Here is a 110,802-nt window from a genome sequence, read left to right on the forward strand (position 1 = left end):
TTCTAGCTGCATTTCACCGTCAAACAACTTATCACTAAATACTCATCCTATAAATGGATAGTTTTCCCTAATTGTGTAGCCGCCTGTGCTTATTATATTGGGCTTTCGTAATTCAGGTTAAATAGAACACTTTATAAAGCGCGGTTGAATACCATGCGAAACAGGCCGTAAATGTAGCGCAGCGGGTAAAGCTCGGACAGGCGCAAGCGTAAGCTTGATGGGGCTAAAAGGAATGAAGGGGCAGCGTGATGCTTGCCTCTTTTTTGGTGTGCAAGGCTTCTGTTGGCAAGCAAAAGAATAAGAGATAAGATAGGGCTAGAGTGATGCATTCATCTTTTACTATGGAAGTGCAAAGGGGAGCTAAGGCAAATGATGCTGAATATAAATCAACGCTTGCTGCTGATGGAACAGGAAGAGCAGGAGCTTCGCTTTGAGACATTTTCGAATGATACAGCATTGGCGTTAGGTTTGGAGATCGTAGAGGAGGCGCGGCGGAGCGGCAAGCGCATCACGGTTGATATTTCCCGGTCGGGCCAGCGATTATTTCTGCATGCCATGGAAGGAACAACGGCTGAGAACGAGGACTGGATTCGCCGCAAAAATAATGCAGTAAAACATTTTGGCACAAGCTCTTGGCATGTGGCCTGCAGGCTTCGCAATGAGGGAACGACGATGGAGGAGAAGCATGGGCTTCCGCTTGCTGATTACGTGGGAGCAGGAGGGGCATTCCCGCTTATCGTTGAGGGTGAGGGGCAGATCGGTACGATTACCGTTTCCGGCTTGCCTGATCAGGAAGATCATGATCTGCTTATTTCCGCACTGCGACGCTATTTATTGAAGTAGCTAATGACGCTTTAGTTTAAAAGCCAAGTAATGATTCCAACTAATATAAGCGGACATATGTGGGCTTGGAAGGCGGGAGTTGCAGTGGACGCTGCTAGCTTGAGAACATTTTGGAAGTCGTATTTGACCGGTTTGCAATTGCATGTGGCTGTTGTTGAGTATACGAAAGTACCGCTCTCGTGGAATGACGACAATTACACGCCTGACGTGAATAAGCTCTATTATATTCAAGAGGGCGAAGGGTACATAAAGGTTGGGGACCGCATCTATTATCCGAAGGCCGGCGATCTATGCTTGCTGCCAGCGGATGTGACCCAATCCTATGGCACGATCAATACGAATACTTTCGGCAAATATTGGTGCCATTTTACGGCGAAGCTGGGCAATTTCAATCTTTTTCAAGTGCTTGAGCTGCCAGTCATATTAACGGTAACCGATTGTTTTTAAGATCAGAAATCCTTCCGTAATAAACTTTCTCATTTGCTCATCCGTCAGTAACAGCGGTGATTGCTTCATGTGTTCGATATCCTCCTAAGAAGTTTTTATACACCGAATATAGGAGATGCCGCGCAATTGCTACATACACGAAACTAAGTGAAGCTTGCATAAAACTAACTTCCTGCCTTAAGTGCGCCGATAAAAACAAGACTATTTCATCAGCCTCTTGATTCATTTTATTTTGCCAGCATAGGGAGGAAAGTTAGGCCTGAAATGAAACGCTGGACAATTGGACATAAATGAGAGTGTATAGTCATGGAAGTTGAATATCGATATAATAGCCTTATTCAAGGTTTAGGAGGATACGGGTCATGGACTTGAACTACTATAATACCTTTATTACGGTGTCAACAGACTGTCCGGTGGAGATCGGCACAGTGCCGCCTGACAAGAAGAGCGGACGGACGAAGCCGAGCCTCGAATATGAGCTGGCAGCCAATCAGCCTTACAGATATACGCAGGAAGAGCTGTTATACGAAGTACATATTCGGCATAAGGGACTTGCAGAGGAGCTCGAAACAAGAGGGACGGAGATTTGGGATGAGTTTTTCTCGAAGCCGATGGCTTGTTTAAGGGCTTCTATGCTGCCGAAGAAATATGGCTGGGGCATCCATTTTAATGAAGCGGGCAAGCTGGCACTCGTGCCTAAGGAATCGGCTGAATACCATCAGTTTGCTGAAGGCGGACGCGACAATGTGACCGTGCTGAAAGGGATGCGGAGCAGCAAAAAATAAAGCGGGATTGTAAACGGCAGCAGAAACCTAACATGACGCTCCGGATGAAGGGCTACGTTGCAGATAGGCATCAGAATCGGCTTGTACACTCCAAAATGAAGCGGGAGCTTGGGTTTCATAGGTTAGGAACAAGTAAACGAGCAGCATGGGGATGTTCCCATTCCGTGCGAACACTTTTGGGACAGCCCCTTTATTAAATAGTTAAATCTAATTCGAGAGTGCTCTAACGACGCTTAATTATAAAAGAAATGATTATAAAAACTAATCCTAATGCCCCAATATATTTGTAGTATTCAGGAAGACCATTTTTGATTAATCCGCCTATTCCAAAGATTACCGCAAGTGGAATACCGACCAAGAGGAAGAATCTCCAAAGTTTCACAACAAACAGACCTCCTATGATAGGTTTTAAATCAGAAATATTAGAGTATGTAACTGAATGAAATAGATTACCTACCGACTCAAAATTATTGACCACCTGAGAGTGATACATAAGTACAAGTATACATCATTACCGCACTACAAATGAAGCCTCCCCACCCGCCAGTAATTAATCCCCAAAGTGCGCACATTACCACACTACTATTTTCCGAAAATTAATTTGCGCGCGCCAATACTCGAGTGAAATAGTCAAGCGGTGAAGCATGCTGCGCCATGGCAAGGATAACGCACGGTTCATCAATGCATAAAGAAGAACCATATAGGTAATTATGAGAGTGCCTTATTTATAAAAATTTGAGACAAAAAACTTAAATTATATAATTCCTATGAGAATTATCGGAAAAAAGATTGACACAACACCACCAGCGTTATAAAATCCATGTAGTCGACCATTCCATAAATTACAAAGAAAGAATAGTGAGGGGTAATAATATGAAGAGAATAAGCACACTAACATTATTGATAGCACTAACCGTATTGCTGCTAGCAGCTTGCGGCGCCAAGAAAGACAATAGCAATGGAGGCACACAGGAGCCAGAGGTAAGCCCTACTGCGGAGACTTCGAATTCGGCAGAGGCAGCACCGGGGCAAGCGGCTTGGGATGCGATTAAAGCGAGCGGCAAGCTCCGCATTGGTACAGAGGGCACATATGCGCCATTTACATTTCATGACGAGTCAGGCAAACTCACCGGCTTCGATGTTGAGATTGCAGAAGAGGTTACTAAGCGGCTTGGCTTAAAGGCTGAATTTATTGAGACTTCGTGGGATTCCATTATTGCAGGCCTTGATGCTAAGCGCTTTGATACTATTTTCAACCAAGTGGGCATTACGGATGAACGGAAAGAGAAGTATGATTTCTCGGATGATTATATCGTTTCCAAAGCAGTTTTGATTGTTTCTGAAAATAATACGGATATTAAAACGTTCGCAGACCTGAAAGGCAAGAAAGCGGGACAATCGTTAACGAGCAACCTCGCTGATATTGCACGCGAGAATGGGGCAGAGATTGTAACGACGGACGGTTTCAACCAAGCGATTGATCTGCTTGCATCGGGGCGTATCGATGCTACCGTAAATGACGGACTATCCTTCTTGGATTTAAAGAAACAAAAGCCTGACCTGCCGCTTAAAATCGTTGCTGAAGCACCGGATGCAGCCAAGAACGCCGCTCTTTTCAGAAAAGGAAACGAAGCGTTAATTGAAGCGGTAAACGGTGCGCTTGCTGAGATTAAGAGCGATGGCACTTACCTGAAAATCTCCGAGAAATATTTTGGAGCAGACGTCTCTAAATAATGAATGGTGCCTTGCTGACTAACAGCCCACAGGCGTAAAGGATGTTTATCATATGAATGATCGTCAAATAGAGATTCTTATAGATTCACTGCTGCCCCTGCTTAAAGCAGGGGTCCTTTTTACGATTCCGCTAGCATTAGTTTCATTTACTCTTGGTCTCATTTTAGCTGTTGCTACTGCTCTTGCAAGACTATCCACCATAAGAATACTGCGGCTTGTTGCACGCTTCTATGTATGGATCATTCGCGGAACACCGCTGCTTGTCCAATTGTTTATTATTTTCTACGGTCTTCCTTACGTTGGAATTATATTAGATCCGTTTATTGCAGCTGTCATCGGCTTCTCGCTCAGTGTAGGCGCCTACGGCTCCGAGATTGTGCGTGCGGCAATTCAGTCAATCCAGAAAGGCCAATGGGAAGCCGCATATTCACTAGGGATGACAAGGTGGCAGGCGCTTCGGCGGGTCATATTACCGCAGGCGGCTCGCGTGTCGATTCCGCCGCTTGGCAGCTCGTTCATAAGCCTGGTAAAGGATACATCTCTCGCAGCTACCATTACTTATGTGGAGATGTTCCGTGTTGCGCAAAACATTTCTGCAGCAAAGTATGAGCCTCTTATTATTTATAGCGCGGCAGGGGCCATCTATCTCTTGTTCTGCTCTGTACTGTCGTGGCTGCAGGATGTTACCGAGAAACGATTGGCACGGTATTCCGCAAGCTAAGGGAGAGGAAATAGATGATTGAAATACGCAATTTGCATAAATCCTTCGGCTCTTTGGAAGTTCTGAAGGGAATTGATTTGACGTTGGAGCGGGGCAAAGTGCTCGCAATAATAGGGCCCTCCGGTTCGGGCAAGACGACGCTGCTTCGATGCTTCAATTTTCTAGAAGTGCCTGATCGAGGCATATTAACGGTCGGTAAGCAGACGTTGAATTTTGAGGCGGGCAAGAAAGTTCGGGAGAAGGAAGTCGTAGCCCTGCGCAAGCAAACGGGTATGGTGTTCCAGTCGTTTAACCTTTTTCCACATAAGACAGCTATTGAGAATATTATGGAAGCGCAAGTGACAGTGCAGAAGAAGAGCAAGTCAGACTCTCGGCAACGCGCCGCAGAGCTGCTGGCTAAGGTCGGCTTAGCCGATAAGGCTGAATTTTACCCGCATCAATTGTCAGGGGGACAACAACAGCGGATTGCTATTGCCAGAGCAATGGCTGTTGATCCGGAGGTGCTGCTGTTCGATGAGCCGACATCAGCGCTTGATCCCGAATTGGTTGGCGAGGTGCTCAAGGTTATTAAGCAGCTAGCTGCGGACGGGATGACGATGGTCATCGTCACGCACGAGATGAAGTTCGCAGCGGATGTAGCGGATCGCGTCATTCTCATGGATGGCGGAGTTATTATTGAAGAAGGGCCGCCGGAGAATGTTTTGGAAAATCCACAGAGCGCACGCGCTATTCAATTTTTGAATCGATTGGCCAGCTATGAAATCTAATGGATAACAAACGAGAGAGGGGATGCTGCGCAGGCTTGCAGCATCCCCTTTTTAATCATTTATATCTTAAATCTCCCGATCAAAGCATGCAATTCTTGCGCCAGCATGCTGAGCGACTCCGCGGAGGAAGTGACTTCCTCCATTGATGCCAGCTGTTCTTCGGAAGCAGAAGCTACGTTTTGCGTGTTGTCAGCTGCTTCCCTTGCAATGAAGGCTAGCTGAACAACAGTAGCTGTTACTTGCTCGCTGGAAGCTGACATTTGCTCGGAAGCAGCTGATACCTCTTGTACTTGATCCGAAACCTGCTCCATTTGCGTCATAATATTTTGGAAGATTTCACCTGTTAGCTGAACGGCTTTGGTACCTTCATGTACTTCTTTATTTCCCTGATGAATCGAAGTTACTGCGCGTTGGGTCTCAGACTGGATCGACTTGATTAGCGTGGATACCTGTTCGGCTGCCCTGAGCGTCTGTTCAGCCAGCTTTCTGACTTCCCCGGCAACGACGGCAAACCCGCGTCCATGCTCGCCAGCCCGTGCCGCCTCGATCGCCGCATTAAGCGCCAGCAGATTCGTCTGCGTGCTGATGCTGCTGATGACATCGATAATTTTGCCGATTTCCTGCGACTGCTCGTCCAGCGTGTCCATAATACGGGCGGATTGATCGACGGAATCGCGAATGGACAGCATTTGTTGAACCGTCTTTTGGATGATTTCATTGCCTTCAAGCGTCTTGCTGGATACTTGAATCGAAGACTCGGACACCGCTGATGCCGACTCTGCAATTCTCTGAATGCCGATGGCCATTTCCTCCATCGCTCTTGCCGTCTCATCGGCGCTTTGCACCTGTGTCTCGGAGCCTTCGGCAACGACCTGCATCGATTCGGCAATCATCTCGGTAGCCTTGCTTGTCTGATCTGCACTCGCCATCAGCTGTTCAGAGGTGGAGGCGACATGAAGGGAGTGGCCTGATACTTCAAGAAGCATCGATTGGATTCGCCCAATCATCTGATTGAACTGGTTCGTCATTTGTCCGAATTCGTCTTTGCTTTGGAGAGATAGGGTTTGCGTGAAGTCTCCTTCTGCAAGTGTGAAGGACAACTTGTTCACCTTTTGGATATTCACCGAAATAAATCTACTATACAACCAAATCGTTGCGGTAATAATGCCGATGCCAATGAGGCTGACGATCAACAGTATCCTCATCATTTTGGATATCGGTTCCTTAAACTCCTGATCCGGGATGATGAGCAGCAAGGTCCATTCCAATTGCGGAATTTTCTTATAGTAGACATGATTCATTCCCTTGTCGTCGGAATAAGTCGCTTGCCCGTATGCGTTGCCGAGCAGAGTATCGGACAATGAAGCGAATGATGTATTGGGATCCTGACTGACGTTCATCTTCATAATTTTATCCGGCTCTGGACCTGCTATGTACTGATTTTGCTTATCGAGCAAAATGGCCCACCCGGTATTTCCAACCTTCGTCTGGTTTACAATGTCTTGGATCGTGCTCAAGTTGAAATCAGCAGTTACTATGGCTAGCAATTGCTTGTTCACGTCATAAGCGGGAACGGCTACCGTTGTCATTGTAACTCCGATGATTTCGTCATAATACGCACTTGAATATGCGGTGCTTGCGGCTGCGTTAATGCCTGTTTTGTACCATTCCTGATTCAGATAATCGAATTCCGGATTACTGTATTCCTGCGTATACACAAGCTTGCCCTGATCTTTGTATCCGTAAGTAGAAGCATATTTCTTCCCTTGCTCGAACTGGTTCGGCTCGAAGAAAATGCCCATGCCGGATGTGTCGTCGTTTGATTGAAGCACGCCTCCCAGCATTTGATTGTACTGATCAAGCGAGAAGTCGGAAGCGTAGGTTTCAAAGGTTCTAGTTAAAACCTCTGCCGTTTTGGTATGGGCAATAAACCGGTTATTGAGCCGATCGATCGTTCCGTTTAACTGCTCAGTCATCGTGCTCTCGATCTGCTCGAGAATCATCTTATTCGAATAGAAATAAGAGAGGGTCGACACAGCAATAAGCGTTAATAGAACCAACGGCAAAATGATGACTAACGTTTTTGTTCGAATGCTTTTCATAATAACCTCCATTTATTTGTATACCTGTATTGAAGGAAACCTTTTGGATTTCATTTACATAAAATAGTATTAGACAAAAATAGACAAAATCCTTCCATTTTCGATATATTTTCTCTTAATTATTTATTGGAGATTGTATTCTTTTAACGAAACAAACGTATTCAAAAAAAGAGAAAGGTCGGGCAAAAAAACGTAGACCATTACGTTTTTACCCGACCTGGATAGAATGAGCTTGTATTTGCAGTAATGTATTATTTTTTCTTATATCTTGAATTTTCCGATCAAACCATGCAATTCCTGCGCCAACATGCTGAGCGACTCTGCGGAGGAAGTGACTTCCTCCATCGAAGCCAGCTGTTCCTCGGAGGCGGAAGCTACGCTTTGCGTATTGTCAGCTGCTTCCCTTGCTATGAAGGCGAGCTGTACGACCGTTGCTGTAACTTGCTCGCTGCAAGCTGACATTTGCTCGGAAGCAGCCGATACCTCTTGCACTTGATCCGAAACCTGCTCCATTTGCGTCATGATGTCATGGAAGATCTCGCCTGTTAGCTCAACGGCTTTGGTGCCTTCATGCACTTCCTTATTCCCTTGATGGATGGAGGTTACTGCACGCTGTGTCTCAGACTGGATCGACTTGATTAGCGTGGATATCTGTTCGGCCGCTCTAAGCGTCTGTTCAGCCAGCTTCCTGACTTCGCCGGCTACAACGGCAAACCCGCGTCCATGCTCGCCAGCCCGTGCCGCCTCGATCGCCGCATTGAGCGCCAATAGATTCGTCTGCGTGCTGATGCTGCTGATCACATCGATAATTTTGCCGATTTCCTGCGATTGTTCATCAAGCGTGTCCATGATATGGGCCGATTGATCGACGGAATTACGAATGGACAGCATTTGTTGCACTGTCTTTTGTATGATTTCGTTGCCTTCAAACGTCTTGCTGGACACAATAACGGAGGATTCGGACACCGCTGATGCCGATTCAGCAATTCTCTGAATGCCGATGGCCATTTCCTCCATCGCTCTGGCCGTTTCATCGGAGCTTTGCACCTGAGCCTCGGAGCCGGCGGCAACGACCTGCATTGACTCGGTTATCATCTCGGTTGCCTTGCTTGTCTGATCGGCGCTCGCCATAAGCTGCTCGGAGGTGGAGGCAACATGCAGGGAGTGGCCCGAAACTTCATTCAACATGGATTTAATGTGTAAAATCATCTGATTAAACTGGGATGCCATTTGCCCAAATTCATCTTTACCTCGAATTTTCAATGATTGCGTGAAGTCCCCTCCGGCTAATGTTAAAGACAAATTGTTCACTTTCTTGAGATTATTTGCGATAAATTGACTGTACAGCAAAATCGTTACGGTAATAATCGCAATCCCAATCAGGCTCACGATTAATAGTATTTTCATCATCTTCAACAAAGGCTGCTTTAGCTCCTGATCTGGCATGATGAGCATCAAGGTCCATTCCAATTGGGGAATTTTCTTGTAGTAGACATGATTCAGTCCCTTGTCGTCAGAATAAGACGCTAGTCCGGAAGCGTTGCTGAGCAGAGCATCGGACAATGAAGCGAATGATGAGTTGGGGTCCTGGCTGACGTTCATCTTCATAATTTTATCCGGGTCCGGGCCTGCTATGTATTGATTTTGCCTATCCAACAAGATGGCCCAACCCGTATTTCCGACCTTCGTATTGTTTACGATATCTCGAATTGTGACAAGATCGATATCGGCAGTTACTACGCCTAGCAATTGCTTATTCGTATTATAGGCGGGAACGGCAGTCGTAGACATCGTCACATCGGTGCCAGGGTCATAATACGGATTCGTATATGCAACGCTTTCGGCTGCGTTAACGCCTGTTTTGTACCAATCCTGATTCAAATAATCGTATTTCGGATCGCTGTATTCCTGAGTGAATATGATCTTGTCTTGATCCTTGTATCCGTATGTAGATGCATATTTTTTTCCTTGCTCAAATTGGTTCGGTTCAAAGTAAATGCCCATGCCGAACGTATCGTCATTCGATTGAAGCGCGTTCCCGATCATTTGCTCATATTGCTCAAGCGGGAATTCGGAAGCATACCGCTCAAGGGTTCTAGCGAAAATTTCTGCTGTCTTGCTGTGGGCAATAAACCGGGTATCGAGTCGATTGATCGTTCCGTCAATCTGTTCAGTCATCGTTCTCTCGGTCTCTTTGAGGAACATGGTATTCGAATAGTAATAGGACATCACAGACACAGCAATGAGGGTTAACAGAACCAGTGGCAAGATTGTTATTAATGTCTTCGAACGAATGCTTTTCATGAAGCCCTCCATGGTTCTTGAAATTTTTTTTCTGTAAAAAATGTTCATGATTACATTTCTTATAACATAATTAGACATGATCAGACAAAATCCTTCACGAATTAGTTCTATGGTTCTAATTTAATTATTAGAAAATTCAGCGATAACATTAAATTTACAAAACTTATGCTAAGGGCAAGAAAGTCTCAACTATCTATTGAAAAAAGCCTCCAAAACCACTGTGTGTAAGTGGAGTTGAAGGCTTAGCTTTCTTATTATTATTCTTCCTTGCCATGACGGATGAAAAGCCACACGCCGAACAAAATTAACGCGCCGGCTGCTAGCTGATAGCCCGTTAACGCTTCTTTCAAAAGCGCCCACGCGAGGAGGGAAGCAATAACAGGCTCGCCGAGTACGGACATCGATACTGCGGCAGCGCTCATATGCTTGAGCAGCCAGTTGAACAGATAATGGCCAAATAGCGTCGGAACGATCGCCAGCAGCAGGAAAATGCCCCATTCCTTCGGGCTGTAGCCGGTAAAGGAGTTGCCTCGTACAATATTGTAGAAGGCGAGTGCCGTTGCCGCAAGCGCGAATACCCAAAAGTTATAGGCAAATGCGCTCATATCCTTCCGCAGCTGCTTGCCGATCAGCATATGAACGGCTACTGCAGCAGCGCCTAGCAAGGACAGGACATCGCCGAGCAGCGCTTCTCTCGAGAGGGAGAGATCGCCAGATCCGATGACGACGGAGCCGATGAGCGCGATGCCCATGCCCCACAGCATCATACGATTTGCCTTCGTGCGGAACAGCCAATAAGAGCCAAGCATGACCATAACCGGCTCCAGCGTCAAAATAACAGTAGAGCTAGCAACAGTCGTTAGCCGCAGCGACGCCATCCAAAGCAAAAAATGAAGCGCAAGCATTATGCCGGAGGCAGCTAACAGCCGCCACTGCCTTGCACGGAGATGGAATAATTCAGCCCGATATTTCCAGACGAGCGGGAGCATAATAAGGTTGGTTAAATACAGCCTATACATGGCGATAACGGCTACATCGGCATCAGACCAGCGAACGAAGATTGAAGAGAACGAAATGGCGATAATACCGACGATATAAAGCAGCTCATAGGCAGCAAATGATTTGGTACTGCGGTTCATTGTTGTAGATTCTCCCATACTTAAAAACCCCTAGCGTCCCATTCGCAGCAGCATGCTGCTGTTGTTGACGGGCAGGGGCTTATTTAATAATATTTGATCGTATTAACGCATGGGATAAGCTAATTAGCTATCCGGCTTGTCCCGCTGAAGGCTTTGCGGCCTTCTCCAGCTCAGCGTCAAAATATTGCTGCAGCTCCGCTACCTTTCTTACATCCTCGAAGGAGGCTTTTCCGGCAAGATAGCGTTCAGCGAAAACTTCCCATTGCGGCACGATTTTTTGCGCGGTCATCGATCGAATCGCATTTTTGACCATTCTGCGTTCCTTCGCATTCGTGTACATATCCTTGAACTGCTGCTTGAGCCTGAAATCCAGCTCGCCAAAAATTTTACGGAACACCTCGGCTGTCATTCGTGCATCATCTAATGCCCGGTGGGCAGAGCCTTCTGCCGTTATTTCGAGATCGACGAGAGCAGCCTCCACGCTGACATCGTTCGTCACGTTTTTATAGCGAATGTAGCCCTTAAGCAGGTCGAAATATTCGGCGGCCATCCAGAAGCTGTCATCAAGCTTATGCATCCTTGTGTCGAAGACAATTCGTTTTAAATCCTCGCCGCCCCATGTGAACAGCAGGAAGCTGTCGCTTTTTTTCAACCAAGCAGTGAAATCGCCGATTACTTTCGGGAAACGGCTTGCAATATCGATGTCTTCCTGCGGAATTCCGGTTTTCTTCTTAATAAAGCTGTTCAGCTTGGAAAAATAAATCGGTCTTATCAAAGCGGAAAATTCATCGGTTTGCTCAAGCGAGCTATTTAAACGAACCGCACCGATCTCAATAACTTCCATGGGCAATTCGCTTGCAAACTTACGTCCATTAAATTCAATATCGAGTATAATATAGTCCAAAATCTTAACCTCCGATAGATAGCCTGTGTTCTCCATTCTATCAGAAAAAGTTATCCAGATGGAAACTACAATATGGTAGAACGCTTTTGCACGTTATTTTCTTAATTTTATGACATAAAAAATGACTGTTCCTAGCAAAATAACGAATGCGATAGGAATGCGCCAAATGCCAATCCCAGAGGTGACACCTAGAGCATCCTGAATAACAGCCCACTGTACATAGGCGAATATCGCCACGACTTCAAGCTTGACCCAGCTTAGCAGATGGATCGAGTTCTTGTATTGATAAGGAGCATTTTGTTCCGTAATCGGAACGATGTAGTTGAACTGATGAGGCACCTTGCGCAATAGAGCAAGGCCAATAAAGATGAGAAGGGCAATGATCGGTAGGATGAACAAGATGGCCTTGCTTCCCCAGCCATCAGCTTCGCCGTTGCCATTGAAGTGTATCGCTATCGTTTGCGGAAGCTCGGACCATTTTAAGATTAAATAGACGAAGGAGAAGAGCAAAAAGAAAATGGACAGCCCGTCATGCCATTTTTCAAGATTCGTTTTTGGAATGATGAGCTTAGGTAATTTGGACAATATGGAGCACCGCCATTCATTTCGTAATGAGTTTACCTTATAATTATATCTTGAATTTGCATCTTTTGGTAACATTTATAACATTAAATTTCCATAAAAAAAGCCTTCAGCAACAGCCCATTAGGCAAATGCTGAAGGCATGGTTCTTAATTAAGAGCGCTTTGTGAGGCGGGAATTAAGCCAAAGCGGAATGCGGAACACTAAATTGATCAGCAGGACGACGAACACGAGCACCGCTGCTGCTTTTTGGGCAATTTCCTGCGCATCGCTGACGATGGCTTCCGATTGCACATACCAGAGGTGAACGGCGAGCGTGGCACCAGGCGAGAAGAGGCTGAAATCCCACATTTCGCCGGATGTCGTTACGCCTGCGGTCAGAATGATGACGGCACTCTCGCCAAAAGCACGGCCAGCAACAAGGCAAATGCCCGTTATGATGCCGTTAAGTGCAGCAGGGATAAGCGCGCGCGTTATCGTTTGCAGATGGGTGCCGCCGAGCGCGAACGATGCGCTCTTCAGCTCCTTCGGTACCGAACGGATCGATTCCTCGGTTACGCGAGTTAGAACTGGCAGATTAAGAAAGGCAAGGCTCACTGCGCCGCCCAGAATGGTCAAGCCGATCTCGAAATATTCAACGAACAAGGCGATACCGAACAAGCCGAATATGATGGAAGGTACCGAAGCGAGACCTTCTACGCAAATGCGCACGAAGCCGATCAGCTTGTTGTCAGGTGCGAATTCAGCCAAATAGATGCCTGCAGCCATTCCGAGTGGAATCGAAATAAGCAAGGAAATGAACAGGATGTAGAAGGAATTCAGAAGGGTTGGGCCTATGCCGCCGCCCTCATCAATTTCACTTGGCAAGCCAAAGAGAAAGTCCCAAGTGAGCTTCGGGAGTCCATCCTGCAAAATGAGATAAAGGAGCCCGAAAATAAACGCGATAATAAGTACGCCAAGCGACCAAACGATGCCTGTGAATAAGCGGTCTTTTATCCGATTAAGTCCTTTTTTGCCGCTGAAGGGATTCGTTAAAGGGTTCATGTCTATGGCTTGCTTCATGCTTGCGACCCCTTTCTTTGAAGCCAGCGAATGGCTACGATCATAAGCAATGAGATAACGAGGAGCAGGAAGCCCATCAAATAAAGAGCGTAGTTCCACGTCGAGTCAAAAGGTACATTTGAAATTTGCATAACGATATTACTCGTAAGGACAGAGGTCGGTTTGAGCAGGCTGTCGGCTAGCTGCGGCGTATTGCCGATAACCATTACGACGGCCATCGTCTCGCCGATTGCACGGGCCATGCCGAGAATGACGGCGTACATAATACCGCTTTTGGCAGAAGGAATCAGGACTCTCCATACCGTTTGGAACCGAGTAGCGCCAAGTGCATAGGAAGCATCGCTGAACTTGGCAGGGACCGCGCTAATCGCATCATCGCTAATGCGGCTTACGGTAGGCAGAACCATAATTGTAAGCACAAGCGCAGCTGCGAGCAGGCCATCGCCCATGCCGCTGCCGGTCACGGTTCGAATTAAAGGAATAAGTACGGTCAAGCCCAGATAGCCGTAAACGACAGAAGGGATGCCGACGAGCAGGTCAAGCACCGGACGCAGCATGTTTTTCAGCCAAGGCGGTACGAATACGGACAAGAACACGGCAATGACTAGCGAGATCGGCACACAGATGAGAAGCGTCAGTGCAGTCAAAGCAAAGGTGCCGAAGATGAAGATAAGTGCACCGTATTGCTCGTTCTCTGGATTCCATTCTGTGGAGAAGAAGAAGTCTGCAAACGATATTTGACCGAAAGTCAGCACGCCGGTTCGGAACATAAGCAGCAAGATCAGAAAGAGAATAAGGCAAACAAAGCTTGCAGCGGCGATGCAAAGGTAACGAAAGAGACGGTTCGTAAAGAACAGGCGTGATCTGCGGTCAAAAGGCTTGCTGCTGCCAGCTAAAATCGCCTTGCCGAGCTCTGCTTTGATACGCGGCTGAGTGCCGGTATGAGTGGATTCCAACATAATATAGGCTCCTCCAAGCGAAATCGATGGTCGCCGGCCTATTGGCAGCTTCACTCGTTTCGCGGTTAAATATGTACGGGGCTAAGAAGTAATAGCTTATGCATTTGAAGGAAAGAACGGCCGGCTTTGGCGCTTATTTGCGCAAGCCGGCCGCTCCCTTTATTCCAATCTATTTAATTGCCGAGATCGGAATGAATTTAAGCTTTTTCAGCGAACCGTTTTGGAACTTCGTGCTTTGTACGTATTTGATGAATTCTTTTGTTGCGCCAGTAGGCTCGCCTTTAGTCATGTAGTAGCCATAGCCCCAAACCTTGTATTTACCGTTGATAACGTTAGCTTCTGTTGGTTCAACATCGTTGATTGTCACTGCTGTCATTTTGTCTGTAACGTAAGCAAGGTCCATGTAACCAATAGCATTCGGTGTTGTTTCAATTGTGGACTTCATGTCGCCGCTTGTTTTTACTTCTTTGTAGTTGTCGCCTTTAGTCATGAAATCGGTACCGTCAAGCGCCTTGTCTTGGAAGTTAACGCGAGTTCCGGATCCGAACGTACGGTTTACGACGATGATTTGAGCGTCCTTGCCGCCAACTTCTTTCCAGTTTTTGATTTTGCCGGAGAAGATGCCTTGCAGATCTTTAGTTGTTAGTTTTGTTGCTGTTACGTTTTTGTTTACTACCGCTGCGAAAGGAATAACAGCAACTTTATGAGCGACTTGGCCATCGAATTTTTTGAAGCCCGGTACATCCTTGGAAGCGTCCCAGTCTACAGCACCGATGTTAGCAATGCCTTTGCGTACAGCTTGTGGTCCTGTGATTGAACCAGCAGCGGATGCGGAAATTTTAACTTTAGGGTTAAGCTTCTTGAATTCATTAGCTGCTTGAAGGGTCAATGGAAGAAGTGCGGAAGAGCCGTTGATGACGATTTTGCCGCTTAGTTTGCTTGCTGCTGTAGCAGTAGGCGTGGATGCTGGAACTGAGCTGAATCCAATTACGGCGATAAGCGCCGCGATTGTTAATTGTTTAAACCATTTCATTAGTAAAGACCTCCATTAATTAGTTTGTGATGTTTTTCCATTTGCCTTGCGTTGATACAGCGAGTTGACCATCAATAAGAGCTGCGATATCCGAGTTGCCCGAAACGATCAATTCCGATGCGGTGTCTGAAACGGTTTGTACAAGCTTGCTAGTTCCTGTTGCGCCATCGATCTCGTAGACCGCATTTGTGCTGTTTCCATCAGCAGTAAGCAGATATAGATTGCTTCCGCCTTGAATCAGTTGATATACGTCTTTGTCAGCGAACAGAGGCGTGCTTGCTTTGCCTGCATTATCTACAGTAACCAGCTGACCAGTGCTTGCCTCATCAGCGCTTACGCTTACGTAGCTAACTTTGGAGCCGTCAGCAGAAAGCTCAAGGAATACTTTATCAGCGGTATCTTTAGTTAGCTGTACAGGTTTATTGTTAGCAGTTGCAGCGTTATAGAAGTAGATTTGCGGCTCAGTGCCTGTTGCATCGATATCTACGTTATCAAGATCAACATCCTTGCTGTCCGCCGTTACCTTAGGTTGCTTGAAGACGTAGAACGCAAATTGTGTTCCGTCAGCAGAAACTTCAAGGTTTGCTTTGTAATCAACTTTATCCTCAAGAACTTTGGATACTTTGCCGTCAACTAGAGCGATCTTCGCAATAACAGAGCTTTTGTCGCCTTGCAGGAAGAAGAGGGAGGTGCCGTCCTTCGACCATGTCAGCTCATTTTTAATCGAATTGTCCGTGCTTACTTGCTTCGGCTGCTTTGTGGCCAAATCAATGGTGAACACGATACCATTCGCATCGGAGTAAGCTACGCTTTTGCCATCAGGAGACAAAACAAGATCTGAAGCGCCTTCGGATTTAAGCAATTGCTCATATTTTCCAGTAGCAGCATCAACCAAGAAATCTTCGCGGCCTTCACCTGCTGTATTGGATACGATAAGCCATGAAGAGTTAACCCACACAGCACGCTCAGCACCTTCAAGCAGTTTAACCGTGTTAATCGTGTTACCTTCTAGTGTACCGCCAAGCGCTTGAACGAATGCAGCCGGCTCAATGAAAGTGGAGTATGCTACTTCTTTAGCTGGATGTGCAATTGGAGTCGCTACACCGTTAATCCAGATTGATTTGGAAGCAAGTTTCAGCTTCAATGTTTTTTCGCCGTATTTCACAACTACAGAATGGTCGCTGTTAATGTGAAGCGTAGCGCCAACAGCATTAACGATGTCACGAACCGAAGCTAGTGTAACGCCGCCATCTACAACCGTGCGAATGGAAAACGGATTTGCATTTACGAGGAAATCTGCTTGGCTGATTTGTGCAGCTTGGTTGCTTGCTGCTGTTTGTGCGAAAATCGGAGTAACTGCTGTTGCGCTAATTGCTGCTGCGATCATCGAAACTACCATTGCTTTTTTCATTTGCATGGAATAGGGTCACCTTTCTCAAATGGGGTTTTTTATTGTAAATCGAATTTCCGACAGCCCTGGTCGGTATGTATAGTTGGATTGATCCCTCCCAGGCGGCGTTAGTTCGTTACAGTACGTATGTTTTGATTCTAGTTCTATCTGATCATAACAACGATTTATCATCCCACTATTTAGAAATTGTATGGAATTTGTAAATAGTAGTAGGCATAGAGTACTAGAGTTGGACGCGCTGCGATTAAAGTAGATATTCCCCCTAATTAAGAAGAAAGTGCACCATGCCTCTTTTACACGAGGTTTATAATGGGAATGTCTACAAATCTATTCGCCAATTGGAGGATTAATCGATGAACATATCAATCGGAGGCTATTCATTCAATAACATGTATTTGGAAGGGAAGATGGATGTATTGGGTTATTTGGAAACAGTCAAATACCGCTATCGCTAGTTACCAGCAATTTGCTGCTTATGCGGCAGACCACGGCTTTCTAATCGGACCAGAGAATCATATGGGTGCATCGTACCATACTTATTTCGATGAGAAGAATTGAGGGAACCGGGCAAAACTTCGGTGCGTTCCGCTTATTCGGCTCGCTAGGCTGCATACTGGCAGCTGCCGGAATAGTCGGCTTCACACTGCTGTATGTAAAGCTGCGCAGATCGGTCAAGACAAATAAGGATATGAGCCTTAGTTCATGACGATTGCAACCTTTTTGGGCATAGGGTCGTTCTTGTAGGTGTACAGACAAACACCAACCAAACAGATGAGGTGAATGACCATGAAAAAACGTTGGAGCACTGCCGTTGCAGCGGCCGCAGTCTTGCTTTCTGCATCTATTTCAACACAGGTTTTCGCGGCTGGTCCTTTTAGAGATATTGCGAATGTAGGCAGCAAAGCGAAGATTGAAGCACTGCAGCAGCAAGGCATCGTAAAAGGGGTGAGCGATACGGCATTTCATCCAGAGGACAATCTGACTGCTGCGCAAGGTATTTCCTTAATTGTGAGAGCGACCCAAATCAGCCTCGCGGCCATTAGCTTTCCAAGCGCGCCAACTGCTGACGGTTACTATACAAACATAAAAAATGACGCTTGGTATGCCGAGGATTTTGTCATTGCTCATTATAATGGCTTGGACATCCCGGCTGATATTGATCCGCAAGCACCGCTTAATAAGGAGCAGTTCACTCATTATCTCGTGCAAGCCATTGAGCTGACTGGCCAATATCCGACGGTCAAAATGTTCATTCCGATTCAAGACGAGCAGGAGATCACGGTTGCTTACCAAGGTACGATCCAGCGAGCACTTTTGTACAAGATTGTTTCTTTGGATGAAGAAGGAAACTTTGATCCATCGCATACGCTGACGCGTGCTGAAGCAGCTGCTGTCTTGTATGATTCGGTGAGCTTTATTGAAGCGCATAAGGATGATGCTGCTCAGTAGCCGGAAGCAAACGGTTAATGGATGGTTGGCATAATGAATAGCAGCTGATTTGGCGTTGCTAGAGCGCCTAATTAGCTGCTTTTTAAATATTTTTTATATCCATTTATTGTCCGAGCATCGCGATAATTCCAAGCGGAGTAATAAGAATTGAATGTGCAATCTTTATTTATATCATAGTTGTAATAAATAAATCAATAAAAAATGCAAAAAAACCTTGAATTTTATTCCAGGTTGTAGTATTCTCAGTTTAGCAAATAATTAAGGGAGGTGAACGGGAATGGAAAAGATGGCAATGCAAATGATGATGAACATGTGCATGGATGAAATGATGTGTAAGATGAAATCCATGAAGATGATGATGGACATGATGATGGAAATGAACATGATGGACAACATGGATATGAACATGATGATGATGAAAATGCAAGAGTGCGATGAAATGTCTACAATGATGATGAAAATGATGCGCGATATGGAGCAAGTATCGATGTAATCCTCATCTATGAATCTGGCCATTCATAGATCTTGAAGTTAATGCATCATAGGCAGAGCAGTTCGCTGCATGCCATTGTTTATAGCTTTACCCTACATAGCTAAGCAGAGCAGATACCTGCATGCAGGCTTTTTTTTTATTTGTACACCTTCCGTTATTCAACCTCGATCTCTTACTCTAAAGAGCGTAGTGGGCTTTCAGCTTGCTTGCGATCATCACGCGTTGCTGCTTAAACTCCCAAACCTTTTCTCTTAGCTGTTGTTGCTGCTGCTCCGAATGCTGTGGGCTGCGAAGCTGTTCATATATTTCAAGCATTTTACGATTAATGTTATCAAACCGAAGCCATAGATCGACGCGAATGCCATGCTCAATTTCGAGACGAATATGGTTATCTTTGTTTTGAAGATTTTGGAGGATTTGCTGCTGCCATTCGGCATCTCCGATTTTCACTGCAAAGTTATATAAATCTAAATAATCGTCAACCCATTTTGCTGCTATTAGTTTCTCGGAATACGTCATGCTGGTCAGCTCCAATCTCCGCAACGTTCATATACCTAGTATTATACTCGGAATTAAAGGGAATGCAAGGGGTTTGTTGAAAATATTATTAAAAAAGATTGGGTATTCGGTGAAAATCTAGATGTAGTCAGGTTTATGGCTGTGGCAGCGGATATTAAAAGGAGGGCGGAATTAATTCCGACTTAAATAATTATAATTAATTCCGCTAATGAGAGTCGGGTATGGAATTCAGTGCGAGCCTTGGCTCTTAATCGCGGCAAAAACAGCAAAGCCATGATATTTGTAAATACAATCGGAGTGGGCAAATCCAGCCTCGCGAAGCCATTCAAGCTGATCCTGAACGGTAGCGTTGATATCGACTTTCCGAAGAGAAGTGGCAACCAAAAACTGGGTATTGCGCTTCCTGTTCTTTGGTGTTATTATTGGTAAAAAATTTACGATTATCGATGATTTCATACAACAAGCTAAATAGCTTTTACATTCAATGACGAGAAAGAGTACGTTACGGGCCTGATCGAACAGAGAGTTGGGGCAGCTGAAAACCAACGTTCGGGCGCTAACGGAAAGCCATCTCCGAGAAGCAGGCTGAACGAGAGTAAGCTCTGCCGCATTTCCAGCGTTAACGGGAACATGTATTGATTGATGCATGAGCAGAGTGTCGCGCTTCGGCGTGAAACTAGGGTGGTAACACGGGTGGAGACTCGTCCCTTTACAGGGATGGGTCTCTTTTTTTGTTTTCTTAATAACCTTTAGGAATTTAGATATGAAAACATGGTCGATGAACGAGATGATTTCCCCGGTGGTGCAGCAAATTCCGCCCTCGGGCATACGCAAGTTTTTTAGTTTGGCAGAAGGAAATAAAGACATTATCTCGCTTGGCGTCGGGGAGCCTGACTTCGTAACGCCGGAAAATGTTAGGGCGGCTTGCGTCCGTGCGCTTGAGCTCGGCAAAACCTCCTATACGCCGAACGCAGGTCTTCTTGAGCTTAGAGAAGAGATCGCAAGCTATTTGCACAATAGCTTTCAAGTGAAATACGAGCCATCAAATGAAGTACTCGTTACGGTCGGTGGCAGTGAGGCGATCGATCTAGCACTGCGGGCTTTAATTGGGCCTGGCGATGAAGTCATTGTGCCCGTTCCGAGCTATATTGCCTACTCGCCGATTGCGCAGCTAAATGGAGGGAAAACCATCGAGGTTGAAACGTTCGCGAAGGATGATTTTAAACTGAAGGCAGAAGCACTGCAGGCAGTGCTTACGCCGCGCACGAAGGTGCTTATCATTAACTACCCTAACAATCCGACAGGCGGGATTATGACTCTTCAAGACTGGCTGCCGATCATCAAGCTTGTGGAGGATAATAACCTTATCGTCATTTCGGATGAGATCTATGCTGAGCTCACCTACGATGAGAAGCATGTAAGCTTTGCAGCGCTGCCGGGGTTGAGGGATAGAACGCTGCTGATAAGCGGCTTTTCCAAAGCTTTTGCGATGACGGGCTGGAGAATCGGCTATGCCTGCGGCCATCAGGATTTGATCGCTGCTATGCTGAAAATTCACCAATACACCGTCATGTGCGCGCCTATCATTGGCCAGATCGCGGCGATTGAATCATTGCGAAACGGTTTAGAGGCGAAGGACATGATGATGGAGTCATATGCACAGCGTAGACGGATGTTCGTGAAGGGCCTTAGGGAAATCGGCCTTCCCTGCCATGAGCCGCGAGGTGCGTTTTATGCGTTTCCGTCGATAGCGCATACGGGACTTAGTTCCGATGATTTTGCGCAAAAGCTGTTGTTCGATGCTGGAGTGGCTACTGTTCCTGGGCATGTGTTTGGTCTCGGCGGCGAAGGGTTCATTCGTTGCTCCTACGCATCCTCCGTATCCAGGCTTACGGAAGCAATCGACCGAATCGATCGGTGCCTGAAGGCTTCCGGCCTGCCGCGGAAATGTAGAAGGGAGCCTGTGCAGGCTCCCTAGTGCTTAAGGTAATGCTATCAGTCGCTTGGAAAATTATCAGTCGCTTGGAAAATAAATGTGGATGGAGGTGCCCTCACCCCTAGCTGAGCGCACCTCAATTCGGCCCTTATGCGCTTCTACGATCATTTTGGCGATGCTCATGCCGAGGCCGGAGCCATCGCTTGATTCTTCGGTATTGGTGCCGCGGCAATACCTCTCGAACAGGTTGCGGATGGTCTCCTCATCCATGCCTCTTCCGTCGTCGCAGACGCGGATGAATGCCTCATCATTCAGCATGCCGCTTGAAACCGTCACTGTGATCCCGGGCTCATTGTGCTTCACCGCGTTGGACAACAGATTATCCATGAGCCGCTGCAGCCATTTTTCATTACCGTATATGACAATAGGGAGTTCATCTCCCTCGTAGTGGAAAATGACATCTGTGAGCGTGGCGTCGTTCACATATTTTAAGACGGATCGTCTAGCGAGCTCGCCGAGCTCGATTTCGTTCTTATCCATGAGCATTGCTCCGCCGTGCTTTAGCTGATAAATATGCGAGAAGTCGGTTATCAGCTCCAGCATATAGTCGCTTTTTTCGCGGATCATTTTACCCATATCCTGAAGCTCTTCAGGGCTCCAGCTCGCTGGCGCGCTCTCCAAAATATAGCCGTAGCCTTGAATGGTAGAGAGAGGCGTACGCAGATCATGGGAGATGCCGGCCATCCATTCCTCTCTAGTCTTCTCCAGCTGCAGCCGGTCCTTCTCTGTGTGCGCCAGCCGTTCAGCCATTAGGTAGAAGGCCTCGATAACCTCCCGATAGAGGCGGTAGCGGATGCGCAGCTTGCCGTTGCGGCGGAATACCTTTCGGCGGTCCTTAGGCGTAAGCACCTCTTCATAAAGTCCGCTGCCCATGCGCTCGAACCAGCCAGAGAACAGGATGAGCGGTTGACCATAACGGTGTCCATGCCAAATGGAGATCGCAAGCGACAGCAGAAGAATCGAGCCACCCACCCAAATGAAGACGCGTATAACCTCTTTAAAGACGGGCTGCTTGATGAACGTTCCCGGCTCGTTTGGCGTATGCATGATCCAAGTCATCCCGCTAGCAGTCGGCTGATATACGGAAATATTGGTATCGTAATAACCGGGGTTTTGCTGCATGGACAGCACTTCCAACGGCTCATAAATATTGAAGGCCGAGGATTTATCGCCAATCGTCTGGACGCTGTTGCCGGCTTGATCGACGATAAGCAAATAGCTGTCTGTTTCAAGCAACTTAGCTTGCAGGTGAGCTCGAAAGTGCTCATTTACGAGACCATTTTGCTGGTAAGCCGTATACCAGACTGCCAGCTTCTCTTGCTGCGGGTTCTTGTAGCCGAGCAGAAAGAACAGCGGAGAGTCATAGGTTTGATCGAGCTCGCTGTCTACAAGATAAGAACCGAATTTGCCGGATTGATGAATCGACAGCAGCTGCGTAACTGAATAAGTTGTAGGCTGATCGACTGGTGTATTAATGGTATACTTCACATCGCCTTTAGAGTCGATAATCTGCAGCCAAATCCCGCGCTCCTTAATGAGCTTCTTCCAATGCGCAGGTATTTTAATTTCGTCATTTTCAAAGTAGCTGCCCGCTACAATTGAACTGAGCGCACCAGTAGGGAAGTTGCGTTTGAGATCGTCATTCATTAATTTGCTGATTAGGATAAGGAACAGCACCATCATCGCCGCGAAGATAAAGATGGAATAGATAATGAGCTGGTAGGTAAAATGAAAAGCCATTCGGCGCTGAACCTTCATAGGCTTGCTGGCTCCTTGGCTAATTTATAGCCTAGCCCGCGAACGGTAAGCAGATGCGTCGGCATGCTGGGATCGTACTCGATCCTCTCCCTTATTCTTCGGATATGGACCATGACCGTATTGTCATCGCCCAGCCCGTCAATGCCCCATACGGCTTCATAGAGCTGCCCCTTGGAGAAGACGATGCCGGGATTTTTGCAAAAATAGAGCAACAGTTGAAAAACCTGAGCAGGGCAGGGGACAGACTTATGATCGACCAACAGCTCGCCGGCTGCTTCATTCAGCTGAAAGCGGCCAAAGCTATATATTTGCTGTGCGGTTATAGTTGTTATTGTTGGAAGGACAAGGCTTGCTGCAATGTCTATTTCACTGCTTCGGCGCAGTCGCGCTTTGATACGGGCCGCAATTTCCAAAGGATTAAACGGCTTCGTGACATAATCATCGCCGCCCAGAGCAAATCCGGTTAGAATATCCAGGTCCGATGCTTTGGCGGTCAAAAATATAATATGCGGATTGCCGAGCTGCCTGATTTTGGAGCACAGCTCAAATCCGCTGCCGTCTGGCAGCATGACGTCCAGCAGTACAATATCAGCGCCATTTCGAGCGATCGTATCGAGTGCCTCTTGGCAAGTTCCTGCTGTATTAATATGCTGGAAGCCTTCCTTCTGAAGGACAAGCTGCAGCATTTTGACAATAGACGGCTCATCATCAACGATTACAATTTTATTCATATTCATCACCCGCTTATATGCTAGCATACAAAGCTTAACAGAAGTTGAACGGAATGGTAAAAAATTAAGCGGATGTTATAGTTCTGTTTGCCATCTGTTCAAGAAGAGTCATTATGATTGTGTAAGAGGTGATGGAGATGGTTAACCAAATAGAAACAGGAAGCCGAATTCGCATTATTGATGCGATTAGAGGCTTTTGCTTGCTCGGCATATTGATTGCCAATATGAATATTTTTCAATACGGCATTTACGGAAGAGAAGTCATGCCGTTTTTCAATCCTTCCAAGCTGGATATTGTGACGCATCAATGGCTGCTTATTTTAGTGGAAGGCAGCTTTATGCCTATCTTTATGTTCTTGTTCGGTTACAGCTTGTTTAAGCTGAGGGAAAGCTTGGTATCAAGGGGTATTAAACCGGGAAAACCGTTGGTGCGCCGCTTTCTTATGCTGATGGCACTTGGCTTATTGCACATCTTATTGCTGTGGGAGGGAGATATTTTGCTAACTTACGGGATAACGGGCTTTTGCTTGTTGTTATTTGTAAATAGGAAGCCAAAGACGCTTATGATTTGGGGCATCATCCTAAGCGTGCTCATCGCTGGCATCAGCTACGGGGGACATGATGACACTCCTAAAGAGAAGGAAAAAGTGAAGCAGTACGTCGAGCAATCGATTGCGGTATATAGCGAGGGAACCTATTTGGAAGTTATGGATTTTCGTATGAATGAAGACCCGCTGGATTTGCCAGATGCGGTTATCGTTTTGCTCGTTTTTCTGATGCCATTGGTATTGCTTCCGATGTTTTTGTTCGGGATAGCGGCTGCCAATAAGCAGTGGTTTCATAATCCGAAGCGGGAGAGGCGCCGATATATATGGGCAACCGTCCTCACGCTGCCGCTTGGCATTGTGCTTAAATGCCTGGCTGTGCTGCAGCCAAAAGGTGCATGGAGCGATCTGTTGACAACAGCCGGGGCGGAGTTGCTGTCGCTTGGGTATATTTTTGGATTGGCGCTCGTGTTGTCCTTCTTGGCGAAGCGTTCGATTATCATATCGGCTTTCGAAGCGGTGGGGCGGATGTCTATGACGAACTATTTGATGCAATCAGTTATTTGTACCACATTATTTTACGGCTATGGTCTCGGCTGGTTCGGTAAAATCGGGGTGTTAAATGGCTTGATGCTTGCGATTCTCATCTATGCCATTCAAGCGGTTGCGTCCAGCTATTTATTGAAAGTGTTTAAAAATGGCCCGTTAGAGCGGCTGCTGCGGATGTGGACGTATTGGTCGTTTAACGGCAAGTCGAAGGCTTCGCGCAAAATAATAGATGCGCCGGATGTGAATGCTGTTCTGTAGAGCGTTATTAATGGAGTGAACAGTTAATGGTGTAATGGTGTGGCAAAGGATCCAGCATGGGAAGGTTTAAAACGCGAGGAAGGAGCGACTATTGCAGTCGACTCCTTTTTTTTGTTGATAAGCTGGCTGATAAATCGGATGTACTAAGAGCTAACAAATTGGATGTACTAAGAGCCAACAAATTGGATATCGTGCGTCTTGGTGGAGGCTGCCGCGAAAGCAAGCAGCTTAGCGCCTTCCGCTTCTAGCGCTTCACGATCCTCATCATTCAGCGGCTCAAATGGCTGGATGATCAAAGTGGCCGATTGACGGTTTTGTTCTATTTTCCAAATGCCGCTTACGAATCCGTCTATGAGAAAGGTAGATTTGATGATGCCGTTTATCGTAAACACAAGCGGTTTGTATTTCTCGCTAATGATTCGGCTGCGGTCGAAGTAAGAGAGCAGCATGTTGTCGAATTCAGATAGGAATCGCGGCGGAGCAATCGTATCAGCGGGAGGCAAGGGAGCGCCTGGCAAGTCGAAGAGCTCATTGCCTTGCTCATCTGTGAAGGTATGGAGACGCGGACGCATATTTTCGATTGTCTCTCGCAGCTTGCTCAGACCTGACCATACTTGCATATCTTTAATGGAAGCGGGACCAAATGCGGCTAGGTAGCGCAGCAGCATATGTTCCAATGAAGGCGAGGGAGCCATAGGCTGGCCAAGCCAAGCTTCCGCAGAGGTATGCGCAGCCTGACCGCTAGACCCCCATATTCCGCGGGGCGGCACTTGAATAAGCGGGACAAATGTCCGAATTACCCTGCCGATGTTCGCTGGATCGTGGTTCGGCCATGTCTCTCCAAGCAGCTTGCCGAGCTCGTTTGCGGTGCGCGGCTGTTCCTCCACAAGTGCACGTCCAGCTGCACTAACCGCTTGCATGTCTAAGCCGAGCAGCTCTTTGCTGTAAGTACCCAGCAGACCTTTCTCTATTGCCGGCTGAATCAAGGGACGCAGCGCCAGACAATCGCGTGCGCTGACCAAATGGATCGTTGAGCGCATAAGGGCAATACGAACCACTTGCCGGTCCTTTATTAGCGCAGAAAGCTGCTCCTGCTGGAAGCTCTCAAGCCGCGTCCATAGCGCAAAATAGGGCGGATTAGGCGCTTGCGCTTGAATTGCAACTAATTTTTCGATTGCTTCCAGCACGGAAAGGCTTGAGCGACGCAGCAGCATCTGCCTCTCCAGCAGAGCACGATTAAGCTGTCGCGTACTTAATATGGGTGCGGAAGCAGTATGTGAATCAGTGCTCGGAGCAGTATACGGAGCTGTATACGGAACAGTATTCGAAACAGTATCTGAAACAGTATTTGAAATATTTGAAGCAGACTTTGTATGCTGAGATTTAGCGGTAGTCATGCTGCAATCTCCCCTTTTTCATCCATTTTCATCATTATTAACTTAATTATAATGGATCAACCCTGACAGCATTATGTCAGAGTTGATTGGCGAGAGGAAAAATATATAAATGAATTTCTCCATCTGTCTGCCTAAGGAGGGAAGATACTCCGTACGCTGTATTAGCAATGTGGCGGCTAATTTGTAAACTACGAAGTGCGGCTACTGTTGGATAGCGATGAGGGCCTAGTTTGTACACGATGAGGTGCGGCTACTGTTGAGAGATCGGCAAACATAGCTAATATAGTTAAACTAACTAGTCTGTCTACAGAGTGGATGCGTCGTACGCTGCACTTTATGCAGCAGAAACCTTACATGAGGCTCGGAAAGAGATGCTACGTTGCAGAAATGCAGCAGAAACCCCTGTAATAGTGGCTACTATGGCTGAATGGGGCGATTCTGTTGTATAAACTGCAACGTAGCGAGCGAGTTGCTGGCTGAGAGGTGATTCTGTTGTATTAAATGCAACGTAGCACCTAATATACTGCTTGCAAGTTGCAGCCGAGAGGTAAAATGATTCTCTACTTAGCGAAGCGTATTCATACGTTGCTGTATAGGAAGCAAAATCAATAAACGTACATATGGTGCCTACAGCAGCTTTTCCAATGATCCTTCAACAAGCTCATAGAAGCGAATGTCTCTACTGTTGATAATTGGAGCTAAACAATAGAATGATGCAATAAAGCTATGCAATAAAGTATAACCATATATCCCCGCACTAAAGCCCCGCACAAAAGCTCCGCACAAAAGCTCCGCACAAAAGCTCCGCACAAAAGCTCCGCACTAAAGCTAGCGCGACACCCTTGCCGCGTCTCTCACAGCGAAAAAGCATGTACCGTGCGAGAACGATCACTATTCCTTAATGTTACCAGCCTGCTTCAGCCGCTTTGCGATTGCTTTGAACTCCTCGGGAGAAATACCGGGTGCAAATTCCTCTTCGACAGCAGGCGCTTCGGAATCGGAAAGCCTTTTGGCGAGCCTTGGATCACTTCGAGGGGAAGGCCGTCCTCAGGATGCGTCCCTTTCCAAATCTGATCAATCGCAGTAAAGTCGCTGTCGCTCCATGTGTATAGCTTCGTATGCACGCCTTTTTCTTCGTATTTTCTTGCCTCGTTAAACGATTTGTTGCTAAGGGATGGAATCGGCACTAGCTTGGTGACATTTACGCCTGTTGCGATTTCCAAAGCTTTGGCATAAGCAACGACGTGAACGCCGCCCCGAACGAGCAGGAAACCAACGACTGCACGCGCTGCCGGATGATCCGTCATTTCGTATACTTTCATCTTATGTGTCCTTGCTCCGCATTCGAGGAAAGAATTATGAAGCAAGTCCTCCACCAAGTTGCCGCTGTTAAACACATTGGCCCCTGTCCATGGATTGCCCATGGAGTCGAACGGCATGGCGCCTTGAGCTCCGGCAAGATAGTGATAAGACAAACGCGCGTCTTTTGCAGAACCGAGCGGAGTGTCATCGGGCTCTTTATAGTCTGTTGAACCTCTCAAGCATTTGTTGATCGCATGCGAAACGAGCTCGACGTGTCCTAGCTCCTCCACCGTTATGCTCATCACCAAATCGTAGAAAGGCTTAAGCTTTTTCCTTTGAACGGAAATTAAAAGATTGATACAAGTAATTGTTTAACGTTGACATTTCTCCGAACTTTCCGCCCAGCAGCTCCTGTACGGCAGCGGTAGCGTTTGCGTCCGGCTTCTCGACATCCGGGATTTCGATCATGATTTCATCCATGCGTTTAAACATTAATGTCTCAACCTCCTAAGTATGAACTAGCCTTACCTTAGTCGATTTAAACTTAACTAGAGACGGTTAAACATTATTCGATAAAAAGCAGCGTGCTGCACATGGAATCTGGAGGGAGATGTAAAAAGTTGCAACCAAAAACGCCGTAGTCGTTCCATTCAGCTGCTTGTTTATGTTATTTTTATAGGAATGATACCCATTCATATAGAAGAGGAAGTGATTCATATGACGACGCAATCGAAAGAGTGGATCTTGCATTCGGTTATTTTTAGCTTGAAGCATGAGCAGGGTTCAGAAGCTGAGCGTCAGTTTTTGGAGGATGGACAGCGTATTCTTACATCCATTCCAACCGTATCGAACTTTCAAGTCTATAAGCAGGTAAGCGGAAAAAATGAATATCGCCACGGCTTCGCGATGGAGTTTGCGAATCAAGCGGATTACGAAGCGTATAACGAGCACCCGCTTCATGTGCAATTTGTTAACGAGCGCTGGGTGACGGAAGTCGAAAAGTTTCTAGAAATCGACTATCAGAAATAGAATGACGATTGATGATTTGATAGAAACGACATATAATTAGCGTAATAGAGTGCACATTTCCAAACAATTATGAACGAAATGGGAAGAGGGACTAACAGATGAAAAAGCTTAAAGTGCTGCAGCAGCTAACGGAAGCGGGCGTTGTAGCGGTATTGCGCGCAGACTCGCCAGAAGAAGTAGTGGAAATGTCGCGCCGTGCGATCAAGGGCGGAATTAAAGCGATTGAAATTACGATGACTGTACCATTCGCGCTTCGTGCAATCGAGCAATTATCGAAAGAATATTCAAGCGACGTAGCTCCTGAAGCGGACAACTTCGCAATTATCGGCGTTGGCACCGTGCTTGACCCTGAGACAGCGCGCGCTGCTATACTAGCAGGGGCGGAATACGTCGTTTCGCCTGCGCTTAACCCGGATACCATCAAGCTGTGCAACAGATATTCGATTCCGATTTTGCCAGGCACGATGACCATACACGAAATTCAAACCGCGCTTGAGCTCGGCGTTGATATCGTTAAGCTATTCCCAGGCAATTTGTACTCTCCAAGCGTAATTCCTTCTATAAAAGGTCCGCTGCCGCAGGCTAACGTGATGCCGACTGGCGGCGTATCGCTCGACAACTTGAAGGATTGGATCAAAGCAGGCGCTGTTGCAGTCGGCATTGGCTCGGATCTGACCAAGGATGCAGTAAAAACCGGAGACTTCTCACTCATTGAGAAAAAAGCAGCCGCCTACATCGCAGCGTACCGCGAAGCGAAAGGGCTGTAACCTTAAACCCCTGATGGAGATGCAACGTCTCTGTCAGGGGTTTTTCATCATCATACTACATGTATTTTCGGGAAAACGTACGCAGGTGTTATTTTCCAAATTGAATAATGTTCGAATTCCTGTCAATTGTTTGCGATCTTCCGATCGTTTTGGGCGTGATTGCTTGATTCTCGGCTAGATTAGCGTTATAACAGAAACAGGGTCACGAAATGACAAACCAAATGGTTAAAGGAGTCGTTCAATTAATGGATTATCGGATTGAGAAGGACACGATGGGTGAAATTCAGGTTCCTGCGGACAAGCTGTGGGGAGCGCAAACACAACGAAGCCTGCAAAATTTTAAAATTAGCGGAGAGCGCATGCCAATTGAAGTCGTCTACGCGATGGCTTACATCAAAAAGGCTGCCGCACAGGCTAATGAGAAGCTAGGCGTTTTGGATGCAGCAAAGTCGGCTATTATCGGTGAAGCGGTAGACGAAATCGTAGCAGGCAAATGGGATGAACATTTCCCGCTCGTTGTATGGCAAACAGGCAGCGGCACGCAAACGAATATGAACGTGAATGAGGTTATCGCAAACCGTGCGAATGGGCTTTTGGCTGAACGCGGCAGCGATGTGCGCATTCATCCGAATGATGACGTCAACCGCTCGCAAAGCTCGAACGATACATTCCCTGCTGCTATGCATATCGCAGGCGTTATCGCGCTTGAGAACCGTTTGCTTCCGTCGCTTGATTTGCTTAACGGCACGCTTCGCGCGAAAGCGGAGAAGTTTAACGATATTGTAAAAATCGGCCGTACGCATCTTCAGGATGCTACGCCAATTACGCTTGGCCAAGAAATCAGCGGCTGGTATTCGATGCTGGACAGAACGCGCGCTATGCTTGTACAAAGCGTAGAAACGATGCGCGATCTAGCGCTTGGCGGCACGGCTGTTGGTACAGGCCTTAACGCGCACCCTGATTTTGCGGTTGCAGTTGCGGCTGAAGTAACGGCTCTTACCGGCAAAACGTTCGTGACAGCGGAGAACAAATTCCACTCGCTCACAAGCCACGATCAAATCGTATACACGCATGGCGCTGTAAAAGCACTTGCTGCTGATTTGATGAAAATCGCAAACGACGTAAGATGGCTGGCAAGCGGCCCTCGCTGCGGCATCGGCGAAATCTCGATTCCTGAGAACGAGCCGGGCAGCTCCATCATGCCAGGTAAAGTAAACCCAACACAAAGCGAAGCTTTGACGATGGCAGTCTGTCAAGTGATCGGCAACGACACAGCTATTTCGATGGCGGCAAGCCAAGGCAACTTCGAGCTGAACGTGTTCAAGCCTGTCATTATTTATAACTTCCTGCAATCGGTAGCTTTGCTGGCTGATGGCATGGTTTCGTTCAATGACAATTGCGCAATCGGTATCGAGCCGAACGAAGCGGCAATCAAGCGCAATCTTGATCAATCGCTCATGCTCGTTACCGCGCTTAACCCGCACATCGGCTACGAGAATGCAGCTGCCATTGCGAAGAACGCACACAAAAAAGGACTAACGCTGAAAGAGTCGGCTATCGCAAGCGGCTTGCTGACTTCGGAGCAGTTCGATGAGTTTGTTCGTCCGGAGAACATGATCGGCAAACGTTAATACTAGCAAAGGGCCGGCGCCCGTCACATGATGACGAAGCGCTGGCCCTTTTTGCTATGTTCCGAGGTTTATTTTAAATAACTGCCTATGATTGCTTTAATTTGCTGGACCGTCCGCTCAAGCGACAGGTTCTCTATAACATGCTCACAAGATTTGCGGTAAGTGACTTCTTCAGAGTAATGGCGCAGGTAGCTGTCGATCACCTCATATGGCGCGCCTTTGCTCTCGAGCCGCTCGGATACTGTGTTCTTATCGACGTATAGGAAGATACGGATGACGCGGTCACCGTACAGCTCGCGAATCGTATCCGAGCCATCGCGATTTAAAATGAGATAGACACTATTGCCGGCTTGGTGAGCCATATCCAGATAGCGCTTGCCGATTCCGTAGCGGTATTGGTCGATTTTGACCGATTCGGTGAAAAGGCCTTCCGCTTGCATGTGATCGAATTCCTCTTTGCTGACATAGCGATAGTCCATGTCGGGACGTTCTTTGTCACGCGGCGGCCGATCCGTGCAGGAGGGGATATGCGCGATGCCGGATCCTTGCAAGGCTTTGTGCGCTGCGGTCTTGCGGCCGGAACCGCTGGTACCGGTAAATATAAATAGATAAGGCTTGCCCATCCGGAATCACTCCTTCCTCATACTCGTTATATCGGCAAATAGAGGCATCTTTTTGATTGCTTCTTCATGCAGGTGATAAAGGGGCTTCCAAGGCTGCCGCCAAGTGAAGATAGAGCCTTTTTGTGGTATGATACGAGAGGCTGCAATCGCAGCTATACTATTCGAAAAAGTAGGTTTGCCTTATGCATTTATTGTCTGTTGAACATATAACGAAGAGCTATGGCGAGAAGCTGTTGTTCGAAAATGTCACGTTTGGCGTAGAGGATGGCGATAAAGTCGGCATCATCGGCGTGAACGGTACAGGGAAATCAACCTTTCTCAAAGTCATCGCGGGCCTTGATACGGCGGACTCGGGCATCGTGTCGATTGGCAACCGGGTGACGGTAAGAATGCTGGCGCAGGACCCGGTGTTCGCTCCTAATGAAACGACGCTGGAGCATGTGCTTGGCGGAGATTCCCCGCAGCTGAGAGCCGTTCAGGCGTATGCGGCTGCAATGGAAGCGATTGAGCTGAAGCCGAGCGATGCAGCGCTGCAGGAGAAGCTGATCAAGGCGAATCAGCTTATGGATGAGCTGGATGCATGGCAGCTTGAGAGCGACGCGAAGATGGCGCTGTCCAAGCTTGGCATCAATGAATTTGAGGCGAAGGTTGAGACGCTGTCGGGCGGCCAGCGCAAGCGGGTCGCCATGGCGGCTGCGCTATTGCTTCCGTCGGATGTGCTCATTCTCGATGAGCCTACGAACCATATCGATAATGATTCGGTGGCTTGGCTGGAAGGCATGCTGCAAAAGCGCAGAGGCGCGCTTCTTATGATTACGCATGATCGCTATTTCCTTGATCGTGTCAGCAATCGAGTCATTGAGCTGGATAAAGGCCAAGCTCACTTCTACCAAGCGAACTACAGCCGGTTTCTCGAGCTGAAGCTCGACCGTGAGGAACGCGAAGCGGCAACGGAGTCGAAGCGGCAGAACCTGCTGCGCAATGAGCTTGCATGGATTAGACGCGGCGCTAAGGCGAGAACGACGAAGCAGAAGGCGCGTATCGATCGATTCGAGGCGCTCAAAGCGGATGCGCCGAAGCAAGCGGGCGGTAAAATGGACGTATCCGTTGCTTCGACAAGGCTGGGACGCAAAATCGTTGAAATCGAAGATGTTGCGAAACGCTTTGGTGACCGTACGCTTATTCGTGATTTTAGCTATATTGCCGTTCCTGAGGATCGTGTCGGCATCGTTGGGCGCAACGGAAGCGGGAAGTCTACGTTAATGAAGCTCATTACCGGCCAGCTAACGCCGGATGAAGGAACGGTCGAGCTTGGCGCAACCGTTAAGCTGGGCTGGTTCTCGCAGGAGCATGAGGAAATGGATCAATCACTGCGTGTGATTGAATACATTCGCGAGGGCGCTGAGCAGGTGAAAACAGGGGATGGCACAACGATATCGGCAGCTCAAATGCTGGAGCGTTTCTTGTTCTCGCCTACGATGCAATGGACGCCGATCTCCAAGCTGTCCGGCGGCGAGAAGCGTCGCTTGCAGCTGCTGCGCGTATTAATGAATGCGCCGAATGTGCTGCTGCTGGATGAGCCGACGAATGATTTGGATATTTCGACGTTGACCGTGCTTGAGGATTATTTGGATGATTTTCCGGGAGTTGTGTTTGTCGTCTCCCATGATCGTTATTTCCTAGACCGTACAGTTGATAAAATTATAGCGTTCGAGGGTAATGGCGTTATCGCTCATCATACCGGCAATTACTCGGATTATCAGGCGTTTGTCGAGAAGCATGGCAATGTTGCGCCGGCGGATGTGGCTGCTCCTAAACCAGCCGCAGCTATTGATTCCGGCAGCAAGGCTGCGCCTGTGGCGAAACAGGCTGGCAAAGCGCTCAAAATGTCCTACAAGGATCAAAGGGATTTTGAGCAAATTGATGGCTGGATTGAGGAAGCGGAAACCGCGCTGGCTGACATCGCCGTCCGCATGGAAGAAGCAAGCAGTAATTCCGGGCGATTGCAGGAGCTTATGGCGGAGCAGCAGCAGTTGGAAGAGAAGCTGGGGCAGCTGATGGACCGCTGGGCAGAGCTTAACGAATTGGCTGAGCAGATTGCTGCACAGAAGTAAAATTTCAGGCTGGCACCAATAGTAGCACGCTGAGCAGAAGCAATAAGAAATTTTATTAACACCATTAACATTAGAGAGAGGCGGCATGGTTCATGAGCAAAGGTGATATTCGCAACATTTATTGCATTGGCCGTAATTATAGACTTCACGCATTGGAGCTGGGCAATGAGGTGCCTGAGGAGCCGCTCGTATTCACGAAGCCGTCTCATGCTGTCGTTCCAATGGCGGGTAACGTTGTCGAGCTGCCAGGCAATGTAGGCGAGGTGCATTTTGAGCTGGAAATCGTGCTGAGAATCGGTCGAGCTTATGAGCCGGGTATAGATACCGAGCTTTGTATCGATGGTATGGCACTTGGGCTCGATCTGACGCTGCGCGATGTACAATCCAAGCTGAAAGCGAAGGGACAGCCGTGGCTTGCTGCCAAAGGCTTCAAAGGCTCAGCTCCGCTTGGCGAATGGCTGGCGTATCCGGGTGCAGCAGCGCTTGCTGAGAACGAATTTGTTCTGCTTCGCAACGGGGAAGAAGCACAGCGCGGAAAAGCAAGCGATATGCTGTTCAACGTCTCCGAGCTGATTAAGTACGTAGGCGAGAACTATGGGCTTGGCGCCGGCGACATCCTGTATACGGGAACACCAGCGGGCGTAGCTGCTTTGCATGAAGGTGACCAGCTGCAAGCGTTATGGGCGGGCAACTCCGTGGGCAGCTGTAGTGTGACGCTTGTTTAAAAGGGCAGGCAGCTAATGATTTAGAAGATTTAGTATTGAACAGACAGTTCTTCCAGTATGGAAGAGCTGTTTTTATTTATTGTGGAAAAGGAAAGCAAACGAGGATGCCCCAGGAGCGATTTTGCTCCTGAGACACCCTCGTCTTATGCTGTAGCAGCTTATTTGCCGTTAAATGCGCTCAGCATCCATACATGCTTCTCAAGCGTTGTATGAATGGCCAAAAGCATATCGGCCGTCGTTTCGTCATCAGCCTTTTGAGCGGCTTCCATGCCTTCCTTCAGCTCGCCGATGATCGTCGTGAAATCCGTAATTAATTGATCGACCATTTGCGTAGCATCCTCTTTGTTGGAAGCTTCTTCAATGCTTGAGGTTTTCAAATAATCCTTCATGGTTGCGATTGGCGTGCCTTTCACCGCTAGCAGACGCTCAGCGATCTCATCCACGTGCAGCGCAGCTTCCTCATAAAGCTCTTGGAACTTCGCATGCAACGTGAAAAACTGGGAGCCCTTCACATACCAGTGGTAATTATGAAGCTTGATGTAAAGCACGCTCCAGTTGGCGATTTGGCGGTTCAAATGTTGTTGTACGGTTGTGTTTGTTTTAGTTGTAGTTGCTGTTGTCATCGTAATCATCCTTTCTGATGGTAGTCTGCGCTATTTGCAGTCTGCAAATACGAAAATGGTAATGTTGATTGCAAGTGGTGTGAGTGATTTAGACTAACTCCTTGTTTATAATTATTACAAACTGGAGGAGCTTTGTCAATATTAATACACCAATTAATGAGAAATGAAACAGGGTGTTGGAATAGGGTACGTTCTTTTAATGATGGAGACTGATATGCTGAAAAAGAATTCGTACGCCTCGTAGTAACCCCTCTGACTTAACAAAAGGAAGCCGACGGTCAAAATCTACCGTCGGCTTTCTTTTGTTATTAAACCCGCGCAGCCTCAGCTGCCTTAATCTCCGCTTCCGCAAGCATGAAGATCGTCAAGATAAACATTGCATGCGACCAAGTAAGCGGGACTACCCATGCCGTTTCACCGGTGTTTTTGTCCACCTGCTCAGGGAGCAGGCCGGTCTCAGTACGGTGATCGAGCGCCCACTTCAGCAATTGCTTCGCTTCGTCGATGCTGCCTGTTTCAATGCGATAGTGAGCCAGCCATAAAGTAGTGAGAATCCATGGATTGCCTCCGATATAGATGTCATCCTCATAGCGCTTAATACCGCCTACGCCCGGCACGGTCAATGCTGCTTCTACTGCATCAGCCGTACGGCGCATACGGTCATGATCTGCTGGAACGGCGCCGAATGGAACCGCGATGCCGAGCAAGCTGACGTCAATGACTGGATCGTGGTTTAAAGTGTACTTCTGATAGCCTTTTATTCCTTCTGTCACATATCCTGCAGCACCGGCAGCGAGCGCTTGCTCATACTTGCCAGCTTGAACGGTAAGATTCACGCCGCGATAAAAACGTCCGCCTTCTTCATTCCAGCACAGCTCATTAATTGACGCTGAAATCCGCTCTGCGGCAGACTTCCACTCGGACGCTAACTCAGGTCTGCCTGCTAGCTCCGCAAAGCTGGCTGCTGCTGTCAAACCGCCGTGTACAGCGGCAGAGGAGTACGTATGCGATGCTTCCCGTTCTTCCCACAGATCGATGCTCGGTTTAGGCAATCCGCTCTCCGCGTCCAGGAAGCTCATCAAGAAGGAAGCGCCTTTCTCCACGGCAGGCCATACTTGCTTGGCAAACGCATGATCCTTCTGTTCCAAATGATGCTGCCACATTCCCCAAATAATCGAGGAGCCTTCATCAATTTGAAGCCCCCAAGAAGGAGCTAGGCTGCCATCATGATAATGGCGCTGCTGCCATGAGCCGTCAGGCGATTGAGCGGTAAGCGTCCAAGCGTAGAAGCTGTCGGATAGCGAGCCAAGTCCTGCTTTATCAAGCGCGGTCGTAATGAATGCGGCATCTCGTCCCCAACAGTAGGAATATCCGCCGCAGCGCGCAAAATTTTCATCGAATTCGGGAGCGGCAATGATGCTTCCGGTTTGCTCATCGGACATGAGCTTAAACATAAGCAAGGAACGGTCATATAATTCCGAAATTTCGGTGTCAGGAAGAGGACATGGTGCAGCTTCAGCCAAAAATTCATTCCAGTAAGCTGCTGTTTCGGCGATCCATTCCGAGCTTGGCTTGCTTTTTGCAGTCCGCATTTGTTGCAGTACAGTTTCCTCATCATGCCCGGCAGTTAGATAGACGGGAATCGTCACGGAAGCACCGGCCGCTAACTCGTCGATGCGCCATTTTAAAGCGCCGTCTGGTCTCATATCAATGTTTTTGCCGTTTAGCTCGCCTTGCCCAGCCATATCCCAAGCAAGTCCGGATTGGTAACCTGTGCATACGTTTGCACTCGAAAGCGCAAAATAGTACTTATGGCGAAAGTGAACCAAGGAGTCATTAGCGGCGTTAAACATTGTCGTATTGTACAGCTGATTTTCGCTGACTAGGAAGGTAGAATGAACGATAAACGAGAAGGAAACAGGCTGATCGCTGCTGTTATGGAAAGTATATTCACGAACGATAATATCTTGGCCAGGAACAGCAAGGTGGACGCTTCCGACTTGAACAAGCTGCTGCTCGGAACGAGCATTAACGCTAAAAATGTTCGTTTTGTCGATGTATTTAGCTTCATGCTTCCAGCCATCCGCCTCTTCATCAAACCAAGTTACGGGGGATTGGTCCCATTGAATACCGGTGCGAATAGCATCCACATGCTGCGGCAGATCGATGTTCGGCCACCACAAGCGGTACATTTTGCCTGTGCGGCCAAGCGATGCGAGAAACTTGGAATTGCCGATAATGGCATCTACTAAAAACGGTTTTTTATTTGACATGACGTCAGCTCCTTTTGGATACGGTTTGAATAGAAGATTCGCGAACGATCAGCCTGTGCGGAATGATCATGCGGTTCTGATGCACGCTTTCTTCTTGAATTAATCGGATTAACATTTGCGAAGCGGTGTAGCCAAGCTGGTAGGTTCCAATATCGATAGAGCTGATTGGAGGCGTTGCAAGCTCGGATAGGGCGATGTTATTGAAGCTTACAATGCTGAGATCATCGGGAACTTTGTAGCCAAGCTCAGTCAAGCCGCGCAATACGCCGAAGCCGACAACATCGTCAATGACGACAAGGCCGCTAGGCCGCTCGGGCAAGCTCATCATAAATGACATCGCACGATAGCCGCTTTGCTGCAAAAACTCGCCTTCCACAATCCATTCTGATTTGACGGGCAGACCAGCCTCTTGCATCGCTCTGCGATACCCTTGCATCCGGTCATGCGCAACAGTCAATGAAGGAGGACCGCTGACGAAGCCGATTCTTTCATGGCCTTGTAAAATTAAGTGCTGAGTAGCATCATAAGCAGCCAGCTCATTGTTATTGTCGACAGATAGGATGTTAGGGCGATCCTCTGTACGGCCAATTAAAACAGTAGGAAAGTTATGCTTGTTCAATAGATCGATTAAAGGGTCATTCACCCTCGAGGATAGTAAAATGACGCCGTCGACTCTGCGGCCAAACACAAGGCGGGATATCGTTTCAGTCTCATCGCTGGGAGAAGTGGCAGCAGTAAGCAGCATATCGTAGCCTGCACGCGTGGATTGAGTTAGTATTCCGCGAAGCAGCTCTCCGAAGAAAAAATCCTGGAACAGCTCTTCCGCAGGACGAGGCAGCATGATGGCTAATGTCCGGGTTGTCTTAGATACTAGGCTCTTCGCCATCACATTCGGATGATAGCCCATATCCTCCATTATTCTTTTCACCTTTTGGGTAGTTGCCTTACTTATACGAGGGTGGTTCGAAACGACCCTGGATACAGTTGAAGGCGATACTCCGGCTGCTTTTGCAATATCTTTAATGGTTACCATATATAGTTGAGCCCCCATCGCGCAATCATTTGTGCATGTGCTAATATGCTTCATCCTAATGCAACTGTTGTCTAAAAGTAAATATATATCTTAGGAAAGCGTTATACAAATGATAAAAAACTGAAGCAGATCGAGAAAATAGGCGAAAATGAAAGCTAACGTATTATTTCTCTGGAAAATTGAACGGTGCAAACGTTTTAACAAATCGCATGCGCTGTTGTATGATGAAAACACGAATAGAACGCTTACAAGACAATTTTATAGTCTTAAAAAATGGCGAATCGGTTAATATACCGATTTCAAAGCATTTTTTAGCGGTTCTTGTACAAACGTTTGCGCAAGCTAGTTTCTATGCCTTTTATAGGCATGGCGTATCAAATTCTACCGCATATTGTTTGTATGAAGCCGGCATTTTATGAAAGTGGGCTAAAGGAATTGTTTGGAAGGCGCTAGTTCAAAAAAAGGCATGTAACACATTATGGAAGGGGATACCTAGCATGAAAAAGTGGTTTGTAATGTCATTAATAGCAGCCTTGCTTATTGTTTCCGCATGCGGATCGAACAAAGGCGGCAACGCAGAAAATGCTGGCAACGCAACGAATGCTCCAGCGAACAATACAGCGGGCAACACAAATAAAGGTGCTGAAGCAGCAGAAGAGATCGTTCCTGAAGAGGGCGCTTCGCTTCTCGTATGGGAAAGTAAAGAAGAGCGTCCATTCGTTGAAGCAATCGCGAAGGAATTTACTGAAAAATACGGCATTGAAATTAAATTCGAGGAAATCGGCGCAGGCGAACAAGTTAACAAGCTCGTTACAGACGGTCCTGCCGGTCTAGGCGCAGACGTTGTATTATTCCCGCATGATAACCTTGGTAAAGCTGTAACAGCTGGATTGGTTTTGCCAAATGATTACTACGAAGAGCAATCCAAAAGCGCGAACTCCGAAATCGCTGTAGATGCGGTAACGTATGACGGCGTACTTTACGGCTACCCGCGTTCAGTTGAAACCTATGCACTATTTTATAACAAAGCGCTAATCAAAGAAGCTCCAAAAACGTTCGATGAGGTTGTAGCGTTCTCCAAAACGTTCAACGACACTAAAAACAACAAATACGGCTTGATGTGGGATGTAGGCAACTTCTACTTCAGCTACCCGTTCATCTCCACTGGCGGCTATGTATATGGCGATAAAGGTCAAAACAAAGAAGATATCGGTCTTAACACAGAAGGCGCAATCGCTGGCCTGAAATACTACGGATCCCTGAAAGACAGCATCTTGCCTTTGAACTCCGGTGATATCAACTACGATATTAAAAAAGGCTTGTTCATTGGCGGAACGCTAGCGATGGATATTAACGGTCCTTGGACGATTGGCGATTACAGAAACGCAGGAATTGATTTCGGCGTAGCTCCATTGCCAAGCATTAACGGCCAACCGGCATCTTCTTTCTCCGGCATTAAAGCTTGGTATGTTAACCAATTCTCGAAATTCCCGAACGCAGCTCGTCTATTCTCCTACTATGCTTCGACTAAAGAAGCACAGTTGAAAAACTTTGAGCTAACGGGTGCAATCCCTGCGAACATTGAAGCAGCAGCAGATCCTAAAGTACAAGGCAACGAAGTTGTTAAGGGCTTCCTGGAGCAATTCAACCAATCGACGCCAATGCCATCCATCCCTGAAATGGGCAACGTTTGGAGCCCGATCGGCGCAGCTTTTGCTGACGTATGGAACTCCGGCAAGGATGCAAAAGAAGCGCTCGACAATGCTGTTCAACAAATCAAAGATGCAAACAATGGCGCAGCAGCAGCAAAATAATATCATCTAATTGGGTTTACCCGCCGAATCCGTTCGGCGGGTAAACCGATGTTTATAAGCCGCTTTGTCAATAGCTGCGGCAAGATGTTTTTTTATATGAAAGGAAGGGAGCCAGGCGGGATGAATCGTCATCGCAGCACCGCGGCTATATTGTCGTTACTCGTAATGGGTCTTGGCCAATTGTATAACCGCCAAATAATAAAAGGTTTAATTATGCTCGTTGTCGAAGCGGCAGCGCTAATGTATTTTGTTCCGAATTTAGGGAGAGCTATCTGGGGCGTTGTAACACTCGGGGAAAAAACGCAAGGTCTTGAGAAAATAGGCAAAATCAGTGTTCGTGTAGAAGGAGATCACTCGATCTTTCTATTAATAAGCGGATTAATTACGATAATTTTATTCATCCTTTTTGTCATTATCTATGTTATGAATATCCGCGATGCATATCGGAACGGCAATCAAAGAGATGAAGGAGTCATGCCTGCAAGCTTCCGCAAAACGCTGGCATATTTGACGGATCGCAATTTTCCGCACTTGATGCTTACGCTGCCGGCGCTGGGCGTTTTGTTTCTAACGATCATGCCGATTATCTTCATGGTCATGCTTGCGTTTACCAACTATGCGTCGCCTGATCATATTCCGCCAGCTAAGCTGGTTGACTGGGTAGGCTTTCAAACATTTGCTAACCTGCTGACGCTCAAGACATGGAGCCATACCTTCGTGGGCGTATTTACATGGACGATCGTATGGGCGATTATCGCAACGGTAACGACCTATTTTGGCGGTTTGCTCGTTGCTTTGCTCATTGAGCAGAAGGGAATTCGTTTCAAAAAGCTATGGCGGACGCTGTTCATCATTCCGTACGCGATTCCGCAGCTTATTTCCTTGCTCGTTATGAAAAACTTGTTCAACGGACAATTTGGTCCGATCAACCAATACTTAAGCTACTTCGGCATGGGCAAGCTGCCTTGGCTCACTGATCCATTTTGGGCGAAGGTCACCGTTATTATCGTTAATATGTGGATTGGTATTCCGGTATCGATGGTTCTAATTCTCGGCGTATTGACTGCTATTCCTAAAGATTTGTACGAAGCGGCTGATGTAGACGGGGCGACTGGCATCCAGAAATTCCGTATCATTACGCTGCCGTTTGTCTTGTTCTCTACCGCTCCGATTCTGATCGCGCAGTTTGCAGGCAATATGAATAACTTTAACGTTATTTTCTTGCTGACGAACGGTGATCCGGTAAAAGGGGATTATCAATATGCAGGCAGCACCGACTTGCTTGTAACCTGGCTGTATAAGCTTACGCTGAACAATAGCCAATTCAATATGGCATCTGCGATCGGCATCATCATCTTTATCATCGTGGCGTCGTTCTCCATTTACAACTATCGCCGCTCGCGGTCATTTAAAGAGGAGGATATGATTCAATGAAAATGGGCCGCAAAACCGCAAATGTTGTGCGTCTGACGCTTAGCTATATCATTCTGATCGGTATAGCAATCTGTGCTGTCTATCCTGCTCTTTGGGTGCTGCTTTCCTCGCTTCGGCCGGGTACGGCTCTATTTAGCGAAAGTCTCATTCCGGAAACGTTCACTTTGGTTCACTATAAAGAGCTGTTCACAAGCCCGAGCTTCCGTTATGGGGTTTGGTATATGAACACTTTGAAAATTGCGACGCTGACGATGATCTTCTCTACGATCCTAGTCACGCTCAGCATGTACGCGTTGTCGCGCTTCCGCTTCCGCGGGCGCAAGATGACGCTGACGATTATGCTTGTGCTCGGCATGTTCCCGGGCTTCATGAGCATGATCGCAATCTTCATTTTCTTGCTGCAGCTTAACCTGCTAGATACGCATGCTGCGCTCATTATCGTATATTCAGCGGGCTCAGTGCTCGGAGGCTTCGTTGTCAAAGGGTTCTACGATACGATTCCGCGGAGCCTTGATGAAGCGGCTCGGATCGACGGGGCGTCCCATCTTCAAGTGTTTGTGAAAATCATGCTGCCGCTGTCGCGTCCGATGCTGACCTATGTGGCGCTGACTACGTTCACTGGCTCATGGGTTGACTTTATCTTTGCGAGACTGGTGCTTCGGAGTAAAGACAACTGGACGCTTGCGGTCGGCATGTGGGATCTCGTCAACTCCTACCAGAACAGTAACTTTACGCTGTTCGCTGCGGGAGCGGTTTTGATTGCGATTCCGATTACGCTGCTGTTCGTCTTCCTGCAGCGCTTCCTTGTACAAGGGCTGATGTCCGGCGCTTCGAAAGGATAAAGGGATGAAGCATAAACGTATGCGTAATGCGGCAACGATTTTGCTCGGTTCGATTTTACTTGCCGTGCTCGCCTCTTGCTCTTCAGATGAAGGAAGCAATAACGGGAAACCGACTGCTGAGCTATCGGAAGAAGCGGCAGAACAAAGCGGAGAGCCGGTCGCTGCCTCTTATCAAGTAGATGAGCAGCCTGGCGGCGTGTATTATGAAATATTCGTCCGTTCCTTCTATGATACGAATGGCGACGGGATTGGCGATCTGAATGGCGTAACCGCCAAGCTTGATTATTTGAAGGAGCTTGGCGTGAGCGGCATTTGGCTTATGCCGATTAATGCCTCGCCCAGCTACCACGGCTATGATACAACCGATTATTACGCGGTTAATCCGGAGTACGGCACGCTGGATGACTTGAAAAAGCTATTGGATGAAGCGCATAAGCGCGGTATCAGGGTCATTATGGATCTTGTCGTGAATCATACGAGCAAGGAGCATCCTTGGTTTAAGGAAGCACTTGCGGATGAGAACAGCACTTACCGCAGCTGGTATACTTTTGCGAAGCCGGGCGAACAGGTAAGAGCGGATGGCGCGGTAGGAGGCGACCCATGGCATAGCTATGGCAGCCTTAACTATTTGGGCGTCTTCTGGGAAGGCATGCCGGACCTCAACTTCGATGAGCCGAAGGTGCGCGAGGAAATGGTCAAAATCGGCCAATATTGGCTTGACCAGGGTCTAGACGGCTTCCGTCTTGATGCAGCTAAGCATATCTATGGCGATTTTGCTTCTACAGCAAGCAAGCCTGAGATTCAGGCGAAGAACAAGATTTGGTGGCAGGAGTTTCGCGAGGGCATGAGCAAAGTGAAGCCGGATGCTTATTTGATCGGCGAGGTATGGGATTCACTGACCGTTATCGCGCCTTACTTCGATCAAGCGCTGAACTCGGCCTTCCACTTTGACCTAGCCGGCCGTTTGCTTAGTGCGGTGAGCTCGGAGCAGGATGCGGATCTGGCTTTCTCCTTAGGCCGTGCATATGGCGTATACGAGAAGTCTTCAGGCGGAACATTCGTAGATGCACCATTCCTAAGCAACCATGATCAAAACCGCGCCATGACTGTACTCGGCGGCAATGTCGATCATGCGAAGATGGCCGCTGCTATGCTGCTTACACTTCCGGGCACGCCATATCTTTATTATGGCGAGGAGCTTGGCATGAAAGGCGCTAAGCCGGATGAGTATATTCGCGAGCCTATGCTGTGGTACAGCGCAGCAAGCGGAGGCGAAGGGCAGACGACATGGGAGCAATCACGCTTCAATGCGGATGCGTCTTCGGTTTCAGTCGAAGCTCAATCGGATGATGAGCAGTCGATGCTGAATCATTATCGCGAGCTGATCAAGTGGCGGAATGAGGAGCCTGCCTTGCGCGATGGGGGAATAGCGGCGTTTAAGCTTGCGCCTGCTAACCAGAAGCTGAGTGCATATGTCCGCGTTATCGCTAGTGAACGGTTGCTCGTCGTGCATAATTTATCAGGCGAGCCGCAAACGACCGAATTACAGCCATCGAAAACGTATGGCGAGTTCAAGGAGCTTGCACGTGCAGCTAACGACGGTGCGAAGCTGGATGGCAGCAAGCTGACGCTGCCAGCGTACAGCACCGTTATTTTGAGATAAAACGATTGAAGAGGCTGTCCCAAAAGCAGTATGCTCGCTGGGAAGATTGCTCGCTTTGAATGGAATGTTGGAAGTGGAAAAATAGCGGTACAGGGGGCTATTCCTGTACCGCTATTTTTCTATTTAGTTCTATGGCTGCTTGGCTTCATGAGATTGTGGGCAAGCGAAAGTCTTCCACCTCCAGGCTGCTTGCCTATGGCAAGCCACGAAGCAGGAATCGGCAGGATCCCCGGTTCTTCTTTACTTTAGTCTCGGATTCAATCATTCATGGGGCTGAGTCCTCTAGAGCCAGCATTAACGGGAAAAACTCCCGTTATTTCAAGTATTTTTTGGAAAAAATCAGGTTTAGATGGATTCTCTCCCGTTAATATCTCGCTTTTGACCCTATTTCGGTGAAAGTGATCCAATTAACGGGAGTTTTTCCAGCTAAATGAACGAACTAAAGTCATATCAAGGAATTAGATGGAAATTTTCCTGTTAATTACACAAAACAGAAATGATTTACTCCTAGCTGGTGTCATCGTGACGGCTTTGCCAATGATCATTTTATTTATTTTCTTGCAGCGTTATTTCATTTCCGGGGCACTAGCGGGCTCATTAAAGGGATAACGATTTAGTTGAATTCGCGTAAGGACTTCAATCGACTGTATGCGAAGAGCCCCATAATAAGCATCGATGCTCCGCTAATGGCAATAATGACGGCTGGGCCGTAAATATCGGATAAGGTAGAGAATACGGCTAACCCAACAGGCGGTGCAACGCTGGTTAAAGCGCCTATTAGCCCAAATACTCTGCCTTGCATCGAAGGATCAATCGCTGCTCGCAGCCCGATAAAGATAATCGTCGTACTGAATGAGAAGAGGAAGCCGACGAGCAGAATAACCGGCAGCGCAGCAGCAGCAGAGGACAGCAGTGAAATAACGATGAATAAAGGCCCCATCAGGATCATACTCCCGATGATCCAAATTCCTCTTCTTTTCAAGCGTGCATCAAGTCTCATGATCAAAATAGAGCCTAACACATAACCGAGCGGAATACAGGCCTCCATTAGCCCAAATACAAAAGGCTTTGCCTGCCACACCTGAACCGCCATCACCTGAATAAGCATGAAGGTGGATAGAAAGAAGAACATCACGAGCGGCAGCAAAATAATGACGCCCTTCGCAAAAGGATCATGCCACACATAGCGGAAGCCGGCTGTGAGATCTTCTTTAAAAGAGGCTTGCGGCTTTGATTTATCCCTGACCGCTGTATAAGGGAACTTGCCTGCTGATAAGAGTAGAATGCCCGACAGCAGAAAGGCTGCGGCATCGATTGCAATCGCAAAAGCCCCGCCAAATGCGGCTACGGCAATGCCCCCAAGCGCGAAACCGGATATTCGAATGATATTATCGGAAATGCTGATCGCGCCTACCGCCTTAGTCAGCTGCTCTTTACCTACAATTTCGATGAGCGAGGCTTGGAAGGCAGGCGTCCGAAATACGCCTGCGAACGCCACAAGTCCGGTTAATAAAACGATAAAAATAAATGGCACATTCGGCAAATAAATAAGAACGGCGATGGCGGCTACAAGAATAAATCGAACGATATCCGTCACCCACATCAAGGTGCGGCGGTCGGTGCGATCCGCAATCGTACCCGCGAAGGAACCGAACAGCATGCTGATGACGAGGTGGGTAATGAGCACGGCCGACATCAGCTTGGCGCTGCCGGTCGTTTGCAGCACCCACAGGTTTAATGCGATGCTATGGAATGTATTTCCGAGCAGCGATAAGCTATAGCTGGAGAAGACGAGCATAAACGACCGGTTGCGCCAAATGGACGTTGTACTGGCATTTTGCTGCGGGGCGGGGGGGACGTTGGAATCAGCATTTTTAGCTAGTTCAAGCATGGTTGATCCTCCTTATAATGATGCAAAGCGGCAGCAAGTCTGCTGCGGCAAGAACCGTTTTATCAACCCCTGCATAGTTTTTAACCATTTCACTTAATCGTTTAAGTTGGTGGAGAAAAAGGCAGAGATTACTCTGCGTTAAGGTGGTTGCTTGATTCACATCCCGCGATTGAACTCGCTTTGACTTCGATATATTTATGCTCAGGTCCATGCATTGGATTGTCTAGAAGCGTCATCATCAACTGAAAGGCTTCTTCGGGCTTTCGATTATGATACTGAATCCGAGTTACCGCTGCTGGAAGGATGTCAGGGCAATCTGCCGTACAAATGACCGTTAGCTTAGGCGAATTAACATACTTTGCTGCAAGCACCCCGATGAACTCATTGAGAACAATCCCTTCTTTTTCCGCATGTTGTTCAAGAAAGCGCTTGAGCTTCTCTTCATTTTCCATCATATGAACCATGCTTGGATCAATGCCGGTGCTGCTTGAAATAGACTGGGTAAGCTCTGTATTGTTGAAGCTGTCCATAATGATATAGGTTGGATTGAGAACTGAGGAAGTTCTAGCCTGAGCAAAAGCATCTTTATAATCAAAATTCATTTTATAAAACAAGGCATCATCAATGATACTGTCAATAACAATGAGCGGTACACCTACCGAGAAATGGCTGGATATGAGATGAAAATTCTCGCTCTTAACGTCTATAACAAATACGCCGTCTAATTTTCGTTCCGATATCACATCGAGCTTTGGATTCAACGCATCTAGACTGGAGAGTACGACATGGTAGCCTCGATTCGTCAGCAAGCGCTCAAGCCGATTAATAAATGTGGCATAACGAAGCTGTTTCCAGATGCCTTCATTGTTTGCCCGGTTGATGAGGATGCCAATTAGCCCCGACTTTTGCTTCACCAGCGACCTTGCTGCAAGATTCGGCACATAGTTTAATTGCTTGGCAGCATCAAGCACACGGCATTTGGTCTCTTCGGGGATCGTCTGGTTTGTAACGTTGTTGAGCACATAGCTTACTGTAGCGACAGAAACCTGGGCAGCTTTTGCTATATCCTTAAGCGTGGCTTTTTTGATGGGAATGCAGCTCCTTGTAAGTATAAAACCTATCAACTTAATCGTTTAAGTTATTATGTCATGAATGATACACGATTGTCTATAGGCACCCAAATAAACGATGATGAATAATTTATTATAGCATCGCTTTTATGAAATGAGGGATTCCTATCCGAAACAACCGTGACGATCTTGGGAAAGGCGTAAAGAGCGGAAAAGCCAGAGATAATATTATTTTTGACATTTTTGAAAATAGTGAGAATCTACCGGATATCATTCAGTTTATTGGTCAGCTGCTTGTTACGGCTGGGGACATTGTCACGACTGCAGGGCAAGCGATGGCGCTGGAGCAAGAACAGCAGTCTCAGAATCAATCACAAAAGGATCAGCAAGATAAACAGCGCGAACAGCAGCAAGTGCAATTGCAGATCGAGCAGATGCAGAAGCAAATCGCTCAATTGCAAAAGCAAGTTAAAAATAAAACATAATACTTATAAGGATCAAAAGATAAAGCGAGATTGGTTGATTTGTTTTTGCAGATTTATCGTCGTGAATAAGGGGCTGTTGATTTGGTGGCGGTCTGCGCACGCATGCGTGCTTACAGCGTGAAATGGGTGGCAACTCGAAGAAAAGAGGCAGTCCATCAAATGGACTGCCCTGCTTCTGCTTAGATTCGATAGGACAATCTATACTGCGGTCTGCTCCAATATTGCGAAGCCGTAAGCTGGCAGTTTCAATTGCAGCTTGCCGTGGGCATTGCTTGCAACAGCAGTGCCTTCTGTAAATTCGCTGATGCTCGAAAGCAGCACTGACCAAGTAGATACGTTATCTCTACTCTCGACAGCATTAGCATCCGAGTCATTCGCATGAACAGCATTGGTGTTCAACTCCTCGGGAGCATCGGCTGTGACAGTGTTAACCTCAGCCTTCAAAGCTTCAGTTGGTGCTGCGTTTATCTCTGTTGCAGCAACAACAGCAGACACCTCACTGCTTCCGAAACCTGTGAATGCGACAGCATGCGGAGCCGCTTCGAGGTCAGCCGGCGCCGCCTCTATCATGAAGCTAAGGTCTGCCTCTTCACCGCGTGCATTCAGCGCAACAAGCAGGCGCTGCTCGCCATCGCGGCGTTCATACACTAAGGTGCCATCTGCTGCGCCGACATGTACGAAGCGGATGTCCGCACTGCGAAGCGCATTGTAGCGGTGGCGAAGACCAATCGCTGACTTATAGAAGTGAAGCAGCTCGGTGTTTTGCTCAACCTCGTCCCACACCATGCATTTGCGGCAGCCAGGATCGCCCGCGCCATTTATCCCTACCTCATCCCCGTAATAAATACATGGGGTGCCCGGGTAGGTCAGCTGGAACAACGAAGACAGCTTCATCGCTTCCGTGTTGTTTTCGCAGATCGTAAGCAGCCGCGGCGTGTCGTGGCTATCGAGCAAATTGAAGGCCGATTCCGTCACCTGCTGCGGGTAGGCTGCAAGCTGTGTGCCGATGGCATTGGCGAAGGAAGTTGCGTCGATTGTCTGATAGGCGAAGAAATCTAGCACCGCATTCGTGAACGGATAGTTCATGACCGCATCGAATTGATCGCCCTGCAGCCACATCATCGAATCATGCCAAATTTCGCCCAAAATGTACGCTTCCGGATTGACGTCTTTCACCGTCTTGCGGAATTCACGCCAAAACTGATGGTCAACCTCATTAGCTACGTCAAGGCGCCAGCCGTCGATGCCGATCTCCTCGATCCAGTAGCGCGCAACCTCGAACAAGTATTGCTTCACTTCCGGATGCTCGGTGTTCAGCTTCGGCATAAGCGGCTCGAAGGCAAACGTCTCATAAGAAGGGACGCCGTCCACGACCTGCAGCGGCCACTCCCGAACGTAGAACCAATCCGCATACTTTGACTGCTGGCCGTTCTTTTGCGCATCGACGAATGGCGGGAATGTTTTGCCTGAGTGGTTGAATACCGCATCAAGCAGGACGCGAATGCCGCGAGCATGGCAAGCATCTACCAACTCCTTCAGCTTCTCGTTTGTTCCAAAATGAGGATCAACCTTCATATAGTCCTGCGTGTCGTATTTATGGTTAGTCGTCGCTTCGAACAGCGGCGTGAAATAAACGGCATTTATGCCAAGCTCGGAGATATGATCCAAATGATCGATTACACCCTGCAGGTCGCCGCCAAAAAAGTTTTGAGGAGTCGGCTCGCCGCCCCATGGCAGTACGTTTTCAGGACTCAGCGACGGATCACCGTTCGCAAACCGCTCCGGAAAGATTTGATAGAACACAGCATCCTTCACCCAAGCCGGCGGCTCGAACACGTCGATCGGATTAATATAAGGGAAGTCGAAAAATGAATTGGAGTTATCAGGAAGCGTATGCTCAAAGCCTTTGTCCGAGAAAAGAATCGTCTCAGCACCGCTCGTTAAGCGGAACGCATAGCGCAGCCGGCGAAAAGGCGGAATAACGGCCGTTTCCCAATAGTCGAACAGCGCATCGGAAGAAAAAATACGCATCGGAACAGTTGTGATGGTTTGATCCCATGCATACTTGTCGCCGACGATTGCTTCTACAGCCGCGACATCGTCTTTTTTGGTGCGCAAGCGGAGATGCAGCGTTTTGCCGTCGTAGGCGTAAGCCCAGTTTTGTTTTGGTCTGTGATATACAGCTTCTAATAACATCATGAATCGCTCCTAAAAAATGGTGTGGAAAACAGGATGAAAACGCGAAAAAAGGTACAACCTCTGCTTATAAAGCCGAGGTTGTACCTTGTCCCATAACACGTTCAGGCGCCGCTTGCGCGAAGCATATTGTGAACATATGGTTGCGGTAGCATTGCCTTTCTATTGTAACTCTCAACCCTTTTATTATACATAATTTGCACGTATTGCACTAGTCGCTTTGCAAAAAAAGTTTAGGCATGAACCTCTTCATGCGCTTGTGATTCCAAGTAGCGCTCGCAATCAAGAGCAGCCATACAGCCGCTTCCCGCAGCGGTAATCGCTTGACGGTAAGTGCGGTCTTGAACGTCGCCGCAGGCGTATACGCCTGGGATATTCGTCTCCGAAGTGCCTGGCTTCACGATAATGTAGCCTTGCTCATCGGTATCGATTTGGCCGCCAAGGAAGCTTGTATTCGGCGTGTGGCCGATCGTAACAAATACGCCGTCTGTCTCGAGAAGCTCTTCTTCACCCGTTTCATTATTGCGCACCTTCAACCCTTGCAAGCCCATGCCAGTTGCAGCTACTTCAAGCGGTGTGCGGTTTAGGCTCCATACGATTTTGTCGTTGGCGCGAGCGCGGTCCTGCATGATTTTTGAAGCGCGAAGGTCTTCGCGGCGATGCACAAGCCTTACTTCGGAAGCGAAGCGGGTAAGGAATACGGCTTCCTCCATCGCGGAGTCGCCGCCTCCGACTACGATAATCTTTTTGCCGCGGAAGAAGAAGCCGTCACAGGTAGCGCAAGTGCTTACGCCGCGTCCGATATTTTCTTGCTCGCCTGGAATGCCCAAGTACTTAGCCGAAGCGCCGGTTGAGATAATGATCGATTCCGCCTGCAGCTCGCCGATGCCTTCCACGTCAAGCGTATAAGGACGTTTGCTGAAGTCTACGCTCTTCACGGAGCCTGTTTTGAATGTAGCGCCGAAGCGCTGCGCTTGCTTGCGCATGTTGGACATCAACTCGCTGCCAAGGATGCCGTCAGGGAAGCCTGGGAAATTCTCAACCTCCGTTGTAGTCGTAAGCTGACCGCCTGGCTGCCAGCCTTCAATAACGAGCGGCTCCATGTTCGCACGGGCCAAATAAATAGCAGATGTGAGTCCGGCAGGACCTGTACCGATAATAATCGTTTTATAAGTCATCTATATTCTCCTCCAGTTAAAAATGCTCGAAATGCTCTGAGATAATAAATCCTACTTTAAAATTATTACAATCTAATTTCAAAGTCAATACGGTTCATGCATCATTCATGCATCGTTCATGTAACGTTCATGTTCATATTGTAAGCTGGATGCATAAACGAATTCACGGCGGCAGCATGATGCTCGACCCGGGCCCAGACCAGCTTGACGGCGCAAGCTTTATTATTCGGCTTCAACTGCGCCGCCTGCCTAGCTTTTAATGTTACAAAGCGTGGATAAATAAGGGGAGAAACGTTATGATGAAGGGAGCAATTGTGTGTAATGTAACGATGTGGGGGAGAAGCTAGAATGGAGAAGCGGATACGGAAAGCGATCATACCTGCCGGGGGGCTGGGCACCAGGTTTTTGCCGGCTACGAAGGCGCAGCCGAAGGAAATGCTCCCGATCATCGATAAGCCAGCCATTCAATATATAGTAGAAGAGGCGGTCCAATCCGGGATTGAAAGCATCGTAATCGTCAGCGGCCGCAACAAGCGGGCGATCGAGGACCATTTTGACAAATCGGCTGAGCTTGAAATGGAGCTGGAGGCCCGTCACAACGAGGAAATGCTGGATATGGTTCGCAAAATATCGCAGCTTGCGGATATTTACTACGTTCGTCAAAAGGAGCCGCTGGGCCTAGGCCATGCTGTGCTGTGCGCGCGCCGCTTCATTGCGGACGAGCCGTTCGCCGTATTGCTTGGCGATGATATTTTAAAATCTGATCCGCCTTGCCTGCGCCAAATGATGGATGTGTACGAGCAGCAGAACTCGTCCGTCGTTGCCGTCATGGAAGTGCCTTGGGATCAAACGCATAAGTACGGAATCGTAGACATCGAGCGCGGCAAGCAGGTTGCGCGCGTCCGCGATATTATCGAAAAGCCGGCGCAAGGACAAGCTCCATCCAACTATGCGGTTGTCGGGCGCTACGTCCTCGACCCCGTCATTTTCGACCTGCTGGAGAAAGCGACGCCGGGGAAGGCAGGGGAAATCCAACTGACGGACAGCTTGCAGCAATTAAATCTAATAGCCTCGTTATCAGCCTACCGCTTCGATGGCCGCAGACATGATGTCGGCGATAAGCTCGGCTTCGTGCAGGCTACGATCGATTTTGCATTAGATCGTGCTGATCTAGGCGATGAGGTCAGAAAGTATTTGCTGGAGAGGCTGAAAGAGACGAACGCATAACGATGTAATTTGAAGGCCGCCGCTGGGCGGCTTTTTTCACATTTTATTGTACAGCAATCAGCAGCGATAAGATCATGTACGTACAAGTTAAGCATATGATATACTACTGGCATACAACTAACGGAGCTGAGGTGTGAAGTGAAGGAACAGCAAACGCCCAAATATATGCAATTAAAGCAGCAAATTTTATCCTGGATCGTCACGGCGCAGTTTAAGCCGCATGATAAGCTGCCATCGGAGAACGAGATTAGCAAGCAGTTCGAAATGAGCCGCCAAACCGTCCGGCAGGCGCTAGGCGATTTGGAGCAGGAGGGGTGGCTCTATCGCGCCCAAGGGAAAGGAACGTTCGTATCCGACCAGTCGGCGCCGGAGCGGAAGAATTCGTCGCAAGGGATGACGATCGGGATGATTACGACGCATATATCGGATTATATATTCCCTACTATTGTTAGGGGTGTTGAGTCGAGCCTGCGCGCGGTTGGCGCAAGATTGCTGCTCGCAAGCACCGATAATGAAAAGGAGAAAGAGAAGGACAGCTTGGAGTCGATGCTTCGCGAGCCGCTGACCGGACTGATTATCGAGCCGACGAAGAGTGCTGAGGGAAATCCGAACTTCAATTATTTTTTGGCGCTGGATGCGCTCAAAATTCCTTATATTATGCTCAATGAGCGTTACAGCGACGTGGATGCGCCATGCCTCCGGGTTGACGATGAGCTGGGGGGCTACCGCGCGGCAGAGCATCTCATTAAGCTTGGTCATACGCGTATCGCCGGATTTTTCAAAACCGATGATTTTCAAGGCGTTCACCGGATGCGCGGCTTTCTAAGAGCCCATCGTGAGCAGGGATTGACGGTTCCGCCGGATTATTTGCTTCGCTACTCTACGGAGGAGAAGCAAGACAAACCGGCGCAGGCGCTGTCCGCGCTGCTTCAGCGTGAGCAGGAGCAGCGCCCGACCGCTATTATTTGCTACAATGACGAGCTTGCCGTAAGGATGCTCGATGTCGTGCGGCAAATCGGCCTTGCAGTGCCAGAGCATTTATCAATCGTTGGTTTTGATGACTCGAACCTGGCAACCGCTACAGAGGTGAAGCTGACGACCATTTCCCACCCGAAAACCGAAATGGGAGCAGACGCCGTCGTCATGCTGCTCGGCATGGTGGAGAAGCAGCAGCGTCGCCAGTCGATGGACAAGGTTTATGATCCGCAGCTCGTAATCCGTGAATCGACGCAGCCTCCCAAAAGCTAATCCTGCGCTGACCGTTACAACTGAGGCTATTCATCAACAAAAAAACACGTGACACACTTGTACGTACAACATATAATAAAAACAGAGCTATTCAATTGTGATGTCCGTATAAGTGAAAATGGGCAGGCGCATGAATGCTAGTTTGAAGGGAGTGTACAATTCTCATGTTGGAAACGTTGAAGCATGCGGTTTGGGAAGCGAATATGGATCTTCCGAAATACGGATTAGTCACATTTACTTGGGGGAACGTAAGCGGCATAGATAGGGAGTCCGGCTATGCAGTCATTAAGCCGAGCGGTGTCCCTTATGAGGAGTTAAAAGCAGAGCAAATGGTTGTTGTGGATTTGGAGGGCAACGTTGTTGAAGGCAGCCTCCGCCCTTCCTCGGATACGGCAACGCATGTGTTATTGTATAAAGCATTTCCAGCGATTGGCGGAATCGTTCATACACATTCGCCTTGGGCGACAAGCTGGGCGCAAGCGGGACGCGCCATTCCAGCGCTTGGCACGACGCATGGCGACTATTTCTACGGCGAGGTGCCTTGCACGCGCGCAATGACGGAAGCGGAAATCAAAGGCGCCTATGAGCTGGAGACAGGCAACGTGATCGTCGAAACGTTCGAGACAAACAACATCGATCCGAATCAAGTACCCTCGGTGCTAGTCAATAGCCATGCGCCATTTTGTTGGGGCAAGGACCCGCATAATGCGGTCCATAATGCAGTTGTGCTTGAGGAAGTGGCAAAAATGGCGCTTCACACGTTCGAGCTTAACCAGAGCGTACAGCCGATGGATCAAGCGTTGTTAGACCGTCACTATTTGCGGAAGCATGGAGCAAACGCCTACTACGGCCAAAAATAGGAGGACTCGGATAATGAGCAAAAAATATGCAATTGGCGTGGATTACGGAACGCAATCGGGACGCGCGGTTCTTGTTGATCTCTCTAACGGCGCAGAGTTAGCGGAGCACGTTACGCCTTATACTCATCATGTCATTGACGAGAAGCTTCCTGTCTCAGGCATTAAGCTGGAGCATGACTGGGCGCTTCAGCATCCGCTTGATTATATAGAAGTGCTGGAATTGTCCGTTCCTGCTGTAATGAAGGAATCCGGCATTGATCCTGCCGACGTTATCGGCCTAAGTATCGACTTTACGGCTTGCACCATGCTTCCAATCGATGCAGCGGGAGAGCCGCTCTGCACGCAGGATGCCTATAAGGATAATCCGCATAGCTGGGTGAAGCTGTGGAAGCATCATGCTGCCCAAGACGAGGCTAATCTTATTAACGAGATGGCTGCGCAGCGCGGTGAGAAATGGGTGCCGCGTTACGGCGGCAAGATTTCATCCGAGTGGATGATGGCCAAAGCTTGGCAAATTTTGAATGAAGCGCCCGAGATCTATGAAACGGCGGACAAATTCGTTGAAGCTACAGACTGGGTTATCGGCCAATTGACCGGCAATATCGTGCGCAATAGCTGTACTGCCGGCTACAAGGGAATGTGGCATAAGCAAGAAGGCTATCCGAGCAAGGAATTTTTCAAAGCGCTTGATCCGCGCCTTGAGAGCTTGACGGAGACGAAGCTGCGCGGCAAGGTCGTTCCTTTGGGGTCGAAGGCCGGCGAATTGCTTCCTGCTATCGCTTACCGCATCGGACTTGCGCCAGGCACTGCGATTGCAGTCGGCAACGTGGACGCGCATGCGGCCGTTCCGGGCGTTGGCGTAGTAACGCCAGGCAAGCTGGTTATGGCGATGGGAACATCGATCTGCCATATGCTGCTCGGCACGGAGGAGAAGGAAGTGGAAGGCATGTGCGGCGTCGTTGAGGACGGCATCATTCCAGGCTACTTCGGCTATGAAGCGGGACAATCGGCGGTTGGCGATATTTTTGAATGGTTCGTAGAGGAATCCGTACCTGCCTATGTGCTGCATGAAGCGGAGCAGGCTGGCGAGAATGTCCATGTTTACCTCACTCGCAAAGCAAGCGAGCTGAACGTTGGAGAATCCGGCTTGCTGGCGCTTGATTGGTGGAACGGCAACCGTTCGGTATTGGTCGATACGGATCTGACGGGTACGATTGTAGGCTTGACCTTGCTGACGAAGCCATGGGAAATCTACCGTTCCCTGCTTGAAGCAACGGCGTTCGGCACGCGCAAAATCGTCGATGCGTTCCACAGCAACGGCGTAGAAGTCAATGAGCTGTACGCATGCGGCGGCTTGCCGCAGAAAAACGCGCTGCTCATGCAAATTTATGCGGATGTCACGAATCGCGAAATTAAGGTTGCAGCATCGAAGCAGACGCCTGCTCTTGGCGCAGCGATGTTCGGAGCGGTAGCGGCCGGCGCGGCGAAGGGCGGCTTTGACAGCATCGTCGATGCAGCCCAGAAGATGGCTCGCGTGCGCGAGGAAACGTTCAAGCCGATTCCGGCGAACGTTGCGGTATACGAGAAGCTGTATGCGGAATACAATCTGCTTCATGATTACTATGGCCGCGGTTCAAACGACGTGATGAAGCGCCTTAAGGCAATTAAAGAAGAGCAGGCGTAAGCCGCCTTCTTCATCGCTTTCTTTCAAGCTAATAGCAGCTCCAAACTAGGCAACGATCCCTGAAAGGGGCTGTCTTGGAGACGCTGGTGGCACAACGATTGAATCATTTATATGCTTCTATTGCTTCGGAGAATGAGCGCATCATTTGAGTTATCCCGAAGATGAAGACGGCAGCGAGAATTGGATAGCAATCATTAGCGACATCGAAAATAATCCATGTTAATAAATGCAGCTTCTCTGGTCAAAAACCATGAGGGGCTGTCTTTATTTGGTTAACTAAATTTTCCACTAAATTAAATGGAGATTACTTACTATTTCATATAGAATAGATAGATGTGTAAAGAGAGAATCATGTGCTGGGAGATGAACGGAAGTGTATTGCCATCATTGCGGAAAGAAGCGGACAGACGATGCCATCTATTGCAGCCAGTGTGGCAGACTGCTCGCAATGGAAGTTGAAGCGACAGCGGCAGTTTATGAGAATCAGACTATCGTTTTATCGGAGACAGCCGTTTCTATAGAGACTTCATATGAGAGAGAATTAGCGGGCATGCAATCAAGCTTGCCTAGTGCTGGAAGGAGCAGGAACACTAAACGATCGATTTTGGCATGGTTAGTGCCCATTATGCTTGCGATTGTTACGGCGGGTTCTCTGTTTGGCTATTATCTCTATCAATCAGGAATTAATGATAGAGTAGTCCAGCTGCATGCTAAGGCGAAGGAGGAGGCGCTTGCGGGTAAGTATGCGGAAGCGCAGGCGCTGCTTAAGGAAGCGCTGACCGTTCGTCCTGGCTTTGCTGCGGCGATGAAGGATGCAGAGGTAGTTGATCATGTTGCTGCTCTGTCCCAGTCTATTGCGGCAGTAGGCAAGCAGATTGAGGAGCAGAAGCTTTCAGAGGCAGAGGAGTCGTTAGAGCCGCTTAAGAGTGAGCTGAAGGGTCATTCTGAGCCAATCTATGCCAAGGTGAAGGCGCAGCTGGGTGATTGTAAGGTGCAGCTTGAACTGATGAAGCTGACGGAAGAGCTGGTTGATTTGAACACGGTGGATGAGCTTGCTGCAAAGCTTAATGTGGCGAATCATTTAGAGGGTGACGAAGCCTCGGCCGTACAGGAGCAGATCTTGGCGAAAATCGTAGAAATCAGCTTCAAGGAAGCGGAAGCTCTCCTTAAGACCAAGCATTACTCGGACGCCTTAGAAGTAACGGACAAGGCACTGGAATACGCCAAGGACAACGAGCAGCTAGCGGCGCTTGAGAAAGAGATCAATAAAGCGCAATCCGATTATGAGAAAACGGAGCAGCAGCGGTTAGAGCATGCGATGCAGCAAGCGGCAGCAGAGGATTTGAAAAACCATACAGCAGCTGTAGAGGTCATTCAGATTGATTCAACGCTTGATGAATTTGGCGACCTTACGATTACAGCGGAGCTGAAAAACGCAGCTACGAGGCCTATTTATTCGATTACCGTGAAGTTTAAAGTTTATGATGCGTCAGGTGTAGAAGTAGGCTCGGGCACGGCAGTAGCCGAACCTGATTACGTCGATGCAGGCGAGAAAATGAGCTTCACCAGTACCATTTACGGTATAAATGTTGAAAATACGACCGTTGTCGTTGATCACGCGACTTGGTATTTGGATTAAAGGGGGCGATGAGATGAGTAGACGAGCATGGATCAGCGCCATCGCATCAACCCTGATTGTATGCGGAGGCATGGCTGCCGCCTGGGGTATTCATACCGAAGTGCCTAAGCAGCTTGCAGGCAAGCCGCTGCTTGCCGTTGCGGCAGAAAAAAAGACTAAGACGCTCAAGGACATCATTTTCGAGACGCAAAAGCTTGTCGTGATGATCGAGACGGAAGATGGCGATCAAGGCTCAGGCTTCCTCTATAATTTGGAGGGCGATCTGATTACGAACGCGCATGTCGTAGCCGGCTCAAACAAGGTGAAAATTAAAACGGCGGATGCGCGCGAGCTGGACGGTGAGGTTATTGGCATAAGCACGGAGACCGATATTGCCGTCGTCCGCGTAACCGCTCTGGCAGGCACGGAGCCGCTGCAGGTTGTTCGTGATGAGAAGGCGGAGGTAGGCGACGAGGTGCTTGCTGTAGGCAGTCCGCTTGGTTTTCAAAATACGGTTACGACCGGTATTATTAGCGGCTTAGGCAGAAGCTTTGAGATTGAACCGTATTTGTACTCCAATTTATACCAAATCTCTGCCCCGATTGCTCCCGGCAACAGTGGAGGACCGCTCGTTGATCGTAAGACAGGCGAGGTGCTCGGCATCAACTCAGCTGGCTATGAACAAGGCTCAATTGGCTTTAGTATTCCAATAGCGAATGTCATTGAGATTGCAGATGGCTGGTCGAAGGAGCCGATGGCGGAGCTTCCTGAGCTTGAGCAATCAGAGGAATCGGCTGATTTGGAGGACAATGCTTCGGTAGAAGAGTTCGCGGGTTATCTCGTTACGCATTTCTACGACAGTCTGAACAATGCTGATTACGTCTATGCGTACTCGCTGCTTGGCGGCAACTGGAAGGAAGGCACCAGCTACGAGAAGTTCAGGGAGGGTTACCTCGGAACGCTTAACGTCGTAATTGATAATATGCATGTCTATGACAGCAAGAAAGAGAAGGCAACCGTTATTGCGGTCATTTCAGTGGACGAGCGGGTTGACGGTAAAAACGTGCTAAGCAAATACCAAGTTACCTATGAGGTAGGCTACGAAAATGATCAACTGAAGCTTATTAGCGGCAAAGGGAAGGCGATTAAGTAAGAGGCTGATTATGGGCTGTGCAAAAGAGAAAGAGCTAGAAAAACCGTCCGGGGGTAACGGTATTCTCTAGCTCTTTATTTTGATGTTTCGTTTTAGATTTCTTCTGATGGGTTGAAACCTTCGTTTTGGTCAGAAATTTCAGATTCGTTATCTTCCTCGCGCGGGAAAGGTCTAAAAATGAGCTCGAGAGCGACAGAGTCATTGCGCTGAACAGGGAAGCTTAGCAGCGTTGCTGGAATAATGCGTCCATTCAACAGCAGGCGATAGCTAATATTGCCGCCAATCGGAATGCCGCTAACGGAAACGATTTGCCCGTTAAAGTTGAAACGTACAACGCCGGTTGCAGCAAGCGCTTGATAAATTGACAAGCCCGGACGGAAAGGTACGCGATACGCTTGTGTTACATACGGGAATGCTCTTCCTCCATTAATGACGACCGTTACAGAAGCTTGCGGCCCCGGAGGGAATGGGAACGGTATCGGAAATGGAATAGGGAACGGGAAAGGGAACGGCCCTGGCGGGAAAGGGAACGGCCCTGGCGGGAAAGGCCCCGGCCCTGGCGGGAAAGGCCCCGACCCTGGCGGGAAAGGCCCCGGCCCCGGCGGGAAAGGCCCCGGCCCCGGCGGGAAAGGCCCCGGCCCTGGCGGGAACGGCCCTGGCCCTGGCGGGAAAGGCCCCGGCCCAGTCCCTGGCGGGAAGCCACCTGGGCCTCCCGGTCCTCCCGGTCCTCCCGGTCCTCCAGGTCCGCCGCCTGGCGAAGGCATCGGCATGATCATGCGTGGTCCGCCGCAGCCGCAGTCGCTGCCGGCTTGTGCGTATTGCCGCGGATCTGCGAGAAATTGTGGCTCATTAGAGTAAGTATAGTCCATGCAAGCACTCAGTCTCCTTCACGAAACAGTTTAGGCATATATCCTTCTGTATCGTATGCGGCATACGCCCATGCGGTGTTCGCAAGTTTTGGAGGGGGAGAGATATGCAAAAGTGCTGCCTCGATGATGCAACCGGAAAACGCGACCTTGTCAGAATAGAAAAATATACATAAACAAAACTAGTTTTCAGAACGGTCAGTGGATTATGGACAGGGCAACCTACCATATCTATGGTAAAGGATTTTTTTTGTGCTCGGATTTAATAATCACGAAGTATTATGAAGATTCCGAGAACATTATTGTAACGCTAGTGTCCTGATATGTTTTGTAAGCAAGAAGGAATTCATTAAGATTCCTTCTTGCACTATTTTTTTCAATATTAATTAGTCCATGAGTTATTGGAATTCTATTTTATCGGAGGTAATGAGGATAATGGAAAAAAAAATTAAAGCTTATAAATTTTCTATGTTAATGTCTATTGTATGTATTATTTTATCAGGAGTTAACTATTTAGCTTTCAAAGTGCCTGTAGTTGGAGTAGCGTTTATTGTAGTTACAATTACGCTCATTATTACTTTTTTTTGTTATAAAATGGAAACAAAAAACATCAATAAATAACAGTGTGAAACACTCGCGTTGCATAAACCTTGACACTCTATGTTTCTGAAAATTAAGAAAACGTATTTCAGACAGCAAACCCAAAAGGTCGAACGCCTCTTAAAGGTAGCTCTTTCCATTTAAATAAATTATGTAAATTTGTTCACATGAGTAATTAACCGAATGATTTGGAGACTATCTGCTCGTTTCTCTTCGTCGCCTCGTATTTATCTTGCCGGGTTTCAGACACCCGATCTGTGAACGTTCTCGTACATATTGGCGCTAACCATTTACCAAACGAAGAAAATAGCTTATGCTTGTCCATGAGATTGATCCTTATCAGTGGATTATGGACAGGGCTACCTACCATATCTATTGTAAAGGATTTTTTTATATGCAATTTTCGATAAAACAGAAAGTTATGAAGAATCAGATAACATTAATGCAACGCTAGTGAAAAATAACAGGAAAACCTCCATCTAATTTTGTAAAGAAAGGGAAGTTTGATCATTTAACTGGAAAATCTCCCGCTAAATAGAGCACTTTCACCGCAACTGGGCCATTATGAAAAGATTAACAGGAAAAATTCCTTCTAATTCCCTTTTTCGCCTAAAATCATTCGAATTAACGGGAGTTTTTCCCGTTAATCATGCTGCCGGTTGCCTGGGAGCTATAGCTACGGCTGAAGTTCCATCTGCCCCTTCGCAAAGCTGCGCTGGTGCTTGTCATGTGAGCGCAGAGACTCAAAACGACCACGTTGTCAGTACGTGAATCCGAAAACAAGAAGGAAAAGCTGGCAAACGATTTTTTCAAAACTAAAAACAAACAAAACAAAACGAGCCATAGAATCGCTTCTAAGGCTCGTTTTGCATATAGGGAATCATATAAGAACCCTAAATTATTTAGTTTATTTCCATAACACTACTCAATTAATGAGTCATCGTCTGTTAGGAAAAACGCTATTATTTTACTGCTGCTTCGTAACGTTTGCTAACTTCATCCCAGTTAACTACGTTCCAGAACGCTGCGATGTAATCAGGGCGTTTGTTTTGGTAGTTCAGGTAGTAAGCGTGCTCCCAAACATCAAGACCAAGAATTGGCGTTTCGCCTTCCATGATCGGGCTGTCTTGGTTCGGCAAGCTGTATACTTTCAATTTGCCGTTTGCAACTGCCAGGAATGCCCAGCCGCTGCCGAAACGAGTTGTAGCTGCTTTAGCGAAATCAGCTTTGAAAGTGTCAAAGCCGCCAAGCTCGCTGTCGATTGCTGCTGCAAGAGCGCCAGTAGGTGCTCCGCCTGCGTTTGGAGCGATTGTTTCCCAGAACAAGCTGTGGTTGGCATGTCCGCCGCCGTTGTTGCGAACAGCAGTGCGGATTGCTTCAGGAACGCTAGCAAGATCGGAGATCAAATCTTCGATTGATTTGCTTTGCAATTCTGGAGCGGACTCCAAAGCAGCGTTAAGGTTAGTCACGTATGCGTTATGGTGACGGCCGTGGTGAATTTCCATTGTAGTCGCATCGATATGCGGCTCAAGAGCGTTGTGCGCGTACGGCAAAGCAGGTAGTTGATGTGCCATTTTTTACAGCCTCCTAATTATATGTAGTTATCCAAATCCATTATCCCTTATCCGATTGAATAAATCAACATTATTGTTTCAAAAGTCGTAAGAGTTAGGAAGTAAAAACATACCTGCAATAGGGTAACACCATTCTGCAAAAATTATGCAAAATAGTCGTTAAGAAACGTATCCGTTTACACAAAAACCGATTAAATCGATGTAAGCGCTTAATATTAAGCGTTTTCAGGAGAAAATCGATGATTTGTTTAATTTTTTTAAGGAATATTAAAGATAGAAGCAGGATTTCGTTAAAATTTGTCGTAATATATTCTAAATGCAGTACTATGACATGGTATAGAAGGTGTAATTTTAATGAATGTTCGTTCCTTCCAGTTGTCCGATTACCGACCAATTACAGCACTTCTCGAGGATGTTCTTACAGAAGAGTGCTACGAACAAACGATGGAGGCTTTTGCCCGCCAGTTGTCATGGGATAGTGATTTAGTTCTTGTCGCTGTCGAAAATTCCGAAATTGTGGGCATGATTATCGGTACGATTGATAATAACAAAGGTTATTATTATCGAATTGCCGTCTCTCCTCTCCACCAAAGGAAAGGAATCGGTAGAACGCTTATCCAGGCATTGCGCCAGCGTTTCGAACAGCGCAATGTCACAAAGATACTAATAACCGCGGACGAGCATAATGAACCAGTTCTGCCGCTGTATGAATCAATGGGCTACGTTGCCAACGATTTTATCAGATCGTTTCAGAAATTGAGCATTGTTGCGGGTTAACGCTAACTTTACTGCATGTTAGATTGGACGCAGGGCATATCTGCATCGCCATTGCTTTTGGCGGTGAGATATGCTTTTCTTATTACTATATACTTTTTTCGAGGAGAACGGGATGGAACCATATCGGCACTGTGTCATCAAAAGCTTCAAACATAACGGTCACATTCACCGTACATGGCAGCAGAATTGGCTCGTTCCGGATGAGCTGCGTGCTGATGAGCATAAAGAGGAGTCCATGATCGTACTCATTAACCGCCAGACGCCGATTCAAGAGTCTGATGGTAAAGTATGGATCAGCCGCGTCCCCGCAGTTTCCTTTTTTATACCTAGGCAGTGGTTTAATATCGTCGCTTTGCTGGAGGAGGGAGGCGTTCGCTATTATTGCAATATTGCCTCGCCGCCTTATTTGCAAGGGGATGTGCTTACCTATATTGACTATGATTTGGATGTTATCCGGACGGTAGACGGCGAGAGGTTCGTTGTCGATCAGGATGAATATGAGATGCATAAAGCAGCCTATCACTATCCAAAAATGGTCGACGAAAAGGTGCATGAGGGGCTTGAAGCGCTTCTGCGGCGAATAGATCAAGGGAAGGCGCCTTTTCAGGATCAACACGCAACCCGCTATTACGAAGAATGGCGCAAACGCATGGATGAGGTGGAGCAATGAGCGAGATCAATCAGGACCATGAGCTCGAGGAGAACGATGCGGGCGCAGTTGAAAGCAATCGCACTTCATGGCTGGAAGAGCTGCTGGATTGGACCAAAACATTAGTTTTTGCTTTTGCCGTTGTGATGCTTCTGCATTTCTTTGTATTTAATCTCTCCAAAGTAGAGGGGCATTCGATGGAGCCGACGTTAACGGCGCATGAGTGGCTCTTTGTTAATAAATTCGTCTATTTGGTCGGCAAGCCGAAAATCGGGGATGTCGTTATTTTGAAGGAGCCGAACACAGGAGCAAAAGAAGAGAAGTATCTTGTGAAAAGGGTAGTAGGCGTACCGGGCGATCGTATCGAAGTTCAAAATCAACGACTTTATCGCAACGGCAACCTGGTGGACGAGCCGTATACAGATACATTGATTGAAGATATGAGCTATGGACCAGAGGTAATCGGCGAGGGACTGTATTTTGTTATGGGGGATAATCGTCATGCAAGAGCCAGTCTGGACAGCAGAACTTTTCATGCAGTGCCGGAAGATCTGATACGGGGCAGAGCCGATTGTATTTTGTGGCCATACAAGGAAATAAGAGGGCTGTAGCGGGGTGCGATCGAAGCAGGTTTGCTTTGCAAACCTAGGCACACGCTTACGAAGTAGGTTTGCTTTGCAAACCTAGGCACACGCTTACGAAGTAGGTTTGCTTCGCAAACCTTTAAGGAGGGGTCGACAATGAAGGACGTTATCATCTATACAGACGGTGCTTGCTCCGGCAACCCGGGTCCGGGCGGCTGGGGAGCGGTGCTGTTTTTTGGCGTTCATCAGAAGGAGATTTCGGGGGGCGAGAAGCATTCGACGAATAATCGCATGGAAATACAGGCGGTAATCGAAGGTTTGAAGCTGCTGAAGGAGCCCTGTCAGGTAAAGGTTTATAGCGATTCGGCATATGTCGTGAATTGCTTCCAGAAGGGCTGGATCAACGGCTGGCTGCGCAACGGGTGGAAGAACAGCAAGAAGGAGCCCGTAGAGAACCAAGAGCTGTGGAAAGCGCTATGGGAGCTAATGCAAAGACATAAAGTAGAATACGTGAAGGTAAAAGGCCATAGCGATAACGAATGGAATAATCGCTGTGACGAGCTGGCTCGTGCAGCTATTAAACGGTTATAGCTTATGGCGAATAGATGGGCAAAGCTGAAGGAAGAAATGTTAGAGGCGGCACCAAGCCTAGGCATCGACAAAATAGGAATCGCCTCTGCGGACCCCTTTGTTTCATTAAAACAAATTTTGCTTAGGCATCGCGAGCTTGGGAGAGAATCCGGCTTTGAGGAGCCGGACATTGAGAAGCGAACGAATCCGGCGCTGCTGTTCGATAAACCGCAGTCGATCATTGCGATCGCAATCGCTTATCCCTCGAAGCTGAAGGACCCTCCCAAATCGGAGCCGGGAGCAAGGCGGGGCATTATGTCGCGCTCGGCTTGGGGAGACGATTATCATAAGGTGCTTCGGAATCGGCTTGCCAAGCTGGAGGCATGGCTGAGAGAGCGTGTGCCGGACTTCCGCGCAGAAAGCATGGTCGATACTGGAGCTTTGTCCGATCGCGCAGTAGCAGAGCGGGCTGGCATAGGCTGGAGTGCGAAAAACTGCTCCATCATATCGCCGGAGCTAGGCTCGTGGATCTATTTGGGCGAGATGATCACGAATGTGCCGTTCGAGCCGGATGAACCGATTACGGAAAGCTGCGGCTCCTGCACCAAATGCATTGACGCATGCCCGACGGACGCTTTAGTTGGGCCAGGACAATTGAATGCCAGCAGGTGTATCTCCTTCGTGACGCAAACAAAGGGAATGGTATCGGACGAGTTTATGCGCAAAATCGGAAATCGGCTGTATGGCTGCGATACATGCCAGACCGTCTGTCCGATAAACCGAGGCAAAAACTGGACGCATCAGCCTGAGCTACAGCCCGACAACGAGCTTGCAAAGCCGCTGCTGGTTCCATTGCTTACGATAGGAAACAAAGAGTTTCAAGCGAGATACGGCAGCACCTCCTCGGCATGGCGCGGCAAAAAGCCGATCCAGCGCAATGCTGTGATTGCGCTTGGCAACTTCAAAGAGGCAAGCGCGGTGCCTGATTTGATTCGGGTGCTTGAGCAGGATACGCGGCCGGTGCTTCGCGGTACCGCAGCATGGGCGCTAGCGCGAATCGGCGGGAAGCAGGCTGAGGAGGCTTTGCTTGCAGCTTCTAGCAAAGAGAGCGACGAGGAAGCGCTGCATGCGATAGCAAATGCGCTTGCACAAATCAACAAAGAGACCGAGAAGTAAACGGAAGCAGGTGGAGTAATGACTGAGCGGCTATACGCGGCTGAGATTGATTCGCCAATCGGAGCGATGACATTGACAGCAACGGACACAGGCATTTGCCATTTGGATTTCTCTTCATACGTGGATGCCTTGGACAGGCTTCAGCCATGGGCGATACGCCATATAGGACCGCGCAGCTCAGACATTATGCTGGTTGATGCGTCATCTCATCCGCTGCTGAAGGAAGCAGACAGGCAGCTAAAGCTATATTTTGCCGGAGGATTGCAGCAGTTCGAGCTCCCTATTCAGATGTATGGTACGCCGTTTCAGCAGAAGGTGTGGGCAGCTTTGCAGCAAATTCTTTATGGCGAGACACGCACCTACAAAGACATTGCGGTGATGCTTGGCCAGCCAGGCGCGATGCGGGCCGTTGGCGGTGCGAATAATCGCAATCCCGTATCGATCATTGTGCCTTGTCATCGCGTGATTGGGGCGAGTGGCCAGATGGTCGGTTATGGCGGAGGTCTGCCGATCAAGATAGCGCTGCTTGAACTTGAGGCAAGAGCCTAATACGAATGAAATAGCAGCCTCAGAATGGTTGCGATTAGCACTAAGCTGTTCATTGTAAACACGTTGTGAACATGCTATCATGGGAACATTATACACAGCAGGAGATCTAGAAAGGGTCAGGTGGAACGTATGTCTTGGGTTAATATTGTGGTACCAATCGTTACTTTAGTGGCGGGAGCTGTAGGGGGCTTTTTTGTAGGCGTATTCTATCTGCGAAAGCAGCTTGAGAAGATGCAAAACGATCCTGAGATGATTCAAAAAATGGCTAAGCAAATGGGATACAACTTGAATAAACAGCAAATGCAAAAAGCTCAGCACATGATGAAAAATCAAAAAATGCCTCGCAGATAAGGAGCGTAAAGGTAGCCGGAAGGAGTGTTCAGAAATGGCGGGGAGGAAAGACTACGTCAATTCGAGTGTGACGAGCAATCGGGAGCAGATTGAACACCACGTGAAAGAAATATTGAAGTTGATTGGCGAAAATGTGGATCGGGAAGGTTTGTTGGAAACGCCTGCACGCGTAACTCGGATGTATGAGGAAATTTTTGCTGGCTATGAGGTAGATCCTCGCGAGGTGCTTGGCGTCACATTCGATGAGCAGCACGAAGAGCTTGTCATCGTCAAGGATATCGTGTATTACAGCCAGTGCGAGCATCATATGGCGCCGTTTTTCGGGAAGGCGCATATCGGTTACATCCCCAGCGGCAAAATCGCCGGGCTCAGCAAGCTGGCTCGCCTTGTAGAGGCGGTTACTCGCCGCCTGCAGGTGCAAGAGCGCATCACATCGCAAATTGCGGATATCCTTGCTGAGGAGCTGCAGCCAAACGGCGTGATGGTCGTTGTGGAAGGCGAGCATCTATGCATGTGCGCCCGCGGCGTGAAGAAGCCTGGCAGCAAGACGGTAACATCCGCTGTAAGAGGCGAATTCCGCAGAAACACAGCGCTTCGCTCCGAGTTTCTTACTTTGCTCAAGCAATAAACGGCTTGTAATAGAAAGTCCGTCAAGGAGGAACACTCTTGACGGACTTTTTTTGATAGCGGCAATTGTCAGAACGGCACCCAAACCAGCTTGCGCGCCTCCTCGAAGCGTTCATTCACATAATGCCAGTTGACCACGTTCCACCAGTCCTGCGCATAGTCGGTCCGTCTATTTTGATGCTTCAAATAATAGGCATGCTCCCACACATCTAAAGGAAGCAAGGGGACGATATCCCACTGGGATTGATTTTGATGTTTCTCAGCGGTTAAGATTTCGAGTCGCCTGCTTCGCGGACTCCATACGAGAATAGCCCAGCCGCTGCCCTCTACCTTCGCAGCAGCCTCGCTGAACTGCTTTCTAAAGCCGGTGAAGCTGCCAAAATCGTTTCTGATCTGATTGCTAAGCGGCCCAATCGCCTCACCGCCGCCGTAGGGTGACATGACGTACCAGAACAAAGTGTGCAAATAATGGCCGGCACCGTGAAAAGCCAGCTCGCGCTCCCAATGCTTTACGAGGTCGAAATTGCCGGTATCGCGCGCTGCCTGCAGCTGAAGCTCAGCTTTATTCAAGCCATCGACATAGGATTGGTGATGGATCTGATGATGAACTTTCATTGTATATTCATCGATATACGGTTCAAGCTCATCATAAGCATAAGGCAAAGAAGGCAGCGTATGGCCGCCAATCGGCACCACCTGCAGGAGCGGGGTGCGCTGCCGGCTATTGCCAGGGCTATTCACAGCTTGGCGATAAGCGCTCATTAAGCCAATGTAATAATTCGATTCTCGGATGGAATGGGAAATAACGGTTTTGGTTAAGGCTGTGGATACGGCAGCCGTACGCTCGGTCAACTGCGTGAGCTGATCGACATAGGTTAGAGATTGCTCAAGCGAAGCATCGACAAGCGCATCTACGGTCTGCTCGACATGTGACGGTAAGCGTGACGGATAGGGCACCCAATCATCCAGCCATTGATTTGTATAATGGGCAGTTTGAGAGAATATGGGCTCCCAAGACTCTAGAAGCTGTACATACTGGCGTTCAAGCTCAGGGGTTGCCTGTAAAATAACGGCGGCATGCTCTTTCTCCTGGAGCTTCCAATGTCGGATTAATTCCATAACGCGAACGGGCATGAGCGTTCCATAAACAAAAAGCACGACCATCGCCTCCCTTTGTCGCAACAAGTGCATCTATGTTAGATGTATTCGTTGTGAAACGGGCTTATGTCGTGCTTTCTGTTTATAATCTTTCTGCTTGGAGCTGCTGGTCGACTTGGCTCAGAAATAGGGCAGCTCTCTGAATATATTCGCTCGGATGCACTTGGAACAGGAGCTCATGCTTGCCATCTTGTACGATCCACGAGCGGGAGAGAACGTTGCCTTGACTTTCAGCGATGGCTTCTGCCGTCTGAAAGGGTGCCTTTACGTCATTCGTGCCATGAATGATGAACAGCGGGATATCGTAGACGTTCGAGATAACCTCGCTTGCCGGAATAGATCCGAAGCTTGCCCCCGTCCATAGGGGAATCATCGATTCAATGAGCGGAAGCGAGAAGCGCGGCAGCGAGACAAATTGATTCAGGTTATCAAATAATGCCTCCGGGCTTGGGATAAATAAGCTATCGAGTATCATCGCATCGATATCATCGGTCTGCAGGGCAGCTTGCAGGGCGGTTCCCGCACCCATTGAGAAGCCCCAGACGACGATATCCTCGGCGCCGCGTGACTTGGCGTAATCTACAGCAGCGAGCAGCTGCTGCGACTCCTCGAGGCCGCCAGTGGCCGGAGCCTTGTACTCCTTCGAGGCGTAGCCATAGTCAAACAGCAATATATTATAGTTTAAACCGTGCAGCAGCTTGGAGAGCTCATACATCGGTACCCAGGATTCTTCGCGATTTGCGCCATATCCATGGCTGAAAACAACAGTGCGCGCCGAAGTCACATACTCGCTGGCATTTGCTTCTGCGGGAATAAACCAGCCGCTGACAGTCGTATCGCCGCTTTTGCTAGGGAAAATGACATCCTCATAGTCTAAGCCGATAGCCGCTTGCGGATTAGAAGATAGCGGCGCGACAAAAGGATACGCAAGCATCCAAGCGACATAGCCATGAAAGATAATGAATGCCAGCAGGATCATAGCAGTGAGAGAAGCGATCGAGGCAACGAGCAAATGCTTGCTGCGGCTTCTCGTTTTGCGAAGCTGGAACAGGTACTCGGAATCTCCTAGCGGGAAGGGCTGAAGGTTTTGCGGAAATCCGCCTTCAAGCGGCAAAGGTGTCATAATGGTCGTGCTCATGTCGTTGTCCTCCCTCTGCTGGCATCTGTAAATGGGACTCGTTTAGGCTTAGCACTGTAAGCGCTTTTCTCTTCTAGTACTTTAATCGTAGTCCGGTCCTATAAGCCTGTCAATTGATGTCGAGGTAATGTTAATCATTTGTAATATTGCTGTAATGTAAAGAACTTTTCTTTACGTTGATAGAAGCGATGAGTTATACTGAATGAGAATCGGTTTCATTGGATGAAACTTTTTGAGGAAGAGGTGCGGCTGCATGGAAGATGGAAAATCGACGGTTCGGGCTGTGGATCGAGCGCTTGATATATTGCTGTGCTTTACATCGAAGACGGACTGGACAATGACGGAAATTGCCGAACATGTCGGCCTGCACAAAAGCACGGTTCACCGGATGCTTGCTACTCTCGAGGAGAAGGGCTTCATCGAGCGTGATCGCTCGACAGACCGTTACCATTTAGGATTAAAAATGTGGGAGCTGTCCGCCAATTTGTCGCGGTCAGACGACCAAGCAACGATATGGCTGCCGGAGATGGAGCGTCTACGCGACCAGCTGGGTGAAACAGTCAGCATATATGTAAGAGACGGCTCCGAGCGGATCCGCATGCAAGCGGTGCAGAGCAACCAGCCCGTGCGACGGGTGGCGCCAGTGGGCGCAAGGCTGCCGCTTTATGCAGGCGCGTCAAGCAAGGTGCTTATTGCCTATTCCGATCCCCTTGTTCAGGAAGGCATTTTTGGAGATCCGGCATGGCTTTATTCTATTGATCTAGATCAATACAAGCAGCAGCTCGAAGAGGTTTCCTTGCAGGGTTATGCAACAAGCTTTGAGGAGCGCGAGACAGGTGCTGCGGCTTTGTCTGCGCCTATATTCAATCGGACAGGCAATCTGACTGCCGCATTGTCCGTATCCGGCCCTGCAAGCAGGCTGACGATGGAGAAGATGAGGGAGTTTGCGCCAGTCATGATGGAGTCCGCCAAACGGATGGGGACTATGATTTTATAGCCAGAAAGAAACAGCAGACCTGTGCATGCCTCGGGCCTGCTGTTTTTCTGTTTTTCAACGTAAAAAAGAGCTTTGCCGTCAAGACGGCAAAGCTCTTTTTTGTACTTGCTCAGCAATTATGCTGTTGTATTCATGTTTGCGATCATTTGGCGAAGCACCGTTTGCAGGATACCGCCGTTGCGGTAGTAATCGACGTCAACCATCGAATCCAGGCGCACGATTGCAGGGAAGTCGAATGTTGTGCCGTCTTCGCGAGTTGCCGTAACGGTAACTTGCGAGCCTGGCGTAACGTCATTGGACAAGCCAACGATGTCGAACGTCTCGCGACCCGTAATGTTAAGCGTCTTCCAGCCTTGACCTTCCGGGAATTGGAGCGGCAATACGCCCATACCAACCAGATTGGAGCGGTGAATACGCTCGAAGCTTTCCGCGATAACAGCTTTAACGCCAAGCAGGTAAGTACCTTTTGCCGCCCAGTCGCGGGAGCTTCCAGTACCGTACTCTTTACCAGCTAGAACAACAAGGTTTTTGCCCGATTTTTGGTATTTCATCGAAGCATCGTAGATCGACATCACTTCATCCGTTGGCAGGTAAGTCGTTACGCCGCCTTCAGTTCCTGGAGCCACTTGGTTGCGAATGCGAATGTTTGCGAATGTACCGCGCATCATGACTTCGTGGTTACCGCGGCGTGAACCGTAAGAGTTGAAGTCTTCGCGTTTAACGCCATTTTCGATCAAGTATTGGCCGCCTGGGCTGTTAACAGTGATGTTGCCAGCAGGTGAGATATGGTCAGTCGTTACGGAATCGCCCATAAGCGCAAGCACGCTTGAGGAATGGATATCTTCGATGTCCGTCAGGTCAGGACCAAGGTTTTCGAAGAACGGCGGGTTTTGGATGTAAGTCGATTTAGCATCCCACTCGTAGCTTTCGCCTTTAGGTACTGAGATCGCGTTCCAACGCTCATTTTGCGTAAATACGTTCTCGTATTTGTCGCGGAACATTTGCGGGTTAAGCGCAGCAGTCATCGCGTCATTGATTTCTTGCGACGTAGGCCAGATATCTTTCAGATATACAGGCTTGTTGTCTTCAGTAAAACCGATTGGTTCAGTAGTCAAATCGATATTTGTTGTTCCAGCAAGCGCATAAGCGATAACTAGCGGCGGTGAAGCCAAGTAGTTTGCTTTTACTTGAGCATGAACGCGGCCTTCAAAGTTACGGTTACCGGAAAGCACTGCGGATACCGTCATGTCGTTGTCAGCAATCGCTTTGCTAACTTCGTCTGGAAGCGGACCGGAGTTGCCGATACATGTCGCGCAGCCATAGCCGGCAACGTGGAAGCCGAGCGCTTCAAGCGGCTCAAGCAGGTTTGCTTTTGTCAAATATTCCGTTACGACAAGCGAGCCTGGCGTTAACGAGCTTTTTACATAAGCAGGCTTCTTAAGTCCAAGTGCTACTGCTTTTTTAGCAACGAGGCCGGCACCGACCATAACGCTTGGGTTAGAAGTGTTCGTGCAGCTTGTAATTGCAGCAATTACGACTGCGCCAGTGCCCATTTTGCTCACTTGGCCGTCATTATGCTTAACCGTTACAACCTGATCGATTTTGTCATCGGATAGTCCATATCCGCCTTTGTCGATCGGCGTGCGGATAATGTTATTGAACGATTCTTTCATTGCAGTAAGCTCGACGCGGTCTTGTGGACGCTTCGGACCTGCAAGCGAAGGAACGATTGTGGAAAGATCAAGTTCAACGATATCAGAGAATACCGGATCTGGCGTCTCGTCCGTACGGAACATGTCTTGTGCTTTATAGTACGAGTCAACAAGCTCGATCAGATCTTCCGAGCGGCCTGTTTGGCGCAAGTAGCTAAGCGTCTCGTTATCAACAGGGAAGAAGCCGATTGTTGCGCCGTATTCCGGTGCCATGTTGGCAACCGTTGCACGGTCAGCAAGGCTGATATTGGACAAACCAGGACCGAAGAACTCAACGAATTTGCCAACAACGCCTTTTTTACGCAAAATTTGAGTAACGGTAAGCGCAAGGTCAGTTGCTGTTGAACCTTCTGCCAGCCTACCTGTCAATTTGAAACCGATAACTTCCGGCATTACGAAGTAAAGCGGTTGACCAAGCATACCAGCCTCAGCCTCGATACCGCCAACGCCCCAGCCAACAACGCCGAGACCATTGATCATCGTAGTGTGGGAATCTGTACCTACAAGGGAGTCAGGGTAAACAACAGTCTCGCCATCGATTGTTTTTGTTGCTGCAACGGAAGCCAAGTACTCGAGGTTAACTTGGTGAACGATACCTGTGCCCGGCGGAACCGCGCGGAAGTTATCGAACGCCGTTTGTGCCCAGCGAAGGAAACGGTAACGCTCTTCGTTGCGCTCAAACTCAACCTTCGTGTTATATTCAAGCGCTTCAGGCGTACCGAATGCGTCAACCATTACCGAGTGGTCGATTACGAGATCGACAGGCACGAGCGGGTTGATTTTTTTCGGGTCTCCGCCAGCTTTTTTCACAGTGTCGCGCATTGCCGCAAGGTCAACGACAACCGGTACGCCGGTAAAATCCTGCAATACGATACGAGCAGGTATGAAAGGAATTTCTTTATCTTCGCGTCCGTCAGCCCATGTAGCAAGCTGCTTCACATGTTCTGGTGTAATGGCGCGGCCGTCAAATTGACGAACAGCAGCCTCAAGCAATACTTTGATGGAAAAAGGCAATTTCGAAATATCGCCCAATCCTTGCTCTTCAAGTCCGCCCAGACGGTAGTAAGCGTAAGATTTGCCACCGGCGTCCAGCGTTGTGCGAACCGAATAATGATTTTGTGTAGACATCGTCATTCTCCTCTTTGAACGTATTTTGTGTTTCATTCTGTGAAACACAATTTCAAAATCGCTATATCTATAGTATATCGTTAAAATAGTCCTTCCGTAAAGTCCAATTATGTCCTTATGCGCCTGTAAATTGTGTGGAATCCATGAAGACGAATGTTACATGAAACGGAAGCCTGCTTCATATAATGAATCAGTTAATTAGCGCTAGACTTGCGCCGATTCGGCTGGCCGCATTCGTTTTCGCTTTCGAAACGAGCATGCGCCTGCGGATTGATGCATTCGCTGCGCTTGCATGCACGACAAGGTTAAGGAGGATTGCTATGTCGCGAATGGGTAACGGAGGACAGGGCTCTCAGGGTCAAAAGCGCAATCAAGCACCGTCCAAACCGGCAGCAACACAGCGCAAGCCGCAGCAGAAGGCTGCGACACATGCTCTACAGAAGCAGCCATCGCCTTTCGAGCTGCAAGTGGAGCGGCGTTCTGAGACGGCTGATCATGCGCTGCCAAGCCTGGAGAGAACAGCTCAAGAAGCAAAGCCAGTCAAGCAGCAAACATCTAAGCTGAATTCGCTTATGCGTTCATCCGATTACGATCCTTATAGTCAGCAGGGAAAGCTTCAAGGCTGGAAATCAGCCGTTCATCGCTATGTGAGCTTATACAATCAAGCCGAAGCGAACCAGCATGCGACCGTGCTGACGGATTATGTGACGGATACCGATCACTGCGACCGGCTTCGGTGCAGGCTCGAGCGGCTGCGCGAGCGTGATTTGTTTAGAGGCGCACTGCCGGCGGGCAGCGAGACAAAAGCAGAGCTCATACGCTTTAATGAATCATCCAGCGAAGTTTCAGTGCTCATTCGACTTCATATCAAAAGAAGAATGGAGCAGTCTGGACGATTTTACATGGAGGAAAGATCCGAATTCGAGCGTCTTTGGCTTGGGCTGTCGGGCAATGCCTGGGAAGTGCTGCGTGTAGAACCGATTATATCGGAGCGCAGGCCGCGTTTTGGCACTGTTTCGGACAACTGGATGACCGTAGATGAGCATTCGGAGCTACTTGGCGATCTATCGTCACCGTCAACACCATACTTAAATTATGACCTATTACAGCAATTCAAACACAGACCAGCCGGTATTCGCTACAGGAGAGATTTGGTTGCTGCGTATGCGGATCGCTGGTGGAATGAGGGCAACCCTTCCTACGAGCTTTTTGAGGTAAATTGTACGCATTACGTGTCGCAGTGCATCTTTGCAGGCAATGCTCCTATGAACTATACTGGTAAGAGGGAAACGGGCTGGTGGTATAAAGGACGGAATAAGGGCGGCGAATGGTGGAGCTACAGCTGGGCGGTATCTAATGCGATAACGAATTATTTGACAGCATCCCGGTCATCAGGCTTGCGAGCGGAAGTCGTGCAATCTGCCGATGAGCTTCAGCTTGGCGATGTCATTACGTATGACTGGAATGGCGATCAACGCTTTCAGCACAGCACGATCGTTACGGCCTTTGACTCGTTCGGAATGCCTCTGGTGAATGCCAATACTGTTTCCAGCAGGCATCGCTATTGGGATTATCGTGATTCCTATGCATGGACGGAACAAACGAAATATCGTTTTTTTCATATTGCAGATCTATTATAAATAATTGTACCGGAGGATATGCCATGGGGAGCAAGGCTAGAGTAGGTTTAGTTTACGGGGGGAAATCGGGAGAGCATGAGGTCTCTTTGCAAACGGCTTACGCTGTAATGGGAGAATTTGACTATAGCAAATACGAAATTAAACCTTTCTATATAACGAAGCAAGGCGAATGGAAAACGGGCGATGCGCTGCATGCCCGTCCAAGCAGCGTTGAGGAGCTTCGTTGCGCTGGGAGCGAGGCAAAGCAAACGGGCTTTGCGCTCGCCCCTTTGTTTGAAGGCTTAAACCAAGGAGCAGCTGTTGACAGCGAGACACGCATTGACGTTGTATTTCCGCTGCTGCATGGCACATTTGGGGAAGATGGTACGATTCAAGGCTTGTTCGAGATGGCGAACATTCCTTACGTCGGAGCGGGAGTTCTCGCTTCTGCCGTTGGGATGGACAAGATTCTGATGAAAAAAGTATTTGCTCAAGAAGGCTTGCCGCAATGCATATTCCGCTTCTTCAACCGGACGCAATGGGAAAGAGACGCTTCCTTCTTCATTATGGAGTGCGAGGTTTCGCTCGGCTATCCTTGCTTCATTAAACCAGCTAATCTAGGATCAAGCGTTGGCGTATCCAAAGCCAAAAACCGCGAAGAATTAGTTGCTGCCGTTAATTATGCCTTCCGCTTTGACCGCAAAGTAATCGTGGAGGAGTTTGTAGATGCTCGCGAAATTGAAGTGAGCGTGCTGGGCAACGATGATGCCAAGGCATCCCTGCCAGGCGAAATCGCACCATCCAATGAGTTTTATGATTACAAAGCCAAATACATTGACGGTAAATCGACCATGCAAATTCCAGCAATCCTGTCGCCAGAAATAACGGAATCCATTCGAGAAATGGCAGTCCGCGCATTCCAGGCAATCGACGGCTCAGGACTATCGCGGGTAGATTTCTTTCTTCGCAAAAGCGATAATCAGATTTTCATTAACGAAGTTAACACCTTGCCCGGCTTCACGCCATTCAGCATGTATCCGCTCATGTGGAAGGAAACCGGCATTCCATATAAAGAGTTGTTAGACACCTTAATTTCTTTGGCCCTTGCTCGCCACGCCGAAAAACAACGCATAGACTTTACAGGTGATGCAGCACAATAGGCTGACGAATTCGTAACCGAGCATGACGAATAGCATTAGGAAAAAAATCTTTTATTTATTGTTTTGGTAGGGCACGGCATTTATATGCAGGGGGAGGCGAGGCGCTTGAGGCGTTTCTTACCCCGTACATAAATGCGTTCCGCGTAACCAAAATATATATAAAGGAGTTTTTTCCTTCGCCCGTTGGACAAGCTGTCTGTTAGTATTTTCATCGCTGTTTATTTCGTATTTACTCAAACCAGCAGCAACTAACAGGAAAAGCTCCATCTAATTGGCTAGTTAGTCGGCTAGTATTTGGTTTATCAGGAATTTCTCCCGTTAAAATAAAGCAAATCCTCTAAAATGGGGACTTTTCTCCAAATTACATGGAGAAATTCCAGCTAATTACTGATTTGAGCATATATTCGTGAATTTAACGGGACTTTTTCCTGCTAAGTTGATATTCGACCAGTTAGCTCATGTCCTGATGCAGTAGTGCGAGTTGCGAGTATGTCTCCAGTGAGAAAGTTTGGCGAATGCGTCTACGTGGTATTGGGTGTTAAATGCCATTAAAAAGTAATATCCCAAGCACAACCAGTAAGCGTGTCCCGCAGGGACGAAAGCGATCCACCGCAAACGCGGCTATTAAGCACAGCTTGAGCTCCAACGTTAGTCTAGTTGCGGGTGTCCAGAGGGTGCAACCCTTTGGGCCCTCCCTTGGAAGGGAGGGTTTGGGTGGGTTCGAAAAGCCTTAAAGGTTTGGTATTGGGTGTTAAATGCCTTAAAAAGTAATATCCCAAGCACAACCAGTAAGCGTGTCCCGCAGGGACGAAAGCGATCCACCGCAAACGCGGCTATTAAGCTCAACTTGAGCTCCAACGTTAGTCTAGTTGCGGGTGTCCAGAGGGTGCAACCCTTGGGGCCCTCCCTTGGAAGGGAGGGTTTGGGTGGGTTCGAAAAGCCTTTAAAGGTTTGGTTATTAGTGTTGAAGCCTTTGAAGGTTTGGTATAAAAATCCCTTTGAAGGTTAGGTAGAAGCCTTTGGAGGTGCGGTAGATTTTCACTGAAAGGAGGGAAAAACAATGGGTTTTGCAACCGAATTTAACTCAGTCTGCAAATTTAAGTCCGAACAAGAGCTGTATGAATTGTTGGAGTATGGTCGGGGCAAAATGGTTAAGAGCGGCTTTCGCGTATTTCCTACAGGCCAGAAGGTTATCGCTTATACACCAGCCAACGAGGCGATTGCGATTGTCCGCATTTTAGCTTCTATCGCGGAAATTAATTTTCAAGGCGAAGAAGTGACACAAGTGGAGATGGAGCTCGTGAGAAAGCTGACCGAGGAAGAAGCAAAAATTCAAACGGCGCTTGCCTTTGAGATGTTTTTTGGAGAGAAGGCCTAATCAATGATCGTTAGATTTGGCTTTGTCGCGATGAGCTTGCAGGTAGAGAATGCGTCACCATCCAGAACGATGACGTTCGCAAATTTCTCGAAGGTGGACGACCGCGATGCGGGCATCCGAAAGCTGGAGAGAATTGCGGAGGAGAATCTACGGAGCACTCTGCGTATTTTGAAGCATTGCAAGGCTAGCGGCATTCAGATGTATCGGTTTTCGTCCAAGCTTATCCCGCTTGCTACGCATGAGCATTTATTGGATTGGAATCCATTTGCGGCTCTTGCGCCTGCTTTCAAGGAGGTAGGCGAATTTGTTCGAAAGAATGGCATTCGCGTGTCCTTTCATCCGGATCACTTCTGCGTGTTCAGCACGCCGAGGCCTGAGGTTCTAGCTAAGTCGGAGCTGGACTTGCTCTATCATATTCTAATGATTGAGCAAATGGAGCTGGACGAAGCGACAAAGTGCAACATACATATCGGCGGGGCATATGGCGACAAGGCAGTAGCTGCAGAACGGTTTATCCGTCAATTCAGCGCCTTGTCGCCTCGTTTTAAGCATCGGGTTACGCTTGAGAACGATGACAAAACGTTTAATGCAAGAGAAACGCTGGAGGCAGCTGAGCAGGTAGGCGTTCCGATGGTGCTCGATATTCATCATCATGCGGTTAATCCGGGCGACATAGATGAGGACGAGCTCTACAGTGGCTTATGGCCGAGAGTAGAGCTTACCTGGCAGAGGGAGCGCGAGCGGCTTGGCTTCACAAGCGCCAGTCAGCTTCCAGTTAAAATTCATGCTTCCAGTCCCAAAAGCGTATCCGATCCTCGCGGCCATGCAGATTTTGTGGAGGCAGAGTCGTTAGTGCATTTTTTGCGCCATGCGGCCCTCAGCACGGAGTATTTGGACTGCATGCTTGAAGCGAAGAGCAAGGACGAAGCATTATTCAAGCTCATGGAAAATTTGAAGCAAATGGAAGCAAGCGGAGCAGGTGTCAAGGTGCTGGACGGCGGGCGAGTTGAGATTGCTGCTCAGCATTAAAGGTTGTTTGCAAGCACCGAGCACCGTCAAGGCTTGTCCTTGACGGTGCTATTGTATGTTTGGCTATATGAAGCAGCGAGCCCTGCAGTTGAAGCGGAAGAAAATCTCCCTTTGCAGTCTCTCCAGAAAAAGGTTGAAAAAGGTGATCTCATCATGGAATGGATACTTCTCGTACTGCTCGGGATTGTAGCAGCAATGTTCGGCAGCATCGTTGGGCTGGGCGGCGGCATTATTATCGTTCCGGTGCTCATGCTGATTGGGCCGGTACTGACGGGTGACGTGATCGGCCATGCAACGGCTGTCGGCATTTCATTAACAGTGTTAGTCGTTACTGCACTTGCATCAACATTAAGCTATGCCAAACGCAAAATTGTTGATTTCCGCAGCGGCTGGATGTTTTTCATTACGAGCGGCCCAGCGGCGATGCTGGGCTCCGCATTGACGGGCGCGCTGCCTGCCGGCGTATTCCAGCTTGTTTTTGGCGTTTTTATGCTCCTGATGGCATCGCTCTTGATTGCTCGCGACTACATGAAACCGTTTTCTAAACAATGGTCAACCGTCCGCACGATGACGGATGCATCGGGTGAAGTACATACATACAGCTATGGCATTGTTCCGGCGCTAGCCATCGGTTTTGGCGTTGGCCTAATTTCCGGATTATTTGGAATTGGTGGCGGGTCATTGTTCGTACCGCTTATGGTGCTGCTGTTTCGTTTTCCGCCGCATTTAGCAACGGCTACATCGATGTTCGTCATTTTTTTATCATCTATTCTTGGAAGCGGCATGCATATTTACTTGGGAGAGACGGATTGGATGCTTGTGCTTGCATTAGTGCCTGGCGCTTGGATCGGAGGCAAGCTTGGTGCTGCCATAGCGGTGAAAATGAGCGGCAAGGGCTTGTTATGGCTGCTCAGAGTAACGCTGCTTCTGCTTGCGGGGCAATTAATTATTGAAGGTCTGAGATCTTTTTAATATTGTGAGAACAGTCTTATGCGAAACTTGATAGGAGCTTATACGTAATACCCGGGTAACATGTATGTATACGATTGTAAATTTATATAGAGGAAAGAGTGATGGACCGTGAGTGACCAGAACAACGCATTCGTTGTAGGCGGGAAAAGCTTTACTGCTGTCGCAATCAACTGCGCGTCGAAAGCAGGAGAATGGATTAAGATGAAGCTTGGCAATCACGCCAGCCTTGATATAAAGTATTCCTCGCATGACCTTGTTACAGAAGTAGATAAAGGGTCAGAGCGGCTAATTAAAAATTTGATTTTGACTCATTTTCCGCGCCATTCCTTTCTAGGTGAAGAGGGTGTGGAGCCCGGACCAGAGGCTTCTGCGCGTGCGCTTGAAAATATTCGCGACGCAGAGTATTTATGGATCGTCGATCCGATTGACGGAACGACCAACTACGTACACGGCTTCCCTTACTTCTGCGTGTCGATCGCGCTTGCACACAATGGGGAGGTCATCGTTGGTGTTATCTACGACCCGATGAGAGATGAGCTGTTTGTCGCGGAGAAAGGCAAAGGAGCCTATGTCCATGGCAAAAGGATGCAGGTGTCTGCGGATGATACGCTGCGCGGCAGCCTTGTAGCAACCGGGCTACCAGCCGATCATCATTATGCGCTTCCTCTCAACCTGAAAGGCATACAAGCGGTAGCCCCGCAGGTTCGGAACCTTCGCATTGCCGGCTCGGCAGCGCTGCATATGGCATATGTCGCAGCAGGACGATTAAGCGGATTTTGGGAAATCGGTCTAAATAGCTGGGATTTGGCGGCTGGCTCGCTGCTCGTGCAGGAGTCAGGCGGCGTCGTAAGCAATACGCTTGGCAAGCCATACGATTTGGGCGTTCGCAACGTCGTAGCGTCGAATGGACTTATTCAGGAGGAGCTTATCAAAGCTCTAGCTGAAGCGGAAGCAAGCGAATAGTGTGGGAAGGACAGCGTACGGCTTGCAAGCAGGTACGGTGTCCTTCTCTGTCTCTGGCCATAGCCCATCTGCCTGATTGAGAGGGAGGAATCAATTGATTATGACTACTAAAAAACGGATAGCCGCGCTGATGATGACGATGGTGTGCGTAGGCATGCTGGCTGCATGCGAGTCTAATGAAAATTCCGAATCGAAGCCATCGGCAACGGCTTCAGCAGCAGAAACAACGGACAAGAAGCAAGAAACGGAGACGAATGAGGCGGCAGAAACGGATGACACAGCGGCAGCATACGAGGTGCTGGCGCAGGAGCTTCGTGTGCCGTGGGTTATAACATTCGATGGGGATATCGTATATATTAGCGAACGAGAAGGAAATATTGTCAAGGTAGACGGCAATAAGATGATACGACAAGCGGTCCATTTGAATAAAGGCGTGCATGGTATCGGCGAAGGAGGTTTTCTAGGCTTCCTGCTGGCGCCGGATTTTGCAAAGTCAAAGCTGGCCTATGCCTATCACACCTACGAGGAGAAGGGCCGTATTTTGAATAGAGTTGTACTTCTGAAGCAAAATGGCGAGCAATGGGATGAGGTGCGCGCTCTGCTAGAAGGTATACCGGGCGCGGCCAACCATGATGGCGGACGGATGGCATTTGGGCCGGACAAGCTGCTTTATGTGACGACAGGCGATGCGCAGCAAAGGGAGCTGGCGCAGGATCGGAACAGCTTGGCGGGCAAAATTTTGCGTATGACACTAGATGGCAACGTGCCAGAGGATAATCCGTTCCCAGGCTCTTATGTGTATTCGTATGGACATCGCAATCCGCAAGGACTCGTATGGAATCACGAGGGTGTGATGTTTAATACAGAGCATGGTCCAACGGGAGATCCCGGCGGGCATGATGAGATCAACATCATTAAAGCGGGCGGAAATTACGGCTGGCCGACCATTTACGGGGACGAAGAGCATGAGGGAATGATAACCCCGATTTACCATTCAGGGGAAAAGGCGATTGCGCCTTCGGGAGCGACAATTGATGAGCGCAACCGTATTTTGATTGCGACCTTGATGGGGGGAGCGATTTATCGTTACGACCCGGCAACAAGTGAAATGGCTGTTGTTTTCGAAGGTGAAGGGCGGCTTCGCGATGTGAAAATGAAGGATGGCCGCATATACGTCATTACGAACAATACCGATGGCCGCGGCATCCCGTCGAAGACGGATGATCGTCTGCTCCTGCTTAAGCCTATTGAGTAGCAAACCTAACTATCCACAGGCTTTTTCGCTTATTCCAGCGCTCATTGTTCTAACCCGCAAGTTTGAAATAAAAGGCTAGCTCAAATCATTTGGTTTTGTGGAATGAACAGGAAAAACCCCATCTATTTTCCTGATAAAAGGCCAGTTCGTTCATTTAGCTGGAAAAACTCCCGTTAATCGGAGCACATACACCGAAATAGGGTCAAAAGTGAGATATTAACGGGAGAAAATCCATCTAAACCTGATTTTTGCCAAAAAACACATGAAATAACGGGAGTTTTTCCCGTAAATGCTGACTCAAGAGGGTTCTTGCCCCATGCATGATTGAACCCGAGACTACAGATGAACCAGGGATTCCGCCGATTCCTGCTTCGTGGCTTGCCAAAGGTAAGCCTGGAGGTGGAGAGACTTTCGCTTGCCCACTATCTCATGAAACAAGCGCCCATAGACCTGAATAGAAAAATAGCGGTACAGGAATAGCCCCCTGTACCGCTATTTTTTCACTTCCAACATTTCAATTCAAAGCGAGCTATCTCTCCAGCGAGCTTACTGCTTTTGGGACACCCTCTTGGCGTGCATAACTTTATTCGGTTATTTCAGTTTAGTGAAAGCATAATTAATCGCTTGAATGGTTTCATCAATGTCGGCCTCTGTGTGCGCGGTCGTGAAGAACCAAGCTTCATATTTGGAAGGCGCGAGGTTGATGCCCTGCTCCAGCATAAGCTTGAAAAATCTGCCGAACAGCTCGCCGTCCGTATCCTGCGCCTCATCGTAGTTGGTAACGGGATGATCGCAAAAATGAGCAGAGAACGAGCCGCGAATTTGATTGATCGTGAGCGGGATGCCATGCTGCTTCGCGGCAGCGTGGAGGCCGGTCGCCAGCTTGGTAGCGAGGGCGTTCATACGGTCGTAAATGCCCGGCTCCTTCAGCAGCTCCAAGCAGGCGATGCCTGCCGAGATGGAGGCAGGGTTGCCTGCCATCGTGCCCGCTTGATAGGCAGGGCCGAGGGGAGCAACCTGCTCCATAATTTCGCGGCGTCCTCCATAAGCGCCAATCGGAAGGCCGCCGCCGATGATTTTGCCAAGCGCCGTTAAGTCCGGCTCGATCGCTTGATGATCTGGGAAAGCGACATACGTCTGTGCAGCGCCGTAATGGAAGCGGAAGGCACTGATGACCTCGTCATAGATGACGAGTGCGCCGGCATCGCGAGTGAGCTTGCATAGCCCTTCTAGGAAGCCCTCTTGCGGCATGACCATGCCGAAGTTGCCGACAATCGGCTCGACCATAACGGCGGCCGTCTCGTGGCCCCAGCGCTCTAGTGCTTCCTTCAGCGCTGGCAGATCATTAAACGGAACGGAAATAACCTCGCTGGCGATGCTGGCGGGAACGCCGGCGCTATCGGGAATGCCAAGCGTGGAAGGTCCAGAGCCTGCCGCGACGAGCACGAGGTCGGAATGGCCATGGTAGCAGCCTGCGAACTTGATGATTTTAGTTTTCTTCGTATAGGCACGTGCGACGCGGATGGTCGTCATGACGGCCTCCGTGCCGGAGTTGACGAAACGAACCTTGTCGAGCGACGGGATCGCTTCCTTCAGCATGCGGGCGAGCGTAATTTCAAGCTCTGTTGGCGTTCCGTACAGCGTACCGTTTTGCGCGGCGCGAACGATTGCTTCCGTAATATGCGGGTGAGCATGTCCGGTTATAATGGGGCCGTATGCCGCCAAATAGTCGATGTATCGGTTATCGTCGACATCCCAGAAATAAGCGCCTTCGCCGCGTTTCATGAACACCGGCGCGCCGCCGCCTACCGCTTTGTAGGAACGGGAAGGACTGTTGACGCCGCCGACAATATGCTGCAGCGCTTCTTCATAAAGCTTATCTGAATTTGGTCGTTGTATTGCCATGGATATCAGCCTCCAATAAAATGGGTTGTGGGTATTTCGAGAAGCAAAATACACGCAACTTAAGCTCGCCGTTGCGTGTATTTATAGATTACTGTTTCGAGTTGGAACTAGAACTGGTACTGGAACTGGTACTGGAACTGGAATTAGAGCTGCTGGCCGCACCGTCAACCGGCGTAGTGGTCTCGGTAGGGGCAGGCACCGTGTCGTCCTGCTCCAGCGTCATTTGTACGAAGGAGTGAAGCTCGTCCTCGTCGCTGATTCCAATGACCGATGCGCCGCCAACGCGGTCTTCTGCGATCAGTTCCATCGGCGGAATTTGCGTCGTGTTGGCTACGTGGCTTTTGACGCCAAGCTGGCCGAGCTTCAGCATATCAGGCACGCTGATGTTCATTTTGACGTAAGGCTGTACGCTGTCGAGAATCTTTTTCATGTTGATAATGTTCCAGGTCGATTGAAGCTCCTTGGACACCGCCTGTAGGAAGTTTCTCTGACGCTCCGTTCGCGTGAAATCGCTCATGGCATCGTGGCGGAAGCGAACGTATTGGAGCGCTTTGTCGCCGTCGAGCAGCTGGTAGCCTTTTTGGAGATCGATATCGTAGCGGTTGCCATCTGCGTTGTCCGTATAATGCATATCCTTCTCGACGTCGAAGTAAATGCCGCCAATCGTATCGATCAGCTTCTTAAAGCCTTCAAAGTCGGTATATACATAGTATTGTATGTCGAGACCAAGCAGATCGCCGACTGTTTGCATGGCTAGCGGGTATTCCCCTAGAGTGAGCGCAGTATTGATCCGGCCTTTGCCATATCCTTCGATGTTGACGTAAGTATCTCGAAGGACCGAGAACAGATGCGCTTTCTTGGTAACAGGATCGAAGGATGCGACCAATATGGAGTCTGAACGAGCCGCCTGGCCCTCATCTACCCCGCGAGCGTCACCGCCGAGCAGCAAAATATTAACGCGTTCCTTGCCCTCCCATTCGGGAATCGGAACAGGCGTGGCTTCGACGTTGTCGACAGGATCCTTCGTTGCCTCTGGATCGCTGAAATTATCGAGCGCATTATAGATGCCTACGCTCCAGTAAATGATAAAAGCTGCTGCTGCGCCCAGAATTACGGAGAGGCTAATGTATAACCATCTCCATCTTTTTTTCTTATTCGTCTGTTTAGACATTTCGCTAGACGTGCTCCCTTCAGATGCTGCTGGATCTTTTTGTCCCAAGGAGGGTACATTTCAAATGTAAACATGAGCAAAGATGGCATAGCGAATGGTCCGCTTCCAGGAAGAAGGTTAGCGGAGCTGTTTACGCTAGAAATATAAGAACGTATAAGGCCAGAGCAAATAGCTTATATTTCATCAGCAAACGGAGGCTGCGCTGCCTTCGGCAGGCCCAGCCGTTTACGCTAGGCGTGAACTACTGTATGATTACATATCATAAAATTATAAAGCTGAACGACATCCAGAAGCAAGTTTTATCGTTTTAGGTAAAAAAAGATCGGTATTTCCTAGGAAATGTCGAAGTGAAAGGGGCTATTCCAACCAGATGTTAGCCATTGATGTAAAGGATTTGCGCAAGCAGTTCAGCGTGCAGAAAAACCGAGAAGGCCTATCCGGCGCCCTTAAGGACTTGTTTAAACGAGAATACAATGAGGTAACGGCGGTCAAAGATATTTCCTTTCAAATTCCGCAAGGCGAAATATGCGGCTATATAGGAGAGAACGGAGCAGGCAAGTCGACTACGATCAAAATGCTGACGGGCATTTTGGTGCCTACGTCAGGAGAGCTCAAGGTGAACGGCTACGTGCCGTTCAAGGATCGCGAGAAGTTCGTAAACGGCATCGGCGTCGTCTTCGGCCAGCGCTCCCAGCTTTGGTGGGACATCGGCGTGATCGAATCGTTCCAGCTGCTGCGCAAAGTATATCGCGTATCCGAAGCGGATTATCGCAAAAGGCTGAACGAGCTTGTCGAGCGGCTTCAGCTAGGTGATTTGCTCAACCGTCCCGTTCGTAAGCTAAGCCTTGGACAGCGAATGCGCTGCGAGCTTGTTGCTTCGCTGCTGCACAATCCGTCCATTCTTTTTCTTGATGAGCCGACAATCGGCCTCGACATCGTCGTGAAGACCGAAATCCGCGACTTTCTCCTTCAGATGAATAAAGAGCAGGGAACGACCATTTTGCTGACGACACATGATTTGCAAGATATTGAAGCGCTTTGCTCGCGCGTCATCATGCTGGATGACGGCCGTATTATTTACGATGGCGGTCTTGACGATCTGAAGAACCGATGGAGCAAGGGCCGCGAAATTCAGTTCCAGTTTGGAGGGCATACGCCGCTTGCAGTCCTTCAGCAGCTGACCCATTCACTGGATGTAACGTGGACGATGGAAAATGAAGTGAGCGCGAAAATGTGGCTGCCGCATGCCGTTAATGTATCCGATGCGCTGTCGTGCGTAGTTGGCGGCGTTGAGATCCGCGACATCAAAATCATTGAAACCAACACGGACGATATCGTTCGCAGCATCTATTCCTCAGGCTCAGCGTCAACCTCGAAGGAGACGGCCCAGTCATGATGAGCGCTTATATCGATTTTATTCGTATACGGTTTATCATGATGCTTGCTTACCGCGTTAATTATTATAGCGGCATTATCATTTATGCCATTAACATTGGCGCTTATTACTTTCTGTGGCAGGCTATTTACGGCGATCAGGAGACGCTTGCCGGCTTTACCGTGACCCAAATGACAACATACGTTGCCGTATCCTGGATGGCTCGCGCCTTTTATTTCAACAACTTAGATCGCGAGATCGCGAATGAAATCCGGGACGGCAGCGTTTCGGTTCAACTGATCAGGCCTTATTCCTATTTGCTCGTCAAAATGATGCAGGGCTTCGGCGAGGGGTTATTCCGAATGCTGCTGTTCATGGTGCCGGGGATGATTATCGTTTGTCTCATATTCCCGGTTACGCTGCCTACAGATCCAATGACATGGCTCATTTATCTAATCATGCTGTTCTTTAGCTTTCTGATCAATTCACAAATTAATATTTTGACCGGCTTGTTCGCGTTTTTTGTTGAAAATAACGAAGGCATGATGCGGATGAAACGGGTTATGGTCGATTTGTTCTCCGGCGTGGTCGTGCCGATTGCCTTCTTCCCAGGCTGGCTCTCCGCAATCATGCAGTGGCTGCCGTTCCAGGCCATCACCTATTTGCCGAGCTCCGTGTTTACGGGACGGACGCCAAGCAGCGAAGTGCTGCCTGTATTCGGCATTCAAGTGCTATGGTTTGCAGGCTTGCTGGTGCCAATCTGGCTGACGTGGCGCGCTGCTCGCAAGCGGCTGTTCGTGCAAGGGGGTTAATAGAGATGAGATACGCATCATTGTTCTGGGAATACATTAAAAACTATGCAAAAACAAGACTGACCTACCGTGCCGATTTCTGGGTTGAGGTGCTGTCTGACTTATTGTTCCAAGGGATGAACCTCATCTTCATCTTGATTGTATTCCAGCACACGCCTTCGCTTGGCGGCTGGTCGGAGGCTGAGGTTGTGTTCGTCTACGGTTTCTTCATGATTCCTTATGGCGTGTTCAGCACATTCTTCAGCATTTGGAATTTCAGCGAGCGTTATATCGTAAAAGGAGAGATGGACCGCGTCCTTACAAGGCCGGCTCATAGCCTCTATCAGGTGCTGCTCGAAAATGTAGATCCGCCGTCGTTGATCGGCTCCTTTGTCGGTGCGATCATTATGGTTCTCTGCTGGGCGCAGCTCGATCTGCCGTTCCAATTGCTCGATTTATTGATGCTCATGCTGCTCGTACTGGGCGCGGTTCTCATTTACGCGGGACTATATACGGCGCTCAGCGCCATATCCTTCTATTCCGACGCGCCGACCGGCATCGTGCCGCTTATGTACAATATTCAAAACTACGGCCGATATCCGGTTAACATTTATAACAAAATGATCCGGTTCGTGCTGACATGGCTGCTTCCATTCGCTTTCGTCGGCGTTATACCGGCATCTTATTTCCTTGAGAAGAAGGCGGATGATCTGTCACAGCTTGCGCTTCTGACGCCTGTCATGGGCATTGTCGTATTTTCATTGGGGCTGTGGCTATGGAACCACGGAGTAAAGCGTTATCGTGGAGCTGGCTCTTAGTCAGAGCGCTGTGAGCACCGCGCTTGCGGTGCCATTACAAAATGTTTTTGGAGGACTTTAGATGACACAGCTTCAAGTGGGAGACACGGCCCCGGATTTCGTATTGCCGGCGTCAAATGGAGATAATGTTGCACTTAGAGATTATCGCGGGAAAAATGTGGTCCTCTACTTTTATCCGAAGGATATGACGACCGCCTGTATACAGGAGTCCTGTGATTTTCGCGATGCAAACGCGGAGATGCTGAAGCATAATACCGTTATTCTGGGCATCAGCCTCGATACGATAAAATCGCATCAGCGCTTTATAGAGAAGAAGGAGCTTCCTTTCCTGCTTTTGGCCGATACGGAGCACGCAGTATGCGAGCTTTACGGCATATGGCAATTAAAGAAGCTGTACGGCAGGGAGTATATGGGACTTGTCAGGTCGACGTTTCTGATTGATGCGGCAGGCAAGCTGGTTCAGGAATGGCGCAAGGTAAGGGTAAAAGGGCATGCGCAGCAGGTGCTTGAAGCGGTGCAGCAATTGCAGTCTAAGGTTACAGGGTAATACGAGGCATATATAAAGTTGAAAATGGACGGTGCAGAGTACGATATCTGCACCGTCCATTTTTCAATTTTAGCCCAGCTTTTCTTACAAACCTGTCACCTAAATTGTCACTCAAATCGATGGCTGGCATTCGGTCGTTTCTATAGGATAGGCAATAGATAAACGATAAGAAAAGGAGGCAACAACAAATGAACAAATGGCTAAATACAATAACGACTGTAGCTGCCGTCATTATTGTTATTATTTTTACAGGGCAAGATTCCTTTTAAATATAGGACCATTCAGATGAAAGGCAGAGGAGATGCAATATGAAAAAATGGTTAACAATCGTACTGGCTGTTGTTGCTTTCATTTTTATCGCGTGGTTTGGGGGAAAAGCAGTAATCGATATCATTTTCCCGCAAGCGGGCGGGATCATTGCTTATGGGGAGAGACAGCAGATAGATGCCGTTTTAAAGGAGCATGCTAAGCAACTAGAAGCAAGCGATGTGTTTGCAATTAAAACCGCAGAAGCTGACGGACAAAAAAACATGTTTCTGTCGCAAACGACGATTGATGCTTTAATCCAAAAAAAGCTTCTTACAAGAGTAATAGCGGATGGCAGCACGGAGACTGTAATTTCATTGCCCCCGGTTTCAGGAAAAGAGGGCTTGTTGTTTGCCAAGCAAAAGGCGGACAAAGTTATTGGAAGTGAAAGTACGCTGCCGGTCAACTATGAGGGAAATATTATTATTGGGGATGGCCGAGCCTATGCAGATAGGTTTGTCGTTCTTGAAGACTCCCATTGGCAAGCGCTGCAAGAGAAGGAAAAAACGATGGCGGTTATGAAAATCAAAAAAAATGCTGAACGATTAATGGGAACGCTCGAGGTGGAGACACAACAGCTTGTCAGAATAAAATAATAGCTCTAACAAAGAGGTGCTCTCGAGTCGATTAATCTACTTGTGGGGCGCCTCTTTGCTACGGTTTTGCAGTTTATTCAAGAGTAAAAAAATGGAAAGAGGAAACAATATGATGAAGCTCGTCAACATGCTTTGGAGGGGAGCAAATGGTGAACTTACATTAATTGGTTTAATTTGACATTGACAGTATGCGGTCTCATTAATACAATATTGTATTGCTTGTCCGATGGGAGGTTATACAACTGATTAGGCTCAATAACATCAAAAAATCGTACCGTGCAGGTGCTATTTCAGTAGATGCGGTTCGAAACGTTAGTTTAACGGTTAAAAAAGGTGAAATATTCGGCATTATCGGTCATTCCGGCGCTGGAAAAAGCACGCTTCTGCGCTGTGTCAATTTGCTCGAGAAGCCGACGTCGGGTACCGTAGCTGTTGGGGACGTGGAATTGACCGGTTTGTCCGAGCGGCAGCTCCAGACGCAGCGGCGGCGTATCGGAATGATTTTTCAGCATTTCAACCTGCTGTCGATGTCCACGGTAAGGGATAACATCGCCTTTCCGCTTGTGCTGGCTAAGCTTTCGAAGGCTGAATTGAACAAGCGCGTAGACGAGCTGCTGAAGCTTGTTCAGCTTGAGGGGCACGCTGATAAATTTCCCGCGCAGCTATCGGGCGGCCAGAAGCAGCGTGTCGGGATTGCAAGGGCGCTGGCGAACAATCCGGATGTTTTGCTGTGCGATGAGGCGACGTCGGCACTTGACCCGCAAACAACGAATTCGATATTGTCCTTATTGCTCGATATTAATGAAAAGCTTGGCATTACCATATTGCTTATTACTCACGAAATGAACGTCATTCGTTCGATTTGCGACCGCGTAGCGGTCATTGATCAAGGCGAAATCGTTGAGATAGGCGACGTGCTTCACGTCTTTCTCAGGCCTGAGCATCCCGTTACTCGCGACTTTGTCGATCAAGTGTCTGACAGCGGGGCGAACGGCCAGTTGCTGCGCGGGCGCACGGGGCGACTGCTGCGCATGACTTACATCGGCGATTTGACCTATGAACCGATTTTGTATAATGCAGTGAAGCCAACATCGGTGCAATTTGCTATTTTGCAGGGTACCGTATCACGCATGAAGCAGACGCCATATGGCCAGCTTATCGTGGAGCTGATCGGCAGTAATGAGGAGATTGAACAGGTCATTGCCGTGCTGCGCAAGGAAGGTCTGGAGGTGGAGGGGATATGATGAGCTTCGAAAACGTTCGATGGCCTGAGATATGGGATGCGACCAAGGATACGCTTTATATGATGGCGGCGTCGCTTGTATTTACGATTATTTTAGGATTAGTAATCGGCATCATCCTTTTTCTAACCTCTCGCAGACAACTGCTGCAGCAGCCTATCGTTTATGGCATGCTTTCGTTTATCGTCAACGTGCTGCGTTCCGTTCCATTCGTCATTCTTATGATTTTGATTATGCCGCTCACCAAGCTCATTACGGGAACGACGCTTGGCGTGGAGGGCTCGATCCCACCGCTCGTCGTAGCGGCAACCCCCTTCTTCGCGAGGCTGGTGGAAACGTCGCTGCGCGAGGTCGATCGCGGCGTCATTGAAGCTGCTCAGGCGATGGGCGCTTCGAAATGGGATATCGTGCGGCGCGTGCTGCTGCGTGAATCCAGTCCGAGCCTGCTCGCCGCGGTGACGATCACAGCGGTTACGCTCGTCTCCTATACGGCGATGTCAGGCGTCATCGGCGGGGGCGGGCTTGGTGATCTGGCTCTTCGGTACGGCTATCAGCGGTTCCAAACCGATGTCATGCTCGTGACCGTTGCCCTGCTTATCGTACTTGTTCAGGTGCTGCAATCGATTGGCGATGCTTTGGTCAGTCGTTATAGCAGAAAGTAAGTGTTTTGCGAGCTATGCCTTTTAAATTGAACTCACAAATATGGAGGAATGAACATGAAAAAAACAAGTTATATGATCATCGCAATGATGCTAATGTTCGCACTAACTGCATGCGGACAAGACAAAAATGCCGAGGGCAATACAAATACGAATGGTGAAGCAGGACAAGGAGCGGAAGAGGTTACCTTGAAGGTAGGAGCGTCTCCGGTGCCGCATGCGGAGCTGCTTGAATTCGTAAAGCCGATGCTGAAGGAGCAGGGCATAAACCTGGAAGTGATGGAGTTTAACGATTATGTTCAACCGAACACGCAGCTTTTTGAAAAAAATATCGATGCTAACTTTTTTCAGCATACACCTTACCTAGAGCAATTCAACAAGGATAAAGGCTATGATCTCGTTAACGTTGCAGGCGTACACATCGAGCCATTCGGCGCTTACTCGAAAAAAATTACAAAAATTGATGAGCTGAAGGAAGGCGCGAAGGTTGTCATCCCTAATGATCCATCGAATGGCGGACGCGCACTTTCGCTGATGGCGGAGAACGGGCTGCTGACGCTGAAGGACGGTGTTGGCGTTAACGGGACAGTCGCAGACATTACCGAAAATCCGAAGAAGCTTGAAATTACGGAAGTCGAAGCAGCGACGCTGCCGCGCGTGCTAGGCGAAGTAGACCTTGCGCTCATCAACACGAACTATGCGCTTGAAGCAGATCTTGTTCCAACAAAAGATGCGCTGTTCATCGAAGGCAATGACTCGCCGTATGTGAACATTCTGGTTTCGCGTCCTGACAACAAAGACTCCGAGGCCATTCAAAAGCTCGCAGCAGCACTTCGTTCACCTGAAGTTAAGAAATTTATAGAAGAAAAATATAAAGGCGCGATCGTAGCAGCATTTTAAGCGCCACTAGGTTAAGAAGCGCCCCTGCCGAGCTGGCAGGGGCGTTTATTTGAGACCCCCGACCCCCGACCCCCGACCCCCGACCCCCGACCCCCGACCCCCGACCCCCGACCCCCGACCCCCGACCCCCGACCCCCCCAACCGCCCACCCCCACCCCCACCCCCACCCCCACCCCCACCCCCACCCCCACCCCCACCCCCAACCACCAACCCGCTTGCCCAACTGCCGAATGTGCTTTAAACAGTGAGATTAACGGGAAAAACTCCCGTTAATTCCAGAAATATAAGGCAAAAATATGCTTTAGATGGAATTTCTCCTGTTAATTTTTCGTTTTTTAGCCAATTGGGGTGAGAGTGCTCCGTTTAGCGGGAGGTTTTCCAGTTAAATGATTTATTCATAGCTATCATGACTTATTCAGTTCATGAGATTAACCGGTAATTGTGAGAATCTATGTTTGAATAAACCGGCCACATGGTCATGGAGAGATTCTTAGGCCAGTATGCTGAAATAAGGCTTGCAAAACGGCGGACCTCTATGTCAAAATCGATGTAGATTCGCTTTAAACCTTTGTGGTTTCTTGTGCGAACCTGGCAACGAGTGTGGAAGAGACCGCGAACCATTTCGCCGTGGGTGTGGCTCTCATCACTCGTTTTTTCTTTGTTTACTTGCCATAAAGCATAAGCAAGTAACGTTTCCGCAGCAAAAAGTAACTCCATATGCGCGTGCTGGTGTGCTTCGGATGTAGAGTGGCACTTTTCAAAGCCCAGTTCTTGCTTGGCTGCGCGGAAAAACACTTCAATTCGCCAGCGCTTCCCGTACACTTCAATCGCCTTCTTTGGTGCATCATGTCGGTTGCTAATGATCAAGTACGCCCCTCTGTAAGTTGCCGGTTCATCTTGGGCGTCTTCCCTTACTTTAACGATTTCCTCGTCTTCTTTAAGACGCATAGCGACAACGGCAGCGATGGGAACGAATCGTTGTTTTGTTACGGGCTGTCCTTTCCTTCCCTCGGCAAGATAAGGCATTTTCATATAGATATCGGACATAGCTATGGCAGACAGTCCATTTTCGGATGCAGATAAGCGCTTGTATCCATCCTGAATAAGCTGTCGCGCCGTAACAGGCACATACCGGTCACGACGTCCGGGGACCGTAACCTTTCGGTACAGTGCAGTATTACGCTTGGCTTTGGTTACCCAATCAAAGGAATGCTCTTGCAAGAAAACGAAAAAGTCTTTACATAAATACCATCGGTCCATCGCTACCCAGAGGCGGCAAGTGACCGACTCACGCAGCATGAGCAGCATTTGTCTGGCTAAATCAAACTTGGTTAAGCCGACCTCATCGTCAGGCACTTTGTGCCAAGCGCGGTAGAACAACGGATATTCAAGTCCATTTTGGAGCACCGCCTGCAGGACAACGAGATTCATACACCAGCTGTATGTTTTCGATGAAGAGTCCATGAGCCAGCACAAAAACGGTAATTTCTTTGCATAGGGATGAGCGCTATGCGTATCGTCGAGATTAATAACATCGCCTTCTTGAAGCGCAGTTTCTCGTTCTTCCTGAAGTCTTGCAACACGTTTTTTCCCAAAGGTCAGCCATGCATGGGAGACTGTGAAAAACCGGCTGAGCGTGTATTGTGCGAGTTTGTAAGGTTTAAACATGAGTTCAAGTAGAGCATCTTTGCCAGCCAATGCGCTCATTTGTACAACCGATGAGCATCCAGAGATCAATCCGATGACGTACATAAAGCAAAGCATCCATGACGGTGCTCCGCTTCGTTTGAATATCCCGGATTGTGTCAAGAGCAATGAAAAGTCGAACTTTTCCCAAAGAGATCGCAAGATTGGCGCTCCTGCGCATTCGCCTTGTGAAAGCTTACGAAATCGTGGATTTTCAAGGGTTTGTTTCACTGAAATCACCTATTATCTTGAGAGATATACCCGTTAGAAAAGGTATTCTTCGCGATTATTGGTGTGATTTCCAAAAGTCAAGGGGTTTTCCGGTTTTTAGCTTACATTTCTATGACTATTAATCGGTTTCCATCGCTTGGAATGAACTGCATAAGTCATGAATTTTGAAAAAATGATAACCTTCTCATAAATGCCGTCGAAGGCGTTGGTGTCAATGATAGAGGAAAGGAGTATTTTTAAAATTATGTTTGACTTTATTAACTAAAAACGAAAAATAGGAGTGTTAGTATGAAAAAAATAAAATCTATATTTAGTGGTATAGCAATTGCAGCTTTATCTGTCTCATTAATATCAAGTGCAGCATCTGCTCAGAGTGAACAAAATATTGAGTCTTTAAATGCGACTAGTAATAATGGAAGGGATGTTAAAATTGTTATTGAAGATAAATTGAATGGGTTAATTACTTCACAAAAAGTGAAAAATATTATAGAAAATGCTAAAATAGAGATTGTAAAAGAAAAAAAGGCGAAAAAGTCTGATGAAAAGTATAACAACGGAACCTATCAATATATCCTTTATGATGACTCGATGACTTACTTATATGAAGAACCTGCCAACGAACAACCGTTATTTGTTATCTCAGCCTCGACCCCACCAGTTACAGAGGCCAGCAAAGTAGGTGATATTGCTCCTCTTGCAGCAGATCCAATAGGTGATGGGGTTGGAGGAAGACAAGCTATTATCCGAGCCGGAAACTTCCTTAGCACAAAATTAAAACTGCCTGTTGACACTGATGTTACGCAAGACAAACCAGCATACAATTATATCGGATTTTATAGTCATAATCCGATTACCGAAGGGAACTATGCCACAGATATGGGTTTAGTATTCGATGCTACTAATGGCCAGAATCAAAATGAAAAAGGTTGGAAAGGGATTGTAACATTTAGCAGAAAATTGATTACAGACGCTGAATGGATCACTCAGTCTGTAACTTGGAATCCGGATTTTTCGAATGTGAGTTACAATAATGCATACAAATCTAATGCCGATGTTGTTCTCTATGCATGGTATAATTACAATGGGAAAGTTAGATTGAAAGTTGATGGAGTTGCAATTTGTGCTGATGCTCATTGTAATAATACTACTGACACTCCGTTAACAACAATTATTGAATCAACTAAATCTTATGACCTTAGCCCTTCATATTTACAGTACTGGAAATTGCTATCAACTGTTGTTTCATCAGACAATACAGGAAAGAACAAGGCTTATTTCAGTTCGATAAAAGTAGATGAAACATTAGTACCTAGTACTAGTTTTCAGACTCCTGTACAAGATCATGCCTTAGTAACACGAGACGCTAGTAATAATGTCACAATTGTAGTCAATTCTTCAATTTATCCATAATAGTACAAAAACAACGTGAGGTGAACATTCAATGAAAAGGATTCGGAATTTAATTACCGTCATTACAATAATTTTTTCCTTTTCTGTAGTATTTTCTACTGCGCATGCAGGTGTGGCAATTGCTAAGGTAATCTTTGATGGAGAAGAACTCACTGCAGATCCACAAATCTATATAAATGATGGTATTACTATGATCCCATTTCGACCTATTTTCACTAAACTCGGTATGACCGTTGAGTGGGATAATGAAGAAAAAAGTGTTACTGCTGTAAAGGATGGATTGAAAATCAAACTAATTGCAGATAAAATGACTGGGTACGTTAATGGTGAGGCTATTCAACTCAGCCAATCGTCTTACTTGTCCCCAGATGGCGCCTTTTATATCGGACTGCGTTTTGTAAGTGAAGCATCCGGAGCGAAAGTTAGTTGGGATCAGAAAACCCGTACAGTTACTATCAATTCAAAATGATTAAATAATATGAAGTTTTAAACGACTAAAGAAATTTTAAAGATGCAGGACAACAATAAGGCCGGTTACACCTTTAGCGTGGTGAAAACCGGCTTTTTTTGTGTTCAAAACTTCTAAGCGTTTTATCCGTGCTTTGCTGGCAGATGGTCCGCAAGCAGCTGGACGGTCTGATCCTTAACGTTCCGCAGCAATACAGAAAAGCCGGTACCGGAATATTCTATCTTGGCCGATACTTTGACAAACTCCGCAATAAAAACACTCATTGTTCAACATTTTTTAGAGAATCTGGCTACCGGCTATGTAAAGACCAACTATTAAAATAATACGGTCAATTTAAGGTGTGTACATTTCGTTATTATAGGATTATCCTGTATCAAAAGGTGTACCCAAAAAATGAAACGTTTCAAAAATCAAATATATAGATTTTGATACGCTTTATTCTACCTTTTATAAGTGTGCCATAAAGCATACTTTATGACATAGTGGAGGAGGAACATTCATGAAGATTGCATGGCCGAGTTTCATCAATAGACCAGATCCCGGCGCGTCAGTTGATCAAGTTTAGAACTTGAATAGAAGAAGGGTATTTTATTATTTACAGGTTAAGCGGCAAGGATTTAAGACGACAGTATCAGGCTATGCGTTTAATGCATAATAATCTTGGTTGTCGACGTACTTATAGTGGTATTAGTTAACGAAAGACCTTACGTCTACCAAGCATACCCCGAAACCTATCAAAGTACTCACTTTCTTGGGCGACTTAGGTGATGGAATACAGACTATAATCAAAATTATCGTGGAAAAAACGGTGGATAGCAGCATCATGTTGCTCGGGCGTAACAACAAGGATATATAGAATCTGGCGAACCATGGTAGTTTTATCGTGGATGTGTACAATATGGGCCAATTAGATGGACATTTTCCACTAGCGTTGCATTAAACCTGTCATAGTCTTGCAAATAGCTAAGTTTGTTCAAAAATTCACAAACTTTCAATTCTCAAATAATTAAAAGACAGCTCCACCTAAGCGTAGGTAACCGAATCCCAAAAAAAGTTAAATATACATTTATCTGTTTCTCTTCTTCGGCGGGCGAATCTTCACGCCTGGTGTAGGGTCGATTTTTATCGGCTCAGGCGGTCCTTTTTTCTGTCTCCCTTTACTGTACTTACTTGGTTTTCTTTCAATCTCATCCAGCAGCCGACCCCATGGCTTTATCGTATAAATGCGTATCAATTGGGTGATGCGCCAGACGGATTGTTTCGTGCCGGTTTCTTGTTTGACGAGATAGGCAAGCCCATATGCAACTAGCGCTAAATAAATGTGATTCCACACCGCTTCAGGATGATAGTTATACAGCTTTGCAAACTTTAAATGCTGTTTCAACCACTTAAAGAATAATTCAATTAGCCATCGGTTTCGGTAAACCTCCATCAGCTCTGCGGCGGACAAATCATGCCGAGTTGTCGCGATGCGATAAAAACGGTCTCGTTCATCTTTGAATTCAATCAGCCGCACGGGTGTTTTCATCCGTGTTTTAGGTTGGTTTCCAAGAATAACCGTAGCGTCCCTTATGACTCGGGGTTCATCTGCTGGGATTTTTCGCTCGCTCAAAATCTCAGCACAATGATGATTGGCTATGCGAACAACAAAATCGATTTCACCCGTTGCCCATTTCTCCATTCGCTTATAACAGACATAACCTCGGTCCATAACGTAGAGCACGTCTGAATCCACGACAAGTTCATCCGAACCTTCATAATCGCTAATATTACCCGTAGAGGCGATGAGGTGGTCGGGATAAGCGGTTTGCTTGTCAATCACCAAAAGGCGCGTATGAACCTTTACGCTATTTTGCTTCTTCGTCACATAGGCCCAATCACCAAGCTTAGGAGGCATTCGGAGACTCGTGGAATCCACGAGTGCCAGTGGAAGTTTGTTGTGATTGACATGAGATGCTTGACTAGCCCGCGCTTGGATCATCGCAACCACCGCTGCAAACAGCGCTTGCGTAACCTCAAGTGGGACCTCCAGCATTCGACGTGAGAGCTGAGATTTATCGATACTTTTGATGTCAAATTCAGACTGGTAGGCCTCATCGGAACGAATGGTGTTTGCAATGGTGCCAAGCGAGTCCCAAGCTAACAACTGCCCCGTAATAAAGATTTTCAAGAGGTTAACGGTCTTCAACTGTTTACGGTAATCGAGAATAGGTGCAATAAAATCTTGTAAAGGAAGATAAGATAGGCATTGACGAATCACTTGTTTATCCAGTACACTCAAGGTCAGGTTTCTCCTTTGTATTGGTGTATGGATTTCGTTCCTACACCACTACAATGGAGATTTTTTTTGTTTTTGTCCATAAAATTCTGATTTTTATTTGATTATTTGTAAATGGTTATCCCTGCTTTTTTCCATGTTAGTGTTGATGCAACGCTAGTGGACATTTTCCTGTTAATTCTGTTTAACCGGTACTGGTTTGAGGACGTTTCTAATGTGCAGAACCCCATTCGATTCCCTGCGAGGTTTATGCGATTTAACAACTAGTCTTTCAGTATCCTTCGAGTGGCAGGGGCGCTTTTTGGCATCGCAACTTTTACCTTAGAATGGGCGTTATTAAGAGTTGTGAAATCCAATTAATTGAAGTAGAGGAGATGTTTGATAATGAAATGGGGAATTACGGCCTTAGTTCTGGCATTATTGCTTGTCCTTCCTACTACAGCTGGTGCGGCGGCACAGGCAAAATATCAGCTCAGCTGGGATGACGGCAGAACTGGGAGCATTGCTGGGACAGCTCTTGTGAAAAACGGAGTCACGTTCATTCCGATGACTAGCGTAATCAATCAGTCGCGACTGGAGCTGAGCTGGGACTCTACAGGCAAACGGGCTCAATTCAACGGCTGGAAGAAATTATTTGCCGTTCGGGTGGGAAGCTCTACTGCTATGCTGGACGGGAAAATGCTTAAGCTTGACGGGGCGCCATTCCTTTTCGACAAAGTACTTTATTTGCCAGTCCGATTTGTTGTTAGTGCGCTTAACGGTAAAAACATAACATGGGATGCAGGCACTAAGACGTTCAAAGCTGATCATTTGCAAACGTTCAAAAAATACGAATTTGCCCATGAGGGAATGAAATATGCTATAGAGGGCAAGAGCGGTGATGTCTACGTAACAGACAGCAAAGGCGTACAGCGTCAGCTTGCAAAGCTAGGAATTCCGATTAGAGAGTATTTGTATACCGATTTTCAAAAGACGGATGGTGGTTTACTAATTGTAAATTTATCCGATTATTATGGTGAGCCGCATTTAAATAGTCAACTATTCAAGCTCGTGATTAAGGATGAAAAGTTGATTCAGCAATCCAGCGTATATTATTGGAATCGGTTTGAGCAAAATGTTACACAAGCAGACGGTCAATTGCTATTGCTTGATGGGAAAACACTTCGACTGATCGCAGACGGTACCGGAGAAGTAGTTGAAACGATCGATTTAGTGAAGCTAGGAGGAGAAGATGACAATTATTTTGTCGAGTATTTCGATAAGGATGTGTTCCTGCTGCGAGCCAACAAGAGTGGAATACTGAAGCTGGTTGATAGAGATACAGAGACCGTTGCCGTTCTCTACAAAGAGCTGCTTGTAGCGAAGCAGCAGGAATATGTGGAGACGAACGATATTCCTTATATTGGTGATTTTCTGAGATTCATCAAACGGGAAGGCGATACGCTTTTATTCAAAAATGAATTCCCGTATGATAAAGATAATAATACGTATAGTCTAAAGATTCCTGAATAGGCAAGGATTCGTTCCTAACGTCCCGGCGAAAAGACAAAAAGCCGGTGCTGCTTCGCATCGATGCGGAGCAAGCGTGGAGGGATGATGTTGCATTTTATGAAGGGGATGAGGTTGTGTGGTTGGCTGACTTCATACCTGCAGCTTATATTTTGATCGATGAAGAAATGTAAGTCCGGTTGGAATCGAGGATCGAGCATAAATCAGATAAGGAAGCTAATGACGGTCAACAGCCGTTATTGGCTTTTTTTATCTAGGAAAGCTAGGGGCCTAGTCATTTACTAGAGAAGCTGCTCATATACTCTATCAGAATGATTTCATAGGTAGAGAAGGGTGGCAGAGTGAATGCGGCGTGTGTTGCTTGCGACGATCTGTGTTATGGTCGTATGGTTTTGCTTTGAGATTGGGTGCTTTACTGCGTACAAGGGCGAGGCAGCAAGAGAGCGGGACATCGTTCAGGCAAGTGAAGCAGCATCGCCCGCTACTTTTTATGCAGCCAAGCCGTTTCTAGCTAAGCAAACCTCCTATGAAAACGATGTGAAACAGCAGAGCGGAAAGGCTGAACCATCTGCGGCAGCTCCTCAAAATGGTAGAGAAGAGGCAGCGCCGATCGATCATCCCAATCAGAAGATTTTGTATTTAACGTTCGATGACGGCCCAAGTGAAAATACGGAGCAAGTACTTGATATATTGAAGAAGGAAGGGATTTCGGCGACGTTTTTTATGCTGGGCGAGCATGTACTGCAGCAGCCGAAAATCGCAAAGCGAATTATTGAAGAAGGCCATTCGGTCGGCAATCATACATTTAATCATAAATATGAGCGATTGTACGGAGGTTTTGCCGAGTTTGCGGAGCAGATCATGAAAACCGACGAGGCGATTTACCGTACAACCGGCATAAGAACGACGCTGGTTCGGGCGCCGGGCGGGACGTACACCAATTTTGACCAGAGCTACTTTGATGCGATGGCCGCAGCAGGCTATCAGGTGCATGACTGGAATGTGGACAGCGGGGATTCGAAGCGGATAGGCGTGCCTGCCTCCGAGATTTTGACCACGATTAAGAGCTCCAAGCTTGCCCATACGCTTAATGTGCTGCTTCATGACAGCGCGGGACATACGGAGTCGGTTAAGGCGCTGCCGGACATTATTAAATATTACAGAAGCAAAGGCTATGCTTTTGCAAAGTTAACGGATCAAATAGAGCCCATTCAATTCAAGGTTGCCAAGAAGCTGAAATGGACCAGGGTACAGGCGACCAAGCAGGAGAAGGCAAAGCTGGTTCAATTTTCAGAGAAGCTGGGTCAAAGCGTATTGCTTGCGCAGACGAAAAATAATGCGCCTAGCCTTATTTTGCACCGCGGTCAGGAAAGTTTGACGCTTGATGCGAAGGATTATGTTTTAAGAGACGGCTCCATTGAGGTATCGCTGTTTAAGCTGACAGAGTGGGTTTATGGCAACGTGGAATTCGATATGGAACACGGCGCGATTGAAGCCTATGTCGATGGCAATCGCGTGCTAGCTTTGCCAAGCCAGGCTAACCAAACGTCAACTGAACAAACGGATGAGATTGTTGTCCCGGTGCGATCGACGCTGCAAAAATTCGGAATGGAGATTACGAAATACATTTATAACGATCGGCAGCGCGAAATTTGGGTAACAGAACAAACATAGCGCTTCTAGCAGGTCTAAAGAGAGAGAAAGCTGGGGACACTGAAAAGTAGATAGATTTATTTTTCAGGAGGCGATTTATACGATGATTTCTCCCCAATTTTCAGATGAAGCGAAAGAGGATCGTTATAGTCACTGGCCGGAAGCGCCGCAGGTGCTGCTGCATCGATTGCTAGTAAAGGTAGAGAGCGTGCTGCTAGGGAAGCAGCAGGTCATTCGAAATACGTTAACGGCTCTTCTGGCAGGCGGACATGTACTGCTAGAGGATGTGCCAGGCGTTGGCAAAACGCTGCTTGCGCAGGCGTTCGCGAGAGCGGTAGGCGGCGATTTTAAAAGAATTCAGTTTACGTCCGACATGCTCCCGGCTGACATCGTTGGCGGAGTCGTATTGGATGCGCGGACAAGCGAGCTTGTCTATCGGCCTGGGCCGATTATGGGCAACGTGGTGCTTGCCGACGAGATTAACCGTACGTCGCCGCGCACGCAGTCTGCACTGCTCGAGGCGATGGAGGAGAGACGTGTTACGGTGGAAGGCAAAACCCGCAAGCTGCCCGTTCCTTTCATGCTGATCGCGACGCAAAACCCGCTTAGCTTCGAGGGAACAAATACGCTGCCGGAAGCGCAGCTGGACCGGTTTATGATGCGTCTGACGATTGGATATCCTGGCTCCGCAGAAGAGAAGCGGATGCTTGCGCAGTACGCAGACGGCAATCGGATCGAGCCGGAACGGCTCCGTCCCGTCATTGCAACGGAGGAATGGCTGCAAATGCAGGCGGAGGCGCGTCAGACGCATATGCATCCGGCGCTGCTTGAATATATGGTGCAGGTGGCAGATGCGACACGCCGCGCGCCGGAGGTCATGCTGGGGCTAAGTCCGCGCGCGCTGCGCGACTGGCTGCGGGCATCACAGGCTAATGCCTATATGGAGGGCCGCGGCTATGCGGTTCCTGATGATTTGCTGGCGACGGCGGATGCTGTGCTGCCGCATCGATTATCGCTTCGGTTCAACGCTCATGCCAGTGGCAGCGATGCTGCTGCCGTCATTAGCAGGACGATTCGCGAATGCAAAATGCCAACTGCCACAGGAAGCGGGAAGCGGAGATGAACGCACCTTTTCAGGATGGCAGGTTGACGGAAGAGATACAGGAGACTGATGTGACCGAGAGTCTATATTCACAAGAGCATTTAAATACAGAACAGCGCGCAGGAGATAGCTATGTTGTCAACGGACAAAAGGCGGCTGCGGAGCAAGTGAAAAAGGTTGAGCGAGCGAAGCTGGAGCATGGGGAGCTTGCAGGTGCTTACCGTACAAGGTGGATCGCTTGGGGGATCATCGCAATTGGCTGGGCAGGAAGCTTGGCAGCCGTAGTACTGCGGGGTGGCGCGGTGGAGTGGTTTATGGCGGCGGTACTCAGTATGATTATCGTCGTTAGCGGGATAGCGCCGGCAATGGGTGCGGCTGGTTTAAGCGCCTATCGGTCGATGCCTCGAGGAGAACCGCGAGACGGCGGGCAACTGACGATTCGATTAACGATCAGGAGATCCTATCTCGTTCCCTTCGTTTGGTTAGCGGTACGCGAACAGACGGTTAACGAAAGCTCGTCGGCCAAACGCGAAATATGCGTTCGTTCGGTGTTCACTCCGCTGCTTCGCAAAGAAACAGGCTTCAGCTATACGCTGAATAATTTGCGGCGCGGGAGGCATACCTTCGAGCATGTAACCGTTACTGTAGGAGACTGGCTTGGACTCACAGCTATTCATAAACGAATTGAAGCGAAGGCGGAGTTTGTTGTTTTGCCGGGTCTGCCAACGGTGGATACTGTGTATCGGCCAGAGCGTTCCTTCGGTGCTGCGGCTCATTCTGCGCCTTCGCTGGTCGTCAGCAGAGCTATGGATTCTCGCGGAGAAGCGGGACGGGAGGAAATTGAAGCAGCGGTAAAAGCAGCGGGGATCGGGCCAGATAGCCGTCCCTATCGCGAGGGTGATTCCTTGCGGCACTTGGACTGGCGCAGCGCGGCCAAAGGCCGGGGGCTTCAAACGAAAGTCTATTCGCAGGAGCAGCCTGTCAAAACGATCATCGCAGTTGATACGCTCGCCTCTGCATACGAGAGCGATGATCGGCTGTTTGACGCTTGTGTAGGTTGGTCTGCTCTTGCCATTTCACAAGCTGCTTCTTTCGGAAGTGCCATTACGCTGCTCCTTGGACAGGGTCAGGCAGCTTTGCATTCCTCTTCGGACGGAGAATCGCAGACTGGCTTGACAAATATGCTGCATGCTATGGCTTTGCTTCGTGCGGATGGAAAGGGCTCGCTGGCAGGAAGCTTTGTCAAAGGATCGAATCTGCTTCATCGAGGCGGCACGATACTCGTATTCACCGCCGATTGGAGAGGCGGTCGGAGCTGGGGCGAGCTGGCCGGGTATGCTGCGGAGCAAGGCTGCAGGCTGGAGCTATTTATCGTTACGCGAGCGAGCGTGCCTTCCTTCGCTATGCGAGAGCAGCAGAAGTGGCTGGAATGCGGCGGCGTCAAAGTGACGTGGCTGCATGTTCCTGCGGGCATGGACGAGCTTCCTTATGCCGAGGCAGAGGAAGGAGGGGCTGTCCATGAGCTTGCATAAAAGCTTTATTGCAGACCGAGCGGGAAAAGGACTGCAGGATGGCGGTAAGCTAACGCGCCGAGAAGCGGAGGAGGAGTCGTTCGGCTATCGCTTGATCACAAGCCTGCTTCTTTTCGGCTTGCTATCGGAATGGCTGCTGCCATGGATGAATGCTGGCACATGGTCGAATATATATAACCCAGGGCCGCTGCTGCTTGTGATCGGTGTCGTCATGCTGGCGGGATTGTTTCGAATGCCGCTTGCGGTTACCCTTTCGATGAATGTCATATTGTGCGTGCTAAGTCTCATGTGGCTTTATAAGGGTGCTGATCAGAGCAGCCTGCAATGGCTTCTCGGTTTTCCGGTGCTGTTAAAGGATCATATTATGCTGCTAGTGGAAAATGGGCTATGGGCTATGTCTGGAGAGCTTCGAACGCTGCTGCTGTTTATCGGCTGGGCGATGCTTGTTCCGGCCTTGCAGGCGCTGCTCTGGATGCGTCAGACAGCGCTTGGTATCGCCTGCATCACTCTCGTTTATTTAATAACGCTTCATGTATGGCTCGGCCATGAAGTGATGGGCGGCTTGATGCGTACCGTTGCAGAAGGGCTTCTGCTTGGCGCGATTGTCTCCGTTCCACGTGTTCAACGAATTATTGACAGTGGCATCGGCAAGCTAAAGGGTCTTGATATGCGCTGGTTGACCGGATCGGTATTTGTCGTACTGATTATACTGGGCTGCGGCTTGCTGTTTGCAAGCGGCCGTGAAGCCTCTATGCCTCCTGCAAGCTGGACGAACATCTTCAACGATCGAATTGAGCAAGCTGTTCAATCACTAGGTCAGCAGAAGGGTTCGGTTACGGTTTTGGGTCAAACCGGCTTCGATCAGTTTGGCGGAGCATTTACAGGCTATGGATTTGACGATAGTGAGCTGGGGGCACCTGTAAGGAAGGACGATAGCGTAATATTTATGGGAAGCTCTTCTGTCAAAGCTTATTGGCGCGGAGAATCGAAGATTTTATATGACGGGCGCGGCTGGCAAAATACGGTTAGCAATCCCGTGCTGCTGCCGATTCGCGGCTCAGATGTTGCGGCGTTGGCTCAGGCAGCGAAGGATGCAGGAAGCAATAAGCTCGGCCCGGTCATTCAGCAAACAGTCGTTTGGACTAAGCCGACAACAGGGATGCCTCTCTTTACATCCGGCTTGTTCGGTCACGTAAACGAGCTTGTTGCTGCCGATCCTCGCCGTAAACTTGGAAGCTATGTATACAATGAAAGGAAGAGCTCTTTATACCCGCAATCGGATACGGCGAAGATAGAGCGATATACGGTAGAGAGCGTGCTGTCGATCACAGATGAGGAGCAACTGCGCGCATTAAGCCGTTCGGACGGAGAAGTGGTTTTAGGCGAAGGGAGTATAGCTTCGGAGGCTTCCAGCTTATCGGAAGCTGAGCTTGAGCCTTATTTGCAGCTGCCCTCATCGCTTCCAAGCCGAGTAACCGCGTTAGCCGCAGAGGTAGCAGGCGGCGGGGTTACGGGTCGTTATGACCAGGTAAAAGCGATAGAGGATTTTCTGAAGGGGAGCTATACCTATACATTACAAGGCAGTACAACGCCGCCGGAGGGCAGCGATTTTGTTGATCATTTTCTTTTTGAGCAGCGCGAGGGCTACTGCGTGCATTTCTCTACGGCGATGGTCGTGCTGCTTCGCTCGCAGGGCATCCCCGCTAGGTGGGTGAAGGGCTTTACTTCCGGCACTCCTGTTAGCACAAGCTCAGGCAGCAGCATGCTGGATGGGGAAAACACTGCAGGAGCAAGCGCGAGTGAGAATGCGCTGGGCATGGTGACGTCGAATGAAGCGGGCTTGGGCAGTGGTGCGCTTGGCGTGGTAAGCTCCACGGGGAAAAATAATGACTCGGATAGTCAACAACTGGTGAACTATGAGGTAAAGGGCTCTGACGCCCATGCATGGGTCGAGGTGTATTTCCCAGGCGCAGGCTGGGTGCCCTTTGATCCGACGCCGGGATTTAACGGCGTAGTGAATGTCGCGTCCGCCAGTTCTGCGGGCGGCGCGCTCGCTGCTCCCACGATGGGAGCAGCGATGGCGAGCGGCGTTGAGAGCGAAGCCTTGGGTCTTAGCGGGGCGAGCTTAGCATGGGTGGAGGCGGCGGCAGAGCAAGCCGCCTCTGCCGTGGCGCGAGGGGCAGACGCCCTCGCGCAGGCGGCGCAACGCGCCGCCAAGGGCGCAGCGGCGGCATCGCCCGCCGCTGTAGCTGCCGCAGGCGCGGCGGCGCTAGCGCTCGCAGCCGCGGCCATTGCTGCGGCGCAGCACCAGCGGCTTCGCCTGGCGCTGGCGCTGCGCCGCTATGGCGCGGCCTACGCCGGCATCGCGAAGCTCGCCGGCGCAGCCGCGCCCTATCCGTCACAAGAACCTGTGACGGATCAAGCTCTGTCGCGCCGCGGCAAAGCACGCGGGCGCGGCCAATCTCCCGCGCAGCGAGCGACAGACGAGCGGCTGCGCGACAGCTTTATTGGCGTCGCCGCTGAACTGGCGCCGCTGCTGCATCGCCGCTTCGGCGAGCACGCGCAGGGACAGACCGCGCGTGAATACGCGATCGCCGCTGAACCGGCGCTCGCGGCGGAGCAGCAGGACGCGCTTCGCCAGCTTACGAGCTGGATCGAGGAGGCGCACTTCGCAGCGCCAGGACCGTGGCCGGGAGCGCCGATGCCAGCCGCCCTGCGAACCGTTTTGCGCGTGCTGGACAAACAGCCCGCTCACAAATCGAAGGGCCCTGCCGCGAAGCAGAAAAAGGAGCGGAAGAAGCGGATCTTCGATGTCAAAGCTCATAATAACGATTAGACATATAGCCGATCGGGAAGATTAAATGTGTTTTCACTATATAGATCTTCCCTAACAATAATGAGCTTCTGTCCTACGACGCAACGAAACGATCTATTCCATATTCGACAGTAGCGTATCGTAAAATATACAGCATCGGACTCGCTAAAATAGGATGTCAGCAAAAGAGCTGCGTTACTCGATTTAGCTGGAAAAGCTCCTGCTAATATTCTCTCAGTAAGCAGTTTGACAGCAATAACAGGATTTTCTCCCGTTAATTTCTCGAATTCTCGTCGTTTGATGCATGAATTGCTAAATTAACGGGAGGAATTCCAGTTAAACAGGAATTTACCCCTAAATTCGGAAAATTAGAGGTATTTTTTCCTGTTAATTCAATTTTCCTGGTTGTTAATTAATCTTGAAGATAGAAAAAGAAGCTCCAATTCAGCTTTTTCTAAACAAATCAGGCTACACATCACCAACTCAGCTCTCGCGATACATCTGGCTACACATCACTAACTCAGCTCATAATATGCTAATCTGCATTTACAAACTAGCTCCAACCCTGTTCTTGCTATACCAATCTGGCTACACATCACTAACTCAGCTCATAATATGCTAATCTGCATTTACAAACTAGCTCCAACCCTGTTCTTGCTATACCAATCTGGCTACACATCACCAACTCAGCTCATACTATGCTAATCTGCATTTACAAACTAGCTCCAACCCTGTTCTTGCTATACAAATCTGGCTACACATCACCAACTCAGCTCATACTATGTTAATCTGCTTTTCATACTAGCTTCAACTCAGCTCTCGCGATACAAATCTGGCTGAACATCACCAACCCTGCTCTCGAGATACTAGTTTGGCTACAGATCACCAACTCAACTCTTGCTGCACAAATCTGGCTGCACATCACCAACTCAACTCTTGCAGAACTAAACTTGCTACATATACAACTCTCATGAAAGCGCACATAACCGAACTACATAAAAATTTAACGTTGCCCAGCCTACTGAGGCGCTTTTGCAAGTCTTCATCGCGTGAAGCGCATCTATATTTGGTCAAAACGACGCTGAGCATACGATTTTACCGCCTTGCAGGCTGTCCGTTGTTGTATCTTCTATGAATTGTCACGCTGATCGCCTTGACTCGCTTAAACAGCCTTATATATAATTACTACATAATTTGAGGGAGGCTCGGTAATGACTAAGCAAAATGAAATCATCGTTGTTCTTGATTTTGGAGGACAATACAACCAACTGATAGCACGCCGTATTCGCGATTTGGGCGTATACAGCGAGCTGCTGCCTTACAACACGTCGGTAGAACGGATCCGCGAATTGCAGCCGAAAGGCATTGTGTTCTCGGGAGGACCGGCAAGCGTTTATGAAGAAAATTCACCAATGGTAGATCCGGCTATTTATGATTTGAACATTCCGATTTTCGGTATTTGCTACGGTATGCAGCTAATGTCGCACCAGCTCAGCGGTAAAGTTGAGCGCGCGGGCAAACGCGAGTACGGCAAAGCCGAGGTAGAATTTATAGAAGGCTCCCGCATCGGATTTGGTCTAGATAAGGTTCAATCCGTTTGGATGAGCCACGGAGACCATGTCGTTGAGCTTCCTGCAGGCTTCCAGGTTGATGCAAGCACGGAGCATGCTCCTGTTGCGGCAATGAGCCATCCAGACCGCGAGTTCTATGCAGTTCAATTCCATCCGGAGGTTCGTCACTCCGAATTCGGCAATGAGATGATCCGTAATTTCCTTTACAACATTTGTGATTGCGACGGCACTTGGACGATGGAATCATTCATTGAAGATGCTATTCGCGATATCCGCAACGAGGTTGGCGACAAAAAGGTGCTTTGCGCGCTTTCTGGCGGCGTAGATTCTTCCGTTGTAGCGATTCTTCTTCACAAAGCGATCGGCGACCAGCTTACTTGTATGTTTATCGACCATGGTATGCTTCGTAAGGGTGAAGCCGAAGGCGTTATGGAAACATTTGTAGGCAAATTCGATATGAAGGTTCTTAAAATCGATGCGCAGGAGCGTTTCCTTGGCAAGCTGAAGGGTGTAGAAGATCCTGAGCAAAAACGTAAAATTATCGGCAACGAGTTTATTTACGTATTCCAGGAAGAGTCGGATAAATTGGATGACTTTGAATTTTTGGCGCAAGGCACGCTTTACACGGATATCGTTGAGAGCGGTACGGCTACGGCGCAAACGATCAAATCTCACCACAACGTTGGCGGCTTGCCAGAGGATATTAAGTTTAAGCTTATTGAGCCTCTTAAAGCGCTGTTCAAGGATGAGGTTCGTAAAGTCGGCGAAGAATGCGGACTTCCGGAAGCAATCGTATGGCGTCAGCCATTCCCAGGCCCGGGTCTTGCCATTCGCGTCCTAGGCGAAGTAACGGAGGACAAGCTTTTGATTGTCCGCGAATCCGATGCGATTCTACGCGATGAAATTGCGAAAGCAGGACTTGATCGTGAAATTTGGCAATACTTCACTGCGCTTCCGAACATGAAGAGCGTAGGCGTTATGGGCGATGCTCGTACGTACTCGTATACGGTTGGTATCCGCGCGGTTACTTCAATCGATGGCATGACAGCAGACTGGGCGCGTATCCCTTGGGACGTGCTAGAGAAAATCTCGGTGCGTATCGTAAACGAAGTAGACAACGTTAACCGTATCGTCTATGACGTTACGTCGAAACCGCCTGCTACAATCGAGTGGGAATGATTGGGGTAGATCAATGTCATCAAAACGTCTGTAAGCCTTGATACATAAGGGTTTGCAACGGTCTTGCCATTGAAATTCCACTCTCACCTTCGACAATAGAGTGCAAAAATTACTCTCTTTTATTTGCGTTGTTTAGCGAATAGAAGGGAGTTTTTTTATGACCAAAATTAAAAAACTTATTGAGGATTTCAAACTAAACCAAGAAATATTGGGCAGGGAAAAGAAGTATGTTGATCTTTGCTTGTTTCGGTTGTACAGGTGGGAAAAGTTTACGGTTAATGTGTTGGGGGTTACCTAGACTGAGGAAGTGACACAGCTTCATATCAAGAAGTATATTCAGGAGCGACAGCGTGAGGGTAGTGAAGTAAACACAACGTTAAATAACAATATCGCCACGTTGAAAGTGTTTTTTCAGTATTTGGTTAGTGAAGAGTTTATTGATGAACAGGAAAACCCCATGCGAAGGATTAGAAATCTCAAGGAAGAGAAAAAAGTCATGATCACTTTCAATGATGATGAAGTGTCACGGATAATCAATGACCTGAAAGAAGAAACATATTCCAATGTTCGTGACAAACTAATTCTTATTATACTTTTTGACAAGTTTAATATTAGTAGGAAAACGGCTGCGTGGGCTTCTAAACGGTTTTGATAGGAGTGCGTTAAATGCCTTTGGGTGGGATTCAAACATGCCTTAGAAGGTTGTCTAGGAGTTCTGATGTTATTATTTTAGTTATAGGCGGGGGGTGGTTTACATCAAAATAAAGTTGTTTGAATAGTGATAGGGGTATAGCACTTCCACCGCTCGACTATGAGTGAAATTTGGAGCGATACGACATTATATAAATTCCAACATATGGTATAATAATAAAAGTGGGATTTGCGTTAAATCCACCTCTGATAACAAAACAATGAAAGATATGTTTTTATTGGAGTAAAGGGGGCTTTAATATGCTTCAAAACATGATAGATGCCATAGATAATGGAGTATTTGAAGATGATGTTTATTTAAGCTTAGTAAGCTTTGTAGTTGTTGGAAATAGCATAATACTCACTCTTGAACTTACATATCAGGCTGATGAGAACGTACTTCAAAAATGGGAAATTCAGTGCAATGATTTTGGTGAACACAAACTTGAACCTGAATTTCGAAAGTGAAATCTTATAAAAACGTAAAAAAGTGCCCTGATCTTTGGTAGAATGGTGTTTGTCTAGAACACATCACCCAAAAGAGAGGAGCACCTTTATGGTGAAG

At 48.2% G+C, this 110,802-nt stretch carries 95 protein-coding genes, 2 pseudogenes and 1 other annotated feature; of the genes and pseudogenes, 64 read left to right on the forward strand and 33 right to left on the reverse strand.

Annotated elements, in window-relative coordinates; all coding sequences use genetic code 11:
• The first annotated feature begins 369 nt into the window (after positions 1–369).
• From AC1TPC_RS19555 to AC1TPC_RS19565, 3 genes are all read left to right on the forward strand, one after another.
• Positions 370–843, forward strand: coding sequence for a heme-degrading domain-containing protein (locus tag AC1TPC_RS19555; RefSeq protein ID WP_482068478.1), 474 nt, complete (start codon positions 370–372; stop codon positions 841–843).
• 99 nt (positions 844–942) lie between these two features.
• A complete protein-coding gene (locus AC1TPC_RS19560; RefSeq protein WP_482068479.1) occupies positions 943–1,290 on the forward strand; it encodes an AraC family ligand binding domain-containing protein in 348 nt (115 codons plus the stop codon).
• 362 nt (positions 1,291–1,652) lie between these two features.
• Positions 1,653–2,075 (forward strand): DUF6157 family protein, encoded by a 423-nt coding sequence (locus AC1TPC_RS19565; RefSeq protein WP_482068480.1) that lies wholly within the window; start codon positions 1,653–1,655, stop codon positions 2,073–2,075.
• 223 nt (positions 2,076–2,298) lie between these two features.
• Here the strand turns inward: AC1TPC_RS19565 and AC1TPC_RS19570 are convergent, their stop codons facing one another.
• Positions 2,299–2,457: a hypothetical protein gene (locus AC1TPC_RS19570; protein WP_482068481.1), complete on the reverse strand. Its 159-nt coding sequence runs from the start codon at positions 2,455–2,457 to the stop codon at positions 2,299–2,301.
• Positions 2,458–2,948: 491 nt separating this feature from the next.
• On the opposite strand from AC1TPC_RS19570, the gene AC1TPC_RS19575 reads away from it, so the two are divergent.
• The 3 genes from AC1TPC_RS19575 to AC1TPC_RS19585 are packed head-to-tail and all read left to right on the forward strand — an operon-like array spanning position 2,949 to position 5,297.
• The gene (locus tag AC1TPC_RS19575; protein ID WP_482068482.1) at positions 2,949–3,809 is read left to right on the forward strand and encodes an amino acid ABC transporter substrate-binding protein; all 861 of its coding nucleotides are present in this window, start codon (positions 2,949–2,951) and stop codon (positions 3,807–3,809) included.
• Positions 3,810–3,861: 52 nt separating this feature from the next.
• Positions 3,862–4,530 carry an amino acid ABC transporter permease gene (locus tag AC1TPC_RS19580; RefSeq protein ID WP_482068483.1) on the forward strand — a complete coding sequence of 223 codons (669 nt, stop codon included), beginning with the start codon at positions 3,862–3,864 and terminating at the stop codon, positions 4,528–4,530.
• 14 nt (positions 4,531–4,544) lie between these two features.
• A complete protein-coding gene (locus AC1TPC_RS19585) occupies positions 4,545–5,297 on the forward strand; it encodes an amino acid ABC transporter ATP-binding protein (RefSeq protein WP_482068484.1) in 753 nt (250 codons plus the stop codon).
• A 59-nt stretch (positions 5,298–5,356) separates the two neighbouring features.
• Here the strand turns inward: AC1TPC_RS19585 and AC1TPC_RS19590 are convergent, their stop codons facing one another.
• From AC1TPC_RS19590 to AC1TPC_RS19630, 9 genes are all read right to left on the reverse strand, one after another.
• Positions 5,357–7,399 carry a methyl-accepting chemotaxis protein gene (locus tag AC1TPC_RS19590; protein ID WP_482068485.1) on the reverse strand — a complete coding sequence of 681 codons (2,043 nt, stop codon included), beginning with the start codon at positions 7,397–7,399 and terminating at the stop codon, positions 5,357–5,359.
• Between the two features lie 261 nt (positions 7,400–7,660).
• Positions 7,661–9,703 (reverse strand): methyl-accepting chemotaxis protein, encoded by a 2,043-nt coding sequence (locus tag AC1TPC_RS19595; protein ID WP_482068486.1) that lies wholly within the window; start codon positions 9,701–9,703, stop codon positions 7,661–7,663.
• Positions 9,704–9,960: 257 nt separating this feature from the next.
• Positions 9,961–10,842 carry a DMT family transporter gene (locus AC1TPC_RS19600; RefSeq protein ID WP_482068487.1) on the reverse strand — a complete coding sequence of 294 codons (882 nt, stop codon included), beginning with the start codon at positions 10,840–10,842 and terminating at the stop codon, positions 9,961–9,963.
• Positions 10,843–10,969: 127 nt separating this feature from the next.
• On the reverse strand, positions 10,970–11,746 hold the full coding sequence (locus AC1TPC_RS19605; RefSeq protein WP_482068488.1) for a 3'-5' exonuclease: 777 nt from the start codon (positions 11,744–11,746) through the stop codon (positions 10,970–10,972).
• A gap of 93 nt (positions 11,747–11,839) precedes the next feature.
• Positions 11,840–12,331: a DUF1648 domain-containing protein gene (locus tag AC1TPC_RS19610; RefSeq protein WP_482068489.1), complete on the reverse strand. Its 492-nt coding sequence runs from the start codon at positions 12,329–12,331 to the stop codon at positions 11,840–11,842.
• 150 nt (positions 12,332–12,481) lie between these two features.
• Positions 12,482–13,372: a phosphate ABC transporter permease PstA gene (pstA, locus tag AC1TPC_RS19615; protein ID WP_482068564.1), complete on the reverse strand. Its 891-nt coding sequence runs from the start codon at positions 13,370–13,372 to the stop codon at positions 12,482–12,484.
• A gap of 14 nt (positions 13,373–13,386) precedes the next feature.
• Positions 13,387–14,349 (reverse strand): phosphate ABC transporter permease subunit PstC, encoded by a 963-nt coding sequence (gene pstC / locus AC1TPC_RS19620; RefSeq protein WP_482068490.1) that lies wholly within the window; start codon positions 14,347–14,349, stop codon positions 13,387–13,389.
• Between the two features lie 169 nt (positions 14,350–14,518).
• Entirely contained in the window at positions 14,519–15,382 is an 864-nt protein-coding gene (locus AC1TPC_RS19625; RefSeq protein ID WP_482068491.1) for a phosphate ABC transporter substrate-binding protein, read from the reverse strand.
• A 19-nt stretch (positions 15,383–15,401) separates the two neighbouring features.
• On the reverse strand, positions 15,402–16,799 hold the full coding sequence (locus tag AC1TPC_RS19630) for a stalk domain-containing protein (RefSeq protein WP_482068492.1): 1,398 nt from the start codon (positions 16,797–16,799) through the stop codon (positions 15,402–15,404).
• Positions 16,800–17,146: 347 nt separating this feature from the next.
• On the opposite strand from AC1TPC_RS19630, the pseudogene AC1TPC_RS19635 reads away from it, so the two are divergent.
• The 4 genes and pseudogenes from AC1TPC_RS19635 to AC1TPC_RS19650 all read left to right on the forward strand — a co-directional run.
• Positions 17,147–17,245, forward strand: a pseudogene (locus AC1TPC_RS19635) (sugar phosphate isomerase/epimerase family protein); the annotation flags it as partial.
• 68 nt (positions 17,246–17,313) lie between these two features.
• Positions 17,314–17,499 (forward strand): hypothetical protein, encoded by a 186-nt coding sequence (locus AC1TPC_RS19640; protein ID WP_482068493.1) that lies wholly within the window; start codon positions 17,314–17,316, stop codon positions 17,497–17,499.
• Positions 17,500–17,579: 80 nt separating this feature from the next.
• Positions 17,580–18,242 carry an S-layer homology domain-containing protein gene (locus tag AC1TPC_RS19645; protein WP_482068494.1) on the forward strand — a complete coding sequence of 221 codons (663 nt, stop codon included), beginning with the start codon at positions 17,580–17,582 and terminating at the stop codon, positions 18,240–18,242.
• 277 nt (positions 18,243–18,519) lie between these two features.
• Positions 18,520–18,735, forward strand: coding sequence for a hypothetical protein (locus tag AC1TPC_RS19650; protein WP_482068495.1), 216 nt, complete (start codon positions 18,520–18,522; stop codon positions 18,733–18,735).
• A 177-nt stretch (positions 18,736–18,912) separates the two neighbouring features.
• On the opposite strand, the gene AC1TPC_RS19655 is transcribed toward AC1TPC_RS19650, so the two are convergent.
• Entirely contained in the window at positions 18,913–19,254 is a 342-nt protein-coding gene (locus AC1TPC_RS19655; protein WP_482068496.1) for a hypothetical protein, read from the reverse strand.
• 475 nt (positions 19,255–19,729) lie between these two features.
• Positions 19,730–19,966: a binding site (T-box leader), on the forward strand.
• Positions 19,967–20,017: 51 nt separating this feature from the next.
• Here AC1TPC_RS19655 and AC1TPC_RS19660 point away from each other — a divergent pair.
• The gene (locus AC1TPC_RS19660) at positions 20,018–21,232 is read left to right on the forward strand and encodes an aminotransferase class I/II-fold pyridoxal phosphate-dependent enzyme (RefSeq protein WP_482068497.1); all 1,215 of its coding nucleotides are present in this window, start codon (positions 20,018–20,020) and stop codon (positions 21,230–21,232) included.
• A gap of 36 nt (positions 21,233–21,268) precedes the next feature.
• On the opposite strand, the gene AC1TPC_RS19665 is transcribed toward AC1TPC_RS19660, so the two are convergent.
• The gene (locus tag AC1TPC_RS19665; protein WP_482068498.1) at positions 21,269–23,008 is read right to left on the reverse strand and encodes a sensor histidine kinase; all 1,740 of its coding nucleotides are present in this window, start codon (positions 23,006–23,008) and stop codon (positions 21,269–21,271) included.
• A complete protein-coding gene (locus AC1TPC_RS19670) occupies positions 23,005–23,745 on the reverse strand; it encodes a response regulator transcription factor (protein ID WP_482068499.1) in 741 nt (246 codons plus the stop codon). Before AC1TPC_RS19670 ends, AC1TPC_RS19665 begins: the two co-directional genes overlap by 4 nt.
• A 131-nt stretch (positions 23,746–23,876) precedes the next feature.
• Here AC1TPC_RS19670 and AC1TPC_RS19675 point away from each other — a divergent pair, with 131 nt between their 5' ends.
• Positions 23,877–25,091 carry a DUF418 domain-containing protein gene (locus AC1TPC_RS19675; RefSeq protein ID WP_482068500.1) on the forward strand — a complete coding sequence of 405 codons (1,215 nt, stop codon included), beginning with the start codon at positions 23,877–23,879 and terminating at the stop codon, positions 25,089–25,091.
• Between the two features lie 167 nt (positions 25,092–25,258).
• Here the strand turns inward: AC1TPC_RS19675 and AC1TPC_RS19680 are convergent, their stop codons facing one another.
• Together AC1TPC_RS19680 and AC1TPC_RS19685 are read right to left on the reverse strand one after the other, a co-directional pair.
• Complete coding sequence (locus AC1TPC_RS19680) at positions 25,259–26,305, reverse strand: winged helix DNA-binding domain-containing protein (protein ID WP_482068501.1); 1,047 nt, start codon at positions 26,303–26,305, stop codon at positions 25,259–25,261.
• 1,074 nt (positions 26,306–27,379) lie between these two features.
• Positions 27,380–28,282: pseudogene (locus AC1TPC_RS19685) on the reverse strand (manganese catalase family protein).
• A gap of 225 nt (positions 28,283–28,507) precedes the next feature.
• On the opposite strand from AC1TPC_RS19685, the gene AC1TPC_RS19690 reads away from it, so the two are divergent.
• The 3 genes from AC1TPC_RS19690 to fumC all read left to right on the forward strand — a co-directional run bounded on the left by AC1TPC_RS19690 (position 28,508) and on the right by fumC (position 31,217).
• On the forward strand, positions 28,508–28,819 hold the full coding sequence (locus AC1TPC_RS19690; RefSeq protein WP_169085915.1) for a Dabb family protein: 312 nt from the start codon (positions 28,508–28,510) through the stop codon (positions 28,817–28,819).
• Positions 28,820–28,917: 98 nt separating this feature from the next.
• The gene (locus AC1TPC_RS19695) at positions 28,918–29,586 is read left to right on the forward strand and encodes a bifunctional 2-keto-4-hydroxyglutarate aldolase/2-keto-3-deoxy-6-phosphogluconate aldolase (RefSeq protein WP_482068502.1); all 669 of its coding nucleotides are present in this window, start codon (positions 28,918–28,920) and stop codon (positions 29,584–29,586) included.
• Between the two features lie 245 nt (positions 29,587–29,831).
• Positions 29,832–31,217, forward strand: a complete 1,386-nt coding sequence (fumC, locus tag AC1TPC_RS19700) for a class II fumarate hydratase (protein ID WP_482068565.1) — start codon at positions 29,832–29,834, stop codon at positions 31,215–31,217.
• Between the two features lie 68 nt (positions 31,218–31,285).
• Here fumC and AC1TPC_RS19705 read toward each other — a convergent pair whose 3' ends face one another.
• Positions 31,286–31,840, reverse strand: coding sequence for a guanylate kinase (locus tag AC1TPC_RS19705; RefSeq protein ID WP_482068503.1), 555 nt, complete (start codon positions 31,838–31,840; stop codon positions 31,286–31,288).
• A gap of 182 nt (positions 31,841–32,022) precedes the next feature.
• Here AC1TPC_RS19705 and AC1TPC_RS19710 point away from each other — a divergent pair, with 182 nt between their 5' ends.
• Positions 32,023–33,954 carry an ABC-F family ATP-binding cassette domain-containing protein gene (locus tag AC1TPC_RS19710; RefSeq protein WP_482068504.1) on the forward strand — a complete coding sequence of 644 codons (1,932 nt, stop codon included), beginning with the start codon at positions 32,023–32,025 and terminating at the stop codon, positions 33,952–33,954.
• Positions 33,955–34,046: 92 nt separating this feature from the next.
• Positions 34,047–34,679 carry a fumarylacetoacetate hydrolase family protein gene (locus AC1TPC_RS19715; RefSeq protein ID WP_482068505.1) on the forward strand — a complete coding sequence of 211 codons (633 nt, stop codon included), beginning with the start codon at positions 34,047–34,049 and terminating at the stop codon, positions 34,677–34,679.
• Between the two features lie 158 nt (positions 34,680–34,837).
• Here the strand turns inward: AC1TPC_RS19715 and AC1TPC_RS19720 are convergent, their stop codons facing one another.
• The 3 genes from AC1TPC_RS19720 to AC1TPC_RS19730 all read right to left on the reverse strand — a co-directional run bounded on the left by AC1TPC_RS19720 (position 34,838) and on the right by AC1TPC_RS19730 (position 38,608).
• Entirely contained in the window at positions 34,838–35,302 is a 465-nt protein-coding gene (locus tag AC1TPC_RS19720) for a Dps family protein (RefSeq protein WP_482068506.1), read from the reverse strand.
• A gap of 308 nt (positions 35,303–35,610) precedes the next feature.
• Positions 35,611–37,575, reverse strand: coding sequence for a glycoside hydrolase family 15 protein (locus AC1TPC_RS19725; protein WP_482068507.1), 1,965 nt, complete (start codon positions 37,573–37,575; stop codon positions 35,611–35,613).
• Positions 37,576–37,579: 4 nt separating this feature from the next.
• The gene (locus AC1TPC_RS19730) at positions 37,580–38,608 is read right to left on the reverse strand and encodes a LacI family DNA-binding transcriptional regulator (RefSeq protein WP_482068508.1); all 1,029 of its coding nucleotides are present in this window, start codon (positions 38,606–38,608) and stop codon (positions 37,580–37,582) included.
• 497 nt (positions 38,609–39,105) lie between these two features.
• On the opposite strand from AC1TPC_RS19730, the gene AC1TPC_RS19735 reads away from it, so the two are divergent.
• The 4 genes from AC1TPC_RS19735 to AC1TPC_RS19750 all read left to right on the forward strand — a co-directional run bounded on the left by AC1TPC_RS19735 (position 39,106) and on the right by AC1TPC_RS19750 (position 44,361).
• Positions 39,106–40,422, forward strand: a complete 1,317-nt coding sequence (locus AC1TPC_RS19735) for a sugar ABC transporter substrate-binding protein (RefSeq protein ID WP_482068509.1) — start codon at positions 39,106–39,108, stop codon at positions 40,420–40,422.
• Positions 40,423–40,542: 120 nt separating this feature from the next.
• A complete protein-coding gene (locus tag AC1TPC_RS19740; RefSeq protein ID WP_482068510.1) occupies positions 40,543–41,856 on the forward strand; it encodes a carbohydrate ABC transporter permease in 1,314 nt (437 codons plus the stop codon).
• 2 nt (positions 41,857–41,858) lie between these two features.
• The gene (locus AC1TPC_RS19745) at positions 41,859–42,698 is read left to right on the forward strand and encodes a sugar ABC transporter permease (protein WP_482068566.1); all 840 of its coding nucleotides are present in this window, start codon (positions 41,859–41,861) and stop codon (positions 42,696–42,698) included.
• Between the two features lie 4 nt (positions 42,699–42,702).
• Positions 42,703–44,361 carry an alpha-amylase family glycosyl hydrolase gene (locus tag AC1TPC_RS19750; protein ID WP_482068511.1) on the forward strand — a complete coding sequence of 553 codons (1,659 nt, stop codon included), beginning with the start codon at positions 42,703–42,705 and terminating at the stop codon, positions 44,359–44,361.
• A 613-nt stretch (positions 44,362–44,974) separates the two neighbouring features.
• Here the strand turns inward: AC1TPC_RS19750 and AC1TPC_RS19755 are convergent.
• Positions 44,975–46,252 (reverse strand): MFS transporter, encoded by a 1,278-nt coding sequence (locus AC1TPC_RS19755; protein ID WP_482068512.1) that lies wholly within the window; start codon positions 46,250–46,252, stop codon positions 44,975–44,977.
• Positions 46,253–46,380: 128 nt separating this feature from the next.
• Entirely contained in the window at positions 46,381–47,376 is a 996-nt protein-coding gene (locus AC1TPC_RS19760; RefSeq protein ID WP_482068513.1) for a LacI family DNA-binding transcriptional regulator, read from the reverse strand.
• Positions 47,377–47,657: 281 nt separating this feature from the next.
• On the opposite strand from AC1TPC_RS19760, the gene AC1TPC_RS19765 reads away from it, so the two are divergent.
• Positions 47,658–47,807, forward strand: coding sequence for a hypothetical protein (locus AC1TPC_RS19765; protein ID WP_482068514.1), 150 nt, complete (start codon positions 47,658–47,660; stop codon positions 47,805–47,807).
• 198 nt (positions 47,808–48,005) lie between these two features.
• On the opposite strand, the gene AC1TPC_RS19770 is transcribed toward AC1TPC_RS19765, so the two are convergent.
• Together AC1TPC_RS19770 and trxB are read right to left on the reverse strand one after the other, a co-directional pair.
• Complete coding sequence (locus AC1TPC_RS19770; protein ID WP_482068567.1) at positions 48,006–50,003, reverse strand: glycoside hydrolase family 13 protein; 1,998 nt, start codon at positions 50,001–50,003, stop codon at positions 48,006–48,008.
• A gap of 233 nt (positions 50,004–50,236) precedes the next feature.
• The gene (trxB, locus tag AC1TPC_RS19775) at positions 50,237–51,181 is read right to left on the reverse strand and encodes a thioredoxin-disulfide reductase (RefSeq protein ID WP_482068515.1); all 945 of its coding nucleotides are present in this window, start codon (positions 51,179–51,181) and stop codon (positions 50,237–50,239) included.
• 348 nt (positions 51,182–51,529) lie between these two features.
• Here trxB and galU point away from each other — a divergent pair, with 348 nt between their 5' ends.
• From galU to AC1TPC_RS19805, 6 genes are all read left to right on the forward strand, one after another.
• On the forward strand, positions 51,530–52,408 hold the full coding sequence (galU, locus tag AC1TPC_RS19780) for a UTP--glucose-1-phosphate uridylyltransferase GalU (RefSeq protein ID WP_482068516.1): 879 nt from the start codon (positions 51,530–51,532) through the stop codon (positions 52,406–52,408).
• 138 nt (positions 52,409–52,546) lie between these two features.
• A complete protein-coding gene (locus AC1TPC_RS19785) occupies positions 52,547–53,656 on the forward strand; it encodes a substrate-binding domain-containing protein (RefSeq protein WP_482068517.1) in 1,110 nt (369 codons plus the stop codon).
• Between the two features lie 164 nt (positions 53,657–53,820).
• Complete coding sequence (gene araD / locus AC1TPC_RS19790; protein WP_482068518.1) at positions 53,821–54,516, forward strand: L-ribulose-5-phosphate 4-epimerase; 696 nt, start codon at positions 53,821–53,823, stop codon at positions 54,514–54,516.
• Positions 54,517–54,529: 13 nt separating this feature from the next.
• Entirely contained in the window at positions 54,530–56,200 is a 1,671-nt protein-coding gene (locus tag AC1TPC_RS19795) for a ribulokinase (RefSeq protein WP_482068519.1), read from the forward strand.
• 373 nt (positions 56,201–56,573) lie between these two features.
• On the forward strand, positions 56,574–57,839 hold the full coding sequence (locus AC1TPC_RS19800) for an FxLYD domain-containing protein (RefSeq protein WP_482068520.1): 1,266 nt from the start codon (positions 56,574–56,576) through the stop codon (positions 57,837–57,839).
• A gap of 13 nt (positions 57,840–57,852) precedes the next feature.
• Positions 57,853–58,971, forward strand: a complete 1,119-nt coding sequence (locus tag AC1TPC_RS19805) for a S1C family serine protease (RefSeq protein ID WP_482068521.1) — start codon at positions 57,853–57,855, stop codon at positions 58,969–58,971.
• A gap of 92 nt (positions 58,972–59,063) precedes the next feature.
• Here the strand turns inward: AC1TPC_RS19805 and AC1TPC_RS19810 are convergent, their stop codons facing one another.
• Entirely contained in the window at positions 59,064–59,840 is a 777-nt protein-coding gene (locus AC1TPC_RS19810; RefSeq protein WP_482068522.1) for a hypothetical protein, read from the reverse strand.
• Positions 59,841–60,272: 432 nt separating this feature from the next.
• Between AC1TPC_RS19810 and AC1TPC_RS19815 the strand changes: the two genes are divergently transcribed.
• Positions 60,273–60,458: a hypothetical protein gene (locus AC1TPC_RS19815; protein ID WP_482068523.1), complete on the forward strand. Its 186-nt coding sequence runs from the start codon at positions 60,273–60,275 to the stop codon at positions 60,456–60,458.
• Positions 60,459–61,399: 941 nt separating this feature from the next.
• Here the strand turns inward: AC1TPC_RS19815 and AC1TPC_RS19820 are convergent.
• Complete coding sequence (locus tag AC1TPC_RS19820; protein ID WP_482068524.1) at positions 61,400–62,011, reverse strand: superoxide dismutase; 612 nt, start codon at positions 62,009–62,011, stop codon at positions 61,400–61,402.
• Between the two features lie 354 nt (positions 62,012–62,365).
• Here AC1TPC_RS19820 and AC1TPC_RS19825 point away from each other — a divergent pair, with 354 nt between their 5' ends.
• The 8 genes from AC1TPC_RS19825 (at position 62,366) to folE (ending at position 67,295) form a co-directional block, all read left to right on the forward strand.
• Complete coding sequence (locus AC1TPC_RS19825) at positions 62,366–62,788, forward strand: GNAT family N-acetyltransferase (RefSeq protein WP_482068525.1); 423 nt, start codon at positions 62,366–62,368, stop codon at positions 62,786–62,788.
• 112 nt (positions 62,789–62,900) lie between these two features.
• Positions 62,901–63,458: a DUF402 domain-containing protein gene (locus tag AC1TPC_RS19830; protein ID WP_482068526.1), complete on the forward strand. Its 558-nt coding sequence runs from the start codon at positions 62,901–62,903 to the stop codon at positions 63,456–63,458.
• Entirely contained in the window at positions 63,455–64,048 is a 594-nt protein-coding gene (lepB, locus tag AC1TPC_RS19835; protein WP_482068527.1) for a signal peptidase I, read from the forward strand. Before AC1TPC_RS19830 ends, lepB begins: the two co-directional genes overlap by 4 nt.
• A gap of 129 nt (positions 64,049–64,177) precedes the next feature.
• Positions 64,178–64,612, forward strand: coding sequence for a ribonuclease HI (rnhA, locus tag AC1TPC_RS19840; RefSeq protein ID WP_169085967.1), 435 nt, complete (start codon positions 64,178–64,180; stop codon positions 64,610–64,612).
• A gap of 3 nt (positions 64,613–64,615) precedes the next feature.
• A complete protein-coding gene (gene queG, locus AC1TPC_RS19845; RefSeq protein ID WP_482068528.1) occupies positions 64,616–65,767 on the forward strand; it encodes a tRNA epoxyqueuosine(34) reductase QueG in 1,152 nt (383 codons plus the stop codon).
• Positions 65,768–65,785: 18 nt separating this feature from the next.
• A complete protein-coding gene (locus AC1TPC_RS19850; RefSeq protein ID WP_482068529.1) occupies positions 65,786–66,316 on the forward strand; it encodes a methylated-DNA--[protein]-cysteine S-methyltransferase in 531 nt (176 codons plus the stop codon).
• A 129-nt stretch (positions 66,317–66,445) separates the two neighbouring features.
• Complete coding sequence (locus tag AC1TPC_RS19855; RefSeq protein WP_482068568.1) at positions 66,446–66,667, forward strand: YneF family protein; 222 nt, start codon at positions 66,446–66,448, stop codon at positions 66,665–66,667.
• A 34-nt stretch (positions 66,668–66,701) separates the two neighbouring features.
• Positions 66,702–67,295, forward strand: a complete 594-nt coding sequence (folE, locus tag AC1TPC_RS19860) for a GTP cyclohydrolase I FolE (protein WP_482068530.1) — start codon at positions 66,702–66,704, stop codon at positions 67,293–67,295.
• A gap of 68 nt (positions 67,296–67,363) precedes the next feature.
• On the opposite strand, the gene AC1TPC_RS19865 is transcribed toward folE, so the two are convergent.
• Together AC1TPC_RS19865 and AC1TPC_RS19870 are read right to left on the reverse strand one after the other, a co-directional pair.
• Positions 67,364–68,452, reverse strand: a complete 1,089-nt coding sequence (locus tag AC1TPC_RS19865) for a Fe-Mn family superoxide dismutase (RefSeq protein ID WP_482068531.1) — start codon at positions 68,450–68,452, stop codon at positions 67,364–67,366.
• Between the two features lie 82 nt (positions 68,453–68,534).
• On the reverse strand, positions 68,535–69,590 hold the full coding sequence (locus AC1TPC_RS19870; protein ID WP_482068532.1) for an alpha/beta hydrolase: 1,056 nt from the start codon (positions 69,588–69,590) through the stop codon (positions 68,535–68,537).
• A 253-nt stretch (positions 69,591–69,843) separates the two neighbouring features.
• On the opposite strand from AC1TPC_RS19870, the gene AC1TPC_RS19875 reads away from it, so the two are divergent.
• Entirely contained in the window at positions 69,844–70,587 is a 744-nt protein-coding gene (locus AC1TPC_RS19875; protein WP_482068533.1) for an IclR family transcriptional regulator, read from the forward strand.
• A gap of 116 nt (positions 70,588–70,703) precedes the next feature.
• Here AC1TPC_RS19875 and acnA read toward each other — a convergent pair whose 3' ends face one another.
• Positions 70,704–73,427: an aconitate hydratase AcnA gene (gene acnA / locus AC1TPC_RS19880; protein WP_482068534.1), complete on the reverse strand. Its 2,724-nt coding sequence runs from the start codon at positions 73,425–73,427 to the stop codon at positions 70,704–70,706.
• A gap of 185 nt (positions 73,428–73,612) precedes the next feature.
• Between acnA and AC1TPC_RS19885 the strand changes: the two genes are divergently transcribed.
• The 7 genes from AC1TPC_RS19885 to AC1TPC_RS19915 all read left to right on the forward strand — a co-directional run bounded on the left by AC1TPC_RS19885 (position 73,613) and on the right by AC1TPC_RS19915 (position 81,803).
• Positions 73,613–75,067 (forward strand): amidase domain-containing protein, encoded by a 1,455-nt coding sequence (locus tag AC1TPC_RS19885; RefSeq protein ID WP_482068535.1) that lies wholly within the window; start codon positions 73,613–73,615, stop codon positions 75,065–75,067.
• Positions 75,068–75,090: 23 nt separating this feature from the next.
• Complete coding sequence (locus AC1TPC_RS19890; protein WP_482068536.1) at positions 75,091–76,206, forward strand: D-alanine--D-alanine ligase; 1,116 nt, start codon at positions 75,091–75,093, stop codon at positions 76,204–76,206.
• Positions 76,207–77,266: 1,060 nt separating this feature from the next.
• Entirely contained in the window at positions 77,267–77,584 is a 318-nt protein-coding gene (locus AC1TPC_RS19895) for a hypothetical protein (RefSeq protein ID WP_169085986.1), read from the forward strand.
• 3 nt (positions 77,585–77,587) lie between these two features.
• Positions 77,588–78,613: a UV DNA damage repair endonuclease UvsE gene (gene uvsE / locus AC1TPC_RS19900; protein ID WP_482068537.1), complete on the forward strand. Its 1,026-nt coding sequence runs from the start codon at positions 77,588–77,590 to the stop codon at positions 78,611–78,613.
• Between the two features lie 153 nt (positions 78,614–78,766).
• Entirely contained in the window at positions 78,767–79,585 is an 819-nt protein-coding gene (locus tag AC1TPC_RS19905) for a sulfite exporter TauE/SafE family protein (RefSeq protein ID WP_482068538.1), read from the forward strand.
• 108 nt (positions 79,586–79,693) lie between these two features.
• Positions 79,694–80,548 (forward strand): inositol monophosphatase family protein, encoded by an 855-nt coding sequence (locus tag AC1TPC_RS19910; RefSeq protein ID WP_482068539.1) that lies wholly within the window; start codon positions 79,694–79,696, stop codon positions 80,546–80,548.
• A gap of 100 nt (positions 80,549–80,648) precedes the next feature.
• On the forward strand, positions 80,649–81,803 hold the full coding sequence (locus AC1TPC_RS19915) for a PQQ-dependent sugar dehydrogenase (protein ID WP_482068540.1): 1,155 nt from the start codon (positions 80,649–80,651) through the stop codon (positions 81,801–81,803).
• A gap of 591 nt (positions 81,804–82,394) precedes the next feature.
• On the opposite strand, the gene AC1TPC_RS19920 is transcribed toward AC1TPC_RS19915, so the two are convergent.
• Together AC1TPC_RS19920 and AC1TPC_RS19925 are read right to left on the reverse strand one after the other, a co-directional pair.
• The gene (locus AC1TPC_RS19920) at positions 82,395–83,708 is read right to left on the reverse strand and encodes a glutamate-1-semialdehyde 2,1-aminomutase (protein ID WP_482068541.1); all 1,314 of its coding nucleotides are present in this window, start codon (positions 83,706–83,708) and stop codon (positions 82,395–82,397) included.
• A gap of 88 nt (positions 83,709–83,796) precedes the next feature.
• Entirely contained in the window at positions 83,797–84,879 is a 1,083-nt protein-coding gene (locus tag AC1TPC_RS19925; protein WP_482068542.1) for an LCP family protein, read from the reverse strand.
• A 370-nt stretch (positions 84,880–85,249) separates the two neighbouring features.
• Here AC1TPC_RS19925 and AC1TPC_RS19930 point away from each other — a divergent pair, with 370 nt between their 5' ends.
• The 8 genes from AC1TPC_RS19930 to AC1TPC_RS19965 all read left to right on the forward strand — a co-directional run bounded on the left by AC1TPC_RS19930 (position 85,250) and on the right by AC1TPC_RS19965 (position 92,112).
• The gene (locus AC1TPC_RS19930; protein WP_482068543.1) at positions 85,250–86,275 is read left to right on the forward strand and encodes an ABC transporter ATP-binding protein; all 1,026 of its coding nucleotides are present in this window, start codon (positions 85,250–85,252) and stop codon (positions 86,273–86,275) included.
• Positions 86,272–87,066 carry an ABC transporter permease gene (locus AC1TPC_RS19935; RefSeq protein WP_482068544.1) on the forward strand — a complete coding sequence of 265 codons (795 nt, stop codon included), beginning with the start codon at positions 86,272–86,274 and terminating at the stop codon, positions 87,064–87,066. The genes AC1TPC_RS19930 and AC1TPC_RS19935 overlap by 4 nt, the downstream gene beginning before the upstream one ends.
• 5 nt (positions 87,067–87,071) lie before the next feature.
• On the forward strand, positions 87,072–87,863 hold the full coding sequence (locus AC1TPC_RS19940; protein WP_482068545.1) for an ABC transporter permease: 792 nt from the start codon (positions 87,072–87,074) through the stop codon (positions 87,861–87,863).
• Between the two features lie 61 nt (positions 87,864–87,924).
• Positions 87,925–88,410 carry a thioredoxin-dependent thiol peroxidase gene (gene bcp, locus AC1TPC_RS19945; RefSeq protein WP_482068546.1) on the forward strand — a complete coding sequence of 162 codons (486 nt, stop codon included), beginning with the start codon at positions 87,925–87,927 and terminating at the stop codon, positions 88,408–88,410.
• 308 nt (positions 88,411–88,718) lie between these two features.
• Entirely contained in the window at positions 88,719–89,312 is a 594-nt protein-coding gene (locus tag AC1TPC_RS19950) for a lipoprotein BA_5634 family protein (protein WP_482068547.1), read from the forward strand.
• 242 nt (positions 89,313–89,554) lie between these two features.
• Entirely contained in the window at positions 89,555–90,556 is a 1,002-nt protein-coding gene (locus AC1TPC_RS19955) for a methionine ABC transporter ATP-binding protein (RefSeq protein WP_482068569.1), read from the forward strand.
• Positions 90,553–91,215, forward strand: a complete 663-nt coding sequence (locus AC1TPC_RS19960; RefSeq protein WP_482068548.1) for a methionine ABC transporter permease — start codon at positions 90,553–90,555, stop codon at positions 91,213–91,215. The genes AC1TPC_RS19955 and AC1TPC_RS19960 overlap by 4 nt, the downstream gene beginning before the upstream one ends.
• A 54-nt stretch (positions 91,216–91,269) precedes the next feature.
• Positions 91,270–92,112 carry a MetQ/NlpA family ABC transporter substrate-binding protein gene (locus tag AC1TPC_RS19965; RefSeq protein WP_482068549.1) on the forward strand — a complete coding sequence of 281 codons (843 nt, stop codon included), beginning with the start codon at positions 91,270–91,272 and terminating at the stop codon, positions 92,110–92,112.
• A 420-nt stretch (positions 92,113–92,532) separates the two neighbouring features.
• Here AC1TPC_RS19965 and AC1TPC_RS19970 read toward each other — a convergent pair whose 3' ends face one another.
• A complete protein-coding gene (locus AC1TPC_RS19970) occupies positions 92,533–93,960 on the reverse strand; it encodes a transposase (protein ID WP_482068550.1) in 1,428 nt (475 codons plus the stop codon).
• A 357-nt stretch (positions 93,961–94,317) separates the two neighbouring features.
• Here AC1TPC_RS19970 and AC1TPC_RS19975 point away from each other — a divergent pair, with 357 nt between their 5' ends.
• Together AC1TPC_RS19975 and AC1TPC_RS19980 are read left to right on the forward strand one after the other, a co-directional pair.
• Positions 94,318–95,439 (forward strand): YrpD family protein, encoded by a 1,122-nt coding sequence (locus tag AC1TPC_RS19975; protein WP_482068551.1) that lies wholly within the window; start codon positions 94,318–94,320, stop codon positions 95,437–95,439.
• Positions 95,440–95,470: 31 nt separating this feature from the next.
• Positions 95,471–95,908, forward strand: a complete 438-nt coding sequence (locus AC1TPC_RS19980; protein WP_482068552.1) for a copper amine oxidase N-terminal domain-containing protein — start codon at positions 95,471–95,473, stop codon at positions 95,906–95,908.
• Positions 95,909–96,030: 122 nt separating this feature from the next.
• On the opposite strand, the gene AC1TPC_RS19985 is transcribed toward AC1TPC_RS19980, so the two are convergent.
• Together AC1TPC_RS19985 and AC1TPC_RS19990 are read right to left on the reverse strand one after the other, a co-directional pair.
• Positions 96,031–96,171: a hypothetical protein gene (locus tag AC1TPC_RS19985; RefSeq protein WP_482068553.1), complete on the reverse strand. Its 141-nt coding sequence runs from the start codon at positions 96,169–96,171 to the stop codon at positions 96,031–96,033.
• Between the two features lie 803 nt (positions 96,172–96,974).
• On the reverse strand, positions 96,975–98,189 hold the full coding sequence (locus tag AC1TPC_RS19990) for an IS4 family transposase (protein ID WP_482068554.1): 1,215 nt from the start codon (positions 98,187–98,189) through the stop codon (positions 96,975–96,977).
• A 381-nt stretch (positions 98,190–98,570) separates the two neighbouring features.
• On the opposite strand from AC1TPC_RS19990, the gene AC1TPC_RS19995 reads away from it, so the two are divergent.
• From AC1TPC_RS19995 to AC1TPC_RS20035, 9 genes are all read left to right on the forward strand, one after another.
• Positions 98,571–99,698: a copper amine oxidase N-terminal domain-containing protein gene (locus tag AC1TPC_RS19995; RefSeq protein WP_482068555.1), complete on the forward strand. Its 1,128-nt coding sequence runs from the start codon at positions 98,571–98,573 to the stop codon at positions 99,696–99,698.
• A gap of 44 nt (positions 99,699–99,742) precedes the next feature.
• A complete protein-coding gene (locus tag AC1TPC_RS20000) occupies positions 99,743–99,868 on the forward strand; it encodes a hypothetical protein (protein ID WP_482068556.1) in 126 nt (41 codons plus the stop codon).
• 172 nt (positions 99,869–100,040) lie between these two features.
• Positions 100,041–101,369 carry a polysaccharide deacetylase family protein gene (locus tag AC1TPC_RS20005; RefSeq protein WP_482068557.1) on the forward strand — a complete coding sequence of 443 codons (1,329 nt, stop codon included), beginning with the start codon at positions 100,041–100,043 and terminating at the stop codon, positions 101,367–101,369.
• A gap of 82 nt (positions 101,370–101,451) precedes the next feature.
• Positions 101,452–102,471, forward strand: a complete 1,020-nt coding sequence (locus tag AC1TPC_RS20010) for an AAA family ATPase (protein WP_482068558.1) — start codon at positions 101,452–101,454, stop codon at positions 102,469–102,471.
• The gene (locus tag AC1TPC_RS20015) at positions 102,429–103,982 is read left to right on the forward strand and encodes a DUF58 domain-containing protein (RefSeq protein WP_482068559.1); all 1,554 of its coding nucleotides are present in this window, start codon (positions 102,429–102,431) and stop codon (positions 103,980–103,982) included. Before AC1TPC_RS20010 ends, AC1TPC_RS20015 begins: the two co-directional genes overlap by 43 nt.
• Complete coding sequence (locus AC1TPC_RS20020; RefSeq protein ID WP_482068560.1) at positions 103,969–106,818, forward strand: transglutaminase domain-containing protein; 2,850 nt, start codon at positions 103,969–103,971, stop codon at positions 106,816–106,818. The genes AC1TPC_RS20015 and AC1TPC_RS20020 overlap by 14 nt, the downstream gene beginning before the upstream one ends.
• 1,190 nt (positions 106,819–108,008) lie before the next feature.
• Positions 108,009–109,547: a glutamine-hydrolyzing GMP synthase gene (gene guaA / locus AC1TPC_RS20025; protein WP_482068561.1), complete on the forward strand. Its 1,539-nt coding sequence runs from the start codon at positions 108,009–108,011 to the stop codon at positions 109,545–109,547.
• Positions 109,548–109,854: 307 nt separating this feature from the next.
• A complete protein-coding gene (locus AC1TPC_RS20030; RefSeq protein ID WP_482068562.1) occupies positions 109,855–110,199 on the forward strand; it encodes a site-specific integrase in 345 nt (114 codons plus the stop codon).
• A gap of 299 nt (positions 110,200–110,498) precedes the next feature.
• On the forward strand, positions 110,499–110,705 hold the full coding sequence (locus AC1TPC_RS20035; RefSeq protein ID WP_482068563.1) for a hypothetical protein: 207 nt from the start codon (positions 110,499–110,501) through the stop codon (positions 110,703–110,705).
• The last annotated feature ends 97 nt before the right edge of the window (positions 110,706–110,802 follow it).

This window comes from Paenibacillus sp. Y280, assembly GCF_056786335.1.

Coding starts and splice junctions, on each gene's coding strand:
- AC1TPC_RS19555 (WP_482068478.1), top strand. CDS start 370: ATGATGCTGAATATAAATCAACGCTTGCTGCTGATGGAACAGGAAGAG.
- AC1TPC_RS19565 (WP_482068480.1), top strand. CDS start 1,653: ATGGACTTGAACTACTATAATACCTTTATTACGGTGTCAACAGACTGT.
- AC1TPC_RS19575 (WP_482068482.1), top strand. CDS start 2,949: ATGAAGAGAATAAGCACACTAACATTATTGATAGCACTAACCGTATTG.
- AC1TPC_RS19580 (WP_482068483.1), top strand. CDS start 3,862: ATGAATGATCGTCAAATAGAGATTCTTATAGATTCACTGCTGCCCCTG.
- AC1TPC_RS19585 (WP_482068484.1), top strand. CDS start 4,545: ATGATTGAAATACGCAATTTGCATAAATCCTTCGGCTCTTTGGAAGTT.
- AC1TPC_RS19590 (WP_482068485.1), bottom strand. CDS start 7,399: ATGAAAAGCATTCGAACAAAAACGTTAGTCATCATTTTGCCGTTGGTT.
- AC1TPC_RS19595 (WP_482068486.1), bottom strand. CDS start 9,703: ATGAAAAGCATTCGTTCGAAGACATTAATAACAATCTTGCCACTGGTT.
- AC1TPC_RS19600 (WP_482068487.1), bottom strand. CDS start 10,842: ATGAACCGCAGTACCAAATCATTTGCTGCCTATGAGCTGCTTTATATC.
- pstA (WP_482068564.1), bottom strand. CDS start 13,372: ATGAACCCTTTAACGAATCCCTTCAGCGGCAAAAAAGGACTTAATCGG.
- pstC (WP_482068490.1), bottom strand. CDS start 14,349: ATGTTGGAATCCACTCATACCGGCACTCAGCCGCGTATCAAAGCAGAG.
- AC1TPC_RS19625 (WP_482068491.1), bottom strand. CDS start 15,382: ATGAAATGGTTTAAACAATTAACAATCGCGGCGCTTATCGCCGTAATT.
- AC1TPC_RS19630 (WP_482068492.1), bottom strand. CDS start 16,799: ATGCAAATGAAAAAAGCAATGGTAGTTTCGATGATCGCAGCAGCAATT.
- AC1TPC_RS19645 (WP_482068494.1), top strand. CDS start 17,580: ATGAAAAAACGTTGGAGCACTGCCGTTGCAGCGGCCGCAGTCTTGCTT.
- AC1TPC_RS19650 (WP_482068495.1), top strand. CDS start 18,520: ATGGAAAAGATGGCAATGCAAATGATGATGAACATGTGCATGGATGAA.
- AC1TPC_RS19655 (WP_482068496.1), bottom strand. CDS start 19,254: ATGACGTATTCCGAGAAACTAATAGCAGCAAAATGGGTTGACGATTAT.
- AC1TPC_RS19660 (WP_482068497.1), top strand. CDS start 20,018: ATGAAAACATGGTCGATGAACGAGATGATTTCCCCGGTGGTGCAGCAA.
- AC1TPC_RS19665 (WP_482068498.1), bottom strand. CDS start 23,008: ATGAAGGTTCAGCGCCGAATGGCTTTTCATTTTACCTACCAGCTCATT.
- AC1TPC_RS19670 (WP_482068499.1), bottom strand. CDS start 23,745: ATGAATATGAATAAAATTGTAATCGTTGATGATGAGCCGTCTATTGTC.
- AC1TPC_RS19675 (WP_482068500.1), top strand. CDS start 23,877: ATGGTTAACCAAATAGAAACAGGAAGCCGAATTCGCATTATTGATGCG.
- AC1TPC_RS19680 (WP_482068501.1), bottom strand. CDS start 26,305: ATGCTGCTGCGTCGCTCAAGCCTTTCCGTGCTGGAAGCAATCGAAAAA.
- AC1TPC_RS19690 (WP_169085915.1), top strand. CDS start 28,508: ATGACGACGCAATCGAAAGAGTGGATCTTGCATTCGGTTATTTTTAGC.
- AC1TPC_RS19695 (WP_482068502.1), top strand. CDS start 28,918: ATGAAAAAGCTTAAAGTGCTGCAGCAGCTAACGGAAGCGGGCGTTGTA.
- fumC (WP_482068565.1), top strand. CDS start 29,832: ATGGATTATCGGATTGAGAAGGACACGATGGGTGAAATTCAGGTTCCT.
- AC1TPC_RS19705 (WP_482068503.1), bottom strand. CDS start 31,840: ATGGGCAAGCCTTATCTATTTATATTTACCGGTACCAGCGGTTCCGGC.
- AC1TPC_RS19710 (WP_482068504.1), top strand. CDS start 32,023: ATGCATTTATTGTCTGTTGAACATATAACGAAGAGCTATGGCGAGAAG.
- AC1TPC_RS19715 (WP_482068505.1), top strand. CDS start 34,047: ATGAGCAAAGGTGATATTCGCAACATTTATTGCATTGGCCGTAATTAT.
- AC1TPC_RS19720 (WP_482068506.1), bottom strand. CDS start 35,302: ATGACAACAGCAACTACAACTAAAACAAACACAACCGTACAACAACAT.
- AC1TPC_RS19725 (WP_482068507.1), bottom strand. CDS start 37,575: ATGTCAAATAAAAAACCGTTTTTAGTAGATGCCATTATCGGCAATTCC.
- AC1TPC_RS19730 (WP_482068508.1), bottom strand. CDS start 38,608: ATGGTAACCATTAAAGATATTGCAAAAGCAGCCGGAGTATCGCCTTCA.
- AC1TPC_RS19735 (WP_482068509.1), top strand. CDS start 39,106: ATGAAAAAGTGGTTTGTAATGTCATTAATAGCAGCCTTGCTTATTGTT.
- AC1TPC_RS19740 (WP_482068510.1), top strand. CDS start 40,543: ATGAATCGTCATCGCAGCACCGCGGCTATATTGTCGTTACTCGTAATG.
- AC1TPC_RS19745 (WP_482068566.1), top strand. CDS start 41,859: ATGGGCCGCAAAACCGCAAATGTTGTGCGTCTGACGCTTAGCTATATC.
- AC1TPC_RS19750 (WP_482068511.1), top strand. CDS start 42,703: ATGAAGCATAAACGTATGCGTAATGCGGCAACGATTTTGCTCGGTTCG.
- AC1TPC_RS19755 (WP_482068512.1), bottom strand. CDS start 46,252: ATGCTTGAACTAGCTAAAAATGCTGATTCCAACGTCCCCCCCGCCCCG.
- AC1TPC_RS19765 (WP_482068514.1), top strand. CDS start 47,658: ATGGCGCTGGAGCAAGAACAGCAGTCTCAGAATCAATCACAAAAGGAT.
- AC1TPC_RS19770 (WP_482068567.1), bottom strand. CDS start 50,003: ATGTTATTAGAAGCTGTATATCACAGACCAAAACAAAACTGGGCTTAC.
- trxB (WP_482068515.1), bottom strand. CDS start 51,181: ATGACTTATAAAACGATTATTATCGGTACAGGTCCTGCCGGACTCACA.
- galU (WP_482068516.1), top strand. CDS start 51,530: ATGGAGAAGCGGATACGGAAAGCGATCATACCTGCCGGGGGGCTGGGC.
- araD (WP_482068518.1), top strand. CDS start 53,821: ATGTTGGAAACGTTGAAGCATGCGGTTTGGGAAGCGAATATGGATCTT.
- AC1TPC_RS19795 (WP_482068519.1), top strand. CDS start 54,530: ATGAGCAAAAAATATGCAATTGGCGTGGATTACGGAACGCAATCGGGA.
- AC1TPC_RS19805 (WP_482068521.1), top strand. CDS start 57,853: ATGAGTAGACGAGCATGGATCAGCGCCATCGCATCAACCCTGATTGTA.
- AC1TPC_RS19810 (WP_482068522.1), bottom strand. CDS start 59,840: ATGGACTATACTTACTCTAATGAGCCACAATTTCTCGCAGATCCGCGG.
- AC1TPC_RS19815 (WP_482068523.1), top strand. CDS start 60,273: ATGGAAAAAAAAATTAAAGCTTATAAATTTTCTATGTTAATGTCTATT.
- AC1TPC_RS19820 (WP_482068524.1), bottom strand. CDS start 62,011: ATGGCACATCAACTACCTGCTTTGCCGTACGCGCACAACGCTCTTGAG.
- AC1TPC_RS19825 (WP_482068525.1), top strand. CDS start 62,366: ATGAATGTTCGTTCCTTCCAGTTGTCCGATTACCGACCAATTACAGCA.
- AC1TPC_RS19830 (WP_482068526.1), top strand. CDS start 62,901: ATGGAACCATATCGGCACTGTGTCATCAAAAGCTTCAAACATAACGGT.
- lepB (WP_482068527.1), top strand. CDS start 63,455: ATGAGCGAGATCAATCAGGACCATGAGCTCGAGGAGAACGATGCGGGC.
- rnhA (WP_169085967.1), top strand. CDS start 64,178: ATGAAGGACGTTATCATCTATACAGACGGTGCTTGCTCCGGCAACCCG.
- queG (WP_482068528.1), top strand. CDS start 64,616: ATGGCGAATAGATGGGCAAAGCTGAAGGAAGAAATGTTAGAGGCGGCA.
- AC1TPC_RS19850 (WP_482068529.1), top strand. CDS start 65,786: ATGACTGAGCGGCTATACGCGGCTGAGATTGATTCGCCAATCGGAGCG.
- AC1TPC_RS19855 (WP_482068568.1), top strand. CDS start 66,446: ATGTCTTGGGTTAATATTGTGGTACCAATCGTTACTTTAGTGGCGGGA.
- folE (WP_482068530.1), top strand. CDS start 66,702: ATGGCGGGGAGGAAAGACTACGTCAATTCGAGTGTGACGAGCAATCGG.
- AC1TPC_RS19870 (WP_482068532.1), bottom strand. CDS start 69,590: ATGAGCACGACCATTATGACACCTTTGCCGCTTGAAGGCGGATTTCCG.
- AC1TPC_RS19875 (WP_482068533.1), top strand. CDS start 69,844: ATGGAAGATGGAAAATCGACGGTTCGGGCTGTGGATCGAGCGCTTGAT.
- acnA (WP_482068534.1), bottom strand. CDS start 73,427: ATGTCTACACAAAATCATTATTCGGTTCGCACAACGCTGGACGCCGGT.
- AC1TPC_RS19885 (WP_482068535.1), top strand. CDS start 73,613: ATGAATCAGTTAATTAGCGCTAGACTTGCGCCGATTCGGCTGGCCGCA.
- AC1TPC_RS19890 (WP_482068536.1), top strand. CDS start 75,091: ATGGGGAGCAAGGCTAGAGTAGGTTTAGTTTACGGGGGGAAATCGGGA.
- AC1TPC_RS19895 (WP_169085986.1), top strand. CDS start 77,267: ATGGGTTTTGCAACCGAATTTAACTCAGTCTGCAAATTTAAGTCCGAA.
- uvsE (WP_482068537.1), top strand. CDS start 77,588: ATGATCGTTAGATTTGGCTTTGTCGCGATGAGCTTGCAGGTAGAGAAT.
- AC1TPC_RS19905 (WP_482068538.1), top strand. CDS start 78,767: ATGGAATGGATACTTCTCGTACTGCTCGGGATTGTAGCAGCAATGTTC.
- AC1TPC_RS19915 (WP_482068540.1), top strand. CDS start 80,649: ATGACTACTAAAAAACGGATAGCCGCGCTGATGATGACGATGGTGTGC.
- AC1TPC_RS19920 (WP_482068541.1), bottom strand. CDS start 83,708: ATGGCAATACAACGACCAAATTCAGATAAGCTTTATGAAGAAGCGCTG.
- AC1TPC_RS19925 (WP_482068542.1), bottom strand. CDS start 84,879: ATGTCTAAACAGACGAATAAGAAAAAAAGATGGAGATGGTTATACATT.
- AC1TPC_RS19930 (WP_482068543.1), top strand. CDS start 85,250: ATGTTAGCCATTGATGTAAAGGATTTGCGCAAGCAGTTCAGCGTGCAG.
- AC1TPC_RS19935 (WP_482068544.1), top strand. CDS start 86,272: ATGATGAGCGCTTATATCGATTTTATTCGTATACGGTTTATCATGATG.
- AC1TPC_RS19940 (WP_482068545.1), top strand. CDS start 87,072: ATGAGATACGCATCATTGTTCTGGGAATACATTAAAAACTATGCAAAA.
- bcp (WP_482068546.1), top strand. CDS start 87,925: ATGACACAGCTTCAAGTGGGAGACACGGCCCCGGATTTCGTATTGCCG.
- AC1TPC_RS19950 (WP_482068547.1), top strand. CDS start 88,719: ATGAAAAAATGGTTAACAATCGTACTGGCTGTTGTTGCTTTCATTTTT.
- AC1TPC_RS19960 (WP_482068548.1), top strand. CDS start 90,553: ATGATGAGCTTCGAAAACGTTCGATGGCCTGAGATATGGGATGCGACC.
- AC1TPC_RS19965 (WP_482068549.1), top strand. CDS start 91,270: ATGAAAAAAACAAGTTATATGATCATCGCAATGATGCTAATGTTCGCA.
- AC1TPC_RS19975 (WP_482068551.1), top strand. CDS start 94,318: ATGAAAAAAATAAAATCTATATTTAGTGGTATAGCAATTGCAGCTTTA.
- AC1TPC_RS19980 (WP_482068552.1), top strand. CDS start 95,471: ATGAAAAGGATTCGGAATTTAATTACCGTCATTACAATAATTTTTTCC.
- AC1TPC_RS19985 (WP_482068553.1), bottom strand. CDS start 96,171: ATGAGTGTTTTTATTGCGGAGTTTGTCAAAGTATCGGCCAAGATAGAA.
- AC1TPC_RS19995 (WP_482068555.1), top strand. CDS start 98,571: ATGAAATGGGGAATTACGGCCTTAGTTCTGGCATTATTGCTTGTCCTT.
- AC1TPC_RS20005 (WP_482068557.1), top strand. CDS start 100,041: ATGCGGCGTGTGTTGCTTGCGACGATCTGTGTTATGGTCGTATGGTTT.
- AC1TPC_RS20010 (WP_482068558.1), top strand. CDS start 101,452: ATGATTTCTCCCCAATTTTCAGATGAAGCGAAAGAGGATCGTTATAGT.
- AC1TPC_RS20015 (WP_482068559.1), top strand. CDS start 102,429: ATGCAAAATGCCAACTGCCACAGGAAGCGGGAAGCGGAGATGAACGCA.
- AC1TPC_RS20020 (WP_482068560.1), top strand. CDS start 103,969: ATGAGCTTGCATAAAAGCTTTATTGCAGACCGAGCGGGAAAAGGACTG.
- guaA (WP_482068561.1), top strand. CDS start 108,009: ATGACTAAGCAAAATGAAATCATCGTTGTTCTTGATTTTGGAGGACAA.
- AC1TPC_RS20035 (WP_482068563.1), top strand. CDS start 110,499: ATGCTTCAAAACATGATAGATGCCATAGATAATGGAGTATTTGAAGAT.